Source organism: Neobacillus muris, from assembly GCF_943193175.1.
GTDB lineage: Bacteria > Bacillota > Bacilli > Bacillales > Cytobacillaceae > Neobacillus > Neobacillus muris.
This window is the reverse complement of record NZ_CALPDF010000006.1, coordinates 1-115,343: the sequence shown is the minus strand read 5'-3', so window position 1 is coordinate 115,343 and position 115,343 is coordinate 1. Positions and strand designations below refer to the sequence as shown.

The following is a 115,343-nucleotide window of genomic DNA, read 5'->3' as shown; positions in this document are numbered from 1 at the left end:
GGAATGGTCATGCCGATTGTACGGAGAATGGAACTCTTGAAATGGGCCGAGATAAAGGACGGGTATATTATTGAGGATGATTATGATGGAGAGTACCGTTATAAAGGAAAACCAATTCCTTCTTTGCAGGCACTTGATACATTGGGCAGGGTCGTTTATCTCGGGACTTTTTCTAAATCTTTAATTCCGTCCATCCGAATCAGCTATTTGGTCTTGCCGGCTAAACTGATCCAAACTTATCAGGATGGATTTGCCATTTATAAGCAGACTGTATCCCGCCTTCATCAAGAAACGTTATTTCGGTTTATGAACGAGGGATATTGGCAAAGTCATATAAATAAAATGAGAACACTTTACCGTAAAAAACATAAGTCACTATTGGCTGCTATTGATCGTTTATTAGGGGATCAGGTGGAGGTAATCGGTGAAAAATCAGGTCTGCATCTTGTTTTATCAGTAAAAAACAACATGTCTGAGGATCAGTTGATTCAGTCTGCAAAACGAGTGGGAGTTAAAGTATACCCATTGTCGATCTATTTTGCCACACCTCGGGAAGATCCATACCCAAAGGTAGTTATTGGTTTTGGCGGTTTATCCGAACGGGAACTGGAAGATGGAATAGAACTTTTAAAGAAAGCATGGGTAATTTAGCAAAAGGCATTAGGTTTTTAACCTAGTGCCTTATTTAATTAAGTTATGAAAGCAATTTGCCCATGTAGTACTCGTCAATTAACTGGTCATCAATGAATAAAGAGTGCCGTTTCACTCCTTCTATTTCAAAGCCTATTTTTTTATAAAGAACTACAGCGGCTTCATTATGGCACATAACAGTAAGTTCTAGCCTGTGAACTTGTCTGGCTTGAGCCCATGCTTCTAACTCAGCAAATAGTTGGCTGCCAATCCCTTTCCCTGTGTAGTCTTGGAGAATTCCAATCACAATATAGGCACTGTGCAATGCCCTTTTATGACGGTCACGAATGGCAAGGAGATAACCGACTAGTTTTCCATTTGTTTCACATACGAAGAGGACAGACCAATCTTGTTCCAAAATATCCTTAATTCTTTGTGTTTGCTGCTCAACTGTTGTTTTGCGTTCACCAGGCTCCAATAACATAAACTTTGTTTCCGTATCTAATTTTTTGCATAATTCTAGGTACTCCCCTGCATCGGAAACTCTTATTTTTCGAATAATCATTTTGCTTCCAGCTTTCCTCGGACAAATTTGCCAATTTCATCGATGGACTTCTGTCCTTCCGGAATGGCGAAGGATTGGAACACATGCCACATATCATCCCAGACTTTTAAGGATGCCTCACCGCCAGCAGCCCGGACCCTGTCGACGAGACGGACTGAATCACTGAGAAGAATTTCATCATTTCCGACGTGGACCAGCATGGGCGGCAAGCCGCTTAAATCAGCATAAATAGGGGATACAATAGGGTTTTTCGGGTCTAGATCCTGAATGTACAAAGCTGGTGCCGAACGGGTTTGCTCGGGTGTTAACCAGGGATCGGCGGCTGCGCGTGTTTCCATTGATTCACCTGTTCCGGCTAAATCCGTCCACGGGGATAAGAGAACAGCCAAGGCAGGCAAAGCCTCCCGCTCCTCTTTAAGGGTAAGAAGCGTCGAAACCGTTAAACCGCCTCCAGCGGAATCGCCGCCGAGTATTATTTTTTCGGGGGAAAAACCAGTGGATAGCAGCCAGCGGTACACGGTAACAGCGTCTTCAAGGGCTGCCGGATATGGATGTTCCGGAGCAAGACGGTATTCTGGAACTAACATCCTTGCGCCGGTGGCAGCAGATAATTTGGAAGCCAAATACCGATGGGTATTACAGCTGCCCATTATGTATGCTCCGCCATGCAAATATAAAAAAACCCGGTCATTTGCGGCATTTGGGGCTATAATCCATTCTGCCGACAGGCCTTTAAATAAAAATTTTTCGACTTTAATGTCATTGGCTACAGGATTTAATCCTGATAATGCTTCCAACCCTTGGCGGGCTGCAGCAATGTCCATGGCAGATGTAGCATTTCTATTCATGGATGCCTTTAATAATTGTTTTATCAAGATACTTTCTTGACTGGCCATGTTTCTATCTCCTCTCTATTTAGTGTTGTATAGGCATAATCATATATGTAATTCTATAGGGTTTGAGGAAATCCTTTGTTATTTTGCAGCAGTTCGATTTATTTTAATAAAAAAACCGCATCCTGAGGAGCGGCAGATTATCTTGGGGTTACAGGTTTAACGGAGATAGCAGGGGAGATGGTTGTCACAATGCAATTTTCTAGATGTTTGGGACTGAGCAGTCCCAGACTGAGAGCCGCTTTTATTTTTTGATCATCTGGCTTTTTGACAACTTGGATCAAGTCATTCATTTGGAGTTCCTCTAGCTTTTTCACGGTTTCTTCTTCGTTATATTTTTCTGTTTTCCTAATTTGCCTTTGAAGTTTGAAACCGCTAATGGTAATTTCGCCTTTTTGCTTCGTTCCTACTAAATTATTAAAATAATTTTGAAACGCATTTTTGAGTCCATCCATTTCGAGTTCAATTTCTTTTTTCTTCTTATTTAACTCATAATACTTAACAAGCATATCCCCAGTGATGATCTCCTGATCGTGCTTCATATTACCGCCTCCTTCTAGCGAACATATATTCTATGTTATGGGATTGTTTGATAAAGTATTCCTTCTTTTCGGTAACCTTTTGGAAGAACTGTTCGTCAATTTTCTTAAAGGCCGCCTGATTCCAATTTGTTCTATGGCGATTGATATGATCAAAAGATCCCATTAAAGAGGAATCATGTCTTAAATACTATAATTCTATGGATAGGAGTGGAGGAAATGAATCAAAAAAAGGCAGCATTATTGCTGATTGATTTACAGGTGGGACCGATTTATGGCGTGTATAAGAGGGAGGAAACGTTAACGGTCATTCAAAGTTTGATAAGGAAAGCCGAAGAGGAGCAGATCCCGATTTTTTACATTCAGCACGAAGAGCAGTCAGGAGGTTTTTTGGAAAGAGGGACACCCTTTTGGCAATTTGCGGAAGGAATTGAACCAAGAGATGGTGACTATGTCATACATAAACAAAGTACGGATTCCTTCTTTGAAACTCCGCTGCATCAGGAATTAACATCACTTGGGATTACTGATTTAGTAGTTGGAGGTGTCAGAACCGAGTACTGCGTCGACACAACATGCCGCAGAGCAGTAACCCTGGGCTACGATGTCATCCTAATTGCAGACGCTCATACAACAGCAGATGGAGCCATCCCAGCAGAACTCATCCTCCAACATCATAACCATAATTTAAGCACCGTAAAAACAATCGCCAATGACATCAAAGTCATGGCAAAAGCGGAACTGTCCTTCCATACTGTACAACGTTAAACAGCTGGGGGACAGTCCCCCGGCACTTTATAGCGTTAAATTGGGAAAATCTCAAAAGGCCCATCTAGGTTTTAGATGGGCTGTAATGATGTTGTTGTGGTCGGAAAGACAGGAATCGAACCTGCGACCCCCAGTACCCCATACTGGTGCTCTACCAAACTGAGCTACTTCCCGTAAATGGCATGTTTATAAATTTTTGCTTAGTTTTCTATAATTATACAAAATAACTATGTTTCCTTCAAGAATATATGCCTATATTTAGATTGGATTTTGATTGATGATTGACAAGGAATTTTACAGTTTATGTCGAAATATTGAAATATCCAGACTATTTATTGTTAAATCAGCATCAATACTAGTCGTAAACTATCATTTAAACTTTTTTGCAGGAGGACTCTTCATTGACTATTAAAAAAGCAACTCTTCATGATTTGGACCAAATAACAGAACTTTTTGATTTATACAGACAGTTTTATAAGCAAGAGTCTGACACAGCAGGTGCCAAAGAGTTTTTAAAACAGCGGATCTTGAACAAAGAATCGGTCATTTTTGCTGCTTTTGATGAGAATGAAGCGGTAGGGTTCGTTCAACTGTATCCATCCTTTTCATCCGTCAACATGCAGCGTTCGTGGATTTTAAATGACCTTTATGTAAAAAAACACGCACGAGGTAAAAAATTGGGGGAGAAATTAATCAAACAGTCGATCGAATTTGCCAAAGAACATGATGCCAAAGGAATTTTGCTTGAAACGGCAGAAGACAATCATCCAGCCCAAAGTCTATATGAAAAAATGGGATTTAAAAAAGAAAACCACTACTTTTATTATTTTTCTTTATAAATATTCCTGGTGCGTTTGGAGAAAAAGGATGGCTGGAGAAATGGCTATGTTAAAGACTGTCAGACTACATTAATAGAAAATTCAATCAATTAAAACCCAGAAGATGTTGAAATTCACAGATAAAGGTGGCGGAGCTATGAATGTTCTTGATCCAATCCGTTTGGAGTTTTATTGCCCGGCCTATAAACAGCAGATGGAAAATTATATTTTGCCGGAGGATCAAGCTCAATTTTCAGCAAAACCTTTAGATGCATTAGCTGCATGTGACGAGGATGATGAGCGGTTTCCTGTTATGATCCTCTCTGATCATTCACTTGCTGGTTTCTTCGTACTGCATGAATCGGGAGGAGTAAAAGACTACTATAATAATAAGAAAGCTTTATTATTAAGAGCTTATTCGGTTAATCCTTCGTTTCAGGGAAAAGGAATCGCCCAGCAGTCATTGAAAATGCTGCCAGCCTTTGTTAGAACCCAATTCCCAGATAAAACTGAAGTAATCTTGTGCGTCAATGTAAAAAATACATTAGCTCAGCATGTGTATAAAAAATCAGGGTTTGAGGACAGGGGCCTGAGAGTAATGGGAACAAAAGGGGAAATGTTCGTATACCATATGAATTTGTAAGTTTAAAAATACCTTATAGTCAAAGGTTTTTAGAGCTGGTGTTTCCATCAGCTCTTTTTGGTCTTATGTAAAAATAAGAAACGAAGGAGGGAGATCAATCAAAAAAAGAAAGCGGCTTTTAGCCACTTTCAAAAAGAAGGAAAAACTAAATGGGTTACTACAATCTATGTTGGGGCTTGTTCAAACATGTAGTAAACTTGTCCCGTTTCCAAAAAATAGGTTTAACCCATTTTTTGGATTAGTTCAATAGAATTGTTTTTGGGAGAGTTCACCAAAGGAGAGACTTCATATGCTTCCATTAGAGCTGGGTCTAATGGAACTAACAACTTTTGTAAAATGTCGATATCATTTATCGCAGGATTTAACCAGGTATTTTCATCTTCAGGTTTTAAAATAACAGGCATCCGGTCATGAATTTCCGCCATTAACTCATTTGGGGAAGTTGTTACAACTGAACAGGAAAAAATGGATTCGCCACTGGGAGATTTCCAATGCTCCCATAATCCTGCCATGCCGAATAATTCTCCCGATTTCAGTTTAATTCGCATGGGCGTTTTTGTTTTGTCAGCATACCGCTTCCATTCATAGAAGCTATCGGCAATGATTAAACATCTCTTTTTTCGATAGGCTTGTTGGAAACTTGGTTTTTCTGCCAAGGTCTCTGCTCTGGCATTGGTCAGTTTGTTCCCAATAGCAGGGGCTTTTGCCCAAGAGGGAATCAGCCCCCATTTTAAAAATCCCATTCGGTTTGACTGGCCGTCGTTTATGATGGCTAATACGGACTGAGATGGGGCAATATTGTAGCTTGGAAGATACTTCTCTTCATCCAGAAAAGCTTGTATGTCAAACCGATCAATAAGTTCATCCACCGTTGCAGTTAATGTAAATCGTCCGCACATCCCGTTCACCTCATCCTAAGATAATTCCATTGTAGCAAAAAAATACCCCCCTATTCAAAAAGCGCCTGTGGTTTTTAAGGAAAAATCAACATTTTGAAACCTTTTTATCCAGGTCCGCGTAGTAACAGTATAAAATGCAGCCTAATCGGTTTCATTTTATGATTTCCCTTAGTGGCCACTGAGGAAAAACAAAACTTTGAGTAAGCGCCATTTTTGGACCTACACTTAATAGACGTATTAGGGGCTCTGTTTTGACTTTTATTTATAGGTGAATATATTACTATTTTTGCTGAAGGGGGAAATGACTTGGAGATATGGCAGCAAGTGATGGAGACATATGCATCATTCTTTGATTGGGGGATGTGGGCGGAGGTATTATCCGATCCTGTATCTTGGGGATACATAGGCACATTGGTGATTCTGGAGGGGCTGCTATCCGCAGATAATGCCTTAGTACTGGCCGTCATGGTTAAACATTTGCCGCTGGACCAGCGAAAAAAAGCGCTGACGTATGGTTTGTTTGGCGCATATATTTTCCGATTTATCTTTATCGGTCTTGGCATGCTGCTGATAAAATTCTGGTGGATCAAGGTGCTTGGGGCCGCATACCTTGCTTGGCTTGTAGTTAAGCATTTTTGGTTAGGAGAGAAAGAAGAGGATGGCGAGGGGATTAAGAAGGATGGCTGGCTGATTCGGACATTTGGCGTGTTTTGGGGCACCGTTATCTCGGTCGAGCTAATGGATCTTGCCTTCTCAGCCGATAGTATTTTAGCGGCATTTGCGGTTTCTGAACAGGTTTGGATTCTTCTAATAGGGGGCTTGCTGGGCATTCTCATGATGCGTACAGTTGCCAAGCTGTTCCTGGTATTAATTGATAAAATACCTGAACTGGAGAATACCGCATTTATTCTAATTGCAATCATTGCTGTAAAAATGTTTGCCAGTGTGTTCGGGATTCACGTCGATCACATCGTCTTTTTTGGCATTTTAATTTTGGCTTTCCTTGCTACCTTTATCGTTCATTATCGTAACGAAAAAAAGAAGTCACATTCTGAAGCTGCAACAGGAAAAGAGAAGTAAAATCCATTAAAAAGCCTTATCCGGAATAGATGATCCGGATAAGGCTTTTAACTTTCATTTAATGGGAACGGCGGGCAAAATCTACAAACCTAAATTTATCCGGACGATGTCTAGATTCGGTATATTGAAAAAGGCTGGCGTCATCTAAATAAACATGGCTTTTGATGACCACTACATTGTGGTATCCTTCAAGGTCCAGGAGGGAACGATCCTCATCGGTCGGCTCCTCGACAACAATTTCTTTTTTGGCAAAACTGATGGTCAAGTTTAATTCATTTTCAAGGTAGCTGTAGATAGAGTCTTCGCTGATTTCTGTTGTTATTTCCGGGACGAACTTTTTATTTAAATAATCTTTATCAAGAATAATTTTTTCGCCGCCGATTTCCCTCGTCCGGATAACTTTCCATACTTGGTCCTTGAGGGTTAGCTGCAGCTGATTTCTGATAAAATGGTCAGGTTTGATTAAGGAAAGTTCATTGACAATCGTCCGATGGCTTCTGTTCAATTTATCAGCCAATTCTTTAAAGCTGACAAGACCAGAGATAGGGAAGTCAAACTTATTGATGTCAATGACAATAGAACCTTTTCCTCGAACTTTTTGTATATAACCATGTTGTGAAAGTAAGTTCAACGCTTTTCGAATGGTTTCCCGTGATGTGTCAAACTGTTCCGCCAGCTCATTTTCAGAAGGTAAAAGCGTCCTGGGCAATATTTGACCGCTTTTCATTTGCTCAACAAGGGTATTGTAAATGGTTAAATACTTAGTGGTCATTAAAAGGCATCTCCGTTACTTGTTCAAATAATAAACAATTGATTCATACGGACGCAGCTGGATTTTCCGTTTAAGCGGTGCTGAATCCTTATAATTAGAGAGTAACACCTTCACCTCATAACCATCAAGCGTAAACTGAGCTGGGAGGGCCATAGTCTTTTCACTGCCATAAAAATTGCTAACCACCAGCAATTTCTCCACACCGCTATTTCTCACATAAGCAAACACTTGTTCATCGTCTTCTAATAAAACTTCATATTTGCCATCTGTAATGATGGAATATTCCTTTCTCAGCCGAATTAGTTTTTGATAATGATAAAAAATGGAATCTTCATCCTTAAGTGCCCGTTCCACATTGATTTCCCCATAATTTGAGGCAATTGGGATCCATGGCGTCCCAGTTGTAAACCCAGCTTCTTTGCCTGAGGTCCACTGAACGGGAGTGCGTGAGTTGTCACGGGATTTTTGCTTTAAAATATCAAGAATGTCAGATTCCTCCAGCCCATTATTTTTAAATAGGTTATACATATTGAGGGACTCTACATCACGGTATTCATCAATGGATTCAAATTTGGGATTGGTCATCCCGATTTCTTCCCCCTGATAAACAAACGGGGTGCCTTGCATCATATGCAGGGTTGTAGCCAGCATTTTTCCTGATTCTTTGTGATATTTTTGATCATCTCCAAATCTGGACAAATGCCGAGGCTGGTCGTGATTGCTCAAGAATATGGCATTCCAGCCGCCGCCACGATTCATTTCTATCTGCCATTGTGACATGATTTTTTTAAGAGCGAGAAAATCAAAATCGGCTTTGACCCACTTTTTACCATTTGGGTAATCTACCTTTAGATGATGGAAACTAAAAATCATATTTAATTCCTGACGTTCAGGATTGGTATAGTTAATACAGTTTTCAATCGTGGTAGAAGACATTTCTCCAACCGTCATGATGTCATATTTAGAAAAGACCTTTTCATTCATTTCATGCAAGAATTCATGAATTCTTGGACCATCTGTATAAAATTTCCTTCCATCCGATTCATCCTGTGGGAATTGTTGATTTTTAGAAATCAAGTTGATGACATCTAATCTGAAACCATCAACGCCTTTCTTTAACCAAAAATGCATCATCGCGTAGAGGGATTCCCGCACTTTCTCGTTTTCCCAATTTAGGTCTGCTTGGGTCACATCAAATAAATGGAGGTAATATTGGCCTGTAGTTTCATCATATTGCCAAGCCGAACCTCCAAACTTGGATTCCCAGTTGGTAGGGGGCCCGCCGTTTTTTCCGTCCTTCCATATGTAGAAATCCCGAAATGGATTATCTTTAGAAGAGCGGGCTTGTTTAAACCATTCATGTTCTGTGGAGGTATGGTTGATGACAATATCCATAATAATCTTTAACCCGCGCTTATGGGCTTCTTTAACCATTTGTTCAAAATCATCCATCGTTCCGTATTCTTCATAAATTTTATAATAATCACTAATGTCATACCCATTATCCCGCTGGGGGGATTGATAAATGGGAGTAAGCCATATGACATCGACACCGAGTTCCTTCAAGTAATCCAGCTTTTTTGTTATGCCCTGAAGATCTCCGGTTCCAGAGCCAGTTGTGTCATAAAAACTTTTTGGATAAATTTGATATACTACTGCGTTTTTCCACCATGCTGCTGTCATAGCAAAACACCTGCCTATTTATGAAATTCTAATGGGGAAAAGGAGGGAGACGGTCCCCCTCCTTAATGGAGTCAATATTACTTTTTAAATGGTAACTTCTTTAAACCCGTTTTTGCAAAAATAATGGTTAAGAAGAATGGAACCACAATAGCAATGACCATGCAGATTGCAAACATCAGCATATGCTTCGGCTGAATCGACAGGATACCTGGCAGTCCGCCGACACCGATGGAGTTAGCCATTACGTCACTGCCTACAGATACAACGGCTGCAATCATCGATCCAATCATCGCTGCCAGGAATGGGAAGCCGTATTTTAAGTTGATTCCGAACATTGCTGGTTCGGTCACCCCTAGGTAACAAGATATGGCTGCAGGGATGGAGACTTGTTTTTCTTCTTCATTTTTGCGGTTAACATAAATCATCGCAAGAACTGCTGAACCTTGAGCAATATTTGAAAGGGCAATCATCGGCCATAGATTTGTGCCGCCTAACTCACTCATTAATTGAAGGTCAATCGCATTTGTCATATGGTGCAATCCGGTAATAACGAGTGGAGCATAAGCGAAACCAAAAATAGCTGCAAATAACCAACCGAATGCCGATGTTAAGCTTGAATAAACCACATCAGAAATCCAAGAACCAATCGTCCAGCCGATAGGACCTAAGATTGTGTGAGCGATTAATACAGTTGGTACTAATGACAAAAATGGCACAACAATCATTGAAATCGAATTTGGAACTACTTTGCGTAGCCTGGTTTCTAGAAAGGCTAATACGAGTCCGGCTAAAATTGCTGGAATGACTTGAGCCTGGTAACCAATCATTTCGATTTTAGCGAAACCAAAATCCCAAACAGGAATATCTTTAGCGCCAGCGACCGCATAGGCGTTTAGCAACTGTGGTGATACAAGTGTAATGCCTAAAACAATCCCGAGAATTTGCGAAGCACCCATTTTCTTGGCAACCGACCAGGTAATGCCGACTGGAAGGAAGTGGAATACTGCTTCGCCGATTAACCATAGAAACGAATGGACACCAGCCCAGAATTGAGAGACTTCAACAATCGTTTTCGTTCCGCCATCGAGCAGCTTAATGTCACCGATTACATTTCGAAAGCCGAGAATTAAACCGCCGACAACAAGCGCCGGAATTAGCGGAGTGAAGATATCAGCAAGGTGGGCCATCACACGCTGCAGCCAGTTCATGTTTTGTTTAGCTGCCACTTTTGCTTCTTCCTTAGTGGTGCCGTCCACTCCTGCAGCCTTGGTAAAATCGTTATAAAAGCTGGCCACTTCATTTCCGATGATGACTTGGAATTGTCCTGCCTGTGTAAAAGTCCCTTTTACAAGCTTCATAGCTTCTATTTTTTTGATATCAGCTTTATTTGGATCCTTTAAAACAAAGCGCATCCTTGTAGAACAATGAGTAACGGCAGCAATATTGTCATTGCCGCCAATATGTTCTAAAAGTTCTTTTGCCGGCTCTGTGTACTTTGACATGTTTTTTCCCCCTTAAATGGTCAATGCACCCATTTTTATTTTGCAAGTTTACCTTAACTTTATACAGCGTTTACATTATAAACAAAACCTGTATATACAAGTTTTGTTTACGCTTTCATTTTATCTTGTATATACAAGTGTGTCAACTATATTTTTATGTTTTATTCCTATGAAATTGGTTCCAATATATTTTGAAAACTGTCCGTAAATTAAAACTTTTGTCTCAAATTTTTCTTTATTGCGTTAAATCGTTGAAAGAAAATTTGGATAATGGTAAAATATACATGTTTAAATTCTTCTGAGTTTAGACCTCCTAATTTGAGTGCTTTGCCAAACTGGCTAGGCGCTTATTGGGCCTTTGACTGTTCAAAGGCTCCTTTTTTCTTCCATCCCTTTTTCTGATATGATATAAAGAGGATGGTTAAAATTGGGGGATTCATATGGTGGAGTTCAAAACCTTTGAAGGCTGGCACCAAGAAATCTGGGAAAAGGTTAGGCCTATTTATGAGCAGGCATTTTCCAATAGAGGCGGGAAACCTGAAAAGGTTATCCGGTATATGCTTTTGAAAGGAATTAGTTCTTTACATATAGCTTATATTGGCGACCGTGCTGTCGGCATGGCCTTAACTGGCTGTTTAAATGGGGGCCGTGCTTTGGTCATTGACTATTTAGCTGTCGACCAAGATTACCGAAACCAAGGAATCGGCCGAAAACTAGTCGCCTATATAAAAAGATGGGCAACGGAAAAGGGCCTATTTGACAGTATCATTATTGAAATTGAGGCGGACCATTCTGATGAAAATAGTAAGCGCAGACACTTTTGGGAAGAATGCCATTTCACACTGACCGATTACGTTCACCATTATATATGGGTGCCAGAACCATATCAGGCCATGTATTTGCCTCTTGTCCCCGCTAGCAATGTGCCGGTAGAGGGGAAAGCGCTATTTCGGTATATTGGAAAGTTCCATAAAGAAAGCTTTAGAGAGGCTTAAATAGTTGGTTATATGTGTGAAAGTAGATTGATTGAACATATGAACTAGTTAGAAACCATGAGGAGGCATTTAGATGAAAGGACAAGCTGTACCTTATTTAATGTTTAACGGAAATTGCCTTGAGGCGCTGGAATTTTACAAAACGGCATTTGGGGGAGAAATTTCCCATGTGCAAACTTATGAGCAAGCAGGGTATAAGATACCTGGGGCAGAAAACCTGCTTATTCATGCCCGTTTTCAAAAGGATGATTTATCTATTATGGCCTCCGATGCTTCACCAGGCTCTTCGATTGTTGCAGGGAATCAGATTTCATTAGTATTAGATTTTGAAAGTGAAGAAGAAATCCAGTCAGTATACGATGTGCTGAGCAAAAATGGAGCTGTCCAAATGGAGTTGCAGGATACGTTCTGGGGAGCCAAATATGGCAAAGTAAAAGATGACTATGGGGTTATTTGGGACTTGAACTATCAAAAATAAAATGACAAAAAGCACCGGTTGGTGCTTTTTGCCATTTTGGATTTCAAATTCTATTTTGATGGAAGTAGTCTCATTCTAAAAATCTATCTTTCCATTCTGGCAATGGGAGTAGGCTGCATTCCTTTTTTCCAAACCATTTATATCGGTTACGAGCGATGATTTTATATATAATATCCCGGATCGGGGCTGGAATAATAAGCAAGCCTCTAAGCAGCTTCCAGGCTCCCTTTAAGTAACAGCAAACTTTAAGGGCGGCAGTAGATTCCATAAAGGGTTTGCCATCCTCTATTAATATTAAACTATCTAAGTTCAGAGGGAGGCTGTACTGTCTTAATAACTTTTGCCCTATATCACTTTGCAGTGAAGCAAATTGAAAGTATCTCTTTGGATCTCTTTTTAAAATAAATTGGACACTGCCGGAACAAAGGCTGCATTCGCCATCAAACAAGATAATCCGCACTATCGTCCACACCTGCCCATTTAAAAATTTAATATCACTTTGTATCTTGGTTAACTTAATTCCGTACCGATATCCTCGAACCCTTGGGTTTTTTTGAATTTCATTTTGTGAGGGAAATTGGCAAGTGCTTCTGAAGGGTCTAATTGGATAAAATTTAGTCTGCTCAAAGTAAGCCTGTCATATTTTACTGTTAAGATTATTACCTTTTCCTTATGGCCAGTGGCTGAATTGAGCCGGTCCTCGTAAGCATGAACATAGACGTGAGTTACCGGGAGCAAGGCCAGCATGTCTCTAGCTATTCTTAATGCGCAGCTGCACACATAATCTTGGCATAGGTCATAATAGGCTGTTTTCGTCAGGTCCTTTTCAGATAATTTTCCTGTTTTCGTGAGTGTTTGAGATTTCTTCGGTATCACGGTTTCTGCATTGACATCAAAGGATACATGAATTTCATAGGGGTTGTCGGTGCCAAATTCAAAACCGCTGCCAAACTCCACAAGGTCATCGAGCGGAGCCATTTCTTGAATGACTTCATAATAGGCGTCGATGTCACGATTTAAGACCCGTTCAGCTATGTCATGCATATGCCTCCAACCGTTTAATAGTTCCATATCCTGGACTTTTGCTGCATTAACGGCTTCTTGGAGCTGCCTTAGTTTAGTCTCATCCCGGTTAAATAATCGATCCAAAAGACCCGGTTGATAGGTTTCAAGCTGCTGGCGGGCGGCTTTGGTATTGGGACCATCTTGATTATCCTGGAAGGGCGGTTCTCGCCGTAAAATCTCACGCCAATCGATTGGTTCATCACATTCATGGTGGATGGAACGAATCTGCTCTATCCGGTTTTCATATATATCCACTTGCAATCTAGCATATTCCATTTCCTGCAGCTTCTGCTGTTCTCTTTGAAGCCTGGCTAATTCGTTTCGCCTATGATAGGCTGGTGTTTTGTAGGATTTGCCCCCAGTAGTTGTGGAATAGGATAAGCCTGACCCAGGAATTCCAACAGTAGTGGTTTTTCTGCCGCTGCTATGGATGGAGTATCTCAAGCCTGGCCCGCCAAAACTGACTCCGACACCGCGTTTTCCCACATTCATTCTGATGCCAGGGGCAATTTTAATACTTTTTCTAAATCTTAAGCCCATTGTCTTTCCTTCTTTCAAAAAATGGTTAATAAAATTATTGCATTCTTGTCGTAAATTTACAATAATCACCCAATCCATTTATTGTTAGCAATAGGAACTTTTGTTTGCCCACTGAAATTTTCCTTCTTATTATGAATTAAAGTTACCACTACAATATTCATAACATAAAATGGAATGATTGAAAAAGGGATATCACACGGATTACTTTAACAATTATGTAGGAGCGAAAAACTGTGACATTCAACAACCAAGAAGAACTCATCCAGCAAATCATCGATATCTATCTAAACATTAAGCAAATTTGTGAGAATATCATTAAAGAGTACCCGGTTGAAGTGGGAGTGATGAATCGAGATAATTTACTCGCATTCCTTGCCTTTCAAGATAATATTTCTGTCCAATTGGAACAGAAGTTAGTGGACGAAGGCCTGGCATCACTCGTACACTCACATTGTCATATTGTTTTTAGCATCGTTCAAATTTTAAAAAATCTAGGTGTCGATGAATTGCCGCAGAGCGACCTATCAATAGTCACTCCATCGAAATCGAAAGAGATTTTGCGATTACGTGCAGAAGCCTTACTAGGGAAGAAGGCAATTTATCATCCGTCAACGGTAATGGTTACACTAGATGATTCCATGATTCGTAAGCAGCAAATACTAGAGGATTTATTGATAAATGGCATGACAATTGCCCGTATTAATTGTGCCCATCATGATGAACGGACCTGGGAACAGATGATCGGAGCGTTACGGAAAGCGGAGCAAATGCTGCTTCAGAAAGGGAAAAATGTTGGGAGCTGCAAAGTATTTATGGATTTGGCCGGTCCAAAGGTACGGATTGGGAAACTGCAGAATAAACAGATATTTGTAGGGAAAGGGGATTTACTGCGATTGTACCTAGATCGCCAACAAGCTGGGCATCCTGCAGCAGCAGATAGTCCTGCCGGCGTTCCTGTAACCAATAGGAAGGCTTTTTACAATATTCGAGTCGGGGACTCCATTTTTATTGACGATGGAAAAATTCATGGGAAGGTCCAAAAGATCACAAATGAGTATGTTCAATGTGAAATCGTATCTCCGTCAAGGCAGCGACAGAGAATAAAAGAGCAAAAGGGGCTAAATCTGCCTGATTCTCTTATGAGTTTAAACGTTCCTGCTCTGACAGAGAAGGATGTCCAGGATTTGTGCTTTGTGACAAAACATGCCGATATTGTTGGCTTATCCTTTGTCCATTCACCTCTCGATTTGAGAAAACTGAGCGATCAACTAAAAATACATGACGCAGCAAATTTGGCAGTGGTGGCAAAAATAGAAACCAAAGATGCCGTCCACCAATTAGCTAGAATTATCCTGGAGGGACTAAACTTCGAAAAGTTCGGCGTGATGATTGCCAGAGGAGATTTAGCAGTTGAGGTTGGCCTTGAAAACTTATCTTATGTACAAGAAGAAATACTGACGATTTGTTCGGCTGCCTACATTCCTGTCGTTTGGGCAACAGGTGTTTTGGAAAAATTGACAAAAAAAGGGATTCCTTCGCGTTCGGAAATAACAGATGCTGTTCAAGGATTGAGGGCTGATTGCATCATGCTAAATAAAGGTCCCTTTATTGTCGACACAGTTAAGCTTTTGAACAAATTGCAAAAAACAGTTCATCCCAGTCCAGCACGGAAACAAACACAAAAGGGCAGGATTGCTGATCAATATGGGATATGTTAATCCTTTGCTATAAAAAACGACCTATTTTTATAGGAATAGGTCGTTTCCTCCATTGTAGTGGTGGTGACTTATACTTTACTAATAAAAGCCTCCAACGAAGCTCGCCCCTACAATGATCAGCAGAATAAATAGGACGACAATTAGGGCAAAACCTGCTCCTGTACCTTCTGCACCGCTCATGCAATCACCTCCGAAACCTAATTACAATACAGGTTATGTAAAAGCGTGTGATATCGTATAGACAAACATGCCGCATTGAGGTAGAAATATAAAAAAAATTAGCCATAACCTGCCACATTATTTATTTGACAATAATCGTTTCCTATTTTACAATTATCTTGAATTCGAGATAATTTTATTGTGTTTAAAGTCGTTTTGGTTCATTTTAATAGGATCTTTGTACAAAAGGAAAGGGTGATTTTCTTGTTATCCATTGACCTATCAGCGCAGACAGAAAGAGACAATTATAAATTATTGATTGGAAGTATTATTCCAAGGCCAATTGCCTTTGTGACGACGTTGACAAATGGAGGAATAATCAATGGGGCGCCGTTTAGTTATTTCAACGTAGTAGCTTCCAATCCTCCGCTTTTGTCCTTGTCGATTGGCCGGTCAAATGGCCGGCAAAAGGATACGGCAAGAAACATTTTAGACAAAAAAGAATTCGTCATCCATATCGTCGATGAACAAAACGTAGAAAAAGTAAATCAAACAGCCGCAGGTCTCCCCTGTGATCAAAGTGAAATTGATCATGTTGGATTTACTCCTGCTGCCAGTTTGAAGGTTTCCGTGCCCGGAATTAAAGAGTCGAAAATCAGGATTGAGTGTGTATTAGAAAAATATTTAGAATTGGGGGACGGAGAAGCTCCAGTCTGTGATTTTATCATCGGCAGGGCGGTTCAATTTCATATTGATGATGAGATTTTTCATAACGGCAGGGTGGATCCTCAAGGATTGGCTGCGGTTGGCCGATTGGCCGGGCATGATTATGCGAAAATCGGAGAAATCTTTACATTGGAAAGGCCTAAATAGGATACTTTAAGGCAATTAATATGGTGAAATTTTTGCCACGTAGTGGTACAAGCGAAAGGGGATATAAGAATGAAACATATCTATCAAAAAGGGAAAGATCCATCTCGCCCAACATTGCTGTTGCTGCACGGAACGGGAGGTAATGAATTGGATTTATTGCCGCTTGCAGGAATGATTGATGACCAAGCCTCTGTATTAAGTGTCAGAGGAAACGTATTAGAGAACGGCATGCCACGTTTTTTCCGAAGATTGGCTGAAGGCGTTTTTGATATAGAGGACCTGATTTTCCGTACAAACGAATTAAATGATTTTCTTGATGAAGCAGCCCAGAAATATGAATTTGACAGGCATTCTATTTTGGCAATTGGTTACTCAAATGGAGCTAATATTGCCGCCAGTTTATTAATTCATCATCAAAACGCATTAAGCGGCGCGATTTTACATCACCCGATGGTGCCCAGAAGAGGGATAGAGCTCCCTGATTTGACAGGAAAATCAGTTTTTATTTCGGCAGGAACGAATGACCCGATCTGTCCGCAGACAGAATCAATGGAGCTGGAATCTTTATTAACGAGGGCCCATGCTCAAGTGGAGCTGTATTGGGAAAATAGAGGGCATCAACTGACTATCGAAGAGGTAAATGCTGCAGCGGCCTGGTATAAAGCAGCCTATTTAGGAGGGGAATAGCATGCATTTATTGGGGCTGCACCATGTCTCCCTTTTGACTGGCAAAGCGGAAAGAAATTACGAGTTTTTTACAAAAGTTCTAGGAATGCGATTGGTCAAAAAAACGGTTAACCAGGATAACACAGAATCTTACCATCTTTTCTATGCGGATGCCGAAGGTTCACCAGGAACGGAGGTTACTTTTTTTGACATTCCTGGGCTGGGGCATACCTATCATGGGACTTCGGATATTTCCACTGTCTCTTTACGGGTCCAAACCACCGAATCCTTGCTATTTTGGAAAAAGCGATTTGAAAAGTTTCAGATTGTCCATGGGGAAATAGAAAAACGGGCAAATCGCGACACATTAGCTTTTCAAGATTATGAAGGAACTTCTTTAAGACTGGTTGCGGATAACGGCGAACAAGGCGTACGGGCAGGGGTGCCCTGGAAACGGGATGATATCCCTCTTGAGCATGCAATTATTGGTTTAGGTCCAGTAACGCTGACTGTCTCAAAAAGTGAACCAACCATTAGCGTATTAACTGAGGTTATGGGATTTCGTTTTATTAGTTCCTATCCTTCAGGAGCCGGAAATTTTCCAGATATCATGGTTTATGCAACTGGAGAAGGAGGAAGCGGTGCGGAAGTCCATTTGGAAACAAGACCGGATTTGCCCAAGGCTCGTCTAGGACGTGGAGGTGTTCATCATGTCGCCTTCCGGGTTCCAAATGAAACAGAATACAACAAATGGCTGGATCGGTTAAATGAATACCACTTGCCAAATTCGGGGAAAGTGGAAAGATATTACTTTAAAGCATTATATTTTAGAGAGCCAAATGGCATTTTGTTTGAATTATCGACAGACACACCCGGATTTGCGAGGGATGAACCTGTTGAAACAATGGGGCAAGCGCTTGCTTTGCCGCCATTCCTTGAGCCACTCCGAAAGGAAATAGAAGAAAACTTGCGGCCGTTGGAATTGGAATAAGAGTTTAGCGGGAAAAGGCAGTCTTAGCAACTGCCTTTTTAGCATTTGCTGGAATTAGGTGCTTCCAATCTCTATTTATAACTTCGAAATGTTGCAGTGCTATAATTGAAGTGAGGATATTTTTTTATTTAAGCAATGGGGAAAGGCCGTAGTAGAAATGGATTCAACAAATAGTGCAAAACTATTAATTCAGTAAGGAAAGAACGTATTATCAAGCATGAGGGAGCTAAAGAGGATCGCTCAGAAAAAAGGCAAAAATTGAAGCAGGGTCGATACAGTCGAGTTATGATGACATATTGACTGGATTTAATGATATGGAATATGCACTGGAAACTCACGAATGAAGGTATAGAATAACGAAACAAGGCAGTGTCGTTGACTGCCTTGTTTGTTTACGAATTGGCCTGAATAAATGACTTAATCTCCTGCGGCAGGATGGAAGTGTCCCAAGGATGCCAGAAAAAGGTTTGGCCGTCAAACTGCAGATCATATTTATAGGCGATTGGTCCATCCGTATAAAAAACCATTTCGTAGTAGACAGGGTCACCTTGACTGGCATCAGGCTGAAAATTGGGTTTCACCTTGCTGGACTTGAGGAGTTCCAGAAATTGTTGCAGCTCGTCAGGATGATTAATTTCTGTTATTTTTTGGGGTCCTTGGCCCGAATAAAGGTGGAAAATTTCGATGCGGAAGACTTTGTCACTAGGCATATTTTTAAAGTACCAGTGGTACTTGCCATCTTCATTATAATAGACGCGATATCCATTGATGTCTGTTGAAGATTTGATTGCGAGCAAATTGGGCTCGCCTTTTATGGAATAAATTTCTGTCCCTTTCGGATGAAAAGCGGCATCCCCGTTTTTGGTTTTATAGTTTGGATTGGTCACGTTTCCGTCCACTTGGAACTTGATAGTACCAAGTTTTTCCCCGATAAATTTTTCATCGGATAAGACACCATCATATATCCCCAAATATTCTTTTTCGTCCCATTTCACAAAATCGACCCAATCAATAATCGAATGACTTAATGGTATATTTTTACAGGGAGTTAATGTGAATATCATTATGATCATTAGAGCCAGTCGTTTCAACTTAATCCCCCTTAACTATATTGATGAAACCTTTAGAGATCAGGGGCAAGTAGAAAATTTATTACCTTATGCAGCTTGATTTAATTGAGAAGTTTAAAATTACGGTTTCTCCCGTCCTGATCGGCAGCGGGTTGCCGTTATCAAGGAGAAGATCAACCTTAAACTTATCGAAAACAAGACATTTGATTCTGGAGCCATAGGCCTCATTTGTAAAGCCTGAGCTGTTCCATCCGGCTGATTAGTTTTTTCCTATCATTAAATGAAGTTGAGATAGAATTTAAATAATGATTTTGATAGTATAGAATATATGGAGTTTTCAAAAACAGAAAAATCAAAGGAGAACCCTAATGAAGCAATTATGGCACGGCGGCAAAATTTACACGATGGAAAAAGAAAATGAAACTGTAGAAGCAGTACTAGTAAAAGATGAAAGAATACTAGCTACAGGTACATATCGGGAGCTCAGTCCTCAGGCAGATGAGGAAATGGATCTAAAGGGAGCCGCCATGTACCCAGGGTTCGTCGATAGTCACTTACATATTATTAGTTATGGTGAAAAGCTGGCCAGGCTTGATTTGACAAAGGCTAAGTCAGCACAAGAGATGCTTGAAATGGTGAAGACCGCTGCGGAGACGACCCCTCCTGACCAGTGGTTATTTGGTGAAGGCTGGAATGAAAACAATTTTGCGGATCAACGGATTCCAACGCTTGTAGAGCTGGATGCGATTCGGAAACAGCCCATTCTGCTGACAAGGATCTGCCATCATGTAGTGCTGGCCAATTCGGCTGCGTTGGAAGCAGGAGGCATTACTAAGATGAGCAAATCTCCATCAGGTGGAGAAATTGGCCGGGATGCGCAAGGAAAGATAAACGGACTTCTATACGATCAAGCAGCTAATGCTGTAACGAATGCAATTCCAAAAGAAGGGGAGGCGTATATTGACTATTTGACTAAAACTGCTGATCAAGCGATTAACGATTTGCTTTCCTATGGATTAACCGGAGGTCATACGGAGGACATGAGTTACTTTGGCAAGTTTGCCAATCCGCTGACAGCGTTCCAGCGCGTAATTGGAGAAAAGCGCCATTTTAGGGTGAATTTGCTGCGTCATCATGCGGTATTTAAGGAAATGATGGAAGCTAATGTCCAATTTGAGGAACCATTCATTGAACCAGGTGCAATGAAAATTTTTGCGGATGGAGCCTTGGGAGGTGCTACTGCAGCGTTATCTCAGCCCTACTCTGATCAGCCAGGCAATAAAGGCCTGCTTATTCACACAGATGAAGAATTAGATGCTTTAGTCAAGCTAGCTCGTGAATTCGATGAAGCTGTAGCTGTGCATATAATTGGTGATGCAGGGGCGGAGCAGGTCCTTAAGTCAATTGAAAAATATCCCATAACCAATGGAAAACGAGATCGTTTGATCCATTGCTGTGTTTTGCGGGAAGACTTGGTCAAAAGAATGGAAAAGCTGCCGGTGGTTCTCGACCTTCAGCCTGCCTTTGTCCCATCAGATTTTCCTTGGGTCATCAAACGGCTGGGGGAGGAGAGGCTGGATTGGGCATACGCCTGCAAAAAACTAGTTGACCGCGGATTTATGTGTGCAGCTGGTACAGATGCTCCCATTGAAGAGATAGACCCGCTCATAACTATTTACGCTGCGGTAGAACGAAAAAAACCAGGCGCTTCCCATGATGGATATCTGCCCAAAGAAAAACTGAGCCGCTTCCAAGCAATTTGGATGTATACGGTGGGCAGTGCACTGGCCATCGGTAAGGAGCATGAACGAGGTATGATCAAACGCGGTTATGCAGCGGATTTTTCTGTATTTGACCATGATTTATTTGATGGAACTACATTGGACATGCTTCAAACAAAAGCGGTGAAAACGGTTGTAGCAGGAAGGATCGTTTTTGAACGAAAACTATGATGAATGGGAGTGGTTCAGCTATCAAAAATCAAGCGTTCTTTTATAAAAATAAAAAACCACATCTGTGGTTTTTTAATCACGCATTGCCCCTGCTTCTCGGGAGGTCATAGCACCTTGTCCCTCATTAACATCTTGTTGGATTTCTTGTTTGACTTTTTGCGCATTCGTTCCTGCAAATTCTGGCTTCATTATAGAACCACGGTCATCATTTGATGTTTGATCCTGTTTCATTCAGGTCCTCCTTCATATATTTACTAGTTAACAATCTTATTATTGCGGCAATTGGAAGAATATAATCGCATTATTTTTTAAAAGAACCAATGCAAATGATAAAGACCGCTGAGAAGTTCAGCGGTCTTTATCATTTGCATAGTCCCAATACTTCAAAGTATCCTCTTTTCCGGTCGGCTCACTGCTAACGATGTTCCCATCCTTATCCCGGACAATTTCGTATTCCTGATAGGTTTCAATGATATACCCATCTTTCTTTTCTGTTTTCTCCAATTTTTCCACCACTTCCGGTTCATCGTCTGTTGGCTGCACATCGGCCGGCTCCGCAATCACAGGCTGATCGGCGGTATAGGAGTGATTGATGTTTATAACAGAGAAGGGCGAATCTAGGTATGCTGCAAAAACTAATGTGAGGATAAGTAATACAAGATAAAATAGAGGGCGTTTTTTCATGATCCTGGCTCCTTTGATCATTGAATCTCCTATCCCATTTTATGCATGTCCAGTCTAAACTTATTCCTTTAAGATTCATTTGGCAGCCTTGATTTGTTTAATTTCGGCCGGTAAACCAAGAATAGGACGAATGCTGCCGCTGTTATAATAATTCCCGATAGGTAAGGAAGGCTTGCCCATTGCAAATACAGCCATCCGCCCAGTGTAGGTCCAATAATTCTCCCAAGGGAATCAAAAGAGGACAAAAGCCCCGTAGAACTGCCGTGATTAGAATCCGACAATTTCGTCAAAAGAGAAGAGACGCTAGGACGAATGACCCCATTGCCAAGTCCAAATATTGTTAAGAAGATCGCAGCTGTCATAAAGCTATGAACCAGTAAAATCAAGCCAAATCCGATAGCTGAGACAATCATGCCGCCAAATATTACCGCATTTTCTCCAAAGCGTTTGGTTAATTTTCCCACCAGTCCGCCTTGCACAAATGCGCTGCCTAATCCCATGATCATGAAAATATAGCCTAGCTGGGTTGAATCCAAACCGGCCTTTTTATTAGCAAAATAGGCAAAGGTCGCTTCCAAACCAGCCAAGGATAATGAAATGAACAGCTGCACAAAAAATAGAATGGAGTTGGCGGCATGAAAGGACTTCCAAATGGAAGTCCTTCTAGTTTGTTGAGAGTCATTCCTTTGTTTTGATTCTTTTAATAAAATTAGTACAAGGAACACCGTAATAAGTGAAGAGGCACTAGCCAGATAAAACGGCATATTTAAATTGATCTTTGAAAATATCCCGCCAATTGCCGGGCCGAATACGAATCCTAAACCTGTCGCTGCACCCACCATTCCCATACCTTTTCCCCGGTTTTCCTCCGTGGTAATATCAGCCACATAAGCCATTGCAGTCGGCATATTGGCGGAAGAAAGAATCCCGCCGATGATTCTGGCAGCGAACAGCATCCAAAGCTCTGTCGACATTGCTTGAATAAAAAAGGAAAGTGCGAGACCGGCAATTCCAATCATCATCACCGGCTTTCTGCCAATCCTGTCAGAAACCTGTCCCCATATTGGGGCAAATATAAATTGCATCAATGAATAAACGGACATTAAAAATCCCAGTTCTGTTGAGTTTGCCCCCATTTCTTCCGCATAAAAAGGCAATACCGGGATAATTATGCCGAAGCCAACCATCACCAAAAACATAACGATAAATAAAATCGGCAAAGCGGTTTTTGTTTGCAATACCTGGTTCACTCCTCTTGTCGAAATAGACTATTCTATGTAATTAATGAAACCTATACACAATTATGGCCCAGCAAGTTATCCTATGCAACCAAAATTACCGTCCAAGGGAGTGGTTTTGGTAAAGGATCATTTTCAAACATTACAAAAAAATACCGGCCGAAGCTGCCTATCAGCTGGCCGGTGTCCTATTTCACTGCTTTCCTAGTACTTTCTGATGCAAAGTCGGCAATGATTACAAGAATCATGTAACAAATCAACAGCAAGGTGATTTGGGTATAATCAAAATAGCTCATCGCCAGTTTAAAGTCCATTCCAAGACCTCCCGCACCGACAAAGCCCACTACGATTGTGGTTCTCATAATCACTTCCCAGCGGTAGAGAATATAGGTCAAGAACCTTGGCATGACAATAGGCAGGATCCCATAAAAAAAGGTTTCCAGCTTTGAGGCGCCCGCAGCGGCCAGATTTCGAATCGGGCGGGGGTCCATATCTTCGATGACTTCTGCCCAAAGCTTGCCAAGTATCCCAAAGTTGTGGAGTGCCAAGGCGATGGCCCCAGGGAGGAGTCCAGGTTTAAAGATAAAAATAATCATCATTGCCCATACTAACTCTGGTACAGACCTTGAAAATATATAAATAACCCGAACAATCCAAAACATCAGCGAATGATACCACTTTTTATTGCCGGTTAATTGCCCGTTTGCCATGTTTCGGGCAGCGGGGATCACGGTTAAGAATGCGGCAATAGTGGAGAAACCGATTGCCATAATACTCATTTCGAGAGTTTCAAGCGTCAGTTTAAAAGCGTTTGACCAGTTGCTGGGATCCAGAAAAGCGGGATTTTCATTGTTGAAGCCAAACATGCCGCCGAAAAACCGTTTTGACGCCCCGATATTTTGATCTGAGACCAGTTCGAAAATATGGGCATTTTCATTAAGTACGATAAATATCCATGAGACAAAAATCATCAAAATGGCAAACCCAACTGATATCCACCCAGAACGTAAGCCGCTCTTTGCTTGGTGGTCTGTTAAGGATTTTCTTACTACATTACTCCAAAAATCCACCAAAATCACCAGGCCAACTAAGAACAGGACAAAGGCCCATACTCTGTCATAACGCAGGTCTTGCAGTGCCAGTTGAATTTCGTAACCGAGTCCTCCAAGTCCCACAAAGCTCATAATGGCTGAAGAACGAATGGCACATTCAAACCGATACATCGTGTAGCTGATAAAATCCGCCCATACTAATGGCAAATATCCGTAAATCAGTGTTTGCAGCTTAGAGGCTCCAGCTGATTTAAGTGCATGAATCGGCTCTTTCGGCACATCTGCCAGCATATCGGCAAAAATTCTCCCGAGAATCCCGCCATAGGGGATTGCTAGAGCGAAAATGGCGGAAAACGGAGAAAGTCCGACTGCTGCCACAAACAGCCAGGCCCAAATCAATTCATGAATGGACCTTGTAAAACCGAGAATGCCTCTAAAAATGACTTTGTTCGTGATTCGCGCTGCTTTTGCAGAAGTGATTACACCAGAGGCAAGTATTCCGACAATAAAAGCATAAATGATGGCTAGGGACATACCGGCAATTGCGTAGGCGAGAGTGATCCATGCTGATTCAAAACCCTTTGCCAGCACATCCGCGGATAAATCTGGCTGAAACAGTCCTTCAGCTATTTGCAATAGGGTTGGCCCACCGCCTGAGTGCAGCAGGTCCTTTGAATTCCACTCAATTGACGACAGACTCCAGATAAAAACGGCAGCAAGCAATAGGGAAAGAAAAAAACGGTTATGAAGACGAAGTGAAGAAACTAGCTTCATACGGTTTCACCGCTTTTTAACTGGTAAAGTTGTGCTAATATATCATCGGTGACTTTGTCTGTAGGTAAATCAAAGAAGATTTTTCCATTTTTTAAAGCGATAATTCTTGTGAAATATTTCCGGGCAAAGTCCACAGAATGTAAACTTGTTATTAAGGTTTGATTTTCCTCCAATGAAAGGGTTATCAGCATATTAAGAATATCGTCAGCTCTGGCTGGGTCCAACGAGGCAACTGGTTCGTCCGCTAAGATAATTTCCGGCTTTTGCACCATAAGTCTGGCCATGGCGACTCGCTGCTGTTCACCACCAGATAATGTGGAGGTGATTTCATTCGCTTTGCCGCGCAGCCCTACTCGGTCCAATGCCTGAATGGCGGAAGCCTTTTCTTGGGGAATGAGTAAGGAGAGAAGGGACTTAAGGGTTCCCCATTCATGTAATCTCCCTGCCAGGACATTGTGAATAACAGCAAGCGGGCCGATAAGGTCAAATTGCTGGCGGATCACACCAACTTTTTTTGCAAAAACCTTTCCCTTTTTATAGAAGGAAAGGGGCATTGCATCAATCAGGAGTTCACCGCTCGAAATAGGCACCAACCCAGCAATGGAATTGAGCAGGGTGGTTTTTCCGGCCCCGCTTGGTCCGATTAAGGCAACTAATTCTCCTTTTTTGATGGTAAAAGAAAGGGAAGATAGGGCTATCTTCCGCTCAAATTGTTTGGTTATGTTTTTCGCTTCAATCATTGTTTTTGAAGACATTTATGTCTACATCCTTCTATTTGATAATCTTTAAATCCTTCGCAACCTTTTCAATCATTTTATAATTGTCATTATTGGTTTCAACAAAACTGTCCGTTTGGAACAAGTCAGCAATATCTTTTTGATCTCCCGTAATGGAGAGCAGGGCCTCTTTCACCTTTTGCTTGGTGCCTTTTCCGAACACTTCTTCTACATTGCTGTTAATCGTCCAGTTGTAGTCAAAATATGCCGGTGTTGTATAAAAAACTTTTACTTTGCTTGTGTCTACTTTCCCTTCATTTACTGCTGCTTCCCAAACCGCTTCGTTTAAGGCTCCTGCTTTAAAGGCCCCTGATTCTACTAATTTATATGTTGCGTCATGGGAACCGGAGTAATTTGGCTTGCCATCTAAATCCTCATCCGGGTTAATGCCGGCTTCAGTCATAAAGTACCGAGGCATTAAATGTCCTGAAGTGGAGCTTTCGCTGCCAAAAGTAAACGGTACGCCTTTTAAATCTTCTAGTTTAGAAATTCCAGAGTTTGGCTGTGTAATGAACACCGAATGGAACTCAGCATCACGAGGACGCTGTACAATCGATTCTGCATCTGGAACAAGGTTTCGAGCCTGGACACTTGTTAAACCGCCGAACCAAGCCATATGAATTTCGCCGCGCTGGAAGCCTGTTACTAATGCTGCATAATCTACAGAAGGAACGAACTCCACTTTTAACCCTGTTTTTTCACTCAAATAATCAGCAACAGCCGTCATTCCTTTTTCTAGGTCTGCAGCATTTTGGTCAGGTATTGCACCAATTTTAAATACCTCATCGGTTTTCGCGTCTTTTGATTCTTCTTTTGATTTATCTTCCTGCTGGCCACATGCCGCTAAAGAAAAGGCCAATATGGATAGCACGAGAATTGATAGCCATTTTTTCATTAAAAATACCCACCTTAGTTGTAATAGGGCTAACGGTTGATTTGTCTAGCCTATATCATTATAAGAAAAGGTATTTTTTTAATAAATTCATTTTATCTATTTTGTAAATAACAATTTATCGATTTTATAAATAGGAAATGATAGGAAATTGTAAAATACGTGCATAATCAATAAAAGCCCCCTGCATGTAAGAGCAGGGGGAAAGAAATGTCTATACTGTTAATTGTGACCATTCTTCGACATTCCATACTTTGGTCACCCAATCTTCGTAGAAATCCGGTTCATGGCAAACAAGCACTACGGTTCCTTTATAAGCTTTTAGAGCCCGCTTCAATTCTGCCTTTGCATCAATATCTAAGTGATTTGTCGGCTCGTCAAATAGAATCCAGTTGCTTTCTGTCATCATCAGTTTGCAGAGGCGGACTTTTGCTTGTTCGCCGCCGCTTAATTGACTCATTGGGCGGGAGATATGGTCATTTTTCAAACCGCATCTAGCCAAGGCGGCGCGGACTTGATGCTGATCCATGTGCGGGAAGGCATTCCAAACATCGTCAATCGGTGTTATATTTCCAGCCTTGACTTCCTGCTCAAAATAAGATGGAAACAGAAAATCGCCGCGTTCAATTTTACCGCCAAGCGGATCAATTTTACCAAGCATAGTTTTAAGCAAGGTCGATTTTCCGACTCCGTTGCAGCCAATGATGGCCACTTTTTCACCGCGTTCCAGGGTCATATTCATTTTTGGCAGGAGCGGGTGCGAATAGCCGATCTCTAAATCTGCAGCTTCAAAAACATAACGGCTGCTGCCCCTGGATTCCTTAAACTCAAATGTCGGTTTAACCGCGGTTTCCGGACGGTCAATACGCTCCATTCGATCCAGCTGTTTCTGACGGCTTTTTGCCCGGCCAGTGGTAGAATAGCGAGCCTTATTTTTCGAAATAAAATCTTCTTGTTTTTTTATAAATTCCTGCTGTTTTTCGTACGCATTAATGTGCTGGTTTTTATTAATTTCCGCCAATTCCAGGAACTTTTCATAGCTGGCTGTATAGCGGGTCAGTTTGGAAAATTCCAATTGAAAAATAATATTTGAAACATGATTCATAAATTCTGTATCGTGGGAAATCAGAATAAATGCATAGGGATAATCCTTTAAATAGGATTGCAGCCATTGGATATGTTCCACGTCCAGGTAGTTTGTCGGCTCATCCAAAAGCAAAACCTTTGGCTGCTCCAGCAGCAATTTGGCAAGAAGAACCTTGGTACGCTGGCCGCCGCTGAGAGCCGCAACGTCACGGTCCAGCCCAATGGCATCCAGACCTAAACCTCTTGCTGCTTCTTCAATTTTGATATCCAGGGAATAAAAGCCGCCGGCATCCAACGCATCTTGAATTTCACCCATTTTTTCCAGCAATTCCTCAAGTTCTTCGGGCGTGGCATCCGCCATTTTGGCCGTTACTTCATTTAATTCATTTTCTTTTTTATATAAAGGAAGGAAGGCGTCACGCAGAACATCACGCATTGTTTTTCCGGGTGTCAGGACGGTATGCTGATCCAGATAGCCATAATGGACACCAGGTGTCCATTCTACACGGCCGCTGTCATGAATCAATTGTCCGGTGATGATATTCATAAGTGTGGACTTTCCAACACCATTTGCTCCGACTAGTCCAACATGGTCTTCAGCTAATAAGCGAAAAGAAACTTCTTTAAATAAAGTTCGGTCGCCAAATGTATGAGATAAATTTTCAACGTTTAATAAGCTCATTTTTCTTCGTTATCCTCACTTTGTAGATAAAATCGTACATTCTTCCATCATACTAAATTTTTAAGGAATCGACTAGGATTTTTATCATTTATATATTGTAAATAAGTGGTTTATAAGAATAGTCCAACAAAGCTTTTGGACAAACTAAAATAAAAAAAGGAAATTTGAGTATGATTGGAATTATTTTATCAATAATCGCATTTAATTATTTCGCCTTTTCTGGAAAGAAAACATTATCAGGTAATCAACTGCTGCATGTTTGGACCTTTTCTGTCGCTTTTCAAACTATATTTGATGTATTTGTTGAATTTAAGTACCATGCTTACTGGTATTTTAATAAAGAGGTTGATTGGGAAGGGGTATTGCCTCATTTTTTCGTAGTTCCCCAGGCCAATTTTATTTTTCTGAAATGGTTTCCTTTTAAAGCAGAACGAATGAAAAAAATTATCTATATTCTCTTATTTACCTTATTTATTGTCCTATATGAGCTTGTAACACTACTGCCTGAACCATGGGGTTATTTCCACTATGGCTGGTGGACAATTTGGCATGCAGTCATTGTCGATCCCATTCTTTTGCTTATCTTATTAGGGTTTTATAGGCTGGTAAGAAAGCTTGAGAAACGTGCCTCTCGCAATTATTAGTTAAAATTAGTGAAACAATCCCTAATGAAATAGCATAAACAGCCTTGGAACTTGTACATATACTAATTGTATGATGAGGAGGGGATAGTTTGGCAGCGAATTGGGATGGGGTTTCAATTGGCACCGTCTCCGGAGGGATTGTAAACTTCGGAGGAGCGATTTATATTTCTCCTATTTCGATTACGAAATCTATATCAAGTTCAGACTCGGAAAGTACCGGACAAGCTGATGCGGCGAATTCGGGAGTGGGAAACTGGCCAGGAATAACCAGTCAGGGGTTCATTCCTGGGACCAGCACGGTGCAGTAATCTTAATAGAAAGAATAAGACGGAGCGTAGTCTGACTCCGTCTTATTTTTGTCATTCTAAGAAACTTTTAATTTTTGCCCATTCTGAGTCTGCTTGATTGGCTTCTTTACAACGTTAAACACAAGATTAAGAATGATCGCTGTAAGGCTGCCAGCCACAATCCCGCTGTTGGAAAGGATTTTGACGGTCTCAGGAAGCTTGGCAAACAGGTCAGGAACGGTGGTAACACCCAGCCCCACAGCAACCGAACATGCGATAATGAGCAGGTTTTCTTGGGAGGAGAAATCGACCTTACTCAACATTTTAATACCTGATGCAATCACCATTCCAAACATCGCAATCATGGCGCCGCCAAGAACGGAAGTAGGGATGACGGTAGTTAGTGCGGCAACCTTTGGCAAGAATCCCAAGAATACTAAAATACCGCCAACAGTATAGATGACCCGCTTATCTTTAACACCCGAGAACTGAACAAGCCCTACATTCTGTGAAAAAGTGGTATAGGGGAAGGAATTGAACAAGGCTCCAATTACGCTTGCCAAACCTTCAGCTCGATACCCTTTCACTAAATCTTCTTCTGATAATTTTCTTCCAGTAATATCACTTAATGCAAAATATACACCAGATGATTCCACAAGACTGACAATCGCAACCAGTGTCATCGTGATAATTGGGGCGATTTCAAATGATGGTGCAGCAAAATAAAATGGAGTTGCCATATGGAACCATGAAGCATCGCCTACTGCTGAAAGATCCACTTTTCCCATAAACGCAGCAGCAATAGTTCCTGCGATTAACCCTAATAAAATCGAAATGGCACGAATAAACCCTTTTGAAAGACGGTAAAGAATGATAATAAATAAGAGCGTTCCAAAAGCAAGGGAAATATTAGAAATCGAACCAAAATCAGGACTGCCTTCACCGCCCGCAACATTATTCATGGCTACAGGGATTAGGGTTGTACCAATAATGGTGACAACAGAACCTGTCACGACAGGAGGGAAGTAGCGGATTAGCTTTCCGAAGTACCTGGCGATCAGCATGACGATCATACCGGATACCAAAATCGAACCGTAAATGGAGGATAGGCCATATTGCCCGCCGATAGCAATGATCGGGCCAACAGCCGTGAACGTACAGCCTAATACGATTGGAAGTCCAATGCCAAAGTATCGGTTCTGCCACACTTGCAGTAACGTCGCAATTCCACTTGTCAGTATATCTATGGAAACTAAGTAGGCCAGCTGTTCATTGGACAGCCCTAGTGCTCCGCCGATTATCAGCGGAACAATCACGGCTCCAGCATACATGGCTAAAACATGTTGTATACCTAATGAGGCTATTTTCATTGGATGTAGTTTCATTTCACTGTTTCCTCCACTTTTTCATTAATAAATATTACGTTGCCATCTGAAAGGGACATAATTCGTGCTAGTGATTCCACGCGAATCCCCAATTGTTGAAGTTTTTCTGCTCCTTGCTGGAATGATTTCTCGATAACAATTCCAATTCCCGCAATATCTGCGCCGCCTTGTTGAACCAATTGGAGCAGCCCCAGTGCCGCCTGGCCATTGGCTAAAAAATCATCGATAATCAGTACGCGGTCTTTCTTGGATAGATACTTTTGAGATATGGATATTTCAGTCATTTCGTTTTTGGTAAAAGAATATACAGAAGCCGTTAATAAGTCCTCAGTCAGTGTCAGTGATTTTCTCTTTCTGGCAAATACCACTGGAGCATTCAGATATAATCCCGCCATAATGGCAGGAGCAATGCCTGAGGATTCAATCGTGACAATTTTGGTGATGCCGTCTTTCTCAAATAGCCTGGCAAACTCTTTGCCAATTTCCTGCATAAGTACAGGATCCATTTGATGATTTAAAAAAGAATCCACCTTTAGTACATGTTCTGACAGAACTCTGCCATCTTTCTTAATTCTGTCTTCTAATAACTTCATGTAAAGCCCTCCTTAAACAATAAAAAGCCCAAAGGTTATTCCTCACAATACTAGAGTGAGGCAATGACCTTTGGGCTTAACGTCCATAGGAAAAGTGAAGACCGATCAACATAAACACGACCGGAATTCTTCATTACCCACCCATAGTCGGATTGTTTACGGCAATCCGGTAGAAACTTGCGGGCCATATTCCCGCGATTATATGAGTGAAAACCTTTATGCATTTAAACCAATTATAGCATGGGAAGCGTGCAATTCAACCCTTTTTTATAAAAATCCGAATAAAGAAGATGATTTTTTTTATTTCGTTCGGATTTGCAAACCTTTCCATGGCTGTGTTTTTTTGTTATGAAAAAGCAGCGCGAATAGAAAATTTATATCGTTTTTTTAAATTTGTTAATAAAATGATGGCCAAGAAATCAGAAAAAAATTTTCTGTCCATGTCCACGATATATGAACATTTTTTAAAAAATATGATAAATTATAGTATGGAGAACATGAATATGGAGCGGTTGGTTACGCTTTCAATTGTCCTATCCGAGAGGACAATTGTGTTTTCTGTAAGAAAAGTGTGTCTGATTTATATAAGGGGGAAATGAACATGTCTAGTAAAGGGTTAGAGCAATTTTTAAATGATAATCTTGAAGACTTGAAGGGAAAGGGGCTCTATAATGTCATTGATCCGCTTGACAGTCCGAATGGCCCCGTTATTACAATTAACGGAAAAGATTTGATTAACCTTTCTTCTAACAATTATCTAGGATTGGCAACAGATGAGCGGTTGAAGTTAGCGGCAGCAGATGCCATCAAGCAGTACGGAGTTGGTGCGGGAGCTGTCCGGACTATTAATGGTACACTTAAGCTGCATGTGGAATTAGAGGAAAAATTGGCGGAGTTTAAACATACCGAAACGGCCATTGCTTACCAATCCGGCTTCAATTGCAATATGGCGGCAATTTCTGCTGTAATGGACCATAATGATGCCATTTTATCGGATGAATTAAATCATGCCTCAATCATTGATGGCTGCAGGCTTTCCAAAGCCAAAATTATCCGCTTCAACCATTCGGATATGGACGACCTGAGGACAAAAGCTAAAAATGCAGCTGAATCAGGGGAATTCAATAAAATAATGGTGATAACGGATGGTGTATTCTCCATGGATGGGGATATTGCTTTATTGCCAGAAATCGTGGAAATTGCCGAAGATTTTGACTTGATTACATATGTGGACGATGCCCATGGCTCCGGGGTGCTGGGAGAAGGAGCTGGAACGGTTAAGCATTTTGGCCTTTCTGACAAGGTTGATTTTCAAATTGGCACGTTGTCAAAAGCAATCGGAGTTGTTGGAGGGTACGTAGCAGGCAAGCAAAACTTGATTGATTGGCTGAAAGTGCGCAGCCGGCCTTTCTTGTTCTCGACCTCGTTAACCCCAGCAGATGTAGCTGCCTGTATTCGGTCTATTGAAATTTTGATGGAGAGTACAGATTTAAATAAAAGGCTTTGGAATAATGCGGATTATTTGAAGAGTGGATTAAAGAAATTAGGATTTAATATCGGGAACAGTCAAACGCCTATTACCCCATGCATAATCGGGGAAGAAACTTTAGCCCAGCAATTCAGTAAGCGCTTAATTGATGAGGGGGTATATGCGAAAGCAATTGTATTCCCAACAGTTCCACGCGGAGCAGGAAGAGTGCGCAATATGCCGACTGCAGCCCATACGAAAGAAATGCTTGATAAGGCCATTTTGATTTATGAACATGTCGGCAAGGAAATGGGTGTTATTTAATTGTAAAGGATGGAGAGACCACTATGAAGCGCATTTTAGTTACAGGGGCCCTAGGCCAAATAGGTTCGGAACTCACCTTAAGACTTAGAGACATCTATGGTGCCAGCAACGTTATGGCCACTGATATCAGACAGAACAGCAGCGAGGCTGCACAAAGCGGCCCTTTTGAAGTCGTAGATGTAACGGATTTTAAGCAGATGATGGAAACAGCAAAAAAATATCAGGCAGACACCATTATGCATTTAGCTGCCATTTTATCAGCTTCAGCGGAGGCGATGCCGGTGTTTGCTTGGAATTTGAATATGGGTGGTTTGTTAAATGCTTTAGAAACAGCAAGGGAATTGAAGGCACAATTTTTCACCCCCAGCTCGATAGGTGCTTTTGGTCCGACAACACCTAAAGACAACACACCGCAAGACACGATTATGCGTCCCACTACTATGTATGGCGTCAATAAAGTAGCGGGTGAGCTTTTAGCAGATTACTATTTTAATAAATACGGTGTGGATACAAGAGGGCTAAGGTTCTCTGGAATAATCTCCTATGTGGCCCAGCCAGGGGGAGGCACCACGGATTATGCGGTTGAAATCTATTATAAAGCCGTACAGGAAAGAAAGTATACTTCATATATTGCTAAAGGGACTTTTATGGATATGATGTATATGCCTGATGCGTTAAATGCCATTATTGATTTAATGGAAGCGGATTCATGCCGGTTGATTCACAGAAACTCGTTTAATGTTACGGCAATGAGCTTTGATCCAGAGGGGATTGCGGCCAGTATTAGAAGATATATTCCTGATTTTAAGCTGGATTATGATGTAGATCCGAGCCGGCAGCGGATTGCAGAAAGCTGGCCCAATTCGATAGATGCAACGGCCGCGAGACAGGAATGGGGCTTTAAGTATGAGTATGATTTGGATAAAATGACAGAGGATATGATCGATAAGCTTCGTCAAAAGCTTCGTTTAGAGGTTCCCAAGCTATAATGGCTTGGGTTTTTTATGTACGATGTTCAGTCATCGAATAAAGACATTTATAAAGGATTTGTAATAGAAACCATCTGTCAGTGCCAAAGTAACAGGAAAAACAGAAGAAGATCGTGAATAGACGGGATCACATGGAGACACTAACTAAATAGGTGTTTACAAGTGATTTTTTAATAATGAAAACAGCGAAGCTATATGCCGCTTCGCTGTTATCTTATTACATAGATCAGTTTGTCCCTTTTCTCCGTAACCCTGCCAACAATGGAAGCTAAAGCTCCTAAGGATTGCATGGCATCCACATAACTCTTTGCTTCTTCCTCACTTATCGAAATTAACAGGCCGCCAGAGGTTACCGCATCGCAAAGCACTAGCTGTTCCTCGGGAAGGATATCCTCATAAACAACATCATCGCTCAGCCATCTTTGATTTGATTTCGAACCGCCAGGGACGACGCCATGTTTAGCTAACTCCACAGCACCTTCTAAAATCGGCACTTGAGAAAAAGAAATCTCAAAGCTTACTTCACTGCCGCGGGCCATTTCACTGCTATGTCCAAGCAGTCCGAACCCTGTTACATCGGTAACTGAATGAGGGTGATAGTTGGTTAAAACTTGAGCCGCTGTTTTATTCAGCATAGCCATCGTTTCAGTAACAATCCGTTCCTGTTCGGAAGTGACAGCTCCTCGCTTAATCCCGGTGGTAATAATCCCCACACCGATCGGTTTTGTAAGGATAAGGACGTCGCCAGGTTTAGCGCCAATATTTTTCCAAACCTTATCAGGATGGACAAGACCAGTTACTGATAATCCGAACTTTGGTTCTTGGTCATCAACCGAATGGCCGCCAACCGTTAGTGCGCCAGCTTCTTTTACTTTATCGGCAGCTCCGCGCAATATATCTCCGAGCACTTGAGCCCCAAGCTTTTTTATAGGAAAGCCAACAATGTTCATGACTGTTTTTGGTTCTCCGCCCATAGCATAAACATCACTTAATGAATTGGCTGCAGCAATCTGGCCAAACATATAAGGGTCATCCACAATTGGGGTAAAGTAATCGACCGTTTGAATCAGGGCGATTGAATCTGTTAGTTTGTATACGCCTGCATCGTCACTTGTTTCGTTTCCGACTATTAATTCCGGAACAGGGTCTTGTTTTGGCAAAAGACGCAAAACTTGCGTCAGGTCCTCTGGACCAATTTTGCAGCCTCAGCCAGCTTTAGTAGACAAAGAAGTCAAGCGGATTTTTTCTTGTTCATTCACTATGGTCACCTCCATTCCACTAGTATACCTCTTTCCTAATGAATCCGCACGATAAGTGCAAAAGAATTGCATAATACTAATAGTCTAGGTAAAATATTTCTACTTACTATATTTTACAACACAGGGAGGCCAAAATGAAAAACTATCATATTGTTGTTGAATTTTGCATGCAATGAAACTATGCTCCAAAAGCCGCGAGTTTCGCGGAAGAATTGTTCACGCATTTTAGACGTGATATTGGAATATTAGAATTAATCCCTAGCTCCGGTGGTGCGTTTGAAGTCACTTTAAATGGAGAAAAAATTTACTCCAAACTTGAAACCGGCGTCTTTCCTGATACCGAAGACATGATTCAAATCATATCCCAAAAATAACAACGTGACCCTCATGCCGAAATAGCATGGGGGAATTATAATTATAATAATATTATTATGTAAACTAAATATAAAAAAGAAAGGGCTAAGGCAAAGTAATGTACCGATTTTTCCCTTGACCGGCCTCTGTTTTTGAAATAAAGATTTCAAGCACTCCATTCTGAAAAGCAGCCGTAACACAATGATTGATGATCGGGAAGGGGAAGTCAATGGTCCGGCTTCGCTGGGGAAACGATGAAGGGTTTGTATAAGTATGTTTTTGAGCATTTATAATTAACTGGGTGTCAGCGATTTTCACTGTAATTTCTGAACTCAAAAGTTCATCCATGAATGCTTCGACAATCCAGTTTTCTTCCGTTTCATAAATATCGATTCTAAATTGCTGCTGGTCTGCCAGTGAGGTTAAAGGGTCCAGAAAGTAGTTTTTTAAAAACTGTTCCATCTGCTCAGCGTCAACAGACAGATTTGGCTGGACTTTTTTCTTTCTCATATCCATTTCCTCCTTGCTTGTATCATTCTATTCAGTCAGTTAAAAAAGGTGTAAAAAGTGATATAATAGTCCTATTCAAGGATATGTGAAGGAGTTTTTACTGTGAAAAATAGCTTGAGGGAAATTCCCCCAGTCCATGAGCTGCAACATCATGGCCGATTTTTGGAAATTTTGGAGGAGACTGATTTAGATGCTGTTTCACTAACAAAGCATCTAAAGGAAGTGATTGGGAACATCAGAAACTCAATTATGAATAACCATTGGACCGGGGCTGATCCAGGCACCTCCCCATTTATTGATGAAATTTTTCTGCATTTAAAAGCACATGTCAGTCAACAATTTTCCTATACATTAAAACGCGTCATCAATGCTACGGGAACCATTTTGCATACCAATCTTGGACGGGCGAGGTTAAGTGAAACCGCCATTCACCATGTGGTCGAAACCGCACGAAATTATTCCAATCTTGAGTACAAGTTAACAGAAGGAGAACGAGGATCACGCCATATCCATATTGAAAGCCTTATCAGAGAAATCACTGGTGCAGAAGCCGCCATGGTGGTGAACAACAATGCTGCAGCTGTTTACCTAGTTCTAAGAGCATTAGCTGAAAATAAAGAAGTCATCGTTTCCAGGGGACAACTGGTTGAAATCGGCGGTTCCTTTCGCATTTCCTCAATTATGGAAGAAAGCGGTGCAAAGCTAGTGGAGGTAGGCACAACAAATAAAACCCACTTATATGATTATGAAAAGGCCCTAACTACTGAAACAGGAATCATTATGAAAGTCCATACCAGCAATTTTAAGGTAATCGGCTTTACTAAATCAGTTGAGACAGAGGAACTTATTCAGCTTACGCGAAGCCAGGAGGGGGTCATTTTCTACGAAGACCTCGGCAGCGGTGCTTTGTTTGACTTTCGGACATATGGCATTGGCGAGGAGCCGCTGGTAAAAGAGGTTCTTGACATGGGGGCAGATGTTGTTACCTTTAGCGGCGATAAACTGCTTGGCGGTCCGCAAGCGGGAATCATTGCCGGAAAAAAAGCTATTATTGACCAATTGAAGAAACATCAATTGGCCCGGGTCGTCCGAGTAGATAAAATGACACTTGCCGCACTGGAAGGTACATTAATAGATTATGCCCGTGGAGGAAAGGCCATACGTAATATACCAGCCATCCGTGATTTAATGCAGACTGCTACTGAATTAGACGAAAGAGCCAATCACTTTGTTACAAAATTATTACAAAGGACAAATCGCTATCAAGCAACAATTTTTTCTGATACAAGCCAGGTTGGCGGCGGGACGATGCCCGATGTTGAGCTTCCTACTGCAGTGATTGCTTTAAAGGATCATACGTTAACAGCTGAGCAGCTGGGGAGAAAGCTGCGAACAGAAACCAGCCCGGCGATTGTCGGCAGAATTCAAAAGGATGAATTTATTATCGATTTAAGAACGGTTGCAGAAGATGAGGAAGAGACCTTGTTGGATGCTTTAATTTTTGTTGGACAATAGCGGTTGTTTTATTTGGCTGACTCACATTTTTGAGTCAGCCGTTATTTTTATTCAGCATCACTTACCGTTTAGTTAGCTCTTTTCTTATCACATATCATGATGGGATTTGCTTTTTTGGCGAGTGTGGTTACGATTTTTCACCTTGTGGGAACCACTGAGCGGCTCTGGCTGGCCAGACTGCTTTGGTGCGTTTTTGCGCATATCTGTTCCGTCATTTTTGTTGGTCATTTCTATCCCTCCTCTAAGCTTAGGATGGAATCATTATGTCATTTTATGCTGAATATTTTTTGGGAGTCTCGAGCAATTTAAAGGGTAACAACATGAAGGAGGAAGCAGCGATGCAAAGAAATCCTTATAATAAGAATAAACAGGAAGCTTTTCAAGCTGCCCAGCAGGGATTTGAAAATGCGCAAGGCTTATATGAAACGATTGTCAGCGACAGTGCCAATTATGGCCATCAACTGAAACATTTAAAAAATGAAGTGAATGAAGCGTACCAACAAATTGAAAATGCCCTTGAAGTAGCATCAGAAACACAAAGAGCACAGCTGGAACGATTCCAGAAAGATTTGCAGAATATCGTGTCAGAAGTAAATATCGATGATTAAAGCAAATGCCAATGTTAAAAAAGCGGAAAATCAAATTCCGCTTTTTTTAGCTGTATTAAGGGTACTATTGATTTTTCTTCCTTTTTTTATTGTTGCGTTTTTCCATTTCTGTCAATGGTTCCATTCCCATTTCTTCATTAAAGCCTGCACCCTTACCTTGGGCTTTTGCCGCATTCATTCCAGGTCTGACGTGATTCGCCTTCCCTTTTGCCATTCGATTCACCTCCTATTATTTTTACTATTTCCATTCATGCGAAATAAATGACAAATTAAAATTTTTTTGCCATAATAATAGAGAATATTCCTCGGGTTAAGTGATTGCATGATATCCAAGTTGGTTGTTGTGTTTTCAAAATATTCCGAACAAATTACATAAAATAAAATAAGAAAAACTTATCAAACACAATAACTTTCTTGTTATTTACTTATGTAATCGCTTGTATTAAGATTAGAGTTGTGAGAAAAGTTAAGCCGAATGGGAATATTCGAACTTTTCATTTATGTGTGAATGAATACGAATAAGGGGGTAAAAACATGGTGAAAAATGATGTGTTTAATGCACGTTCTTCATTTGAAGCAAACGGCAAACGCTATAACTACTACCGTTTACGTGCATTAGAAGAGGCCGGCGTTGGCCAAGTAACTAAATTGCCTTATTCTGTTAAGGTATTGCTTGAATCCGTGCTGCGTCAATATGATGGCCGTGTTATTACGAAAGAGCATGTTGAAAACTTAGCTAAATGGGGAACAGATGAGCTGAAAGAAGTGGATGTTCCATTCAAGCCATCACGTGTTATTCTTCAAGACTTTACAGGTGTGCCTGCGGTCGTTGACCTTGCTTCATTAAGAAAAGCCATGGCAGACCTAGGCGGGGATCCGGACAAAATCAATCCGGAAAAGACCGTTGACCTTGTAATCGACCACTCTGTCCAGGTCGATGCTTATGGTACACCAGATTCTCTAGCTGTGAATATGGATCTTGAATTTGAACGGAATGCTGAGCGTTACCAGTTCCTAAGCTGGGCACAAAAAGCGTTTAACAACTATCGTGCCGTTCCGCCGGCAACCGGTATCGTACATCAAGTAAACCTTGAGTATTTGGCTGATGTCGTCCATGTTGCAGAAGTTGATGGAGAACTAGAGACCTATCCTGATACTTTAGTAGGAACAGACTCTCATACAACTATGATTAACGGACTTGGCGTTCTTGGCTGGGGCGTTGGCGGTATTGAAGCTGAAGCTGGCATGCTTGGACAGCCTTCCTATTTTCCAGTGCCAGAAGTTGTCGGTGTTAAGCTAATTGGAGAACTTCCAAATGGTGCAACCGCAACTGACCTTGCATTAAAGGTAACCCAAGTACTTCGTAAACATGGTGTAGTCGGTAAATTCGTGGAATATTTCGGACCTGGTGTGTCTTCTCTGCCGCTAGCTGACCGTGCAACGATTGCTAACATGGCTCCAGAATACGGCGCAACTTGCGGGTTCTTTGCAATTGACGATGAGTCACTTGCATATATGCGGTTAACTGGCCGTGACGATGAGCAAATTAAAGTTGTAGAAGAATATTGCAAAGCAAATGGATTATTCTTTGATCCTTCGTTTGAGCCTGTATATACAGATGTCATTGAAATTGACCTTGCTGAAATTGAAGCCAACCTTTCTGGACCTAAACGTCCTCAAGACTTAATTCCTCTTTCCAAAATGAAGGAAGAATTCGTCAAGGCCGTTTCTGCTCCACAAGGAAACCAAGGCTTCGGCTTACAAGCAGATGAGCTTGAAAAGTCAGCAGTGGTTAAATTTAATAATGGTGATGAAGCTGCCATTAAAACAGGTGCCGTTGCGATCGCTTCTATCACAAGCTGTACCAATACATCTAACCCATATGTTCTAGTTGGTGCAGGACTTGTTGCGAAAAAAGCAGTCGAGTTGGGAATGGAAGTTCCTAAGTTTGTAAAAACTTCTTTAGCACCTGGTTCTAAGGTTGTAACTGGATATCTACGTGATTCTGGTTTACTACCATACTTAGAACAAATCGGCTTTAACCTTGTAGGTTATGGCTGCACAACATGTATCGGTAACTCCGGTCCATTAAAAGAAGAAATCGAAAAGACAATTGCGGAAAACGACCTGTTAGTTACATCTGTTCTTTCCGGTAACCGTAACTTCGAAGGACGTATTCATCCGCTTGTAAAAGCAAACTATCTTGCTTCACCTCCGCTTGTTGTAGCCTATGCCTTAGCAGGTACAGTGAATATTGATTTTGCTTCAGAGCCAATCGGCAAGGATAAAGATGGCAATGATGTGTTCTTTAAAGACATTTGGCCATCCACTTCTGAAATTTATGATGTGGTAAAACGGACAGTTACACCGGAATTATTCCGTAAAGAATATGAGAACGTATTTGGTGATAACGAACGCTGGAACCAAATCAAAACTAGCAATGAGCCTTTATATTCTTGGGATGAAAATTCTACTTATATTGCAAATCCGCCATTCTTTGAAGGCTTATCACCAGAACCAGGCACAGTTGAGCCTTTAACCGGTCTTCGGGTTGTTGGCAAGTTTGGTGATTCTGTCACAACTGACCATATCTCGCCTGCCGGAGCTATTGGTAAAAACACTCCAGCTGGTAAATATCTGTTAGAAAAAGGCGTTCAGCCACGTGACTTTAACTCTTATGGTTCTCGCCGCGGTAACCATGAAGTTATGATGCGCGGTACTTTCGCAAACATCCGGATTCGTAACCAAATCGCACCAGGCACAGAAGGCGGCTTCACAACTTACTGGCCAACTGGTGAAGTTACTTCCATCTACGATGCTTGCATGAAGTACAAAGAAGATGGTACTGGTCTAATGGTCCTTGCCGGCAAAGATTACGGAATGGGCTCTTCTCGTGACTGGGCTGCTAAAGGTACTAACCTGCTCGGCATCAAAACCGTTCTTGCTGAAAGCTTTGAACGGATCCACCGTTCTAACCTAGTGTTAATGGGTGTACTTCCGCTTCAATTCAAAGATGGCGACAACGCTGAAACACTGGGTTTAACGGGTAAAGAAACATTCGAAGTACAAGTGGATGAAAATGTAAAGCCGCGTGATCTTGTTAAAGTAACTGCAACAGATGAAAGCGGCAATAAGAAAGAATTTGAAGTAATCGTGCGTTTTGACTCAGAAGTTGAAATTGATTACTATCGCCACGGTGGAATCCTGCAAATGGTTCTTCGTGAAAAATTACAAGCTTAATAGTTTAATAGACACCATGTCCTTTAAGGACGTGGTGTTTTTTTATAAAGAATTGACAAACATGAATGGAATAAAATAAAATATAAATAACTTAAGGTAAAGGAATGAACAAAGGGCCGATGAAATTTTAATCTTATTTTTCAGTACATGAATTCGAATTAAACGAAAATGTGAACCTGAAGAATAGGATTAGTGTGTCCTTTTTTATGTCCGAATCAATCTATGCATTGACTTATAAACCCTTATAAAGGTCTATTTGCTGATGTCTTAATAAAGGATTTTCTCGACATAAACTCTCTTCAGGTCACTTGAAGGGGTTTTTTTATGCATACAAAAACAATAATAAAAGGCAAAGGTATTGAAAAAAGCTTTGAATTAAAAAAGATTCTTGACAATGCCAGTTTTGAAATTCAAGCAGGCGATCGAATTGGGCTGGTTGGTTATAATGGGGCGGGCAAGACCACCCTGGCCAATATTTTGTTTGGCAAAATTCCTCCTGATAATGGTGTAGTTGAGAAACCAAATAAGTTAAAGATTGGTTATCTGTCTCAATCAATTGATTATGAGACCAATGATTTTGAAAATTCTCTGGCAGGCGGTGCTGAAGAGGAATTATTTCATATCGCAAGTCAATTGGGTCTTAGCAAAGTAAAAGACTGGGAGGAATCCCGGCTTGTCCATTTAAGCGGCGGTGAAAAGTTGAAGCTAGCCATATCCATGGTTTGGGCATCAAAACCAGATTTCCTAATCTTGGACGAACCAACGAACCATTTAGATTTTAAAGGACTTGGCTGGCTAGTGAAGGAATTGAAAAGATTTACTGGTCCCGTTTTGATCATCTCTCATGACCGCCATTTTCTTAATCAAACGGTGAATCGCATTTTTGAATTGGAGAGCGGAAACATCCATTTTTATAAAGGAAATTACAGTGCTTATCAGGAAGAAAAAAAGAAACGAATCGAAAGCCAGTCACATCAATATGAGGTACAGCAGCGGCAAATTGAAAAAATTGAACAACAGATGAATCAATTAAAGTCATGGTCAGAGAAGGCACATCGTGATTCCACCAAGAAAAGCACCGGTCCGGCCAAACGGCAGGATGGATTTAAAGAATACCATCGTGTAAAAGCTAAGAAGCTGGACAACCAAATAAAATCTAAAATGAAACGGCTGCAAAACGAGTTATCCAAAAACAAGGTTGAGAAGCCTGCGGATGAAGCAAAAGTGAGATTTGAATTTGAAAATCAGGGAAAAAGAGGCAAGCGGATTTTAGAGGCGAACCAGCTTGCTAAAAGTTTTCCCAAGCGTCCCTTATTCCACCATGCCAATTTTTATGTTAATCACGGTGAACGAATCGGCCTAATAGGTGAAAATGGCTGTGGAAAAACGACTTTGATAAAAATGATCCTCGGGGAAGAAGCTCCATCAGAAGGGGCACTTTGGTGCAGCAAATCGATGAAAATTGCCTGCTTAAGCCAGGATGTTAAGGATCTGCCTAGTGATAAAAATGTCTTGGAGGCAATGGGGTTAACAGACAGGGAGAGAATCTTCAAGGCAAGAACCATCTTGGCAAACTTAGGCTTAAAAGATCCGCAGATTTTAAAGCCTATCGGGCATTTGAGTCTAGGTGAACGGACGCGGGTCAAGCTTGCCGATATACTAATGAAAGACTACGATGTCCTTCTATTAGATGAGCCGACAAACCATCTTGATTTGCCAAGCCGGGAACAGCTAGAAACAACTTTGGCGGATTTCACAGGAACCATTCTTATCGTTTCCCACGATTATTATTTTTTAGCGAAACTTTGCAATCGGCTTTTAGTGTTTGAAGAGCAGCAAATCAAACGGCTGGAAATGACGGCAGAAGAGTATTTTAATAAACAGCCGACACAGACAAAGGAAGATCAGAAAGAATCGTTAATGATTATTGAAAATCGAATAGCTGCCATTCTTGGCGAATTCGCTTTAATCGATTCTAAGGATCCGAAGTACATGGCCCTGGATAAAGAATTTAACCAACTTCTAAAACAGAAAAAACAGCTTATGGCTGAAAAAATGTAAGCATGTCATGCCTTCAATCCATAATCCAGCATTATTCACAAAATAGGCAAATTTACAAGCTTTGTTATGATAGGGGTAATAGTGTAAAATTCTATGTAGCGGATAAACAATGAAGGAGTGATTCGGGATGATCAAAAAGGTCATTGCTGCAGTGATTTTGATTAGTTTATTGACTGTGGCAATTGTGCAGGCCGTGAATAAAGAAACAGAAACCCCCGATAACGCTGGCACAGCTACTGCGGCTGATGAAGGGTTGGCCATAAAAGATAAAGCACCGGATTTTGAATTAAAGACCTTGACTGGTGAAACGGTTAAACTTTCTGATTTAAAAGGAAAAAAGGTCATGATAAACTTTTGGGCTACATGGTGCCCTCCATGCAAGGCGGAAATGCCGGACATGGAAAAATTCCATCAAGTGGTTGGGGATGATATTGCCATTCTCGCCATTAATATTGACCCGCAATATGATGTTCAAGCCTTTGTAGATGAATACAAACTGACTTTCCCAATCCTTCTGGATAGCGAAGACTCTGTGAACGAAAAGTACCGGGTTCTATCTATTCCGACCAGCTATTTTATTGATAGCAAAGGAATCATCCAGAATAAAATCTCCGGATCGATGACATTGGAACAGATGAAGGAATATGCAGGGAATTTAAAGTAGGAAGGAAAGACGTTGGAAATCAACGTCTTTTTTTATGTAAAAAGAACTAAAAAACGCTTAAATTTTCAAAAAGTTGTAATAATTGAAAGGGTTTCCGGGCATAATTACTGTTACAATAGTTAATAAGGAAGGTGAAAAGAATGAGAAAGCCAAGAAAACGTTCTTTCGCAGAACTGGTGTCTGAAAATAAATCGCAACTCTTAAAAGACAACGCGGCATTGGAAAAAATTGAGCAGCGCATTGAGGCAAAACGGTTAGGCAAAGCAGAGTAACACAAAAGTTTTCCAAACATGGTTCCTCACCTTTCTGGGTAAAATGTTAGTAAGGGGGGATCATGATGGGTAATCCAAAACGAGATTCGAAGCACCATGTACCTGAACATCTGGGAACTCAGCCTCGCGGATTTTCCGGTAATAAAGGCAAGAAAATGAACGATACATCAGGGGAGCACGCTCAAGTAATCCAAACCAAAGGTGAATAATATGGAAGGCCTGCCGGCATCTAATCCGGCGGGCCTTTTTGTGTTTATTGCAGCTAATTTTCTGTAATATTTTCATCTCACCGAAACAAACTATATCTGTACCAAACACACAGCCAAAGGAGGAGTACGAATGGCCTATAACAAACCAAACCCAGATGATCGAAGCGACAACGTAGAAAAGCTGCAGTCGATGGTCCATAATACGATTGAGAACATGGAGGCAGCAGAAGAGTCTCTTCGGTTTACTGACAGCGAATCACAGCGCCAAGCGATAGAAGACAAGAATGAACGCAGGCGGGAAAGTATTGCTTCATTTCGATCAGAAATAAAAGATGAAGCAAATGATTCACAACAATAATGATAAAGGACCAGTTCTTTTAGAAACTGGTCCTTTATCATTATTGCAATGCCTCTAATTTTTTTATACTCCGCAACCTATGGTAAGATAGTAGAGAAACTTTAAATAGAGATGTGATGAAGAAACCATGAATGTAAATCAGCAAAAAAACCAATTCGTTCACTATTCAAAGGAGATCATGAACTGGGAAAAAGAACTCACAGAAACAGGTGTTATTCAAGAAGAGAGTTCATTAATAGCAGCGATTGGACAGGAAAATGATCCTGCCATATTATCTCAGCTGTTGACTTTAATCGCCCGTTCAAGGCTTGGAAGGAATAAGGATGATTCTTTAGCGGCTGCTTTAGTAGAAAAAGCATTGAAGCTTAATCCTTCCAATAAATGGGCTCAGGAGTTCACAATTGGTGTGGAGTGGAAAAAGCTGAAAGATGTTATGTCCTCTCTTTCTTTCCCGCCAATAAGAGAAACGGATAATCGATCTGCCAAAAAGAAAGTGGCAGATCAGTACATTGAGATTTGCAAAAGCTTTTTATCTGAAGCTGATGAACGGTTCCAGGATTTGCAGCATAAAAAAGACATTGCATCTGGAATGCTTGGAAAAGAAATTTTTCAACAATATCAGCAGTTATATGAATTGCTTGCCTCTGCGATTGAGGAAACGGGCAAATTATTAAAAGCGTCCGAGGACTATGAGGAATCCATAATCGGAGTGTTTCATACATCTGCGTATATGGATGATTTAAAACTGCATTTAGCTAAAGTGGAAGAAATAAAAAGAGAATGGGAACTGTTATTCATTCTGGAACAGCAGCCTGCCCCCTCGGATAAACAAGCGTTAGAACAGCTAAATGAGTTAATTGGCATCGAAACGGTTAAAAAACGGGTGAACGATTATTATCGGTTCTTAAAATACCAAAAACACCGGAAAAAAATGGGACTTAAAAATAAAGATGAACTTAGCCTTAATATGATTTTAACCGGAAATCCGGGAACTGGGAAAACCACCTTGGCCCGCTTGCTGGCTAAAATTTATCATGAACTGGGAGTATTGCCGCGTGAGGAAGTCGTCGAAACGAACCGAGCCCAGCTAGTTGGTTCGTTTATGGGGCAAACGGAAGAAAATGTCAGGAGTATCGTCGAGCGGTCCATAGGCGGCGTGCTGTTTATTGATGAAGCATACAGTTTAAAGCGTGAAGGCCAGACCGGCAGCGATTACGGGCAAGCAGCTATTGATACGCTTGTTTCATTAATGACAGGAAAAGAATATGGTGGAAAGTTTGCAGTGATTTTAGCCGGATACCCTGAGGAAATGCGATCGTTTTTAGACGCAAATCCCGGCCTGCGCAGCCGTTTTCCCCAATCGAACTTTATTCATTTGCCCAACTATTCGAATGAAGAATTAATCCTGATTGCTGAAACCGCAGCTGCTGAAAACGATTATTTTTTAACAGAGGCTGCCAAAAAAGAACTTGCCCACCGGATCGAGCAGGAGCGGGTGGATGAAACTTTCGGCAATGCCAGAACAGTCCGGAATATCGTGCTGGAGGCGATTTTTAAAAAGGGATCTGGACTGGACGATGGAGAGGATATTTTAAGATATATGTTACTGGATCACGAGGATTTTATCCTTGAGCCAGAGAAAAAAGAATTGGCTCCAATCGAACAGCTCGACCAACTAATCGGTTTGGAATCTTTAAAAGCAGAAATGCGGTCGTTGTTTTCCTTCGTAAAAATGCAGCAGTTCAGAAGAAATAAAGGTCTGCCAGCAGTGCCCATACAGCTCCATTCTGTGTTCACTGGAAGGCCGGGAACAGGGAAGACGACCGTTGCAAAAATTTATGCGGAACTCTTAAAAGAATGTGGGATATTAAAAAGAGGCCATTTGATCGTTTCGAGCAGAGCTGATTTTGTGGCTGGATATGTGGGACAGACAGCTGGGAAAACAAAGCGGAAAATTAAAGAAGCTCTTGGCGGCGTCTTGTTTATTGATGAAGCCTATTCCTTGTTAAGCCATACATCCGGTGATTTTGGAAAAGAAGTAATTGATACACTTGTTGACGAAATGACCAAGCATAACGAAAATTTAGTGGTGATTTTGGCAGGCTATCCTAATGAAATGGACGAGCTGCTTGAGAGCAATCCAGGTCTGCGTTCCCGCTTCAAAAAGTTTTTCTATTTCCCTGATTATTCACCTGAAGAGCTGCTTTCGATTATGGATTCCTACGCCAAACGTTATCAATATCAACTGACGGAGACTGCCAAACAGCTCCTGCTTGAGATGTTGCAGCGAGAGCAGCAAACGGGAAATGGCAGATTTGCGACCAATATGGTGGATGAAATGATTCAAGCACAGGCTTCAAGATTAATGATGGATGAACACACAGATAACCTGGATGAAATGGCCATTTTACTAGAAGAATCCGATGTAAGAGCTGTAATGAATAAGAAATAATTATTTGGACAATGGAGAGGAAGTTCGGAGTGGATCAATATTTTGTTTCGACAAGAGCCATCTTGCTTTACTACGCAGATACAGATATGATGGGTGTTATTTATCATGCCAACTATTTGAAGTTCTTTGAATTGGGCAGAACGGGATTTATTGAGGACCTGGGGTATAAGTATGTGGATATGGAAGAGAGCGGGTACTACGCGCCTGTTTATGATGTCCAAGTAACCTATAAGAAGCCGTTGCGGTATGGTGACCAGGCATTCGTAAAAACTTGGGTAGAGATTAATGATGGAATTAAGACTATTTATGGCTACAGTGTCATTAATGGAAATGGCGAAGTTTGCGCTGAAGGAAAAACGACTCATATCATCGTAAAAAAAGATAATTTCAGGCCAACATCTTTTAAAAAGGCTTTTCCTGAGTGGTATCGCAAATACGAGGAAGTAAAGAAAAAATAGTGGCTTCAATATATATTGCACAATGGATGAGGTGAAAAGGGTGGCGTTCGGAATCAAAAAACAGGATATAGCAGAATGGAAGCGAAAAATAGACCAAGGTGAAATTGCCTTTTTAACTCATTATTGGCTAGATGACCGATTCCCAGGATATAAAACCGTCACCAAGGTAGGCTGCAGCGACCTGAAAAAGCTTGCAGAATGGGGACGGCAGTACGGTCTCAAGAAGGATTGGATCGATCATCGTAAGAATGGGTATTCGCACTTTGATTTAATCGGAGAAAAGCAGGAAGAAATATTAAAACAAGAAGGATTGTTGGAGCATATTTGGAAAAATAGGAAGCAAGGATAAAATCGAAGTCACGATGCAAAAAGAAGTTATTAACGGGCTTAAAGACAGAGACTATTGAGAAGCAAAAGAGATGTCTTTAATAAGGGCACTTAAAGACAAAAACTCAATAAGAAAACAAAAGAACTGTCTTCAATAAGGGTTCTTAAAGACAGAACTCAATAAGAAAACAAAAGAACTGTCTTCAATAAGGGCTCTTGAAGACAAAATCCTATAAGAAAGCGAGAGAATTGTCTTTTATGAGGCTCTAAAAAAACAGAACATAATTAGTGATAATGGACCTCCTATAGCCTAAACTATTTAAGCCACTGGTTCATATGCTGCTGGATTTCATCATATTTTGCATCAGCATTCTTGAGACCGGCCGAACCTGCTTGTTCCAACGGCACAACACGGAAATGATTATAGGTTTGACTCGTGACATAGGTGGGATAAAAAGCAGGACTAGAAAGTTCAACCGTTTTTCCTTGTTCTGATACCCGCTTCGTTATTTCAACGGTAGCAAGCCCGCCGATATCTTTGTAATCACCATACTGGGCAGAAATAAAATTGCCTAAAGAATAAATGACAAACGTTTTTCGGCCATCGGCCCTTTCAATCCATTGCATTGGCTGGAGGACATGAGGGTGCGACCCAAAAAGGATATCCACCCCTTCATTGGCAAGAAAACGGGCCAGATCCTTTTGCTCCTGGTTTGGGAACCGTTGGTACTCATTCCCCCAATGGATGCTCATCACGACTGCATCCGATGCTTCCTTGGCACGATGGATCTCCTCTTTCATTTTTTTTCGGTCAATTAAATTGACGAGATAGTCTTTCCCTTTTGGAACAGGAATTCCATTTGTTCCGTATGTATAGGAAAGGAAAGCGAGTTTAATCCCATTTTTTTCAATTACCCGTAATTTATGCCGGTCTTGTTCATTCTGAAAACTGCCGACATGCGGAAGACCTATACTTTCTAAATATGCAATTTCAGAAAGAATTCCCTTTTCACCTTTATCTAATGTATGATTGTTTGCGGTAGAAACGATATCTACTCCAGAATGGACAAGGGCATCTGCTACTTCATGCGGACTATTAAAGGTTGGATATCCGGAGAGACCCAGTTCAATCCCTCCGAGTGTGCTCTCCAGATTGGCTGTCAGGAGATCGGGTTTTTCTAGGAGCGATTTTACATTGGAAAACATTTGGTCAAATTCATATTGCGATCCATTGAAGGCATCCTGATAAACAGGACTGTGGATGAGAATGTCTCCAATTGCGCCAACGGTTATTTTTTCGGTGATGACCCGGTTTATGGTTTGTGCCGGACGCTGTGGATTGACCTCTTCGGAGTAGACTTTCGGAACCGGTTTGGTTTTATTTGATGGTTGAGTGAGTAAAGCATAGGCAAGTATACTGCATCCAAGAACAATTGAGATAGAAGTCATAAGCGATTTTTTCATACTACCTGCTCCCTAGTGCTTTGATAAGCCGATTATTTTTATAGACTTTGTCCATGCTATACTATATTTATGTGGAAATTTGTATTCTCTCATTCGACAAAATTTTGGAAATGGGGTGAATAATGTATGTTTAAGCTGACCAATCAAGCTCATCATGTACTGATCGATATCATAAATAGGGAGAAAACTTCTAATGAAGAACAGCTGTTTTTGCGGTTAAGCATGGGAATTGGCTGAGGTGCCCCAAAATTAAATCTGTCTCTGGAGGAGCGGAAATTACAAGGGGACCGTGTCTTTGAATTTGAGGATATTCAAGTGTTGATTCATGAAAAAGACTTCGTTTACTTTGACCATACAAAATTGGATTATGTTCATGATGTTTTGGGTAAAGGGTCTTTTCAATTGTTAAAAATGTAAAAAACGGAGCAGCCGGAAAGTCCGGATGCTCCGTTTTTCTTATAACCATTTTATTTTAGGTTCCGTTTTATCCATGATTCGTTTAATGTTGGCGCGGTGACGATAAATCACAAACGATACTAATAAAAGAACTACGACTAATAATGGGATATCCCACGCTTTTACAAAGCCGAAAACCACTACATATAATACTGCAATAATGCCGGCAATCATGGATGATAGCGATACATATTTTGTTATGTAAAGACTAATAAAAAATCCTAATAGAATCGTTAAAAATAAATATGGGGCACAGAACAAAAGAACGCCTCCTGATGTCGCAACAGCTTTACCGCCGCGGAATCCGGCAAAAATCGGATAAGTATGGCCCAATACAGCCAGTACACCTGGAAGCAGCGGGTTAACATCAACAGAAAAAATAACCGTCAAGGCAGCTGCCAAAGTTCCCTTCAGTATATCAGCCAAGGTAACAGCCAATCCAGCTTTCACACCGAGCACTCGGAAAGTGTTGGTTCCTCCCAGGTTGCCGCTTCCGTGTTCACGTATATCCATTTTATAGAAAACTTTGCCCACAATTAAACCGGAAGGGATGGAACCAATTAGATAAGCCAGGACCAAGATTAAAATTAATTGAACCATTATGACAATTCTCCTTCAAAATAAAATCCAGTGTTTCTATTTTACCATGTATTGAACCTGAAACGCTAATTGCTTTTTTACGATCAGCTGTTTTTGATACTTGATTTTAAAAGAAACGTGAAAAATCACTTTCCAATTCCTTTTTGATACTTTACGATAGAAACGGGAAGGAGAGTAAACATGGCAAACATAGAAATCATTCATCGAAAAAAATCAAAAATGTGGTTAATTGGGGGGCTGATTAGCGGAATCCTGCTAAGTGTAATCGCGTTTTTTTTCCTATTATATCCCTTTGCTTCGAATGAAAAACAAGCCTATTTAACTGGGGAAAACCCGATAATATTTAGTGGGAAACAACAAGGGAATGCTGTGTTGCAAAATGATTCTTACTATATTCCGATTCAATTAATTCAAGAGAACCTTGACTCGGCTATCCGTTATGATGAAAAATCAAAATCAGTGATCATTACGACAAAGGATAAAGTCGTTCAGATGCCAACCGATTCACTTACTTATTTTGTCAATGAAGAACCAGTGACATTGCAATTATCTCCTGTTATGACAATAAACGGTCAAGTTTATATGGCCATTGATCCCCTATTAGCGTTATATCCGATCCAATTTACGAGATTGCAAGAATCTAATGGTATCCTGATCGAACACGATGGTGATTCATTTATTCGTGCAAAAGTGATTAATAAGGAAATGAAAAAAGAAAAATTAAGAATCCGGACAAAGCCAGACTGGCAGTCTCCCTATACTGCCCAACTGAAGAAAAATGAAGAGGTCCGAATTGAAGGGGAAAAGCAAGATTATTATCTTGTTCGAAAGGCTGACGGCATCGCCGGGTATATCAAAAAGGAATATGTGAATCCAGGAAAAAAAGAGGAAATTAAAATTGTGCCTGAAAGGAAAACGTTTGCTCTGCCAAAAGTGGATGGGCCCATCCACTTAACATGGGAAGCTGTCTATACGAAGAATCCAGATATGGCGAAAATTCCCGAAATGACAGGAATAAACGTGGTTTCCCCCACTTGGTTTTCATTAGCTGGAGCGGATGGCTCGATTAAAAATCTTGCCTCACTAGAATATAGCCAGTGGGCGCAATCGAGAGGCTATCAAGTATGGGGTGTATTTTCAAATTCGTTTGATCCGGACTTGACCCATCAAGCCTTTAAGGATTATGAAACCCGTAAAAATATGGTTCGGCAGCTTCTCTATTATAGTCGAATGTATCAGCTGCAAGGAATCAACTTTGATATTGAAAATGTGAATCCAGAGGATGGGCCGCTAGTCACACAATTTATGAGAGAAGCTGCTCCTTACCTGCACGATGCAGGGCTGGTCGTATCGATGGACATTACATTTTCAGCGGGTGAAAATAATAATTGGTCCTCCTTCTATGAAAGAACAAAACTAGCTGAAATTTCAGATTATCTGATCGTGATGGCATATGATGAACATACGGGAAGCTCTACAGGGGCAGGCAGTGTTGCCAGTCTTCCTTGGGTAGAAAATAATTTAGAAAAGCTGTTGACAGAGGTTCCTAATAATAAATTAATTTTGGGCGTTCCGCTTTATACAAGGCTTTGGAAAGAACAAACTAAATCGGATGGAACGACACAAGTGACATCAACCGCCCTCTCGATGGACCAGGCGAAAGACTGGCTGGCATCAAAAGGGGTGCAGCCGGTCTATGATGAGCAAAGCGGGCAAAATTATGCAGAATATGAGTCCCCAGAAGAAAACGCTGTTTATAAAATTTGGATAGAAGATGAAAGCTCATTAACTAAACGGGCAAATCTTGCGGCAAAAAATAACCTTGCCGGTGTGGCAAGCTGGTCAAGATTTTTTGCAGGCGATTCTGCCTGGACGGCATTACAGACAGCTTCCAACAAAAATGTAACCAAAAAATAAAAGGGATCATAAGCCGGCCAATGGGCCGGTTTTCTTTTTACAAATGATTTCTTTACCGTTAATACTATGAATAGAGGAGCCTTATTAACATTTAAGGTAGAAAAATGGTCAATTTTATTACAAAAATAAGGAGATTTTTAAAACCATCTGCGAATCCGTTGAAAGGAGGGCGAGGAGCTCATATAATTTTATATAAATCAATACTAAGCAATGTAACCGGCCGAAACTAGAAATAGCGGTCGGTTTTATCATATCAAACTAAATAGGAAGGTGAGGTGTTACTATGGGCGTAAATAGTTCTTCGGCTCTCTATCAGTCGTATTCCGGTATCAGTGTGCTGTATGTTGAAGATGAATTGTTTTCCAGAGAAAAAATCCTGCGGGTTTTAGGCAGGCGTTTCAGGAACGTATATGCTTCATTAGATGGGGAGGAAGGTCTGGAACTCTATCAAAAATATCAACCAGATCTTTTGATTATTGATATCCATTTCAATCATCCATCCGAACTGGAAATGATTGAAGCCATACGGAAACTGAATGACCAAATACCGATTATCATTACCGCTGCAGAGGACGAACAAGAGGTCTATCAGCCATTATTAGAGAATGGCATCGTCAATCATGTCATTCCAAAACCAATCCATTTAGAACGTTTTTTGCAAGCTGTTCAACAATCTGTTATTCAAATTGAAGCGATCAGGGAACTGGAAAAATATAAAATGCAGCAATTATCCCTATTTGATCCGTTAACGAACACGTTGAAAAGAGGCAGATTTAATGAGATTTTAGATGATATGGTCACAAAAGCAGAAAAATGGGACCAGACATTTTCCTTAATGGTTATGGATCTGGATGATTTAAAAAGGATAAATTCACGCTTTAGCCATAAAGCTGGGGACCATTTGTTAAAAACCTTTTCTACAATCGTCCAACAGCAGATCGGGGAGAGTGATGTTTTTGCGCGCTGGGGCGGAGATTGTTTTATTTTACTATTGCCAAAAACTGAAATGAAGGACGCATTGGAGATGGCAGAATCGATTCAGACTATTTTGGTCAATTTTTCCTTTCGGGAATTAGGCAAAGTAACCTGCAGTTTTGGCATAGCTGCCTATACTTCCGGCATGTCAAAACGAGACCTGCTTTTTCGGGCAGAACATGCATTATATGAGTCCAAACAAAGCGGAAAGAATTGTATCACTTTTTTCAGCCCAGAGTCAACCAGTTTTAAAAGGAAGTGAACAGATGAAAACGCCTATGGAAACAAAAAAGATAAACCAAAATTTAGAACAGGGGCATCAGGAGGAAAATGAAAAAAGGAAGCAAATCGACCCATTTTTCATTCAACAATCCCGGTTTGCCCAAATGGGAGAAATGTTTGAAAGCTATGGTCAGGAATGGCAGCAGCCACTAAATCACTTGTCGCTATTAATTCAAGATATTAGAGAAGCCCTAGAATTTGGGGAATTAAGTGACCAATACATTGAAAATTTTATTTATGAAAGTATGCTACAGATTAACCATATGTCACAGGCTATCCATGATTTTCGAAAACTATATAAACCGAATAAAGATAAGTCCCCTTTTTCTGTTGCCGATTCCATCGAAGATGCTTTGGCTATATTCTCTCCCAGTCTTCATCAACAAAAAATCATGGTAAACTTTGTACATCGCGGACAGTTTATGGCTTTTGGCTATCCAAATGAATTCAGTCAGGCGGTCCTGAACGTATTAATCCGTACAAAAAATGCGTTTATTGTAAAGAATTCGCAGACGCGAATTTTAGAACTAAACATAAGCGAAACAAGTCAATATATTGTGGCAGAAATTAGTGACAATGCGGGCAGTATCGACCGTGCCTTAATGGAAAATGCTTTTGGCCCGTGTTTCAGCAGTACGCCAAAAGACATGGATTTTGGTCTCTATGTAACAAAAATGATTCTTGAAAACATGGGAGGTACTGTTGCAGCTGACAACTCTAACTTAGGAACTAAATACAGCCTACTTGTTCCTAAGTTTCATCTTAGTGAAAAGCCTTTCGTATTTACGGAATAAGGGATCTCTGATTCTATAACATTGAATGCTATTTGAAAGTGATCGATCATGATCCATGTATTTTTTTTCAAAAGGAGATAAAATAAAGGTAATGAAGCGAATAGGAGTGAAGGGTATGGCAGTTGAAAATCCAAGTTTAGAAGAAATGGGCGCGATTTTGAAAAAGGCAAAACGAATTGCTGTTGTAGGGTTAAGCAATAATCCGGAGCGTACCTCTTACCAAGTATCCGAGGTCATGCAGAAGGCCGGCTATGAAATTATCCCTGTAAACCCAACCATTGACGAAGTTTTAGGCGTAAAGGCTGTTGCCTCGTTAAAGGATATTGAAGGGCATATCGACATTGTCAACGTTTTTCGCCGTTCAGAACAATTGTTCGATGTTGCAAAGGAATTTGTTGAGGCCGATGCAGATGTCTTTTGGGCACAACAAGGCTTGGTGAATGAGGAAGCGTATGAATTTTTAAAAGAAAAAGGCTATACCGTAATCATGGATCGGTGCATTAAAGTCATCCATTCATTAACTAGATAATAGGTTTAAAAGCTGTGAGGAAATGCTCTCAGCTTTTTATTTTTTATCCAAAATAACTTGCAAAGAACGGATGAATTAAGGAAATTTTTCAATACGTATTTGCCAAATCAAAATAAATCGCTAAAATAAAGCATAGACGCCGCAAGACCTTTGGCAAAATTAAGTAACAAACATTTGTTCTAATGTGATATTATGGAGAAGGATTATCAGCATATTTAAAGAATAGTAATGAAAAGGTACATGAGCAAAATAGAAAGGTTGTTTTCTTTTTGTAGGGTATGAAAGGGGTATTTTAGTGGCAAGAACTCAGCAAACTTTTGAATATAACGAAGATGCCATACAGGTACTGGAAGGACTGGAAGCAGTAAGGAAACGTCCTGGGATGTATATTGGCAGTACCGATGCCCGAGGGCTTCATCACCTCGTTTATGAAATTGTCGATAACGCGGTTGACGAAGCGCTGGCAGGATTTGGCGATCATATTATTGTGAAAATCCACAAAGATAATTCAATCAGCGTTACCGATAAAGGGCGGGGCATGCCTACCGGAATGCATAAAATGGGAAAACCCACTCCAGAAGTCATCTTAACGGTACTTCATGCAGGAGGGAAATTTGGACAAGGCGGTTATAAAACCAGCGGTGGACTTCATGGTGTTGGTGCATCAGTCGTCAACGCTTTGTCGGAATGGCTGACTGTGACCATCAAGCGTGATGGCTTTGTATATGAACAGCGATTTGAAAATGGCGGAAAACCGGTAACCACTCTTGAAAAAATCGGTAAAACCAATCAATCCGGAACAACCATCCACTTTAAACCGGATGCTTCGATTTTCTCCACCACCACCTTCAATTTTGAAACTCTGTGTGAGCGGTTAAGGGAATCGGCCTTTTTACTTAAAGGCTTAAAAATAGAAATCATTGACCAACGAAATGACTTTCATGAAGTGTTTCACTATGAAAATGGGATTGAAGCGTTTGTCGCCTACCTTAACGAGGGAAAAGAGACGCTGCATCCAGTCGTCAGCTTTGAAGGGCTGCAAAATGGAATTGAAGTTGATTTTGCTTTTCAATTCAATGATGGATACTCCGAGAATATGTTATCCTTTGTTAACAATGTCCGCACAAAGGATGGCGGTACCCATGAGATTGGGGCAAGAACCGCAATGACAAGGGTCTTTAATGATTACGCCCGCAAGGCAGGATTGTTAAAAGAAAAGGACAAAAACCTGGATGGAGCGGATATTCGTGAAGGTTTGTCTGCGATCATTTCGGTTCGAATACCGGAGGAACTGCTGCAATTCGAAGGGCAGACAAAAGGGAAATTGGGTACCAGCGAGGCGAGGTCAGCTGTTGACGCTGTCGTTTCTGAACATATGTCCTATTTGCTAGAAGAAAATCCAAATACAAGTACACTGCTTATTAAAAAGGCGATTAAAGCCTTCCAAGCACGTGAAGCAGCACGCAAGGCACGGGAAGATGCAAGAAGCGGGAAAAAACGGAAAAGTAGAGAAACTGTGCTATCAGGCAAACTCACTCCTGCACAATCCCGGAATCCACAGAAAAATGAGCTCTACTTGGTAGAGGGAGATTCAGCGGGAGGTTCTGCCAAGCAAGGCCGTGACCGCCGCTTTCAGGCTGTTTTGCCGCTTCGTGGTAAAGTTCTTAATACAGAAAAAGCCAAGCTGGCAGATATTTTTAAAAACGAAGAAATCAATACCATGATCCATGCAATTGGAGGTGGTGTGGGTTCTGACTTTAATGTTGACGATATCAATTACGATAAAATCATTATTATGACAGATGCTGATACCGACGGTGCCCACATCCAGGTTCTGCTGCTTACGTTCTTCTACCGGTACATGAAACCGCTTGTCGAAGCGGGAAAAGTGTTTATTGCCCTTCCCCCGCTTTATAAAGTGAGCAAAGGCTCCGGAAAAAAAGAAATTATCGAGTATGCTTGGACGGATGATGAGCTGCAGGATGCCATTAAAAAGGTTGGCCGCGGCTATATCATTCAGCGCTATAAAGGGCTTGGTGAAATGAATGCGGATCAGCTTTGGGAAACCACAATGGATCCCGAAACCAGAACGTTAATTCGAGTGAAAATTGACGATGGAGCAAGAGCGGAACGCAGGATCACCACCCTGATGGGAGATAAGGTTGAACCTCGCCGCAAATGGATTGAAGGAAATGTCGAGTTTGGACTAGAGGAAGAGGATACGATTTTGACAAATGAAAATATTACGGTTTCTGAGGGGGGAGATGAAGAATGAGTACAGTTGAAAAATTCCGCGACCTCCCTTTGGAAGAAGTGATAGGCGACCGGTTTGGACGATATAGTAAATACATTATTCAGGATCGGGCTTTGCCTGACGCAAGGGACGGATTAAAACCGGTTCAGCGCAGGATTCTATATGCGATGCATATGGAAGGAAACACCCATGAAAAAGGGTTTAGAAAAGCAGCCAAAACCGTTGGTAACGTCATTGGCAACTACCATCCACACGGCGATTCCTCCGTTTATGAAGCAATGGTCCGTTTGAGCCAAGACTGGAAGGTTCGCAATGTTCTCATAGAAATGCATGGAAATAACGGAAGTATGGACGGTGACCCTCCAGCTGCCATGCGTTATACCGAAGCGCGCCTATCTGCCATTGCGTCAGAACTGCTTCGCGATATTGATAAACAAACCGTTGATTTAATTTCTAACTTTGATGATACAGCGAAAGAACCAACCGTCCTTCCAGCCATGTTCCCAAATTTATTGGTCAATGGTTCAACTGGTATTTCCGCTGGTTATGCCACCGATATTCCGCCGCACAACTTGGGTGAGGTCATCGATGGAGTCATAATGAGAATGGAACAGCCAGATATATCGGTTGATGAATTGATGAACGTGATTAAAGGTCCAGATTTCCCAACAGGCGGGATTATTCAAGGTATTGAGGGCATTAAAAAAGCCTATGAAACTGGTAAAGGGAAAATCATTGTCCGGGCTAAAGCAGAAATTGAAGAAATCCGCGGGGGTAAGCAGCAAATTGTCGTCACGGAGATTCCCTATGAAGTGAATAAAGCCAATCTCGTGAAAAAGATGGACGAATTCCGGATTGACAGGAAAGTGGAAGGAATCTCTGAAGTGCGCGATGAAACTGACCGCACAGGTCTCCGCATTGTCGTTGAGCTGAAAAAGGATACGGATGCAGCTGGTGTATTGAATTATTTATATAAAAACAGCGACCTTCAGGTGACATACAATTTCAATATGGTGGCCATTTATAACCGGCGTCCGAAACAAATGGGTCTTCACGAACTGTTGGATGCCTATATCGGCCATCAAAAAGACGTAGTCACGAGAAGAACCCAGTACGATTTGACAAAGGCGAAAGAACGCCAGCATATTGTAGAAGGCTTAATGAAGGCCTTATCGATTCTTGATGAAGTTATTGCCACCATTCGCGCTTCAAAGGACAAGCGGGATGCTAAGGATAACTTGATAGCTAAATTTGCATTCACTGAGCCGCAAGCAGAGGCCATTGTTTCCTTGCAGCTTTATCGTTTAACGAATACCGATATCACGGCTTTACGGAATGAAGCAGAGGAATTGACCAAAAAGATTGCTGAGTGGACGGCCATTTTGGATAGTGAGAAAAAGCTGTCAGCGGTCATAATTAAAGAATTAAAAGACGTGAAAAAGCGGTTTGCTGATCAACGCCGGTCTAAAATTGAAGCGGAAATTGAAGAGATTAAAATCAATCTGGAAGTCATGGTTCCAAGTGAAGACGTTATCGTCACTGTTACGAAAGAGGGTTATGTAAAACGGACAAGCCAGCGTTCCTATGCCGCTTCAAATGGCCAGGACTTGGCAATGAAAGAATCAGACCGGCTCTTTGCACAACTAGACATGAATACACAGGATGTTCTGCTTCTGTTTACCAGCAAAGGGAATTACTTATACTGTCCAGTTCATGAACTTCCAGACATTCGCTGGAAGGATATGGGGCAGCATATTGCGAATTTAATACCGATTGACCGTAATGAAGAAATTATCCAAGCCATTCCTGTTCAGGATTTTGAACTTCCAGAATACCTGGTGTTTGTCACAAGGAATGGTATGGTGAAGAAAACCGAGTTAAGCCAGTATAAAGCCCAAAGGTATTCCAAACCATTGGTTGGCATAAATTTGAAAGATGATGACCAAGTCATGAATGTCCATCTAACGGATGGGACAAAGGAGCTTTTCTTGGTTAGTCATTATGGCTACTCTCTATGGTTTAACGAGGAAGAAATCAGTATTGTCGGTGTAAGGGCTGCCGGAGTTAAAGGGATCAACCTAAAAGATGGCGATTATGTTGTGGCTGGGCAAATGATTGATGCCGACAGCCGGAAATCAATTGTCACAGTGACACAGCGTGGTGCGATAAAACGGATGAAATTGTCCGAGTTCGAGCGGGCATCCCGGGCAAAACGGGGTGTGATTATTCTTCGAGAGCTAAAAGCAAATCCGCATCGCATTGTTGGATTTGTGGCTGCAAGTGAAACCGATGAATTATTTGTCCAAACCGAAAAGGGTTACCTAGAAACGTTAAAGGCGGGAGATATTCGCTATAGTGACCGCTATTCCAATGGTTCATTTATTCTTGATGAAGGTGAGAACGGAAAAGTGACCACATTATGGAAGACAGAAGTGCCAAATCCGGATTCTTCCAACCAATAGAAAGGAAAAAAGACTCATTATGGGTCTTTTTTTCATTTTTTCCCCACTTTTGGACATACTAGAAATTATTAGCAAAATGGAGGGGATAAATGTGAAAAAGGAAATGGCCCTTGCTTTTACTGCGTTCTTTTTCATTTCACTTTCGGCAATAACCGTTGCATATGCGTTCGAGGAAAACAGCAAAACAATTGAAATAGCCAAAAAAGAGGCCGATATTACAGGTGATGGGAAAAATGAAGCTATTTTACTCAAAGGTGTTCCATATCAAGATGAAGAAGATGATTATTTAAGTGAGATTTTTGCTGAAGTAAAGGCTTCAAATGGCCAAACCTACACAATTCCTTTAGAAAGTGGTTCAAAAGCTGCTATGCAGCTCGTTGACTTAAACAACGATGGACTGAAGGATCTATTTATCAGCATCTTTACAGGCGGCAGCGGTGGTACGACTATGGATCACTTGTATACCATGAAAAATTTCCAAAAAACAGATTTGTCGGTTCCAGACCCCCTTGAAATGGAGAGCAGATTTCTAAATGGGTATAAAGCTGAGATTAAAATCGCGGAAACAGGAAAATCGTACTTTTTCAATTTGAAAGACCGGAAAAAATATTATAAAAAGTTAGGCCTTTATCATAAGGGCAGATTAAATGAGCCAATAGAATTAACCGTCAATCCCTATAGCAGCTTAAAACCAATTAAGCTGGAGGATGGGAGATATGGTTTAACAGGTGTCCAAAGGGTGACGGGCATTGCCAATGCGGATATGATTGCTTCTGCAGAATCAACGTGGTCCTATATAAACGGCAGCTGGAGGTTGGCACATGTAAAGATTTTTAAAGAAGGAAAGTAGGATATTTGTCACCTAATAGACAAATGCCCCATATACTATCGCAGGATGATTGAAAGGAGATGCTTGAAATGAGTATTCTCGTTCCTTCAAAATTATTAACTGCCTTCCTGCCGCCAGTGACTGCTTTCCGCCCAGTAGAAGGAAGAAAATACACATTGAAATATTCTGATTCTACTGGGCAGCTTTTTCTTACTATTGGAAGTAATTACGATGGCGGGACCAATCAAAGCTTCCGCGACGAAGTGCTGGCTGAATGGGTTCATCGGATGGGAGAATACTCCCTGGTGGGGCGCGTCCATGTTAGTGGAGATGAATTTGACAAAAATTATGCAAAAATCCGCTATGCCATCTTCCAAAAAGATATTAACCTTGCATTACAGGCAATGGTATATGGAGATCAGGCTTTTTATACAAATTTCCCATGGCTATTGGATGCCCCAATCTATATACGATTCGAATCTGTTTTTCCTGAATTCAATCAAGTTCTCTATTATGGAACGCCAAGACAATTTATGGCAAGCCGATCCATAAAGGAGACCATACAATAATCCACAGGCATAAGCCTGTGTTTTCTTTTGACTGAAAAAAGCCCATATTAGACAGGTTTCTGTAACTTTTTATCGATTTATTCGTACATATGAGTAGAGAGAATTGTTTGAAGCAGGGGATGAGTCAGGTGAAATTTTACTCAAAAAAAGGCTTAATAACTGGTTTTTTTTTATGGGGGACTGCGATATTTCTAATAGGTTTATTCCTTTTTGTGCCTGGAGGACCCAGCGGAGCGGGGGAGATGGCAGCAGCTTTATTAATAACGGTCAGTTACTGTGGATTCGTTAGTTGGTGCTGGTTTGGGACTTACTATGAAATTAACGGTTCACAGTTAAAGGTAGTGGGGGGACCGTTCCGCTGGAAGATTGATATTATGGGAATAAAAGGGGTCAGAAAAAGCCGAAATCTTTTATCAAGTCCGGCATTATCACTGGACCGGTTGGAAGTTACCTATGAAAAATGGGGAATGATTTTAATTTCACCTAAAAAGCAGGAAAAATTTTGTGAAACGTTAAAGAAAATCAATCCGAATATTGAAGTGAATCTAAATAAATAGCAAAACATTTATACACTCAAAAAATTTTTCGTCTCACTAACTTAAGTATACTTGGAAAATGAGACACAAGAAAATAAAAATATATAATAATATTATGTAAACTAGGAAAGGATAAAGGGAGCTGTCATTTTAATGGTGACAGCTCCCTTTATTTTATTCTTTTGGCATATCCATCTTATCGACAGCCGTTTTTAAATCGTCATTTTTAATATGAGTGTATATCATTGTGGTTTGTATCGACGAATGGCCTAATTGGCGCCGCAGCTTGGGCACATCATTAATTTCTGCATGATACCTGGTAGCAAAAGAATGGCGCAGTTTATGTACGGATAATGAGGGCTTGCCGAATGCTGTTGCATATTTTTCGACTAATTTCTCAACAGATCTGGCTGTGAGTCTTCGTGATTTTCCTTTAGGACCCATCGGAGCTGCGACAAATAATGATTTCATCGTTTTGTCAACCTGGTATTTTGCTGTTCTCACGGCTAAATAATCCTGCAAATCGTTCATTGCTGTTTGGCTGAAGAACACAAATTGTTCTTTATTTCCTTTGCGGATCACTCTGGCACAATATTTATTAAAATCAATATCATCCAGATCAAGACCAACTAATTCAGACAGGCGCAGGCCAGATCCTAAAATGAGCGAGACAATCGCGGTATCACGCTCTTTGTTTAATTGATAAAAGTTATAGATTTTCTTATTACCTTTGTTTAATTCACCGTAATCATGAGCGACGAATAAACGAAATTGTTCATATTCGTCCCCAAGCAGGATTTTGCCTTCCATTTTATTAGCGCGTGTTTCCATAGATTCTTTTATTTCATTGAATTCAATTTTTGCCATCACATTCCTATTAATGTAAGGCTGTAAATCAGGAGTTTCCGCGATGTTTTGCAAGTAATTAAACAGTGATTTTAACGCGGATAACTTCCGGTTGACGGTCAATTCTTTGTTATTTAACGAGTAATGCAGATAATTTAAAAATCCTTCAACCTCAAGAACGGTCATTTGTTCAAGACGTTGTAATGGTATATCGCGGATGCTGCCGTTCCAAAGCTGTTCTGCGATCATCCAGTTGAAGAAGATTTTGTAGTCATGGCAATAATTAAATAATGATGCCGTCGAAAGTTTACGCAGCTTATGATTGATAAATTCCTCGACATACCATGGGAGTACGTTCAACAGTACCTGCAGTTTTTTAAATTCTTGCTGTTTATCTTGGTTTTTCATCATTTCACCTCATTTTCTATATATTCGGCTCCTCTATTTTAAAATTCTTCTTTTATTTCGTCAAATTTATATTTTACGTAATAATCTAAATGACCGATGATCGCAAGATTCTTCTGTTCCCCAACTGATCATGAGTGTCACAAATTTTCTAAACAAAACAATAAAAAAAGCTGCTCCTGCAGCCTGATGATTATTCAATTGCTCAGCCCGTTTATTTTTAATGAAGGAAATAGGAATATTAACGAATTCTGGACTTACGGAATCCGTCCATTACATTGAATGCCGCAGATACCATAAAGAAGAATATGGCGCCGCCAATGATCCAAGATTTCAATTGGTTTGCAGTTATCTCTAATAAATCAGTCATATACGTAATAAAATATTGCGTGATTATCTCGGGATTAATTAAAATCTCGATGAAAACAATACTTGAAATCAACTGGAATACCGCGTTAAAAATGGCCATTCCTCTGGTCCATTGACTCTTGATTAATTTATAAATAGCCAATACGATTTCCAAACAAATTACGATCAAAACGATTGGCCAATACTGGAGCAAAACCTCTTGATTAACAGCTGGAGAGATGAATTCAAATCGGTTTCCCCCTCCTCTATAGATGCCAACTAGATGGTCTGCGTAAAAATAAATGGTTGCCCAGATCGCCGTCCACATCAAATTACCGAATACCTCTAATTTTGAAATGGCCTTTTTCTTTGGAATATAAGCGATATTTTTCAAATCATCAGGAGTCCATTTTTTTCTGCTGGCTGTTAACGGCTGGTTATCATTTTCCTTATCGGTTCTTTCGATAACAGCAAAAACAAGTGTCAGCCAAAAAAATGTTTGGATACCAACTGAAATCATTTGCCATATGCCATACCCCATAATATCCAGAGCCACATTGATGACTGTTTCCTGTCCATTATAATCCATAAAATATTCTGCAATAACTGAGATCAATGAAATAACAGCGGCAATCGGCAATATCATTTTTAATAACGTCACATATACATCAAAATAGCGCGGTCCAATCAGGTACATTGGCCGATCCCGATATCCGCGTGCCAATATGACCGGACTTCCTAGTTTTTCAAGAACCTTCTTTACATCGTCCTCACGATAATCATCAGGCAGCATATCCTCTATTGTTGACTGTAACTCAAGTGCAATATCCTCACGATTCTTTTCAGGCAGCCTGCGAGTAACCTCCTGAATATAAATCTCAATTAAATTCATTTTCTTCCTCTCCCTCTACCTTTAATAAGGTATAAAGTTCCTTTGAACTATTAATCCATTCCTTTTTTAACTGTAAAAATATCTCTAACCCATATTCACTTAAAACATAGTACTTACGGGGTCTGCTCTCAGATGTATCCCAATTACTCGACACCAACTCCTGTTTTTCTAATCGGCGAAGTAATGGATATAAGGTACTTTGATCAATGGAAATGCCTGACCCCTCCAATAACTGAACAAGTGAATATCCGTACTGAGGGGTCCGTAATTGACTTAATACCGCTAGTGTCAACGTTCCTCTCCTAAGCTCTGTCGTCAACGAATTCAATAAATTACTCATTCACCCACCTCAATTTTCTTTACTAGATGATATACAGTATTTAATTTATACTATGTATCATACACTATTGGTAACACAAAAACAATAATCATTTAAAAACAATTGATAAAAATTGGAAATGAACGAGTGTGGTACACAAACGATGAAAAAAAGTAACTTATATCTATCCGGGGAATATTTCATCCGGACAGACGTATAATTGAATTGAGGTGGGGCATAATGCGAAAGCTTAAAAAAAGAAAATATTCGAAAGGCCCTCTACCTTTCAAATTAGTATTGGTCATTACTTTGGTGTTGTTTATTGGGCTAAACTTGCTAGCGGTACTAATTGTTGATAAAAATATTGAACCGGTTTTAATGAACATTGCAGAAACAAGGGCACGTCAAATTTCTACCCAAGCGATCAATGCCGCAATTTCAAATGAAGTGATTGAAAATATCGATATTAATGAGTTAATTGTAAAGCATGAGGACGGCGAAGATGCGGGTTACAGTTTTAATCCAAAGATTTATAACCGTGTTATTGCGGAGGCAACTTTGGAAATTCAAAAATATTTAGACGATCTGGAAAATGGCAAGTTAGATAAATTTGATGCCTTCCAAAATGATACGAATGTCGATTTTGCCGCTTCTGAAAAGGAAAAAGGAATTATCTACAATATTCCCCTGGGGATGGCGACAGATATTACGATATTTTCAAATTTGGGCCCAAAAATTCCTTTTCAATTTGAATTCCTTGGGGACGTCGTATCAAATTTGGAAACGAAGGTTATGGAAACGGGTATCAACAACACCTTTCTTGAGGTATATGTCATTGTAAATTTCAAAATCAATATCATTGTTCCATTAACTGAAAAGAGCTTAGAAGTAACAAATAAAGTAAAGATTGGCGACTTATTTTTACAAGGCAAAGTTCCTCAATATTATAATGGAAACAATAGTAAGAATAGTGATGTGAATCCTGTCATTCCTTTACAGCCAGAAAACAGCAATTCCGATTAAAATGGAGATGCTGTTTTTTTGTTATGTTGAAACTATCCCTCCCCTTTATTTATTGTGTTTTGCTCAGTGGTGTGTAAATCATGATCTGAATCCTGAGGAACTGTATCTGAGCGCCTATCCCCATCAATCAAAAAACCAGGCTTTAAGAGAAGCGCTTGAACTGACAGTGCCTAAAGAGGAAGCTGGTGAAGTGGCAGATGAAACAGTACTTGGCGTTTTATCCTTGTTTGGAAATGACGACCTGGCTTTTGTTGTTTCAGCGGAAATAAATAAACGGATATCAGGAAAAAGCAATTGAGCTGCCCTCCCTCCTTTCAGTTTTTTTAGTATAAAAAAAGCGCCTTGGCAAAAAGCCATAGGCGTTTTTCAAACGATTAATTTCCATAAATCGTGGAGATGATTTGGTCATAGGACATGTTGCTGTCCACTGTGTAGGTCCCTTCACGCAATTTGTTAACCAGACCTCTTTGCTCTATGTCTGATGCAAACTGAAAGGCATCCTCGATGAGTTTTCCATCTCTAAGGATACGCCCGACATCAATGCTCCCCATACCTGCTGTTACATTGACAACCACCTGAGTCGGCGGTTGAGTACTGGCTTGTGCAGGTGCATCTGGTTGAGCAGGCTGTGCATCAGCGCTCTCTTTCGGCTCTGCCTTAGGCTGGATTGTGTATCCGGCAGCGGTCAGCTTATCGACCATTTCTTTTTCTGAAAGCTCCACTTTTTGTGTCGATTTTGAAGTGGATTTAGAGACTTTATGGTCGCCAGTCAAATAAACCGTCCCAAGAATACCAGTAGCGATAAATATCCCTGCAGCAAAACTGCTGACTATATTAATTTTCATTAACGGCCTGTCTCCTTTCTTCCCTTTCCGACAGATAAGGAGCTAGCAGATATTCAATTTCACCCTCAGGCATTTGTTTCATATCAGCAATACTTTTAATAGAATAGTTGCGTTTATATAAGTCTAGTATTTCGCGTTTCAAGCTTCTTTCATCGGCAGAAAGTTGAAGACCTGCTTCCTTTGACACTACTTCGAGGTCAAGTTCCAAATTCCGAATTGACTCTCTAATCTCATTCACATCTTTCATAACCGACACATGGATCAAATCAATCTGTTTATTTTCTTTTATTGATGCTTTTTTCGTCATAAAAATCGAAACGATCAATAATATAGCTGATCCTCCAAATAAAACAGCTAATGCTAATTGCAAAATGTTATCCTCCTTCTTTAGGGAACTATCGCTACATTCCCCTATTATACATCGAAAGCGCTGGATTTTCGATTAAAATCGACGAATTCCAACAAAAGTCTTAGTATTTTAACAAAATGCGCCACTCTTGGAATCGATCTTTACATAAATAGTCTCATCCTTGTTTATCCTATACATGATATAAGACTGAAAGGAGCAGGATGATGCAAAATACTCAACCACCGATCCCTAACCCGCCTCAGGCGATTACGACAAAAGACATCCTTTATTTAAAGGATGCCTTATCATGGGAGCTATTGGCATTTAAAAAATTCCATTTTATGGCGACTCAGGTCAGTAATGAAGAAATCAAACAGGCACTGGATCAAGCAGGCAAAATGCATCAGGATCATTTTCAAAGAATCCTCACCCATCTGCAGGTCAATAACAATGAAGCCATGTCTAACCTGCCAAATACACAGTTAAATTGATAAGGAGGCAACGAAAATTGCAAAATCAGCAAAACCAAAACAGCAATCAAATTGCTAATCCACAGACCGGACAGCTGCCCAAAGTAAAAACGCCGGAGATGAATGACCGTGATTTTATAAATGATGGGCTTAGCACCTGCAAATATTTAACAGACAGCTTAAATATTGCCGTCCGTGAAGCAAGCCATGAACAGCTTCATTCCGAAATGCTGCAAATTCTGATTGAAACGCATCAAAGCAGCCGTCAACTGTACAACCTAATGTTCAAGAATGGCTGGTATAAGCTAGAAGCTGAGGAACAGCAGAAAATTGACCAAGCCTACCAGCAATTTAGTAACTATTCCTCTCAATTCCCATACTAAGGAACCCTGAACCGTCCCTGCATCCCTGTTCGATATCGATAACTTGCAGAGACGGTTCAATATTGTTGGAATAAATTAACATAATTTTAAATATATTGCAAAATAAACCTTGACATAGCTTCCTTAAGTACGATAACGTATCAGTCATAGAGATTATTAGTTTATTACAAAGCAAATAAAACTAATAGTAACGGAGGAAATCGGTATGTATAAGGTGTTTTGCAGGACATATCAAGGCGTGATGAAGTTTGCTTCTTCGTTTCTGCCTTGGCGGGAACCGGAACTGCTTATGGGAGAAAACAGTTTAGAAAAGCTGCCGGCGCTGATTAAAGGTCAAGGAATTGAAAGCGTTTTAATTGTATCGGATAAGGGAATTATCTCTGCCCGCCTGATGGATGAATTTCTTCAGGGCTTGAAGGAGGCTGGCATATGTTTTGTTGTATATGACGAAACGGTCCCCAACCCAACCATTGATAATATTGAGGAGGCACTAAAGGTTTATCATCAGAATAAATGTATGGGACTTGTGGCTTTTGGCGGAGGCTCCCCTATGGATTGTGCCAAAGGTGTTGCAGCCCGTGCTGCCCGCCCGAAAAAGACTATTCCCCAAATGAAGGGTGTTTTAAAGGTGATGAAAAAGATCCCTCCGCTGTTTGCGATTCCAACCACTGCTGGTACGGGGAGTGAGGCAACACTGGCTGCAGTGGTTTCAAATAGCGAAACGCATGAAAAGTATGCCATTATGGACACGGCCCTTATCCCCCATTACGCAGTACTGGACCCTGTTCTGACACTTAATTTGCCAAAGCACATTACCTCTACAACAGGGATGGATGCCTTAACACATGCAGTGGAAGCTTATATTGGCAGGAGCAATACGAAAGAAACGATCCAATTCAGTAAAGAGGCTGTAACCTTGATTTTTGAGAACCTGTATGAATGCTACACAAATGGCACAAATTTAACTGCACGGGCCAATATGCAAAGAGCCGCTTATTTGGCAGGGATGGCATTTACTCGGGCATATGTCGGCTATGTGCATGCTATTGCTCATACATTGGGCGGATTTTACTCAATCCCCCATGGGCTGGCGAACGCAGTGATCTTGCCTTATGTACTGGAGTACTATGGGGAATCTGCCCATAAACCGCTTGCAGAGCTTGCTGATCTAGTGGGTCTAGGCAATCAAGGAGATTCCGATCAAATAAAGGCTGAAGCTTTTATTAATGCCATAAAGGATATGAATAAAAAGATGGACATCCCAGCTAAAATCAATGGAATCCAAGATAGTGACTTGCCAGTCATGGTAGAACGCGCTTTAAGCGAGGCGAACCCGCTTTATCCCGTGCCAAAAATTCTCTTCAAGGGCGATATGTTCCATTTGTATGAAACGATTAAAGCATAATTTGGTTTGATCATGGAGGTTACAGGATGAAAAAATATCAGGAATTAGCGGCCAAACAGACAGCCTTTTTTCATACGGGCAAAACCAAGGACCTTTCATTTCGTCTGGAAGCCCTGCAAAAGTTAAGAATGTCAATTAAAAAAAATGAGAAACAATTGATGGAGGCACTGCGGGCTGATTTAAATAAATCTGAATTTGACGCTTACTCGGCTGAAATTGGGTTTGTCCTTGAAGAGCTGAGGTTTGCAATCAAGAATTTGAATTCCTGGGTCAAACCCCAAAGAGTAAAAACACCTATTACTCATATAGGGTCACAAAGCTACATTTATTCGGAACCATTTGGGGTCGCCCTGATTATTGCACCATGGAATTATCCATTCCAGCTTGCAGTTGCGCCGTTAATCGGAGCCATTGCTGCTGGAAATTGCGCAGTTATAAAGCCTTCGGAATTGACCCCTGTCACCTCGAAAGCTTTGGGAGAGCTAATCAGCAAACAATTCCCAGATGAGTTTATTGCTGTCGTTGAGGGCGGTGTTGAAACGAGTCAGGCGCTATTAAATGAGAAGTTCGATTATATCTTTTTTACTGGCAGTGTGACAGTCGGCAAGATCATTATGGAAGCAGCAGCAAAAAATTTAACACCTGTTACATTGGAATTGGGCGGAAAAAGCCCGTGCATTGTTCATGAAGATGCCAATATCAAACTGGCAGCAAAACGAATCGCCTGGGGAAAGTTTACCAATGCAGGTCAAACCTGTATTGCCCCTGATTATCTTTATCTTCATCAATCAATAAAAGACGAATTTTTACAGCAGTTTGAAGAAACGATTCAAGAGCTGTATGGAGCTGTACCGCTTAGCAATCCGGATTTTACCCATATCGTCAGCGAAAGGCATTTCAACCGGTTAGCCTCTTTTTTGGATAATGGACAAATAGCGATCGGCGGGAGAACAAAACCTGAGTCCTTCATGATTGAACCGACTGTGCTAACCGACATTACCTGGGATACGCCTGTCATGCAGGATGAAATTTTTGGGCCGATTCTTCCAGTTTTAGAATATGAGAACTTGCTGGAGGTCATCCAAGGAATTCATCAACATCCGAAACCGCTCGCCCTCTATATCTTTACGGAAAACTCTGGTGTGCATCAGCAAGTGCTCAATTCTGTGTCCTTTGGAGGGGGCTGCATTAATGATACTGTTTACCATTTTGTCTCCCCTTACCTTCCGTTTGGCGGTGTTGGAAACAGCGGAGTTGGTTCCTATCACGGTAAAGGCAGCTTTGATACGTTTTCACATAAGAAAAGTGTCCTAAAACAAACAACTCGTTTCGATATTCCATTCCGTTATCCTAATGTGAAGAATGGCCTGAAGAAAATCAAAATGTTTATGAAATAGAAAAGGCCGGGAGTACGGGTCCGGTACTCTTGGCCTTTTCTGTGAATATTTTTATATATTTAAACCTCTGCCAGTTTCGCATCCAGAATCTTCATAAATTCTTCGCCAGTGATGGTTTCTCTTTCAAGCAGGAATTTTGTTAGTTCGTGTAATTTATCCTTGTTTTCTTCTAGGATTTGAATTGCTCTTTGATGGCAGGATTTGATGATTTTTAATACTTCCGCGTCGATTTTTGAAGCTGTTTCAGCTGATACCAACAGTGATGTATCACCGCCTAAATAAGGGTTATTAACGGTTTCTAATCCCATCATATCAAATTCTTCACTCATGCCGAAGCGCGTAACCATAGCCCTGGCAATTTTGGTAGCCTGCTCAATATCATTGGAAGCGCCAGATGTAATCGTTTTATTAATGATTTCTTCTGCAGCGCGGCCGCCCATATATGTCGTGATCTTATCCAATGCTTGTTCCTTTGTCATCAGAACCGTTTCATGGTCATCCACTTGCATGGTATAGCCTAAGGCACCGGAAGTGCGCGGAATAATCGTGATTTTATGGACAGGTGCTGAATGGCTTTGTTTAGCAGCAACCAGGGCATGCCCAATTTCATGATAGGCTATCGTTAATTTGTCTTTCATAGAAATAACGGCGTTTTTCCTTTGATACCCGGCGATGACAACTTCCACTGATTCTTCCAGGTCACTTTGGTTCACTTTGGTCCGGCCCATTCTCACGGCTCTAAGGGCCGCTTCATTGATAATATTGGCCAAATCTGCCCCTGATGCCCCAGATGTAGCACGGGCTATGACATTAAAATCGACCGTGTCCTCGAGCTTTACCTTTGCAGCATGGACCTTAAGAATCGATTCCCGTCCGGCAAGATCCGGCAATTCTACCGGTACCCTGCGGTCAAAACGTCCAGGACGCAGCAGGGCCTTGTCCAATGTCTCCGGCCGGTTCGTGGCTGCCAGAATGACGACACCCTTATCTGGATCAAAGCCATCCATTTCGGTTAACAGCTGGTTTAAGGTTTGCTCCCGCTCATCATTGCCGCCCATGACACCAGCGTTACGGCTTTTCCCGATAGCATCAATTTCATCAATAAATACAATGCAAGGGGCTTTTTCTTGAGCCTGCTTGAACAAGTCTCTAACCCTTGCAGCCCCCATCCCCACAAACATCTCCACAAATTCCGAGCCGGAAATGGAGAAAAATGGTACCTTGGATTCTCCTGCCACCGCTTTGGCCAAAAGAGTCTTACCGGTACCAGGCGGTCCTACCAATAGGGCGCCTTTAGGAATGTTAGCGCCTATTTCGCGATATTTTTTAGGGTTATGAAGAAAGTCCACAATTTCCTGCAGCGCTTCCTTCGCCTCATCCTGCCCAGCCACATCCTTAAATGTGATGCCCGTTTGAGCTTCTACATAAACTTTGGCATTGCTTTTTCCAAAGGATAGTGCGCCGCTTCCTCCGCCCAGCCGATTTTGCATTCGTTTCATCAGCCACTGGCCGATGGCAATAAAGATCAGGAATGGAAGGATCCAAGACAAGATAAAGTTTAACAATGGTGATGTTTCCTTTGGAATCACCTTGGTGAATTTGACATTGGCCTCATGCAGCCTGTCGACCAAATCTGGATCATCAATGGCCCCTGTTTTGTATAGCTTGGTCTCCTCCGTTTTGACGGGTTTAAACATAATCGTATTGTCTTCAATTTCTACTTCTTTTACTTTACCGTCTTCAACCATATTTAAAAAAGTTCCATAATCGACCTCTTTTACAGAATGCTCCATGACCGCCGGAAAAATAAAACTATTTAAGAGTAAAAGGACGACAATCGCAATTCCATAATAAAAGATGATCGGTTTTTTGGGGGGCTTGATTTCTTTCATGAATGTTCCCTCGATTCTTTTTAATAAAACTATAAACAAGATTACTGCCGGATTAGTCCGGTTTTCAATAGTGTTAATTCTAACTTGTACCTCTGTAACGCTTCTTCAGCCGTTAACTCTTTGGCAAATTTCTCAATGATATTTCGAAACGTTACAGCTGAAATAATTTGTAAAACATGATTTAATTCCTCATCGTTAGAAAAGTTCAGCTTGTCTGTATTCAACAAGGAGCTAATTGCTTTGAAGTTATTATTACTTTCCTGTTCTTTAAAAATCCTTGAAAATGTACTTTCAATTCGGTACGTCATATTTAAAAACGCATTCCGAAAGAAATGAACATTTTCTTCCTCCTCAACAATGAACTGATAAAATTCTGGCATCGTGGCAAACAGGTCTCCATTATATTTTTTTATGAGCCTTAAAAACTGATTATGGATGCCTGTAACGAAATCATTGAGGATGAAAAAGAAGGCATCTTCTTTATCGTCAAAATATTGATAAAAGCTGCCGCGCGGAATTCCTGCCAATTTCACAATGTTTGCAATCGAAGCATCATATAACGGCACTCTGGAAAACTCTTTTTTTAACGAAAAAAGTAAAGTGGCTCTTTTATCTTCCGGGAGATTAAAAAAAGTAATTTTAGGCATTCTTTTACCTGCTTTCTGTCATACATTTCGTTTATCTCCAAATATGACACTGTGTCATATTAACCCAATAATATATGACAAGCTGTCACTTGTCAATTTTGGCTATCGTTCAGCAAAACTGTTGGTTTGAGGATATTAATTACCATTTGAACATCTTAAACTCTTTTTATTGTACCTATTGAATATGAACAAACTATGAATAACTCTAGATAAAATTGAATAGATTCTGCAGGATGCAAAAGGCGGATATTACCAGCAAATTCTCTCTCCTATTTTTGATACAATTTTCATATTGATGAATAAAAGGAGGAATACTAGAATGAAAAAACATCATCTCCTCCTTACCTTGGTCATCTTAGTTACCTTCGTTGGAGGGATACTTTCAGGTGGTTTACTATCCGGCACTCATCAATCAGGCGCTAGCAGAACAGTAAAGCAGGTACCTGAGAAAGAGACCGATATAGAGGAAAAACAGGTTCCCAAAGTGGAGGATAAAGCACCATCCAAAGTTTTAATCGGCTATGTCCAGGATTTTCGGGATCCTAATATGATAGATTATGAGAAATTGACCCATGTGATTTTTTCTTTTGCCCATCCGACTAAAGAAGGCGAATTCATGCTTACTGGTGATCAAGCATTACAAAATCTTCGCACGATCGTGTCTAATGGAAAAAAGAATAATACGAAAGTAATGCTCGCCGTGGGCGGCTGGTTCCACATGAATGGCGGCGAGTCATACGACTATTTTAAAGCAGCTATCGCCAATCCTGACTCACGGATTAAGCTGGCCGACGAACTTGCTAGTTTTGCAGACCGGGAGAATCTCGATGGAATTGACATCGATTTTGAACACCCGCATTCAGAGGAAGATGCCCAATATCTGGCCGCTTTTGCAAAGGAATTGAGCGATCGTCTGCATCCAAGGGGCAAGGAGCTTTCGATTGCAGTTTATGCAAAAATTCATGCGGTGACGCTGACAGAGACTAACTTTGTTAAATATGAACCATCTATGTTCCAAAATGTCGATCATGTCAACATAATGGCTTACGATGGGCAGTGGGATGACGGCTATCATGCCGCTAATTTATCTCCCTATCCATATACGGAGGCAATTGTAAACTATTGGTCATCATTCTTTGAACAGAATCAATTTCCGAAAGAGAAGCTGGTTTTAGGTGTCCCATTTTATGCTCAGCCGGAGGATCCAAATGTGAAGCAGGTCTCCTTTGCTGCCATTACGAATCAAAATCCGGATGATGCTGCTGGTGATACGATTGCCATGAATGGCACAACCTATTATTACAACGGTTCTGAGACAATGAAGAAGAAAACCACCCTGGCGCTTGACCATGGGTTCGGCGGGATGATGCTTTGGGAGGCAGGGCTCGATGCCCAGGGACCAATAAGCCTGACAGGAACCATTGCCAAGGTTTTAAATGATTCCCAAGAAGGTCCTGTAAAATACTATACAGTCAAACAATAACAAAAGGGGCTATCTGGAAAGCCCCTTTTTCAATTATGATATTGCCGCTTTGCTTAGCAATTCATAGGAACGCAATCGATCCTCATGATCATGGGTAATCGTTACAATCATGATTTCGTCGGCCTGATAGCGTGATCGGAGCTCCATTAACTTCTGATAAACCTTTGTTGGTCCGCCAATTAACACGTTCCGCTTTATGTTATTTAATGTTTCCTTGTCCTTTTCGTCCAATTGGCAGCTTTTTGCCTCATGAATCGACGGAACGCCCGGCTCCCTTTTTCCCTTACTGCTTTGCAATGACCAGATCAGGCTGCTTAATGCAACCTCTTCCGCCCGTTCATCCGTATCTGCGCAAATCGCAGAAACGGTTAAGATAACATAAGGCTTGTCTCCCTTTTTTCTTGCTTGAAAGCTAGAGAAATAATGCTTAATGATGGCTTCTCCTTCATGTTCACTCATAAACTGGCCGAATACATAGGGCAGTCCGAGTTCCGCGGCAAGGAGCGCGCTCTTTTTGCTCGTGCCTAACAGCCAGGTTTCTGGAGATACGGTAGGGACGGGTGCAGCCGATAGCTTGGCAAATTCATGTCCGTTTGGGAAATCCCTGTTTAAAAAGTGAAGCAAGTCCTTTAGCTTGTCCGGGAAACCCCAGACATTTTGCAAAAAATGATCGGATAACGCGTTCGACACTTCTGCAGACCCGCCTGGAGCCCGGCCGATGCCTATGTCAATCCGGCTGGGAAACAGCGTAGACAGGAGGTTAAACACTTCTGCGATTTTATATGGCTTGTAATGCGGCAATAGAACTGCGCCGGAGCCAATCCGAATCTTATTTGTTTTGGCTCCAATGTAGCTCAGCATGACTTCAGGAGCTGGGCATGCCAGCCCTGGCAAGTCGTGATGCTCCGCTATCCAGTAACGTGTATAGCCAAGCTTTTCACCGGCTTGCGCTAATGTTAAGGATGCGTTTAAAGCTTGCTGGGCTGTTTGGTTGGCAGAGATGGGGGCTTGGTCTAATATGCTTAATTTCATTTTGTCCTTCCTTCCTTTACTTCTATCAAAGATAACGAAAAATCGCCGACTTGACCTTTTTCGTATAAATTAGTAAAGGAAGTAAAATATTGGCGGATCGTTCCCGTGAAGGATAAATTCCGGTCTGGGATTTTGACTTGGTAGGTCCCTTTATAGAGCAGGGTCGTTATATCATGATATTGTTCACTGGTAACTTTAAAATGAACAGATATCATTTGTAATCCGTTCACTTTTTCTTCTTCGTACTGATATATCTCTATCTCTGTATCATTTAAAATCATTTTGTTAACCATGGATAAGAGCTCCTTCCTTTTACTTTTTCTAAATCATAGCAGTTGGATTTTACAGGGGCAAATTTCCGATTCTTTAAGATAGTTAACATAATATATTTATGTTTTAAAAATAAAAACAGCCTCTGAATAAAGGCTGTTCATGTCTCCTATTTAGAGACCCATGTTTTTGGCAATGATTTGTTTCATAATTTCGTTTGTCCCGGCATAAATGGTTCCAACAGCTACGTCTCGGTAGCGTCTCGCGATTTCGTACTCTTCCATATATCCATAGCCGCCATGTAACTGCATGCATTCGGCTGCCACTCGTTTTGCCAAGTCGGTCATCCACCATTTCGCCATCGCCACTTCATTGACGATATTTTTCTTATCCATATGATCAACAATCAACCGGTCAACAAAGGTCTCGCCTATTCGGATGTTCGTAGCCATTTCTGCCATTTTAAATTGAGTGTTTTGAAATTTGCTGATTGGCTTGCCGAAGGCTGTTCTCTGTTTTACATAGTCCAGTGTGATTTCTAGCATATGCTTTGATCCGGTTAAACTGCCAATAGCCAGCATCAAGCGTTCCTGCTGCAGTTTTTTCATTAAATAATAAAAGCCCATTCCCTCTTCACCGAGTAAATTTTCTTGCGGTACTATGGCATCTTCAAAAATCAATTCTGAAGTATCATTGGCATGCTGCCCCACCTTGCGAAGTTTTTTGCCTTTTTTAAACCCCGGAGTTCCCTCTTCCACAACAAGTAAGCTGACACCTTTATGGGCAGGCTGGGCATTCGGGTCAGTTTTACAGACAACGATGACAAAATTAGTGGAGTACCCATTAGTTATAAAGGTTTTTTCGCCGTTTACGACATAATGGTTTCCGGCTTTTCTAGCTGTTGTCTGAATGGCTGCCAGGTCCGAGCCAGTGCCGGGTTCTGTCATGGCAATGGCCGATATCATATCGCCGCTGACGGCTTTAGGAAGCCATCTTTGCTTTTGCTCCTCGGTTCCAAATTCATCAATATAAGGCATAACAATGTCATTATGCAGCCCGATACCGCCAATCCCTGCCCCGATTTTGTCGAGTTCTTCTGTAATGACGACGGAATAGGCAAAGTCGGCATTGTACCCGCCATATTTTTCATCTGCCCATGGGCATAAAAATCCTTGCTCCCCAGCTAGCTTCCAAAAAGATTTGGGAACTTGTTTTGCCTGCTCCCATTCTTCAAAATAAGGTGCAGCATTTAGCTCAAGAAATTTCCGGAATGACTTTCGAAAAATTTCATGCTCCTCTTTTAAATACGGTTTCCCCAATTCAACCACTCCTTCTATACTTTTAGTGGAAACAAGATATTACCTTTTGACGTAATTAACCTAAAGCTCCAACTCTATTTTTTTCTCAATGGTGTTTTGAGAATTTTCCCGGTAGTTGTCTTGGGCAATTCCTTTAAAAAGTAGATTCTCCTTGGGACTTTGTAGTGGGCCAGCCGCTGTTTGCAAAAGGCGGCAATTTCTTCGGGGTTTCCCTCAGACCTGGAAACGATATAGGCCGCTACTTCCTCTCCGAAAACAGGGTCTGATTCACCGACGACTGCGCATTCGACAATGTCAGGATGCGTATAAAGGACCTCTTCTATTTCTCTGGGATACACATTGTAACCGCCTCGGATGATCATGTCTTTTTTTCGATCGACAATATAGAGATAACCATGTTCATCCTGGCGTCCCAGATCCCCGGTATAGAGCCAGCCGTCCTTGATCGTTTCATTTGTTTCTTCTTCCTTTTTATAATAGCCCTTCATTGTGTTGGGACCTTTAAAAATGATCTCGCCCACTTCACCAGCCGGTACTTCTCTTTCGGAAGCGTCGACAATTTTGAGTTCAATGCCAGGTAAAGGAAGCCCGACTGAACCGGCCTTCTTTACTGACTCATTCGGGAAACAGCTAATCATAACCGTACTCTCTGTCTGGCCATAACCTTCTCCGATTTCCACACCCATTTCTGTTTTTACTTTTTCTAGGATTTCAACGGGGAGACTGGCGCCTCCTGATCCAGCTTTACGCAGGCTGGAAAAATCAAGCTCTTTGATTCGAGGGGAATGAACAAACATCGTATACATGGTCGGCACCCCAAAAAATACGGTGATCCTTTCTTCAGCCATCCTCTTCAAAATCACATCAGGAATGAACCGTTCCTCGAGATAGATGGTACAGCCTATGAATACACATTGAAGCAATCCCTGGAGTTTGGCATAGGCATGGAATAATGGAAGTACGACTAAAACCCTATCTTCCTTCGTTAATTCTAAAATGTCCGCACTGGTTTGGGTCATCCATTCGAGGTTCCCATGAGTAATAATGGCCCCTTTAGGTTTACCTGTGGTCCCGGAGGTATAGATGATTTGCGCATCATCCTGTGGTGCCTTTGGCTCTGGCCAAAAATCAGCCGGGTCCCCATTGACAGCTTCCCAATGAATCAACGAATCTTCCGGAGGCAATGAGAATATTTGCTTCACAGTTGAAAGCTCATTTACTGCTTTTTTTACTTCCCCGATTCCGGCCTCATCCACTATAATTGCCTCTGCTTCAGCATCATTTAAAATATAAATGATTTCGCTGGCCTTAAATGTCGGATTAATCGGTACCACAATGGCACCTAGGGCCAGCAGGGAAAAGTACGCAATGGCGTATTCCGGCTTATTGGCCGCCATCAGCGCAACATGAGAACCATCTTGAAGTCCGTATTTTTTTAGTCCTGCAGCTTTTTCTTTGACTTGCTCAGCCAGTTCTTGATAAGTTAAATTTTCATTTTTAAAAACAATGGCTGGATGTTTTGGTGCCTTTTTCACCGTGTTGAATAGAATTTGACTGATATTCAAATCGATTTCCTCCTTCATTTATGGAGCAATGCATAGGAGCCTAATCTAATGTATGCGCTTACAAAATAACCTATGAAACTGTAAGGTTAAAATTCTGGCACAAGACACTTTATATATTCTTTATGTTTCATCCTTATTCCTGCTAAAAAATGGAAATTCCAAAAAGATCTAATTGAAGGATGCAAACAGCCCCTTAGACGTTATTTTCACAAAAATAACAACAAATTCGTTTTTGGACACCGAATTGTCAAAAAAGCAGCCAAATGTCCTATGAATTTCAGCGATTTTTGAAGGATAATGTCGATAGACAGAGAATAGAATAATAGACTTTATTTACTAAGGGAGGAAAAAAGATGAAGAAGTTAGTGACACTGATTTTGGGGGTTTTAGTTGCATTATCCTTATTTACTGTATCTGGAAGCCCGGTTCAAGCGGCGGAACCGGACGATGATTGCTCTTGTCATGAGCTTAGTCCGATAACAGGAGCGGAAAGAAATAAAATTGTGGCTAAATTTATAAGTAGTGAAGAATTTAAAACACAAAAAGCCCAGCTGCTCGCAGCAGGTTATAAATGGAATGGTGCTCACACTATTGAAGTCGTACTTCCTGCCGAAGATGTAATAATGGTTGGGGTTCCATTTACTAATGAAGAAGGCGCAGCATTTATGTATGTTTTTATTAATGGTACATTCGTTGGAGCAACACCACTTGAATGATGAAAAGATCCTTCTCTATCTATTTAGGGAAGGATCTTTTTATGAGTTTAAAAGATGAAAATAAGTGTCACATTCGTTAATATTTTTCCTCTAAATAGCCATCAAAGCTGCAACAAGGTTTAGAGTAATGGTTAAATAATTTGTTCTTCATCAGCTGTATTGAGCAGTGTCCGTTTATGAGGAATAATTGTTAAATTGGATCGTTTAAGCAGATAATTTAAATGTTCAATCGGCATAGAGCCATGGCCTTTTCCTTCACTGAGGGTAAATTGAACCGTTACGCCATTATAGGCGGTTACCGTAAACGATTCAGCCGAATTAAAGTTTCCTTGAATCACTTTAGAAATCTGATACTTGGTCCCTTCTGAAATAGACATTATGCCTCTCCTTTTACTGTCATTCTTTTATTATTATTTCCTTTTCATTTTTATGTATACATAAATTTTCCAATGTTCCCGCCTTTTTGGCCATTAAGAAAAGAGAGGGGCTCTCCCTCTCTTACTCGTCTTCCATTTCTTCGTCCATCATTTCGTCAAACGCTGCTGAAACCTTGTCGAATTCCTCATCACTTTCAATGGCGGAAAAATCGCCGTCATCATCGACTTTCAAGAAAAAAATATCAATGTCTTCGTCATTTTCCTGTCTAATATCTTCCACAAATCCAACTGCCACATAATCCGTATCGTCAATGGTCATGACACCTAAAACTTCTACTTCCAGTTCCTCGTTATTATCATCACTGATGGTAAAGACTTCTCCTACTTCGATATTGGCCACTTGAATATCCCTCTCTTTATTGAAGATTTCTACCTTTCACATTATTGGTAAAAGGGAAGCAAATTAAACTAAGAAAGAGGAAATGTCCAGATTATTTTAAATCAACATATAGTTCTTCCACTCTTCAGGAAGCAGTGATTGGTATTTGTTTTGCAGGAAACGGTCATCACAAAGGATGATGGTCCCGGTATCCTGTTCCGATCGCAGCAGCCTCCCTCCAGCCTGCAAAACCTTGTTCATACCTGGGAAAAGATAGGAATAATCGTAGCCATTCCGCCCATTACGATCAAAGAACTCTTTGATCAGATTACGCTCAAAACCAATCTGCGGGAGGCCGACTCCGACCACGGCCACTCCATTTAATCGATCGCCTTTTAAATCGACCCCTTCAGAAAAAACACCTCCCAATACGGCGAAACCAAGCAGCGTTTCAGAAGTACCAGCCTGAAAGGAATCAAGGTATGCCTCCCGTTCTGCTTCATCCATACCAGCCGATTGAATTAGTGTTTTTGTCTGTTTATCCCCATTCTTATAGTCTTCGTAAACGGCCAGCATATATTGATAGGATGGAAAAAACACCAAATAATTCCCGGGCCGGCTGCAAACCAATGATTGCAGCATAGAAACAATCGCCGCCTGTGATCGTTCACGGTCTCGATATCGTGTCGATATCGGCTTAATAAAAACATCTACTTGTTCCTTAGAGAATGGAGAAGGTATTGCCAGCACATAATCCTTATGACCACTGCCCAGTAAGTCTTGATAATAATCCAGCGGGGTCAGGGTGGCTGAAAAAAATACCTTTGACTTGTAGCCCTTCGCCATTTGTTTTAACAGTTTGGACGGGTTAATGCAGAACAGTTTCAAGGTCAGATTATTTCCTGCGATTTCAGCATAAATAATAGATTGCTCGTCCAGCCACTCCGTTACTTTTAAAAATTGGCTGACGGTGAAATAAACGTCCAGCAAATGGGGAGCGGAACCAGCCGCGAGGACTTTCTCAGCTTCTTCAGCAAAATGATGAAGCTGAAGTGAAAGCTGCTCATCCAATGCTTCAAGAACTATTTCCTTGTTTTTATCCATCGATTTTTTCAAGCTCAAAAACCAGGAGTTTAACTGGCTGGCAGCCTCATAAATTGGTTTGTTAACGCCTTTAAAATCTTTTTTCACTTGCAGAAAAATCTGTTTATCGATAGTCGCCGAGAACATCTCACGGCCTCGGTCAACCAAATTATGCGCCTCATCGACCAAAATTGCCGTGGACTTTTTCTCTACCTCAAACAATCGTTTAAGTGACACCTTTGGGTCAAAAATATAATTATAGTCGCAAATGACAGCATCCGCTGCGCAGGCAAGGTCAAGTGAATACTCAAACGGACAGACCCGATGTTTTCGGGCATATTTCCGCTGGCCTTCTCGGTAGGTGGGAAACGGAAACAGAACCAGGAGTTCCTTGCTGCTGGTATCTTTTCATCAATCGTTACTTGGCCGTTGTTATATAATATTCCGTCACATCTCCCATCAATTTTATAGACTAAGCCTTCGAACGGGATATCGATGGATAGGTAAACCTCCCGCTCATCCTTATCTCCGTAAGTTTTTTGAATGGCTTGATGGACTCTTGTTCCGTCCGCCATTGTCGATTGCGGACGGAATCTGGAATCAATGCTGCCAGAGCTGTAAACATACTCGACTAGCGATCTGACAGAAATATGGATTTCATTTAACACGAAAACACCCACTTCAAATAAGAATGTATGTTTGCTTCTTTCATTATACCAGAAGTTTGCCCCTATACAGACAAAAACCAAGCAGGGAAGAAATGCCCCTGCTTGGTTTTACCATACCTATTCTCGAATTTGTCCAGTACCCCTAATAAGTGCTTTTGTCGTGGTGATCGCCTTTAATCCCATTGGACCGCGTGCATGTAACTTTTGGGTGCTGATTCCGATTTCAGCTCCATATCCGAACTGTTCCCCATCCGTAAATCGGGTGGACGCATTATGATACAGGACAGCTGCATCGACTGCTTGGAAAAATAAATTTACATTCTGGGTATCCTCTGTAATAATGGCCTCGGAGTGTTTGGTCCCATATTGGTCAATATGACTGACCGCCTCTTTTACATCTTCTACTAATCTGACCGCTAATATTGGAGCTAGAAATTCTACCTCCCAGTCTTGTTGGGTAGCTGGCTTTATAAACGAAAACCTAGCGGTTAAACGTTCATCGCCGCGAAGTTCTACATCTTTTTCATAGAGTGCTTCCATCAAGTCGGCCGTGTATGGCCAGTTTTCATGAATGAGAACGGTTTCTGCAGCGTTGCATACAGATGGACGCTGTAATTTTGCATTAAGCACAATATTGATCGCCATATCTTTTTGGGCGGATTGATCAATGAAAATATGGCAATTCCCTACACCGGTTTCCAATACAGGGACGGTGGCATTTTCAATAACATTTTGAATTAAGCCGGCGCCGCCGCGTGGAATGAGGACATCAAGGTATTTGTTCAGCTTGAACATTTGTGAGGCGGTTTCATGGCTTGTGTCCTCCAGCAGTTGAACAGCGTCCGCTGGAATGGCTGTTTGAGCCAGTGCATTTTGCATGACCTGAACAAGCGCTTTATTTGAGTTTAGTGCTGACGTGCTTCCTCTGAGCAATACGGCGTTCCCTGCTTTCAAACATAAACTGGCGGCATCCACTGTCACATTTGGTCGTGCCTCATACACCATCCCGATGACGCCAAGTGGAACTCTAATCGATTGAATGGAAAGTCCATTGGGCCGATCCCATTCCTCAATGATTTCCCCGATGGGATCTGGCAGTTTAATCAATTGACGAACGCCTTCCACTATTTGATCAATTCTCTCGTCAGTTAGCAGCAGCCGGTCTAATAAGGAGGCAGATAAGCCTTGTTGCTTTCCTTTTTCAATATCCTTGGCATTTTCCTGCAAAAGAAACTCTTTTTTCTGTAAAAGCTGATCGGCCAGGAAGGCCAGCGCCTCGTTTTTCGCTTTTGTTGAAACCAATGACAATGTCTTTGAAGCTGCCTGCAGCTTTTTAGCTTTTTCGATTAGTTCAGTCATTTCTCCTCACTCCTCTCGTAGAATAACCCAGTTATCCCGGTGTATCACTTCTGGTTTTTTATTAAACGAGTAAGCTTTGGATTGCTCACTCGGCAAACCCTTTACTTTTTCTAAATCCTTGGATGAAAAATAAATTTGTCCTTTGCCGATAGTTTTTCCTTTTTGATTTCGGACTTCTACCACATCTAAAGCGTTGAATTCGCCGAAGACATTGGTGACGCCAACAGGAAGTAAGCTTTTGCCCTTTTGTACAATGGCTTCTTCTGCACCATCATCGATTTCAATCACACCGCCAACATGAGAATGATAGGCGATCCATTGCTTTCTCATTTGCATTTGTGTTTGGAACGGACCGCCGATATAGGTCCCATCACCCTTGCCAGCTAAAATATCCACTAATTTTTCTTTTCCAGTTCCCCGCCCAACAAACACACTGACCCCAAGGGACAAAGCTTTTTTGGCGGCAAGAAGTTTGGAGCGCATGCCCCCTGTCCCGACAGATGAGCCATTCTCGTCGGCAACTCCTAGCAGCTGTTCGGAAACTTCCGGAATGAAATGATATTTTTTGGCATGTTTAGATACCTTTGGATTGCCGTCATAAAGTCCATTGACATCTGTTAAAATGATGAGGGCATTGGCATGGAGAAACCCGCTGACAAGGGCGGAAAGCATATCATTGTCGCCAAATGTCAGTTCCTCAATCGATACGGAATCATTTTCATTTATAATGGGTATGACTCCCCGATGCAGCAGCTCATTGATGGTAGAATATAAGTTTTGAAATCTCGTTTGACTATAAAAATCTTCTCTTGTTAACAAGATTTGCGCCGGAACCATGTGAAGCTCTTTAAAGAGCTCGTTATAGTACTGCATTAACAGCCCCTGTCCGACCGCTGCGGCTGCCTGTTTTCCTGCCGTTGTGTTCGGGCGGACCGGGTATCCGAGTGCGCCAAATCCAGCAGCGACTGCACCAGAGGAGATCAGAATCACATCATGGCCCTGGTGTTTTAAGTTCGCCAGCGCCTCCACGTGGTCCTTCATTTTTTCTTCAGAAATTGTACCTGTAGCAGTTGTTAGTGAACTGCTTCCAATTTTAACAACAACAAGCTGCTTTTTCATTGTTTCAGAACTCCTCTATTAAAAATTGGTGTCATTTTATGAGAAAATAAAAAACGGCTCTTCTGTCCTTTTAAAATAAAGGACGGAAGAGTCGTTTCCGCGGTACCACCTTTGTTGGTGCCTTGCACCCACTCGAACCCGTAACGAGAGTCTACGGCTTATGTTTTCATAAGCAGTTTCTAAAAGGGCAGGTTCAATTTTCTTTCCATGAGAAACCTTTCAGCCTAGGGGTCTCATTCTCTATCATGTTCCAAAAATTTACTAGTCCCTAACCGTTTGCAATTTCAATTTATTTGATTATCTAAAGAAATTACCCAAAAGTCAATAGATTAATTTTAAGAAATCGCTTACAATGATAATAAAATCCAAATTTATCCAGATTCACATTTACTCTAGTCGGTGCCCTAATCACCATGAGCCGTTCATGAGGACAAAACATGGAGCTTCTCAGCTAATTTTGTCCTTATGTATCCAATAAGAGCCAGCCGCTCTATGACGACTAGCTCTCATTAAAGCTATTGCTGCCCTTTTTTAACCCATTCTGCAACAGTAACCGTCCGTTTAGCTTGATATTTGACGGCAGCTTCAACATCTTCGACCATTTTTCCGTTTTGATCAACCGAAACACTGGTGCCATATGGGTTTCCGCCTGCAGCAAACGTAATCGGGTCGGTATAACCAGGCGCGGCAATAATCGCACCCCAATGATACATCGACGTATAAAGGGATAAAATGGTTGCTTCCTGACCGCCATGCGAATTTTGGGCCGAAGACATCGCGCTGACTACCTTATTAACCATTTTTCCCTGAGCCCATAGCCCGCCTTGGATGTCAAAAAACTGCTTCAATTGAGATGGAACATTTCCAAACCGGGTTGGCACACTGAAAATATACGCATCGGCCCATTCCAGGTCTTCAGATTTCGCTTCAGGAATATGGGCGATCTTTTCCGTCGTGGCTTTCCAAACAGCATTGCCCTCAACAACAGACTGTGGAGCCAATTCGGGAATTTTCAAGATTTTTACTTCAGCACCAGCTTCTTTGCCGCCTTCTGCCGCCCATTGTGCCAACTGGTAATTCGTACCGCCCATACTGTAAAAAATAACAGCTAAATTTACATTCGTCATTGTCTCTTTCTCCTTTTCTGATGAAATAGCAAACAACCTGTCCAAAAAATGTGTGTCACCGTCACAACGAAGTTATTATTACCAATTGAAAATATTTTAGGACATTATATTCAAAATTATTTACGGCGGGTTCTGACCCCATCAGCCCCAGCATGTATGGTAAATGAACATACATAGGAATTTCAGGAATAAAATAAGTACAAAAGTTTATTTGAGGAGAGACCCAAATGGAGAAAAATAGCCAAACACAGCCCAAACTGTGGATCTATTGTCTGATCGGGATGCTGACCACTGTTGTCGTACTGGCTTTTGCCAGACTTTCATATGGGGTCATCCTTCCTTTTATGATGGACGGTTTACATGTTTCATATAAAGAAGCCGGATTATTGGGAACAACCACGTCATTAGGGTACGTCAGTACATTGATTGCAGCGGGGATTCTTGCGGCCAAATGGGGCAGCAAACAGACGATATTACTGGGGATTTCCCTTGTTGCTGCTGGGTTTGTGGGACTTAGTTTTGCGTCTTCCTATGTAAACGCTTTTTTATTTTTGCTGTTATTGGGAATCGGGACTTCCTTTACATACACTCCGATGATCTCTTTACTCGTTGCTTGGTTTCCGCAAAAAAGAGGGTTTGTCATCGGTTTGGCGACAAGCGGCGCAGGAATAGGTATTCTATTTGCCGGAATGTTTGTTCCCTATCTAAGCAGCGTTAATGCTGAAATAGGCTGGAGGTTTGCTTGGGGAACTTATGCTGTTATCGGATTAGCGGCTGTTCTATTAACCTTTCTATTTGTCAAAAACCCACCTATAGAAAGGGAAGTGGGGCAAACCCAAACCAAATCAGCACCAAAGGCAGTCTATAAAAATCCAAACGTCATCCATGTTGGGCTTATCTATGGAATAGTGGGACTTACCTATATTGTTCAAGCCATTTTTATTATGAGCTTTATGCTAGAATCCGGCATATCTGTAAAGTACGCAGGGCAATTGATGGCGATTAACGGTATATTATCCATTTTTAGCGGGCCAGTCTGGGGGAAAATTTCCGATCATATCGGGAGAAGAACTTCCCTAATTGCGACGATGGGGCTTGTGATGGTCTCGATGATCGTTCCCTTATTGTTCCCGACTCTGATCGGTTTCACGATTCACACCATCCTCATCAGCTGTACCTCAACGGGACTATTCACATTGACGCAAGCCTCCAGCATGGATTATGTCAAGCCGGCTGAGCGGCCAATTGCTTTCAGTTATGTCACGTTTTATTTCGCTTTGGGCCAATTAGGAGGCCCAGCGATTGCCGGCTGGCTCATTGAGGATTGGGGAGGATTCAAATCAGCGTTTTTGTTTACATCTATTTGTTTGGCTATCGGCCTCCTGCTTACCATCAAGCTGAAAACGTCAAAGCCTGATCAGAATGCGATAGGAGCCATAAGCACTGAATTAAACAAACAAATCAGCCGTTAAAAAATCAGTGCCATTACCTTGATAAGGCAATGGCACTGATTTTTTAGGTTTTATTTCACTTTGCTAAGAGCCTCTGTAAGAGTTTTTACGAGAAAATGGATATCCTTTTGTTGGATACTTAGCGGCGGTGACAGGGTCAGGACATTGTTAAAGCCTGCAACGGTTGCGCCGTTTTTGCCAATAATCACACCCTTTTCTTTACAATCGGCAATTACCTTGTTCACGATTGCTGGATCTATCGGTTCTTTTGTTGTTTTATCACGAACCAATTCAACTCCGACTAACAGCCCTTTTCCGCGTACATCCCCTACAAATGGATGGTCTTTCAGCAAGCTTCTTAAATCACTTAATAGCTGCCCCCCTATATCCTTGGATCGGTCAAATAGATTCTCCTTTTCCATAATTTCAAGATTTTTAAGAGCTAAGGCACAGGCTGCCGGGTTACCGCCAAATGTATTGACATGGCGGAAATAATCATATTCCTCGGTTCCCTTAAAAGCTTCATAGATTTCTTTTCGTACCGCCGTTGCCGACAGCGGCAAATAGGCACTCGTAATCCCCTTTGCCATGGTAATCATATCGGGTTTGATACCATAGTTCATAAATCCAAATGGTTTGCCAGTCCGCCCGAATCCGCAAATGACCTCATCGACAATCAAAAGCGCCCCGTGTTTTTCACAAATCTCCTTTGCTGCCTTCATATATCCATCAGGTGGAATCAAGATTCCGCCTCCGGTGATAATCGGCTCCATGATCATCGCCGCAATCGTTTCACTTAATTCCCAAGTCATGGTCCTGTCTATTTCCTTAACCGATGATAATTCTTGTGGGTCTGGCACATTTGTATCATCCCGGTAGGAGTCTGGTGGTGATACATGGATAAACCCAGGTGCCAATGGTTCATATTTATATTTCCTTTGCGCCTGGCCGGTTGCGGACAGCGCCCCCATCGAATTCCCATGATACCCTCGATAGCGTGCGACAATTTTATAACGATTATGCTCGCCGCGCTGCTGATGGTACTGTCTGGCAATTTTGAATGCTGTTTCGTTTGCTTCTGAACCGCTGTTGGAGAAAAAGATCACATATTCATCCCCGAGCATTTCATTTAGCTTTTCCGCCAATTTAATCGATGGCACATGGCCTTGTGAAAGAGGAAAATAGGCCATCTCCTTTAACTGCTCATAAGCGGCTTCCGCAAGCTCCGTTCTTCCATATCCAATATTGACACACCATAGCCCTGCCATCGCATCTAAATACCGCTTGCCGTCCACGTCTGTAATCCAGGAACCTTCCGCCTTTTCAACGACAATGGTTGAGTTTGGGCTGTATGGTTTCATCGAATGCCAAACATATTTTTCATCCTTTTCAAGCATTGAATCCTGAGAACGCTCTAATTGAACCATACCTGCTCCCTCCAATCTGTTTATTAGTAAGTCACCTGCTTCCAAATCACTTGGAAAATAGTTTATGTTCTCAACCGATTTGGTGCGCAGCGCCTCAATGCTATGCATCAAATCTTGAGGTAATCATTTTTTTGCGGGTATAGAAATTAACCCCATCTTTTCCGTTCACATGAAGGTCTCCGTAGAAAGAATCCTTCCATCCGGAGAAAGGGAAAAAGGCCATTGTGGCAGGAACACCCACATTAATGCCAAGCATGCCGGCATCTGCTTCTTCCCGGAATTTTCGGACTGCCTTGGCATTATTTGTATAGATTGTTGCGCCATTACCGTATCTGGACTTTCGGATGTATTCCAAGCCTTCATCCAAATCGCTGGCCCGGAGAAGACTTAACACAGGAGCGAAAATTTCTTCTTTGGCAATCGTCATATCAGGAGTCACATGGTCGAAAATGGTTGGCCCGAGGAAGTTTCCTTGCGGATGTTCTTCCATTTCTGCCCGTCCATCCCGAATTAATTCAGCTCCTTCTGCCACCCCTTTTTCAATGTAACCCAGCACTTTATCGCGATGTTCCTTACGGATGACGGGTGTTAATAACACCTCTTCGTCCATTCCGCTGCCCAAGATTAACTCATCCGCTTTTTTCTTAAGTGCTTGCACAAACGCCTCATTATCTCCCACTACTACAACCGCACTGCATGCCATGCAGCGCTGGCCGGCACTGCCGAAAGTGGAGCTAATGATATGCTGAACAGCTTTAGCCAAATTCGCGTCCGGCATGACAATATGATGATTTTTCGCTCCTGAAAGCGCCTGGACCCGCTTGCCGGCAGCTGCAGCACGCTCATAAACATACTTTGCGACAGGCTGCGACCCAACAAACGAAATGGCTGCTATATCCGGATGTTCCAGCAAACCGTTAACAACATCATGGGCACCATGAACGACATTTAAGACACCCTTTGGGGCCCCGGCCTGAGTGAACAATTCTGCTAATCGATTGGCAAGGATTGGGGTGCGCTCGGATGGCTTCAAGACAAATGTATTCCCACAGGCGATGGCAAGCGGAAACATCCATAATGGTACCATCATTGGGAAATTAAATGGGGTGATCCCGCCGATTACACCAAGAGGATAGCGGAACATTTCTGAATCAATGTCTTCCGCGATACCCGACAACGATTCCCCCATCATTAATGTCGGAGCGCCGCAAGCAAACTCGACACATTCAATTCCACGCTGCACCTCTCCATATGCCTCGTTATAAGCCTTGCCATTCTCTAACACAATTAATTTGGCTAATTCCTCGTGGTTTTCCGTTAATAAATGATGATACTTGTAGAAAATTCTCGCTCTTTTTGGAACGGGAACCCGCTTCCATGTTTGAAAGGCTTCCTTTGCACCAGCCACTGCTTGATTGACATCTTCCTTTGAAGAGACCGGCACTTTGGTTAACAGTTCATTTGTGGCTGGATTGGGCACATCCAGGGTCAGGCTGCTAACGGGTGAGACCCACTCCCCATTGATGAAATTTTTCAAAACGGCTGTATCGTTTTTCGTAACGCTCATTCTTCCTCCCCCTTCATTACTAAAAAGAGTTTTATAGTTTCATTATCTCGTAATGGTCCCAGTGTTTCATTAGACAGTTTGTAAAATTCAAGAATAGAAATCTTCAACATATTGACATTTCAGTTCATAAATTCACCAAAACTTCCGCTTATCTGTTCAGGCAAATTGGAACGGGAGCCATGTAAATAATCATGGACTAGCAGCATAAATTCAATCGCTACTCGTTTTTCATGGTCCATAAAATCCTCGCCAAGCAGGTTTTCCAGCTTCTGCAGCCGGTGATATAACGTTTGTCTGACAATGAATAGCTTGTTTGAGGTTTCCTGTTTGGAACCATTGCATTCTAAATAGACTTTCAAGGTTTCCAGGAGCTTTGCATTGTACTTTTGGTCGTACTGGATGACCGGATTTAAGTACTCATTGGCAAGCTCTTGCAGATCAGTATGCTTGCTGAGCTGTGAAATTAATCGATATAAGTGCAAATCCTCATAAAACTCACAGCTTTGTTTTTTGGTCATTTTTTGCTGAATCCGCAGTGTCTCCTTAGCAGTGAAATAACTTTTATGTACATCGCTTAATGAATTGGAAAACCTCCCTGCTGCCATCATCAATCTGGCGGAGCATTGCTTCCGGATAAATTCAGACTCCTCTATACTTTGAATGGCATTTTTAATGCGTTCCTTGAGATTCTTTTTTGCCCGTGAGTTCAATAAAATCATGGTTAACTCGTTTCTTTTCTCCACGAAAAAAACGATAAAGCCCTGCTGCTCAAAAACGGAGCGAAACAAAAGTTTCAGATAGGTAATATCTGGAGCAGCTTTTTCTTTGAATGGAAAAAGCTTCGTAATCAAGACAGCTGTATCAGGGGTTTTAGGCCGTAATCCATTCTCAGCCAAGTATTGATGAATCTCTGCGGGCATGTGCTCGCCTTCGAGCCAGCCTTGCAGCCACTCTGTTTCCTCCACTCGCTTTTTTTCTTCCACAAACATCTCTCTTAATAAATGCTGGGCCAATGCCGTTGCCGTTCTGTCTAAAATTAAAAAATCATATTCACTGATGGGGATGTCCTTCGAATAAATGGCGAGTTCTGCATACTCCTGGCCGAACAGAAATATCGGAGCGAATGCCAATTTGTCACATGGCTGTGTTTTTGCCGATTCCAGCAGTTGAAGGATAACGGTCTGGTCGTGGAGCGGGATTTCCGGCACGAATTCTGCCAGCTGGTTTTTTAAGCGGAAAATAATTTGCACATCCAGTGCCGAGAAAATGAATTGGAGAATATCTTCGTAGGTTTCGATGGATAGCAGCCTTTTATTTAGCCGTTGCGAATAATTTTCAAGGTCGGAAATCTTCCGGTACTGTTGGCTGATAATCTCAGAGTGGATATCTTGTGTAATTTCTACAAACGGCACCTCCTGATGGAACAAAATAATCGGAAATTGATGCTGATTAGCAATTTCTATCACATCTGCTGGAATCTCTGAAAGGTAGGTACCCATCTCTAGGCACAGACCGGCTGCATTCATTTCAATCAACTCCTTGACCATGGAGAGAAATTGGGCAGGATTGTCTTTCCAGGCAATGCCTGTCGATAATATGAGTTCATTTCCTTTTAACAAATGACGAATGCTGGTGACCTCCACGACGTGGACCCATTTTAAAATATTTGTAACCCCTTCATGACCTGCAGCAATACTGGTATTTTCAAAGTTTTTTCGTTTCAAAATATCAGATACGGTTAATTGGAATATTTCCTTCATGGGCCGCACTCCTTACTAATGGTGATTTTGGGTAAAAAAGGATTGGCGCCCAGACGCCAACCCTTAAAAAAATTAGGGTGACAGATGGCTTTGCTTCACGATAAGGCTGGAAAAATACTTTCTTGCATTGGCATTCCCAATCAGCAATGTTTCTTTTTGTTTTCCTTCCCCATTGACGAACTCGACTGTCGCCCCATTCAAATGTTCCTTAACTGAGTGTATTTGGTAGCCTTTCCCAATCAGTAAGTCAATCTGTTCTCTTTCAGCAAGGAATTGTTGATGTTCAGACATGCATATTCCTCCTTTTGGCAGGTTAATATAAATCAACATTTTCAGGAATTTTATCTAAAACAGGCTCCCGGGTATCTTCCTCGATGATCCAGTCCCGTCCAACGGAAATGCCCAAATACTTTTCATCGCTTGGATCTTGAATTTCAGCTTGAGGATACTTTTTAAACCACCAGAATCTTGCCAGCACAAAATAAATGGCTGCCCCGCCGACAAATCCGACGACAAACCCATATTCCGGAACAAAGTAGGAAGCTACAGCCCCAATAATCCAGGCAATAAAGCCTGCGAGGTTGATTCCGCCGGAATACCGATACTGTCCATGATCTTCATATAATTCCGGAACATTAACCCGTCTTTTTCTTAGCAGATAATAATCAGCAAAGAGAATGCCGACAATAGCCGATAATATGCCGCCTACAAATAAAAGCACTTGAATGAGGATGTCAAATAATTGCCATGGCTGTACAATGGTCCCCACTATTCCAGCGGTGATAACCCCTGCCCAAAACGGAAATTTTGGACCGCCGACATTGGAGAAAATGGTTGCGGCCGGTACAACATTGGCTGCGGTATTGGTCGACCATTGAGCCAAAACAATCATTAACAGCAGAACCGCGAGAAGAAGTCCGCTGGCAGATTCTTGGAGGGCAACAACTGGATCAGAGTTTAAAACAGCAATATAGGAAATGGCACCGATGATAATCATGAACGTTTGCGTAAGAGGCATGGCAATCAAATTTCCTACCAGGGAGCTTTGATTGCGTTTGAACCAGTTTTTCTCGTTGGCAGGAGCGTTCATAAACCGGGAAATGGAAGGGATATCAGCACTTAATGTAGCCCAAAATCCCATATTGGCAAAGATGACAACCATAAACGCAGTGAAGGCGGCACCGCCAGTTACCGGGGATTCAACCCAGCTCCACACATCCCGTCCTGCTGCTTGTGCCTTATCTGAAAGGGAGGAATACATCCAAATAGCTATAAGGATAATAACAGGTGCCGCCAAATCGGCAAATCGTTCAATTGATTTGATTCCCAATGCGGTATTCACCAATTGGACGATAGCGAAAATAATGAAGCAGATAAACCAATTGTCAAAGCCAAATAAAATATTTAAGATCCCATTCATTGCTGTAGAACCAAAGTACGTATTCAATCCAAACCACATGGAAGCTGTGATGCCGCGAGTGACAGAAGGAATGTGTGTCCCAATGGTTCCAAATGGCGCTCTCATATAGACTGGAAACGATAATCCATGTTCAATTCCAATATCAGCTATTAAGGAAATAAAGAACCCTATGGCAAGACTGCCAATCACGGTCGCAAGAATAACCCATGGCAGAGACAGGTTGATAACGCCTGACCCGCCAATCGCAAAAGTGGCAAGTACAACTACCATGCCAACCCACATAAATGAATAGCCCAATTTGGTAATCGTCCTGTCCTTTTGAGTGATGGGCAATAAGTCCGGTGATTTTAAATGGCTTTTTTTCATATGAACACTCCATTTCGGTTAAATTAGTTGCTTTTCCTCATTCAAACTTTCAAATGGAACATTAACCTGCTTTCATTTAAAAAGGGCAATTGCTTTACATGAAGCAATTGCCGGAGTTGTTCAGTAATAGTGATAGGCAGCGTTTAATAGTTAAATAGACAATCTTTCACTTTCGGCCAACGGCGTATTGTATTTTGCCCGCTTTAGATATTGCCCTGATCCTGGTGTTCCGACAAACTGCTTTTCCCGGACGACAAACTCTCCTCGGACCATAACCGAAACTGGTTCCCCGGTGACTTTCATTCCCTCAAATGCATTATAGTCTACTGCCATATGGTGGGTTTTTGCAGAAAGAATGCGTTCGGCATTAGGATCAAAAATGACAAGGTCAGCATCTGCTCCGATGGCAATGGTTCCTTTTTTAGGGAACAACCCAAACAGTTTGGCGGCCCTTGTGGAGGTTAGGTCAACAAATTGATTCAATGAAATTCGTCCCTTTTTCACCCCCTCTGAGAATAAAATCGTCAATCTGTCTTCAATCATCGGGCCTCCATTTGGAATTTTTGTGAAATCACCTAAGCCCAGTTCCTTTTGTCCTTTAAAATCAAATGAACATTGATCAGAACCAAAGGTTTGCAGTGTGCCGCTTTTTAAAGCATTCCAAAGTGCTTCTTGGTTCCATTTTTCCCGAAGCGGCGGTGACCAGACATATTTGGCCCCTTCAAAATTCGGTTTTTCCAAACAGCTTTGATCGAGAACTAAATATTGCGGGCAGGTCTCACCCCATACTTCATATCCTTTGCTGCGGGCTTCGGCAATTCTCTCTGCGGCATCTGCACAGGAAACATGCACCACATAGAGATGGGAACCTGCCAGTCCGGCAAATCTTGCTGCCCGTCCTGTGGCTTCTCCTTCTAATTCAGGTGGTCTTGTTAAGGCATGATAGATAGGATCTGTATTGCCTTCTTTCAGGGCTTTATTTGTCAAATAATCGATGACATCGCCATTTTCGGCATGAACCATGACAAGAGCACCCAGTTCTTTCGCTGTGACAAAAGTCCGGAATAAGGTCTCATCGTCTGCTTGAAAGACATTTTTATAGGCCATAAACACTTTAAAAGATGTAATTCCTTCTTCATCAATTACCTGAGGAAGTTCGTTTAAAACATCATCATTGATCTCAGAAATCATTAGGTGGAAGCTATAGTCAATCGACGCCTTCCCCTTTGCCTTTTCATGCCAGGTTTGGATGGCATTTTTTAACGGTTTCCCTCTATTGGTCAGGCAAAAATCAATAACGGTTGTGGTGCCGCCGAATGCAGCTGCAATCGTTCCAGTTTCAAAATCGTCCTTTGTAACGGTTCCGCCAAATGGCATATCCAAGTGGGTATGCGGGTCAATTCCACCCGGAAATACCAAGCATCCCTTGGCATCAATTATCTCAGCCCCGACAGCCGATAAATTGGAACCAATTTGCGTGATTTTTCCATCCTCGATTAATAGTTCTCCCTGAAATGTATCAGCGGCAGTGACAAGGGTCCCGTTTTTAATAATTTTCTTCATTTAAAATTCCCTCCTTAAACAATTACTTGGTTATATCCACTTTGCATGCTGCTGCATGTAACACTGCCTGACGGTCATTCCAGGTCATTGGTTGCAGCTCCCTTGGAAGCTCAATCATGTCGATTGCCCCGTCTACTGGGCAGACAATTGAACATAGATTGCAGCCTACACAATCTTCCTGCCTAACTTTCAGAAAGCTTTTTCCTGTGGAATCCGTCAGTCGCTCAATACATTGATGCGAGGTGTCTTCACAAGCGATATAGCATTTATTGCAATTGATGCATACATCCGGATTAATTCTGGCTGCAATATTATAGTTGAGGTCTAAGTCTCCCCAATCGGAGTATTTCGGAACGGCTTTGCCGATTATACCTGAAATAGAGGCAATCCCCATATTGTCAAGGTAGTTGTTAAGTCCATCCAGCATGTCTTCTACAATGCGGAAACCATGATGCATTGCAGCCGTACATACTTGAACACCTGTTGCCCCCATCAGCATAAATTCCACCGCATCCTGCCATGTGGAAATGCCGCCGATTCCAGAAATAGGCACATTAATCAGCGGATGTCTTGCACATTCAGCCACCATATTTAGCGCAATCGGTTTGACGGCTGGACCGCAATACCCGCCATGTGCTCCTTTTCCTGCTACATGGGGGATTGGATTCCATGTATCTAGGTCCACTCCCATCAGGCTGTTAATCGTGTTAATCATGCTTATTGCATCCGCTCCGCCGTTGGCTGCTGCTTCAGCTGTAGCGGTAATGTCGGTTATATTAGGGGTAAGCTTAACAATAACTGGAGTTTTAGCGACTTCTTTCACCCAGTAGGTTTGGCGTTCAACTAAAGAAGGAACTTGGCCAGATGCTGAGCCCATTCCTCGTTCAGCCATCCCATGCGGGCAGCCAAAGTTGAGTTCTAGCCCGTCGACTCCTGAATCTTCCACACGCTTGACGATTTCATGCCATTTTTTCTGCTGCGGTTCGACCATTAATGAGGCGATGACCGCGTGATGAGGAAATTTCTTTTTGGTTTCATAGATTTCTTTTAAATTGACATCGAGAGGCCTGTCGGTGATGAGTTCAATATTGTTGAAACCAGCTACTCTTTTGCCGTTAAAGTTGATTGCGGCAAACCTTGAGGTCACATTTAAGATGGGGTCGCCCAGTGTTTTCCAAACAGCTCCGCCCCAGCCGGCCTCAAAGGCACGCTGTACTTGGTATCCCGAGTTTGTTGGAGGCGCTGACGCCAGCCAAAACGGATTCGGAGACTCAATCCCCGCCAGATTTATTCGTAAATCAGCCATCTATATCCCCCTTTTTCATAGATTTGGATTGAAAAAATGGATGCTTTGATCTATTGATATGGTTAGTAGAAATGCGTGAGAATTCTTTGTTTGAGTAGTAGAGGAAAATTTTGCAGCGATAAAGTTTCTTGCCAACATCAAAAGGAAACCTTCCCGATCAATCATGCTGCTGGATTTTATACAGGGCTGTCAACAGAGGTGAATTGTTTATGCAGGGCATAGGCTGCCATTTTTCCCTGCTGTGCGGCGGTGACAACCATGGCATCTCCTTTGCCCTTTCCAAATATAATATCCCCGCAGGCAACAATCTTAGGGTTAGATGTTTGCAGAGTTTCCGGGTTCACTTGAACCACTCCGCCTCTATGGTCAATGCCAAGCTGTTCAATTAAATCGGTATGCCTTGTTTGGCCAATTGCCTTAATAACGGCGTCTGCGGGAATTACGTACTCAGATCCTTCCACAGCAATGGGCCAGCAGCGCCCATCCGATTCTGGTTCCCCCAGTTTCATCTTATAGCACTCGACGCCGATCACTTTTCCATTTTCATCCCCAATGATCCGTTTGGGTGCTGTCAGCCAGCGGAATTCAACTCCATCCATTTTGGCAAATTCATACTCAAAATCATAGGCTGTCATCTCTTCCGCCGTTCTGCGATATAGAATTTTTACATTTTCAGCCCCTAAACGTACAGAACAATTTGCCCCGTCAATTGCAGTGTTGCCGGCTCCAATGACCACTACCCGTTTGCCAATTAAATGATTGGACACTTTTCCGGTTTTGGTTGCTTTGACAAACTCGATTGCATCATGGACTCCATCCAGGCTTTCACCTTCAATGTCAAGGCTGGGAACATGGCCCATACCTGCTGCTAATACGATTCGGTCAAAGTTTTCCATTAGCTCTTGAACGGAGATATCTTTGCCGATCTTAGCGTTTGTTAGGAATTTGACATTTAATTTTTTTACTTGGTCCACTTCCCAGTAAGAAATGCGCTGTGGCAGCCGGAACGAAACAATTCCATACGTGTTTAATCCACCAGCTTTTTCAGCTGCTTCAAAGATGGTAACTTCGTAGCCGTACCGTGCCAGCTCTCTTGCAGCAGATAAGCCTGCAGGACCGGCACCAATAATTGCCACTTTTCTCCCATTTGGAATGCCTGGCTCAAATAATGTTCGGTCGTTTTGAATCGCCCAATCGGTTGCAAAACGCTGCAGTTTTCCGATCATAATGGGTGTTGTCGAATGGTTTAGAACACAGGCTCCTTCACATAGTTCTTCGGTCGGACAGACTCTTGCACAGCTTGCGCCAACTGGATTGGAGGACATAATCGTTTTTGAAGATCCCAATAAATTATCAGAGGCAATTTTTTTAATAAACGTTGGGATATCGATGCCTGTCGGACAAGCTTTAATACATGGGGCATCATAACAATATAGACATCGGTTTGCTTCTTCGATTGCTTCTTGATTTGTGAATCCTTGCTCCACCTCTTGGAAGTTCAATTCGAGATCCATTAAGGATATCCGTTGCAATTTTTCAATTGGCAAAAGTAACCCTCCTTCTTATCATGATTAGGCAGAAATGAAAGCGCTTTATTTCCTTGATGCTGAAAAAATGTTTAAAACAGTCCTCCTTCATGCTTTTGCACGTGATTACTGAAAATTCAGTATTCTGATTTTATTTTACAGGTCAATTTTAGGTAATTCACCTGACAACTTGTAAAATAATGCACGTCTAAAAATTTCCATTATGTAAATACGAATGTATCCTTGGTAGTCCTCCTTCAATTTAACATAATGAATATGCAAAAAATGTAAAAATATATCGAGCTGGCATATTTTCTAACACATTTTTTTGAAGAAGGTAAAAATTCAGGCTTTGACTGGAGAGATGCCCTTACATCTTTTTCATAGAGAGACAAATAAAAAACAGAACCCCATAAATGAATTCTGTTTTTATTACATTCTATTTATTTATAGTTGACGATAGTAGTAACGGCTAAGTTCAATCACCATGGCTCCCATTCTTTCATTTTCTGGAACTAGCAGGCGCTTGACCCCTTCATCCCTCAAGGCTTCTGCCGTTACTTTGCCGACAGCCACAGCTAAGTTATGGCTGGCTAAACATTCTTTGATCTTGGAATGAAGACCGCTTTTTCTGGCGTAATCAAAAAGCGAGCGAACCTGTACAGCAGTGGTAAAGCAAACCGCATCACATTGCATGTTTATCAGTTCATTGCATAATTTTTCAACGATTGCTGGTTCTGGAGCTATATGCTGATAAGGAAGGATTTTGTGAACAACAGCCCCTCTATCTTCAAAAAATTTGGTTAATCCAGGCGCTGTTTCTCCATGGAGCTGGATGGTAACTTTTTTTCCAGAAAAGTCATGCCCCTCTAGAGCATGGATCAAGCCTTTCGTTGTGCCATCCTCATCAACGGCTAAAGGTTCAATAGATAATTTTTTTAGGGCGGCAAAGGTCTTATAACCTCGGGAGGCTACGTCAGCCTCGCGAATCCTGGTTAAAAATCCTTCTTCTAAGCCAAGATTTGCAGCGAGTTTGATCATGGTTTCAAGTCCAATTCCAGTGGTAAAAACAATCCAGTCGGATCCTTCCTGAACAAATTTGGCTAGTTCCGGTTCTACTTTCTCCTCTGCCAAAAAAACGGTACCTTGAAGAGGGCGTGAGAAAGCTTGTCCACCCTGCTTTTCTATTAATGTTGTTAATTCTACGATTTTACGAGAGCCACAGATGGCAACCCGTTTCCCAGCGAGACCCTTCTCCATTACATAAGTGCCCCTTTCCAGCTAAAAAATCTTTAATTATATCATAATTTTTATGGGTGAATGAGTCTAACCAGTTTTTCAAGACCATCCAATAATCTTGGTGAAGGACGGCAATAAAGCTCCTCTTCCAAGATAAGAATTCGTTCATCATTAGAAAGATTTAGTTTTTCAAAATTTGGGCGTTTTTTTACCTGATTTTTTTGTATTTTGTCCTTTCTTACTCCTACCCAGGCAAGACAAAGATAATCAGGCTGCCGCTCCACGACCTCATCCCAGCTAGTCTGAATGCTTGCTGATTCGACATCATGAAAGATATTAATGGCCCCGGCAGCCTCGGAAACCTCCGTCAGCCAGTTGATTTTTCCAGGCGTGAAAATCGGTTTCGGCCACCATTCCCAATATAGCTTTGGCCGAGAGCTATACATTGCAGTATTCTGCTCTATGGCTTCCCGTTTTGCACGAAACTGTTTAGCCGCTTCATAACCTCGGTGCGCTTCTCCAAGGGCAGCCGCTGTGGTTATGAGATCCTGCTCGATATCATCTAGAGATTGAGGATTCAATACGATATGTGGTATCCCTCTTTCCTTTAAGGCTGCCACATTTCTTTCCATACCTGGGACACTTAATGATGCAAGCACAATGTCAGGGTGTAATTGTTCGACCAGATCCATATTAATCGATAAATCAGGTCCAAGTCTAGGAAGACGTTTAATGGGATCCGGCCAATCTGAAAAATCGTCCACCCCTGCCAGATAGTGCGTTAACCCTAGGTATTCGATAATTTCTGTATTACTGGGACACAATGATAAAACGCGCACCATTCCATCTCCCCTTATTTCTTTTAAATAATCTTTTTAAAATTTCGTTTCAATCGTTTCAACTAACTGAAAAAGAAATTGATAAATCAGCAGGTAGGCCTCGCCAATTGTCATATTCTCATCAAAGCCTTCAAGATAATTTAACGCAAAATTGAGATTCCATAACCCATCCTCGTTATTGAAAAGGATATCAAAACTTGCCTCTTCTCTGTTCAAGCTGGCAGTTAGAAATTGCTCGATATGGGGCTTGAACTTTTTTTGCAGTTTCAGCCCCAACATGACATCGTAGGTGCCGAATACGTCATCAAGTTCAAGAGATACCGCATCAGCCAGTACGATATCAAACCATTGTGATTCTAAATAGATAAATTCATTTTTATGTTTATGAAAATATGTAAGCGGCTGTGTTAGAAAGGCCGACGTCTCGTTGCGAATTAGATTTTCAGTTTCTTTATCGCATCGTTCAATGTATGCATCGGCAAACCGTTTATCAGCCGCGTTCTCTGTCAATGGCACGTTGACCAGTTCATGTTTCTCAGCATATTCTTTTTCCTCTTTAAACAACAAGATGGCTTCATCATGATGGCTGTTTTTTTGTTCAGTTAAATACCGTTGGATCCGTTCCTTTAACATGTTGCTCTTACCTCCAGTAGTACATATTACTACTCATATTGAATCTTTTTTGCCCAAAAATCAAATGATTGGACAGAGAATTCAAGAAAAAATAAGAAAAGCGCAAGCGCCCTGGAGCTAGGCCATTCTCAAAGTCTAAAACTTTAATACTTTTTCATATAAAAAAGGTGACTGTTCCAGCCACCTAAAGTAGGACTAATTATTTTCTGCAAGTTTTGAATGCATTTGCGGGTCTTGTGAATTTGCTGCCATCGGGTCTTCCGCCTGTTTAGCCCGTTTAATAAAGAAGGCTAGAACAAGAGCAAGTCCGGCAACAAATACTGTGATAAAGAAAGAGTCATTAATTCCCTCAAGCATGGCTTTCATCGTAATTTCCTGTTTCATTTGGGCTAACACTTCTGGTGTGGGCTGCTGTGTTAAGTTTTTCATCGCTTCCGCACCGATTTCTTTGGCGTGTGTCTCTGTCCGGTTGGACATAATTGTTACTAATAATGCTGTACCAATGGCCCCTGAAACCTGCTGCAAGGTGTTGTTCATGGCTGTACCATGCGGATAAAATCGGGCAGGCAGCTGATTTAAACCGTTGGTGGATACGGGCATCATGACCATTGACATCCCAAACATCCTGGCTGCGTATAAAATAATCAGGTGTGTATACGTTGTATCCAAAGATAATTTACTAAACTCATAGCTTGTAATAACTGTAATGGTTAATCCGATAATTGCTAAAATACGACCGCCGAATTTATCAAATAGTTTTCCGTTAATCGGCGACATAATTGCCATAAGTATCGCCCCTGGCAGCATTAATAAACCGGCATCCATCGGGGAAATGCCTCTCAGCGTTTGCACGTATATCGGCATCAGCAGCATTCCGGAAAACATCGCCATCATCACAACCATGGAAATGGATATCGAAAGAGCATACATAGGATATTTAAAGATTCTAAAATTGAGCATTGGCCGCTCCTGATTTAATTGCACCATTATAAAGCTGGCTAAACAGATAACCCCTGCAGCAATCGTTCCATATACAAGCGGGCTATCCCAGCCTTTATTTCCAGCTGAACTAAAACCGTATAAAAGACCGCCAAAACCGGCACTTGATAATAGTAAAGAAACGAAATCCAGGCGGCCATTCACTTTATCTTTTTTATCTTTAATTAAAAAGAATCCGATGATGAGGATGGCGATCGCAATCGGAGATATAAAATGGAACAGCATCCTCCAGTCATAATGTTCAACAATCCAGCCTGATAAGGTCGGGCCGATGGCCGGGGCACCCATCAAAATTAGGCCGAAGACCCCCATGGCTGCTCCGCGTTTTTCTATTGGGAAGCTGATTAGCATCACGTTCATTAATAATGGCATCATAATGGCAGAACCACCTGCCTGGGTCATCCGCCCTGCTAATAATATAGGAAAAACATGGGCAGTGCCTGCTAATAGTGTACCGATAGAAAATAAAGTCATTGCAGTTAAAAATAACCGGCGAACCGTATATTTTTGAATTAAAAAGGCTGTTGTCGGGATAAGTATCCCATTAACCAGCATAAAGCCGGTTGCCAGCCATTGGACCGTTGAGGCATCTACCTCCAAATCCTTCATAATCGATGGAAGAGCAATGTTCATTAACGTATTGTTTAAAAACGCGATAAATGCCCCAATCATTAAGACAGCAATGATTCCATATGGCGGCCGCTTTGATTCTTGAATCAATTGCTCCATAATCCAATTCCTCCCCTGTTAAACCATTTGTTCATTTTTTTATACCCCTATTTCATAATTACCTATATTATACTGTTATTGAAAAATTTGCAATAAAAATATTCCTAAATTTTAACTATTTGTAACTTGGAGAAAAATGGGTTACTATTAATTTGTACACCCAGTACAATTTTTTAACTAAGGGTGATTTTCAATGAATGACCGGAAGCAGCACGTCATTAAAATGGCGAATCAGCTTTTTATTGATAAAGGTTTTCAAGCTACATCGATTCAGGATATTTTAGAGTATAGTGGAATTTCCAAAGGCACATTTTATAACTACTTCACATCCAAAAACGAACTATTGATGGCTGTTATAAAATCAGCAATTACTGAACGTGAGAGGCATCGTGATGATCTTTTAGTGGGACAAGATCCTTCTGATATTGAAGTTTTTATCAAGCAGGTCGAATTCCAGTTAAAATTGAACCGTAAAACAGGATTTCTTTCCCTATATGAAGAAGTTTTGGTATCAAATGACCCAGAGTTTAAGAACTATATCGAACGGAACAAATTGAAAAATATCCTTTGGATTTATTCGAGGTTTCTGGATATTTTTGGTGAAAAAGCGCAGCCCTATCTCTATGACTGTGCGATTATGTTTATGGGAATTCTGCGTGAAAATATCAAGTTTAATCAAATGGCCAATCCGTCTAACGTGAGTTTTAACCGAGTGGTGAGGTACAGCGTTAGGCGGATCGAAAATATGATCAAAGATGTAGTAATTTCAGAGGAGCAATTGATCTCTCCTCTACAGCTGGAAAAACTGCTGCCTAATTGGAATAATGTGAATCAGTCATTCCAAAAGCAATTGCATCATCTGATCTTTACTATAAAAAAGGAACTGAGGCAAAGCGGTCAGCTAACGAATCAAATTGACTTGCTTGATTTTATCGAGGAAGAATTGCTGGATTCCAAAAAACCGAGGAAATTTCTCATCCAAAGTGCTTTTGACTCTTTAAAATCCGATGATCAGCTTCTTGCCAACAGTCATTTTAAAAAGCTGGATTGTATGCTAAAGGAGTACTTCTCGGATGCAGAATCAGAACCGGTCAAAACCCCCTGATATTTTTACCGGGGGGTTTTTGATGCTCCGTATCCATTTTAGTAAAAGAAGGCCTTCTGGATTTCCCAAGTAAAAAAATGTTGTGAATATGGTTTGACTTCTACCACTGCATCTTCTCCATTTTTTGTGAAAATCAACCCAGACCCCATTTGTTCCTTGTAATCCCATCCTCTAGTATTCATGTATTCTTTAACAATTTTATACCCTTGATTTTTCGTATTTTCCGACAAATACTTTCTTCGCTTATCGGTTTTGGCTACTAGGACATAGTCTGAATTTGAAAACTGAAGCTTTGCGGCTGAAATCAGCATCGGAATCGGATTTCTTTCTTGAAATAAAGGAGAGGCGAAATGGCTGATGGTAAGACATATTCCTATTCCTAAGACAACAATGAAAAAACCAAACTTTCTCAACTTCCGCCCCTCCTGCTCTTCCGAATTTGCTTTCTTCTTAATTATTAGACGATTTACCTATGCAAATTGTTTCAGATGCAGAAGATTTTTTTTAATAGGGAGGAAAAGAGAAAGAAACTATACCGGATTGTGGGCGGAAAGCATCCCATTTGAACAGCGGACCAATCCATTAGCACAAAGTCATTAATCCAATCTTTTTAACAAATCTCGATTTAGTTCAGATACTGATTTTTTCCCTGATAAAGCCAGGGTCAAGTCAAAATCGGCCAATAAATTTCGTAATACCTGTTTCACGCCATCTTCTCCGGCCAATGCCAGTCCGTACATATAGGGTCTTCCTACTAATACTGCCTTTGCGCCTAAACATAGGGCTTTAATGATATCAGAACCCCGTCTAATCCCACTGTCCATTAACACAGGGATTTTTCCCTGCACTTCATCGACTACGCCTGGCAGGGCATCAATAGCGGCAATGGCGCCATCTACTTGTCTTCCTCCATGATTGCTGACAATAATTCCATCTGCTCCGTGTTCTACGGCAAGACGGGCATCTTCAGGATGCAGGATCCCTTTTAATAGAATCGGCAATTTGGTTTGCTGTTTGATAAACTCCAAATCAACCCATGTCAGTGCTGGATTTCCGAAAACTTTGGACCAAAGCATAACCGCAGATTGCATATCTTCTTGTGGAGAAACCTCCAGCCTGGATAAGAAAACTGGATCTTCTAAATAATTTCCAATCCCTTTAGCTTCTAAAAATGGCAGGTAGGCATGCTCAATGTCTTTTTCACGCCACGACATCATCGGGGTGTCCACTGTAATCACAATCGCATCATATCCTGCATTCTCGGCCCGGTTAACCATACTGGCGGCAATTTCCCGGTCATTGCTCCAATAAAGTTGGTACCACCTTGGACTGTCCCCCATTTCAGCTGAAATTTTCTCTAAACTATATGTAGAAGCTGTACTGGCGATAAGTGGAATTTCCATACTAGCCGCAGCCCTTGCTGCAGCCAGTTCCCCATCTGGATGGACAATGGACTGGACACCAACGGGCGCAAGCAAAATAGGATAGTTCAGTTTTTTGCCATAAAGTTCAATCGTCAGTTCTCTTGAAGAGGTATCACAAAGTACTCTAGGGACAATCTTCCACTTGTTAAAGGCCAGATTATTTTCTTTTGCTGTCACCTCACCGCCTGCCGATGCAGCCACATAGTAATATGGCTTAGCACTTAATTGTTCCTTAGCCTTCTTTTCCAGATCTTCATATGAAACTGGAATAATATTTTTTTCAAACTGTTGGTATACCTTTTGCTGTACTTGATTGCCAAAACTCATCCGAATCCCCTTCTTTTCTCATTAATAGAGTAAACGTTTTCATAATGATGATATCACTGTAAAACCACCTGGTCAATTATAAGACGGAATATTTAGATAATAACAATTTTACCTCATTACTGAATAAAAAATATTGGAAAGTCAGTTATTATGTGTTGACTTAATTTTCAAAATAATTATATTATAATAATTAGTCACACGAATTATCTTTAGGAGGCAATATATTATGGAAAGAATCGCTGAAAAACGGCTGGCACGTTCTGAAGTGCCTGAGGAACTAACTTGGGATCTTACCGCCCTTTATCCTTCAGAACAAGCTTGGCAAGATGAACTAGCATTAATCGAGAAGGAGCTAAGCTTGTTTGGTCCCTTTAAAGGTACCTTTCATACTGGGTCAAAAGCACTGCTAGATTGTCTATTAGCTCAGGAGAAGCTGACAGAAAAACTTGTCAAAGCTGGAACTTATGTGGAATTGCGCCAGGCAGCCGATGGAACTGATTCTGATAATCAAGCCCATACAGCTAAATTTGCAGCCTTGCAGACAAAATGCCTGGCAGCCCTATCGTTCATCCATTCTGAAATTCTTTCTTTAGAACAAGGAACGGTTGAAAAATATCTGGATGAAGAACCTGAATTGGCAGATTTCAAAAAGACTCTGCTGGATTTGCTAAATACGAAAAAGCATCAGCTATCACCGGAAACAGAACAGGCATTGGCTGCACTGGGTGAGGTTCACAATGCCCCCTATCAAATTTATCAAATGACGAAATTAGCGGACATGCAATTTGCACCCATCAAAGATGAACAAGGAAATGAACTGCCTGTATCCTTTGCTTTGTTTGAAAACCGTTATGAATTTACTGCCGATACTCACGTCCGCAGAGAGGCCTGGAAATCATTTGTTTCAACCCTAAAACAATACACGAATACAATGGCTGCTACATATGCAACAGAAGTGACCAAGCAGGTGGCTATTGCCAGATTAAGAAACTATCAATCTGTTACTCACATGCTATTAGAGCCCCAGCAGGTTTCAGTAGAAATGTACCATAACCAAATTGATACAATTTTTCATGAATTAGCACCGCATATGCGCAAATTTGCCAAACTAAAGCAAAAGGCTTTGGGCTTAGATGAAATGCAGTTTTGTGATTTGAAGGCCCCATTGGATGCTGATTTCAATCCAAGCACCACCTTCGAGGAAGCAAGCCAATTGATATTGGAAGCACTTAAAGTAATGGGGCCAGAATATTGTTCGATTATCGAAAAAGGCTTTAATGAAAGATGGGTGGATCAAGCTGATAATATTGGAAAATCGACTGGAGCCTTCTGTTCAAGCCCTTTTGGAGCACATCCTTATATTTTGATTACTTGGCAGGATAATATGCGCGGCTGCTTTACCCTTGCTCATGAATTTGGGCATGCTGGCCATTTTTATTTATCGAACCAAAACCAGAGAGTCATGAATACTCGTCCATCCATGTACTTTATCGAAGCTCCTTCTACTATGCATGAAATGCTGCTTGGCCGCCATCTGTTGGCAAATACAGACAATAAACAAATGCGCCGCTGGGTTGTACTTCAGCTTTTAGGAACCTATTACCATAATTTTGTCACTCACCTGCTTGAGGCGGAGTACCAGCGTAGAGTCTATGCGCTTGCGGAGTCTGGAACAGCCCTTACGGCAAAAACATTGACTCAAGTGACGGGTGATGTTCTAAAAGAATTCTGGGGTGACAGTGTTGTAATTGATGAAGGAGCATGCTTAACCTGGATGCGCCAGCCTCACTATTATATGGGATTATATCCATATACGTATTCAGCTGGATTGACCGTCTCAACGGCTGTTTCTCAAATAATCGAAGAAGAAGGCCAGCCTGCTGTCGACAGGTGGCTGGAAGTCCTTCGGGCCGGCGGCACAAAAACACCGCTTGAACTAATTAAACAAGCGGGTGTCGATATGTCTACACCAGAGCCAATCCTTAAAGCAGTGGCCTATGTTGGATCATTGGTGGATGAATTAGAACGTTCTTATGAATAGGTCCATTCAAAAAGGCTGTCCGTGATTGGACAGCCTTTTTGCTATTTGCATTATTTCCATACATCCTCAGCAATTTCTACGACATGGCGCAGTTTTGCCCATTGCTGCTCTTCTGTGAGTAAGTTTCCTTCCTCGGTGGAAGCAAATCCGCATTGAGGGCTTAGGCACAACTGGTTTAAATCGACATACCGGGAAGCTTCATCAATTCTTCGTTTTATGTCATCCGGATTTTCTAATTCACCATGTTTGGAGGTAATGAGCCCTAGGACAATTTTAAGGTCCTTTCTGCTGACAAATCTTAATGGTTCAAAACCGCCTGCTCTGTCACTGTCATATTCTAAGAAAAATCCATCAATATTTAGTCCTGCGAAAAGAGTTTCTGCAACTGGTTCGTATCCTCCAGAAGAAACCCAGGTTGAACGGAAATTCCCGCGGCAAATATGCATAGTGATCGACATATCCTCTGGACGATTTGATACCGCCTCATTGATTGTTTTAGCATAAAGAAAACTTAATTCATTCGGATCAAGCCCTTTTGCTTTTATCTGCTCTCTTTGTTCATCCGAGCATAGGTATGCCCAAGCTGTATCATCCAGCTGCAAGTAGCGGCATCCCGCATCATAGAAAGCTTGTATTGCTTTTTTATAGGTAGAACCTAAATCATGGAAAAATTCTTCCTTATCACTGTAAACAGCCTTATCGATTTCTCCACGGAAATGGAGCATGCTTGGGCTGGGGATGGTCATTTTCGCTGTATGACCGCCGGCAATACTCTGAAGAAACGCAAAGTCTTCAAGCATTGGGTGCTGGCCAAAATCTAATTTTCCAGTGACTTTAATACCGCGGGATTTCGTCTGCTTTTGGTGAAATTGAATGCCGGAATCAGCAATGAAACTCTCTACTCCCACTAGTTTCTCAAGAAAATCGAAATGCCACCAGGAACGGCGGAATTCCCCATCCGTTACAGCTTTCAGGCCAATTGCTTTTTGTTTTTCGACAATTCTGGTAATTTCCTCATTTTCCACTTCCCGTAATTGTTCAGCCGAAATCCTTCCGTCTGCACGTTGGGCACGGGCCTGCTTGACTGGCTCCGGCCTTAATAAACTGCCAACTTGATCGGCCCTAAAAGGTCCTTTATTTTGATTAGTGTCTCCCATTCTTGCTATCCCTCACTTAACCTGTATGTATAATCAAGAAGAAAATAATAAAAATCCCAAATGGATTCTTATCACAAGTATTAAGGAAATTTACATAATTGTCAAACTTTCTAACCAATTTAATAGGATATAAATAATGCTATCAAAGAGGTTTTTAATAAATATAAAAATGCTAGAGTAGAATGATCAAATGCTATTTATCTGCAAAAAAGGATTCGTCCAAAGATGGACAAACCCTTATGACGCCTTGTTATGATGGATCAGTTAATTTCCTTGTGCATAAAGAGTCTGGTATGCAGCTGAAGTTCTCACTTCTACCGTCAGTTTGCCTTTTTGGTAAATGGATTTGATAATCAATGGGACACCGGTCGTGTTTTGAAATTGAAAGTCCTTTCCACCGTATGAGACGGTTGCATCACGGCCGGTAGGCACATAACCTACTGACAAAGAATGATGATTCCATTCAATATAATCGACTCCCACTTTATCGATTGCATTAAATAAGGTAGAGGAAGTTTGGCAAATCCCTCCGCCAATTCCATCTACCAGCTGCTTGTTAACGATTTCCTTTGCTGGTTGATATCCATGCTCTGAATCACTCGGGCCAACAGTAGTATTAAAAGAAAAGGAGTCCTGTACCCCGATAATGGTGTTGTTAATGGCTTGAGCCGACAGCTCGATATTTTTCGACCTGCCTATTACACTGCTGTCAAAGTAGGTGGTATAGGAACCTAGCAGAACTTGGTCCAATGTTCCTGGGTCCTCTGGTTTATAACCGCTCTCTGTGACATAAATGGGGAGCAGCACATCTCCCCCATTAACAGATGCTCCAACAATCTTTTCCACTAATTCTGACTCTTCTAAAATAACTCTAGGTCTCCCTTTGATAATTTGCCCATTGGCATCAATCCTGTCAGGAATCATTTTTTGGTCATACCCCGGCGTTGTGTCAGTTCCTCTTGCCAGTTCTCGTGCCCATTCTTCTAGTTCCTTTTTATAAGCCTCCGGATCCGATTCAAATCCCATTTCATTCGGTAAAATTGTTTTAAGAATTGCTTTTGTATTCGGATCGATAACATTTACCGTAGCTGGCTTTGGCTGTGCGGGCTGCGCCTGCTGTTCAGGTGGCTTTTTTTCAGGCTGTTGAGCTGGGATTGTCCCTTTTTCCTTTGGTTTTGCTGCAGATTCCTCTGCACAACCAGTTAATCCTAGTAAACTACTAATAAGTAACAAAGAAATACCCCAATTTCGTCTTACCATTAAGCATTTACCCCTTTAGTCTTTGTATAAGCGGACCCTATGAAGAATCCCACCCACCTATCGTATTCTCTACTACATGTCTAAATGACTATTTTTAACTGGTTTCAGTGATACTTTTATCATTATAATTCAGAGGGGATGTCGAAGTTTGTCCCTTTTACACTCTGAATAAATTAAATTGAAACCCCATCCATGAGCAAAAAAAAACATCGGTAACATCAAGTGCCGATGGTCCAAATAAGACGGTTTATATAGCTATCTTTTTCTTTTGCCTACGAAGCCCCCTTTATCCCAAAAATTTTTCTCTGAGCAGCCAATACAAGTGTAACCGGCAGATATGCATCGGTCTTTTCCCATTGATTCACATCCATTAAAGGCGGCCGGGCCTTTGCAGCCTAATTTAAACAAGCAAAATCCCTGTTTTGCACCTTGATCATTAAAGGATTCTGCAAATAGTTTTTGATCAAAAAATGCTTTCCGGTGACAGGCCATGTGAACAGTTGTTTGGTAGAATGCTTTTGGACGCAGCTTTTTATCTAGTTCAGGCAGCTCCCCATGAAAATGAATGTGCAGTAATGTTCCAATCATAACTTCTGGAATAGGCGGACATCCAGGGACCAACGCAACTGGTATGCATTCGGGAAGCAGTGATCTAATATCGGTCGAATGGGTAGGATTTTCCCCAGCTGCAGGCAGCCCTCCCCAAGCAGAACAGCTTCCAAATGCCAGGACAGCTTTTGCGTTTTTTGCAGCAAGGATGATTTCCTCGCGGACTGACTTGCCAGCAATCATTAAAAATTCATCACTCCCAGGAATTCCGCCCTCAATTGCCAGCACGTATTCCCCCTGATACTTTTCAAAGATAGATTCTTTGTGATCCTCTGCCTGATAACCACTTGCTGCAGATAAGAGCTCACTGTATTCTAATGAAATAAAATTTAACAATGTATCCAACGAACTTGGCTCAAAGGATCGCAAAAATGCTTCCTTGCATCCAGTACAATCCAAAGCGCTTATCCAGATTACCGGAAGACGATAATCCGGATTCCCCAGCATTTCACTTGTTACATTGATTGCTTCTAACCAATTATAAGATTTCATTGTCCTTATCACCTCAATGACTTTCATTGTGGAAACTCTATCAATGTTGTGTAAACCTGCAGTATTTCAGCTAAAACGTTTGTTATCAATTGGAAGTATACGATTCTTAAACATTTTCTGTCTACAATTTGTGAAAATATTCACAAATTATTCTTTAACCTAAATCCAATTTGAATATATGGAATTCTTATACCGATTTCATCAAATGCCAAGTTTGGTCAAAAAAAGGAGATACTTGTGTCACATCTCCTTTTGGTTCATATTTATTGTTCACAAGCGTAATTGTCATGATCCCTCTCTATTTTGGCCTGATAGGCGGATGGATAGAGGGTTCTGCATATCCATTGAGTACAGGTTCAGCATTAAACATTTTTCACGTTAAAACTCTCATCCTTATCAGGTGAGAATTTTAACCCGCGATCATTTTCTCTTTTTTTTGTTGGATTTTGTCATGCGGCCCAGAATAAAAGCACCGGCTGCAACTCCAAGAACTGTGTTTGTTTTTTTGTTAAATATTTGTTTGGCAACCAGATTTAAATTTTGCGGCCTTTCCGCAAGTCGGCGCATAAAATAACCGTACCAGTCATTGCCAAATGGAACATACGTGCAGAAAGGATACCCTTCCTCGGCAAGCTTTAATTGCAATTCTTTTCGGAATCCATATAGCATCTGAAATTCAAACTTATCATAGGGGATCCGATGCTTCTTTACAAATCGTTTTACATGGTTAATGATGTGATGGTCATGTGTTGCAATGGAGGTAAATTTGCCATGCAGCAAATGCCATTCTATTAATTTAATATAATTGGAGTCGATATCCTGTTTATCTTGATAAGCAATGTCTTCGGGTTCTTTATAGGCTCCCTTTACAATGCGGATTTGATAATTTTGATATTTTTCCAGATATTCCATCGCATTATGGTAATAGGCTTGAATGACTGTTCCAATATTCTCAAATTCAACGGATAACTCATCGACTAAATTAAATGTTGGGACAAGATGGCTGGAGTCTTCCATATCGATATTGACAAACAAATTGTATTGTTTGGCTTTGGCGGCAATTTCCCTCACGTTATTTAAGCAAAGATTGTAATCGATATTCAATCCTAATTGGGTTGGTTTAATAGAAATATGGGCATCGACATCACGCTCATGAATCGCTTGAATGACTTCAAGGATTTGTTCCTTGGCCGTTCGAGCTTCTTTTTCATTAAATACAAACTCACCTAAGTTATCTACTGTGCAAGATATTCCGTGAGCGTTTAGTTCTTTAATGCTGCGGATCGCTTCGTCAAGATTGGTGCCAGCTACAACCGTTTGCGCGCCTAATCTTAACCCATATTTTTTGGCAGCATTGATTAGCAATTGATTCTGAGACAAGCCAATAAAGATGTCTTTTAACATTGTAATGACCCCTTATGATAAAGAAATGGTATATATAACATTATATCATAACGTTTTCAATAGTTTTTATTTTAAAAAAATTCCGAAGAAATTTGGCTATTAAAACAAACGGGCTGCCTGATATACGATGGCAGCCCGTTTTTCTCATAGGTTCTCAGTACTTTGGATACCTGATTTTAACAGGAATTCAAATTTCGGTACGGAGGATGGTTTAGCAAATAAGTAACCTTGAACTTGCCGGCAATTTTGATCTCGCAAAAACTTTAGTTCTTCGAAAGTCTCCACTCCCTCAGCAATGACATCCGTTTTTAGGAGATGGGCAAGTTGAATCATCGCAGCGGTAATCCCGGCATTTTCGGAATGGCAGGAAATATTATGGATGAAGGAGCGGTCTATTTTAATGCCGTCAAGCCGGAATGATTTTAGGTAGGAAAAGGATGAATAGCCCGTGCCAAAATCATCTATATAAATTTTAATCCCCATTCCTTTCAATTCATGAATCGTTTGGATGATGTTCGCCTCATTTTTCATAAGGGAGTTTTCAGTAATTTCGATTTCCAATAAATCCCCATCCAGTTGATATTCATTTAGCATTTGTTTGAATACATTGGCAAAATCACTTTGAATGAAATGCTGTGGACTTATATTGATACTGATCGGGACTACCGGCACCCCAGCATTTTTCCAGCTGACCAGCTGTTCACAAACTGTGCGCTTCATCCAGTTTCCAATCGGAATGATTAAACCTGTTTCCTCTGCTAGAGGTATAAATTCTGAAGGGGGAATTAACCCATATTGAGGATGATCCCAGCGAATCAACGCCTCTGCACTAATAATTTGTTTGGTTTCAATATCTACCCGGGGCTGCAAATGAACGATGAATTCATTATTTTGCAGCGCTTTTCTTAAATCACGTTCAAGAAAAAAGGATCGATAGCTCAATGTATCCATTGAAGTGGAGTAAATCTGGCAATTGTTCCTCCCCTGATCTTTTGCTTTATAAAGGGCAATATCTGCATGCTTCATTAAATCATTTACCGTTTCACCTCCAGCTGGATATAGGCTAATTCCGATACTGGCTGTTACATACAGCTCAAAGTCCTGAATCATAAACGGTTCCGTTAACCAAGTTAAAATTTCCTTTGCAAAAGTAACAGAATCTTCTCCACAGGCAATCACGGGACAGAGTACCATAAATTCATCTCCGCCCATCCGAGCAATATAATTCCCATCCCCAATACGTGTTTTTAATCGAAATGCCAGATCCTCAAGGAGTCTGTCACCGATTAAATGCCCCAAAGTATCATTAATATTTTTAAATCGATCCAAATCAATATACATGACAGCAAGCTGAGATTGGAGTTCTTTGGCTTTTTTAATCGATTGATTCAACTGTTCTTCAAAACCCCTCCGGTTTAGAAGCTTCGTTAATTCATCATGGCGTGCCAAATAGGCGTTTAATTCCTGAATTCTTTTTTGTTCGGTTATATCTTTGCCAATGCAATAAATCCCGGAGATTTGTTGATCCGTGATAATGGGCAGATAGGTGAGATTTAAATGAACCTTGTGCCCTTCTCTATGAAAAACGATGATATCATAATTTTGTGGTTCACCATTTAACGCTTTTTTGAAACAGTTCACTGCTTTTTCTTGGTATTCTGCTACGATTAGGTTTTGAATCGTTAATTGCTGCATACAGTTTAGTGAGTAACCAAGTATTTTTTCTGTAGCAGGGTTCATATTGACAATTTTGCCTGTGAGGTCATACGTAAAAACCGCATCCTGGCTATGCTGGTACAATGATTGGTAGAGGAGTTCATTTTCCCGCAGGAGCTGCTGCGCTCTTCTTAATTCCGTTACATCATGGACATAGCCCAAAAGCTCGACAACCTTACTGTCTTGCTTAATTGGGATGACATCTGCATAAAGCAATCTTCCGCCCATTTCTACTTCATAATTGACACAGGAACCGTTTGTAAAAGCCTTTTTATAGTTAAACAGCTTAAGTTGGGAAATTTCGTTTGGAAAAATATCAGATGGGGTCTTATTTTTAAATTTTACTGTTGTAATCCCCAATTTTTCCAATAGTTTTCCCTCTGCCATTGTATAAAAGATCTTCCCATCTGCATCCTTTTTTAACTTAAATATCCCATTTTCGAAGTTTTTAACAGTTTGATTAAACTCATCCATTAACGCGTTCTGCAAATCCTTTTCCATTTGCTTATGCTCCGTTATATCAACACGGATTGAAATATAACGGGATGGTTTCCCTTTTTCTGACAATATGGGGACAATGGTTGTGTTTACCCAATACAGGCTCCCATCTTTGGCACGGTTGCAGATTTCGCCGCGCCAGACTTTTCCGTTTCCGATTGTTCGCCACATTTGCTTAAAAAACTCTTTCGGATGACAGCCAGAATTGAGAATCCGATGGTTTTGGCCAATCAGCTCTTTCCTGCTGTATTTGGAAATATCACAAAATTTTTTATTAACAACTTCAATAGTACCCCTTTGGTCTGTAATCGCAATAATGGAAGACTCGTCCAAAGCATACTTTAAATCCGCCAGCTCTTTATGAAGGCTAATGACATCATGAATATTGTCCGATTGTTTCTCGCCAAAACCTACAGCGGATTCATTTTTAGATGTATTCATTTTGGGGGCTCCTTAAACTTCTATCCTCTTTATTTGTACTATATAGACTTGCTCCTTGTTCTGTCAATATAAACACAAAAAGCCCTTAGAGGGCTTTTTGTCAGGCTGTCGAAAAACCTTCAACAGCTTTTATTTTATCTTTATTCTTTATTAATTCACCGCGTTAATATGATATAATATTATTAATAGTTGTCTATGC

Annotated in this window: 110 protein-coding genes, 1 tRNA gene, 1 pseudogene and 1 riboswitch (1 of these 113 running past the window's edge); of the genes and pseudogenes, 49 read left to right on the top strand and 63 right to left on the bottom strand. The window is 41.3% G+C overall.

Going from position 1 to position 115,343, the window contains the following annotated elements; genetic code table 11:
* Positions 1-651: the 3' end of a MocR-like pyridoxine biosynthesis transcription factor PdxR gene (gene pdxR / locus NFS43_RS06645; RefSeq protein ID WP_251550720.1), read on the top strand. The gene continues 747 nt to the left of window position 1, outside the view; the window shows 651 of its 1,398 coding nt (coding positions 748-1,398); the start codon falls outside the window, past its left edge; the stop codon is at positions 649-651.
* A gap of 43 nt (positions 652-694) precedes the next feature.
* Here the strand turns inward: pdxR and NFS43_RS06640 are convergent, their stop codons facing one another.
* From NFS43_RS06640 to NFS43_RS06630, 3 genes are all read right to left on the bottom strand, one after another.
* Complete coding sequence (locus NFS43_RS06640; RefSeq protein WP_251550850.1) at positions 695-1,192, bottom strand: GNAT family N-acetyltransferase; 498 nt, start codon at positions 1,190-1,192, stop codon at positions 695-697.
* Positions 1,192-2,091: an alpha/beta hydrolase gene (locus tag NFS43_RS06635; protein WP_251550710.1), complete on the bottom strand. Its 900-nt coding sequence runs from the start codon at positions 2,089-2,091 to the stop codon at positions 1,192-1,194. The genes NFS43_RS06640 and NFS43_RS06635 overlap by 1 nt, the downstream gene beginning before the upstream one ends.
* Before the next feature lie 137 nt (positions 2,092-2,228).
* Complete coding sequence (locus NFS43_RS06630; RefSeq protein WP_251550708.1) at positions 2,229-2,630, bottom strand: hypothetical protein; 402 nt, start codon at positions 2,628-2,630, stop codon at positions 2,229-2,231.
* Positions 2,631-2,846: 216 nt separating this feature from the next.
* On the opposite strand from NFS43_RS06630, the gene NFS43_RS06625 reads away from it, so the two are divergent.
* Complete coding sequence (locus NFS43_RS06625) at positions 2,847-3,395, top strand: cysteine hydrolase family protein (RefSeq protein WP_251550706.1); 549 nt, start codon at positions 2,847-2,849, stop codon at positions 3,393-3,395.
* A gap of 97 nt (positions 3,396-3,492) precedes the next feature.
* Here the strand turns inward: NFS43_RS06625 and NFS43_RS06620 are convergent.
* Positions 3,493-3,569, bottom strand: a tRNA-Pro gene (locus NFS43_RS06620).
* Between the two features lie 227 nt (positions 3,570-3,796).
* On the opposite strand from NFS43_RS06620, the gene NFS43_RS06615 reads away from it, so the two are divergent.
* Both NFS43_RS06615 and NFS43_RS06610 read left to right on the top strand, forming a co-directional pair.
* Positions 3,797-4,234, top strand: a complete 438-nt coding sequence (locus NFS43_RS06615) for a GNAT family N-acetyltransferase (RefSeq protein WP_251550704.1) — start codon at positions 3,797-3,799, stop codon at positions 4,232-4,234.
* A gap of 136 nt (positions 4,235-4,370) precedes the next feature.
* Positions 4,371-4,856 (top strand): GNAT family N-acetyltransferase, encoded by a 486-nt coding sequence (locus NFS43_RS06610; protein ID WP_251550702.1) that lies wholly within the window; start codon positions 4,371-4,373, stop codon positions 4,854-4,856.
* A 221-nt stretch (positions 4,857-5,077) separates the two neighbouring features.
* Here the strand turns inward: NFS43_RS06610 and NFS43_RS06605 are convergent, their stop codons facing one another.
* Positions 5,078-5,755: an SOS response-associated peptidase gene (locus tag NFS43_RS06605; protein WP_251550700.1), complete on the bottom strand. Its 678-nt coding sequence runs from the start codon at positions 5,753-5,755 to the stop codon at positions 5,078-5,080.
* Positions 5,756-6,061: 306 nt separating this feature from the next.
* Here NFS43_RS06605 and NFS43_RS06600 point away from each other — a divergent pair, with 306 nt between their 5' ends.
* Positions 6,062-6,835: a TerC family protein gene (locus tag NFS43_RS06600; RefSeq protein WP_420910299.1), complete on the top strand. Its 774-nt coding sequence runs from the start codon at positions 6,062-6,064 to the stop codon at positions 6,833-6,835.
* Positions 6,836-6,893: 58 nt separating this feature from the next.
* Here NFS43_RS06600 and treR read toward each other — a convergent pair whose 3' ends face one another.
* From treR to treP, 3 genes are all read right to left on the bottom strand, one after another.
* Entirely contained in the window at positions 6,894-7,607 is a 714-nt protein-coding gene (gene treR, locus NFS43_RS06595; RefSeq protein ID WP_251550698.1) for a trehalose operon repressor, read from the bottom strand.
* A 15-nt stretch (positions 7,608-7,622) separates the two neighbouring features.
* A complete protein-coding gene (treC, locus tag NFS43_RS06590) occupies positions 7,623-9,290 on the bottom strand; it encodes an alpha,alpha-phosphotrehalase (protein ID WP_251550696.1) in 1,668 nt (555 codons plus the stop codon).
* Between the two features lie 77 nt (positions 9,291-9,367).
* Positions 9,368-10,792: a PTS system trehalose-specific EIIBC component gene (gene treP / locus NFS43_RS06585; protein WP_251550694.1), complete on the bottom strand. Its 1,425-nt coding sequence runs from the start codon at positions 10,790-10,792 to the stop codon at positions 9,368-9,370.
* A 440-nt stretch (positions 10,793-11,232) separates the two neighbouring features.
* On the opposite strand from treP, the gene NFS43_RS06580 reads away from it, so the two are divergent.
* Together NFS43_RS06580 and NFS43_RS06575 are read left to right on the top strand one after the other, a co-directional pair.
* Positions 11,233-11,787 (top strand): GNAT family N-acetyltransferase, encoded by a 555-nt coding sequence (locus NFS43_RS06580; RefSeq protein WP_251550692.1) that lies wholly within the window; start codon positions 11,233-11,235, stop codon positions 11,785-11,787.
* Positions 11,788-11,860: 73 nt separating this feature from the next.
* Positions 11,861-12,265: a VOC family protein gene (locus NFS43_RS06575; protein WP_251550690.1), complete on the top strand. Its 405-nt coding sequence runs from the start codon at positions 11,861-11,863 to the stop codon at positions 12,263-12,265.
* 70 nt (positions 12,266-12,335) lie between these two features.
* On the opposite strand, the gene NFS43_RS06570 is transcribed toward NFS43_RS06575, so the two are convergent.
* Both NFS43_RS06570 and NFS43_RS06565 read right to left on the bottom strand, forming a co-directional pair.
* Positions 12,336-12,728, bottom strand: a complete 393-nt coding sequence (locus NFS43_RS06570; RefSeq protein ID WP_251550847.1) for a thiol-disulfide oxidoreductase DCC family protein — start codon at positions 12,726-12,728, stop codon at positions 12,336-12,338.
* A 47-nt stretch (positions 12,729-12,775) separates the two neighbouring features.
* Positions 12,776-13,870, bottom strand: a complete 1,095-nt coding sequence (locus NFS43_RS06565) for a DUF4236 domain-containing protein (RefSeq protein ID WP_251550688.1) — start codon at positions 13,868-13,870, stop codon at positions 12,776-12,778.
* A gap of 233 nt (positions 13,871-14,103) precedes the next feature.
* Between NFS43_RS06565 and NFS43_RS06560 the strand changes: the two genes are divergently transcribed.
* Positions 14,104-15,588 (top strand): pyruvate kinase, encoded by a 1,485-nt coding sequence (locus NFS43_RS06560; protein ID WP_251550686.1) that lies wholly within the window; start codon positions 14,104-14,106, stop codon positions 15,586-15,588.
* A gap of 78 nt (positions 15,589-15,666) precedes the next feature.
* Here NFS43_RS06560 and NFS43_RS06555 read toward each other — a convergent pair whose 3' ends face one another.
* Positions 15,667-15,768 (bottom strand): YjcZ family sporulation protein, encoded by a 102-nt coding sequence (locus tag NFS43_RS06555; protein WP_251550684.1) that lies wholly within the window; start codon positions 15,766-15,768, stop codon positions 15,667-15,669.
* Between the two features lie 243 nt (positions 15,769-16,011).
* On the opposite strand from NFS43_RS06555, the gene NFS43_RS06550 reads away from it, so the two are divergent.
* The 3 genes from NFS43_RS06550 (at position 16,012) to NFS43_RS06540 (ending at position 18,277) form a co-directional block, all read left to right on the top strand.
* Positions 16,012-16,620: a flavin reductase family protein gene (locus NFS43_RS06550; RefSeq protein WP_251550682.1), complete on the top strand. Its 609-nt coding sequence runs from the start codon at positions 16,012-16,014 to the stop codon at positions 16,618-16,620.
* A gap of 69 nt (positions 16,621-16,689) precedes the next feature.
* Positions 16,690-17,307: an alpha/beta hydrolase gene (locus tag NFS43_RS06545; protein WP_251550680.1), complete on the top strand. Its 618-nt coding sequence runs from the start codon at positions 16,690-16,692 to the stop codon at positions 17,305-17,307.
* 1 nt (position 17,308) lies between these two features.
* Entirely contained in the window at positions 17,309-18,277 is a 969-nt protein-coding gene (locus NFS43_RS06540) for a ring-cleaving dioxygenase (protein WP_251550678.1), read from the top strand.
* 392 nt (positions 18,278-18,669) lie between these two features.
* Here the strand turns inward: NFS43_RS06540 and NFS43_RS06535 are convergent, their stop codons facing one another.
* Positions 18,670-19,368 (bottom strand): hypothetical protein, encoded by a 699-nt coding sequence (locus NFS43_RS06535; protein ID WP_251550676.1) that lies wholly within the window; start codon positions 19,366-19,368, stop codon positions 18,670-18,672.
* A gap of 59 nt (positions 19,369-19,427) precedes the next feature.
* On the opposite strand from NFS43_RS06535, the pseudogene NFS43_RS24515 reads away from it, so the two are divergent.
* Both NFS43_RS24515 and NFS43_RS06530 read left to right on the top strand, forming a co-directional pair.
* Positions 19,428-19,588, top strand: a pseudogene (locus NFS43_RS24515) (dihydrofolate reductase family protein); the annotation flags it as partial.
* 127 nt (positions 19,589-19,715) lie between these two features.
* Positions 19,716-21,299 carry an amidohydrolase gene (locus NFS43_RS06530; RefSeq protein ID WP_251550674.1) on the top strand — a complete coding sequence of 528 codons (1,584 nt, stop codon included), beginning with the start codon at positions 19,716-19,718 and terminating at the stop codon, positions 21,297-21,299.
* A 72-nt stretch (positions 21,300-21,371) separates the two neighbouring features.
* On the opposite strand, the gene NFS43_RS06525 is transcribed toward NFS43_RS06530, so the two are convergent.
* The 7 genes from NFS43_RS06525 to NFS43_RS06495 all read right to left on the bottom strand — a co-directional run bounded on the left by NFS43_RS06525 (position 21,372) and on the right by NFS43_RS06495 (position 28,483).
* Positions 21,372-21,530: a hypothetical protein gene (locus NFS43_RS06525; RefSeq protein ID WP_251550672.1), complete on the bottom strand. Its 159-nt coding sequence runs from the start codon at positions 21,528-21,530 to the stop codon at positions 21,372-21,374.
* 117 nt (positions 21,531-21,647) lie between these two features.
* Entirely contained in the window at positions 21,648-21,983 is a 336-nt protein-coding gene (locus NFS43_RS06520; RefSeq protein WP_251550670.1) for a hypothetical protein, read from the bottom strand.
* Between the two features lie 68 nt (positions 21,984-22,051).
* Positions 22,052-23,221, bottom strand: coding sequence for an MFS transporter (locus tag NFS43_RS06515; RefSeq protein ID WP_251550668.1), 1,170 nt, complete (start codon positions 23,219-23,221; stop codon positions 22,052-22,054).
* Between the two features lie 188 nt (positions 23,222-23,409).
* Positions 23,410-25,047, bottom strand: a complete 1,638-nt coding sequence (locus NFS43_RS06510; RefSeq protein WP_251550666.1) for a PhnE/PtxC family ABC transporter permease — start codon at positions 25,045-25,047, stop codon at positions 23,410-23,412.
* Positions 25,044-25,802: a phosphonate ABC transporter ATP-binding protein gene (locus NFS43_RS06505; RefSeq protein WP_251550664.1), complete on the bottom strand. Its 759-nt coding sequence runs from the start codon at positions 25,800-25,802 to the stop codon at positions 25,044-25,046. The genes NFS43_RS06510 and NFS43_RS06505 overlap by 4 nt, the downstream gene beginning before the upstream one ends.
* A 16-nt stretch (positions 25,803-25,818) precedes the next feature.
* The gene (locus NFS43_RS06500) at positions 25,819-26,718 is read right to left on the bottom strand and encodes a putative selenate ABC transporter substrate-binding protein (protein ID WP_251550662.1); all 900 of its coding nucleotides are present in this window, start codon (positions 26,716-26,718) and stop codon (positions 25,819-25,821) included.
* A gap of 211 nt (positions 26,719-26,929) precedes the next feature.
* A complete protein-coding gene (locus NFS43_RS06495) occupies positions 26,930-28,483 on the bottom strand; it encodes an ABC-F family ATP-binding cassette domain-containing protein (RefSeq protein ID WP_251550660.1) in 1,554 nt (517 codons plus the stop codon).
* 170 nt (positions 28,484-28,653) lie between these two features.
* Between NFS43_RS06495 and NFS43_RS06490 the strand changes: the two genes are divergently transcribed.
* Together NFS43_RS06490 and NFS43_RS06485 are read left to right on the top strand one after the other, a co-directional pair.
* A complete protein-coding gene (locus NFS43_RS06490; protein WP_251550658.1) occupies positions 28,654-29,127 on the top strand; it encodes a hypothetical protein in 474 nt (157 codons plus the stop codon).
* 89 nt (positions 29,128-29,216) lie between these two features.
* The gene (locus NFS43_RS06485) at positions 29,217-29,435 is read left to right on the top strand and encodes a hypothetical protein (RefSeq protein ID WP_251550656.1); all 219 of its coding nucleotides are present in this window, start codon (positions 29,217-29,219) and stop codon (positions 29,433-29,435) included.
* Between the two features lie 56 nt (positions 29,436-29,491).
* Here the strand turns inward: NFS43_RS06485 and NFS43_RS06480 are convergent, their stop codons facing one another.
* Together NFS43_RS06480 and NFS43_RS06475 are read right to left on the bottom strand one after the other, a co-directional pair.
* Complete coding sequence (locus tag NFS43_RS06480) at positions 29,492-30,799, bottom strand: nucleobase:cation symporter-2 family protein (protein ID WP_251550654.1); 1,308 nt, start codon at positions 30,797-30,799, stop codon at positions 29,492-29,494.
* Complete coding sequence (locus NFS43_RS06475; RefSeq protein WP_251550652.1) at positions 30,796-31,392, bottom strand: xanthine phosphoribosyltransferase; 597 nt, start codon at positions 31,390-31,392, stop codon at positions 30,796-30,798. The genes NFS43_RS06480 and NFS43_RS06475 overlap by 4 nt, the downstream gene beginning before the upstream one ends.
* A 124-nt stretch (positions 31,393-31,516) precedes the next feature.
* A riboswitch (purine riboswitch) is annotated at positions 31,517-31,618 on the bottom strand.
* 375 nt (positions 31,619-31,993) lie between these two features.
* Here NFS43_RS06475 and NFS43_RS06470 point away from each other — a divergent pair.
* Complete coding sequence (locus NFS43_RS06470) at positions 31,994-33,184, top strand: glycine C-acetyltransferase (RefSeq protein WP_251550650.1); 1,191 nt, start codon at positions 31,994-31,996, stop codon at positions 33,182-33,184.
* A gap of 23 nt (positions 33,185-33,207) precedes the next feature.
* Complete coding sequence (locus tag NFS43_RS06465; RefSeq protein WP_251550648.1) at positions 33,208-34,173, top strand: L-threonine 3-dehydrogenase; 966 nt, start codon at positions 33,208-33,210, stop codon at positions 34,171-34,173.
* A 209-nt stretch (positions 34,174-34,382) separates the two neighbouring features.
* Here the strand turns inward: NFS43_RS06465 and selD are convergent, their stop codons facing one another.
* Positions 34,383-35,447 carry a selenide, water dikinase SelD gene (gene selD / locus NFS43_RS06460; protein ID WP_251550646.1) on the bottom strand — a complete coding sequence of 355 codons (1,065 nt, stop codon included), beginning with the start codon at positions 35,445-35,447 and terminating at the stop codon, positions 34,383-34,385.
* Positions 35,448-35,566: 119 nt separating this feature from the next.
* Here selD and NFS43_RS24510 point away from each other — a divergent pair, with 119 nt between their 5' ends.
* Complete coding sequence (locus NFS43_RS24510) at positions 35,567-35,806, top strand: Rdx family protein (protein ID WP_338150590.1); 240 nt, start codon at positions 35,567-35,569, stop codon at positions 35,804-35,806.
* 85 nt (positions 35,807-35,891) lie between these two features.
* On the opposite strand, the gene NFS43_RS06455 is transcribed toward NFS43_RS24510, so the two are convergent.
* Positions 35,892-36,296, bottom strand: coding sequence for an Hsp20/alpha crystallin family protein (locus NFS43_RS06455; protein WP_251550644.1), 405 nt, complete (start codon positions 36,294-36,296; stop codon positions 35,892-35,894).
* A gap of 102 nt (positions 36,297-36,398) precedes the next feature.
* On the opposite strand from NFS43_RS06455, the gene selA reads away from it, so the two are divergent.
* Positions 36,399-37,811, top strand: a complete 1,413-nt coding sequence (gene selA, locus NFS43_RS06450) for an L-seryl-tRNA(Sec) selenium transferase (RefSeq protein ID WP_251550642.1) — start codon at positions 36,399-36,401, stop codon at positions 37,809-37,811.
* Positions 37,812-37,898: 87 nt separating this feature from the next.
* Here the strand turns inward: selA and NFS43_RS06445 are convergent, their stop codons facing one another.
* The gene (locus tag NFS43_RS06445) at positions 37,899-38,039 is read right to left on the bottom strand and encodes a small acid-soluble spore protein P (RefSeq protein WP_251550640.1); all 141 of its coding nucleotides are present in this window, start codon (positions 38,037-38,039) and stop codon (positions 37,899-37,901) included.
* A gap of 110 nt (positions 38,040-38,149) precedes the next feature.
* Here NFS43_RS06445 and NFS43_RS06440 point away from each other — a divergent pair, with 110 nt between their 5' ends.
* Positions 38,150-38,419, top strand: a complete 270-nt coding sequence (locus NFS43_RS06440; RefSeq protein ID WP_251550638.1) for a hypothetical protein — start codon at positions 38,150-38,152, stop codon at positions 38,417-38,419.
* Between the two features lie 64 nt (positions 38,420-38,483).
* On the opposite strand, the gene sspO is transcribed toward NFS43_RS06440, so the two are convergent.
* Positions 38,484-38,633, bottom strand: coding sequence for a small acid-soluble spore protein O (gene sspO, locus NFS43_RS06435; protein ID WP_251550636.1), 150 nt, complete (start codon positions 38,631-38,633; stop codon positions 38,484-38,486).
* 320 nt (positions 38,634-38,953) lie between these two features.
* Between sspO and acnA the strand changes: the two genes are divergently transcribed.
* The 9 genes from acnA to NFS43_RS06390 all read left to right on the top strand — a co-directional run bounded on the left by acnA (position 38,954) and on the right by NFS43_RS06390 (position 48,482).
* Positions 38,954-41,659, top strand: coding sequence for an aconitate hydratase AcnA (gene acnA / locus NFS43_RS06430; RefSeq protein ID WP_251550634.1), 2,706 nt, complete (start codon positions 38,954-38,956; stop codon positions 41,657-41,659).
* Between the two features lie 324 nt (positions 41,660-41,983).
* On the top strand, positions 41,984-43,720 hold the full coding sequence (gene abc-f, locus NFS43_RS06425) for a ribosomal protection-like ABC-F family protein (RefSeq protein ID WP_251550632.1): 1,737 nt from the start codon (positions 41,984-41,986) through the stop codon (positions 43,718-43,720).
* A gap of 127 nt (positions 43,721-43,847) precedes the next feature.
* Complete coding sequence (locus tag NFS43_RS06420; protein ID WP_251550630.1) at positions 43,848-44,384, top strand: peroxiredoxin family protein; 537 nt, start codon at positions 43,848-43,850, stop codon at positions 44,382-44,384.
* 140 nt (positions 44,385-44,524) lie between these two features.
* Complete coding sequence (locus NFS43_RS06415) at positions 44,525-44,656, top strand: FbpB family small basic protein (RefSeq protein ID WP_251550628.1); 132 nt, start codon at positions 44,525-44,527, stop codon at positions 44,654-44,656.
* A 65-nt stretch (positions 44,657-44,721) separates the two neighbouring features.
* Positions 44,722-44,865, top strand: coding sequence for an acid-soluble spore protein N (locus NFS43_RS06410; RefSeq protein ID WP_251550845.1), 144 nt, complete (start codon positions 44,722-44,724; stop codon positions 44,863-44,865).
* A 130-nt stretch (positions 44,866-44,995) separates the two neighbouring features.
* On the top strand, positions 44,996-45,223 hold the full coding sequence (gene tlp, locus NFS43_RS06405; RefSeq protein ID WP_251550626.1) for a small acid-soluble spore protein Tlp: 228 nt from the start codon (positions 44,996-44,998) through the stop codon (positions 45,221-45,223).
* Positions 45,224-45,350: 127 nt separating this feature from the next.
* The gene (locus NFS43_RS06400; protein ID WP_251550624.1) at positions 45,351-47,675 is read left to right on the top strand and encodes an AAA family ATPase; all 2,325 of its coding nucleotides are present in this window, start codon (positions 45,351-45,353) and stop codon (positions 47,673-47,675) included.
* A 29-nt stretch (positions 47,676-47,704) separates the two neighbouring features.
* Positions 47,705-48,133, top strand: a complete 429-nt coding sequence (locus tag NFS43_RS06395) for an acyl-CoA thioesterase (protein WP_251550622.1) — start codon at positions 47,705-47,707, stop codon at positions 48,131-48,133.
* Between the two features lie 40 nt (positions 48,134-48,173).
* Positions 48,174-48,482, top strand: coding sequence for a hypothetical protein (locus tag NFS43_RS06390; RefSeq protein ID WP_251550844.1), 309 nt, complete (start codon positions 48,174-48,176; stop codon positions 48,480-48,482).
* 293 nt (positions 48,483-48,775) lie between these two features.
* Here the strand turns inward: NFS43_RS06390 and NFS43_RS06385 are convergent, their stop codons facing one another.
* Entirely contained in the window at positions 48,776-49,924 is a 1,149-nt protein-coding gene (locus NFS43_RS06385; RefSeq protein ID WP_251550620.1) for a CapA family protein, read from the bottom strand.
* 456 nt (positions 49,925-50,380) lie between these two features.
* On the bottom strand, positions 50,381-50,980 hold the full coding sequence (plsY, locus tag NFS43_RS06380; RefSeq protein ID WP_251550618.1) for a glycerol-3-phosphate 1-O-acyltransferase PlsY: 600 nt from the start codon (positions 50,978-50,980) through the stop codon (positions 50,381-50,383).
* 180 nt (positions 50,981-51,160) lie between these two features.
* Here plsY and NFS43_RS06375 point away from each other — a divergent pair, with 180 nt between their 5' ends.
* The 9 genes from NFS43_RS06375 (at position 51,161) to NFS43_RS06335 (ending at position 62,148) form a co-directional block, all read left to right on the top strand.
* Positions 51,161-52,897 (top strand): glycosyl hydrolase family 18 protein, encoded by a 1,737-nt coding sequence (locus NFS43_RS06375; RefSeq protein WP_251550616.1) that lies wholly within the window; start codon positions 51,161-51,163, stop codon positions 52,895-52,897.
* Positions 52,898-53,180: 283 nt separating this feature from the next.
* Positions 53,181-54,134, top strand: coding sequence for a GGDEF domain-containing protein (locus NFS43_RS06370; RefSeq protein ID WP_251550614.1), 954 nt, complete (start codon positions 53,181-53,183; stop codon positions 54,132-54,134).
* A 4-nt stretch (positions 54,135-54,138) separates the two neighbouring features.
* Positions 54,139-54,948 carry an ATP-binding protein gene (locus NFS43_RS06365; protein ID WP_251550612.1) on the top strand — a complete coding sequence of 270 codons (810 nt, stop codon included), beginning with the start codon at positions 54,139-54,141 and terminating at the stop codon, positions 54,946-54,948.
* A 115-nt stretch (positions 54,949-55,063) separates the two neighbouring features.
* Positions 55,064-55,477, top strand: a complete 414-nt coding sequence (locus tag NFS43_RS06360; protein WP_251550611.1) for a CoA-binding protein — start codon at positions 55,064-55,066, stop codon at positions 55,475-55,477.
* A gap of 295 nt (positions 55,478-55,772) precedes the next feature.
* Positions 55,773-57,752: a DNA topoisomerase IV subunit B gene (parE, locus tag NFS43_RS06355; protein ID WP_251550609.1), complete on the top strand. Its 1,980-nt coding sequence runs from the start codon at positions 55,773-55,775 to the stop codon at positions 57,750-57,752.
* The gene (gene parC / locus NFS43_RS06350; protein ID WP_251550607.1) at positions 57,749-60,193 is read left to right on the top strand and encodes a DNA topoisomerase IV subunit A; all 2,445 of its coding nucleotides are present in this window, start codon (positions 57,749-57,751) and stop codon (positions 60,191-60,193) included. Before parE ends, parC begins: the two co-directional genes overlap by 4 nt.
* Positions 60,194-60,284: 91 nt before the next feature.
* Positions 60,285-61,043: a hypothetical protein gene (locus NFS43_RS06345; protein ID WP_251550605.1), complete on the top strand. Its 759-nt coding sequence runs from the start codon at positions 60,285-60,287 to the stop codon at positions 61,041-61,043.
* 68 nt (positions 61,044-61,111) lie between these two features.
* Positions 61,112-61,591 (top strand): staygreen family protein, encoded by a 480-nt coding sequence (locus NFS43_RS06340; RefSeq protein ID WP_251550603.1) that lies wholly within the window; start codon positions 61,112-61,114, stop codon positions 61,589-61,591.
* 242 nt (positions 61,592-61,833) lie between these two features.
* Entirely contained in the window at positions 61,834-62,148 is a 315-nt protein-coding gene (locus NFS43_RS06335) for a PH domain-containing protein (RefSeq protein ID WP_251550601.1), read from the top strand.
* Positions 62,149-62,301: 153 nt separating this feature from the next.
* On the opposite strand, the gene xerS is transcribed toward NFS43_RS06335, so the two are convergent.
* The 3 genes from xerS to NFS43_RS06320 form a co-directional block, all read right to left on the bottom strand.
* A complete protein-coding gene (xerS, locus tag NFS43_RS06330) occupies positions 62,302-63,381 on the bottom strand; it encodes a tyrosine recombinase XerS (RefSeq protein ID WP_251550599.1) in 1,080 nt (359 codons plus the stop codon).
* 238 nt (positions 63,382-63,619) lie between these two features.
* The gene (locus NFS43_RS06325; protein ID WP_251550598.1) at positions 63,620-64,618 is read right to left on the bottom strand and encodes an HAAS signaling domain-containing protein; all 999 of its coding nucleotides are present in this window, start codon (positions 64,616-64,618) and stop codon (positions 63,620-63,622) included.
* A complete protein-coding gene (locus NFS43_RS06320; RefSeq protein WP_251550596.1) occupies positions 64,605-64,958 on the bottom strand; it encodes a PadR family transcriptional regulator in 354 nt (117 codons plus the stop codon). The genes NFS43_RS06325 and NFS43_RS06320 overlap by 14 nt, the downstream gene beginning before the upstream one ends.
* A gap of 219 nt (positions 64,959-65,177) precedes the next feature.
* On the opposite strand from NFS43_RS06320, the gene yunB reads away from it, so the two are divergent.
* Positions 65,178-65,960 carry a sporulation protein YunB gene (yunB, locus tag NFS43_RS06315; RefSeq protein WP_251550594.1) on the top strand — a complete coding sequence of 261 codons (783 nt, stop codon included), beginning with the start codon at positions 65,178-65,180 and terminating at the stop codon, positions 65,958-65,960.
* A 1-nt stretch (position 65,961) separates the two neighbouring features.
* The gene (locus NFS43_RS06310) at positions 65,962-66,258 is read left to right on the top strand and encodes a hypothetical protein (RefSeq protein WP_251550592.1); all 297 of its coding nucleotides are present in this window, start codon (positions 65,962-65,964) and stop codon (positions 66,256-66,258) included.
* A gap of 76 nt (positions 66,259-66,334) precedes the next feature.
* Here NFS43_RS06310 and NFS43_RS06305 read toward each other — a convergent pair whose 3' ends face one another.
* Positions 66,335-66,805: an endolytic transglycosylase MltG gene (locus tag NFS43_RS06305; RefSeq protein ID WP_251550590.1), complete on the bottom strand. Its 471-nt coding sequence runs from the start codon at positions 66,803-66,805 to the stop codon at positions 66,335-66,337.
* Positions 66,795-67,175 (bottom strand): hypothetical protein, encoded by a 381-nt coding sequence (locus NFS43_RS06300; RefSeq protein WP_251550588.1) that lies wholly within the window; start codon positions 67,173-67,175, stop codon positions 66,795-66,797. Before NFS43_RS06300 ends, NFS43_RS06305 begins: the two co-directional genes overlap by 11 nt.
* A 203-nt stretch (positions 67,176-67,378) precedes the next feature.
* On the opposite strand from NFS43_RS06300, the gene NFS43_RS06295 reads away from it, so the two are divergent.
* The 4 genes from NFS43_RS06295 (at position 67,379) to NFS43_RS06280 (ending at position 70,809) form a co-directional block, all read left to right on the top strand.
* Entirely contained in the window at positions 67,379-67,645 is a 267-nt protein-coding gene (locus NFS43_RS06295; protein ID WP_251550587.1) for a ferritin-like domain-containing protein, read from the top strand.
* Positions 67,646-67,662: 17 nt separating this feature from the next.
* Complete coding sequence (locus tag NFS43_RS06290) at positions 67,663-68,007, top strand: spore coat protein (RefSeq protein ID WP_251550585.1); 345 nt, start codon at positions 67,663-67,665, stop codon at positions 68,005-68,007.
* Positions 68,008-68,212: 205 nt separating this feature from the next.
* The gene (locus NFS43_RS06285) at positions 68,213-69,412 is read left to right on the top strand and encodes an iron-containing alcohol dehydrogenase (RefSeq protein ID WP_251550582.1); all 1,200 of its coding nucleotides are present in this window, start codon (positions 68,213-68,215) and stop codon (positions 69,410-69,412) included.
* A 26-nt stretch (positions 69,413-69,438) separates the two neighbouring features.
* Positions 69,439-70,809 (top strand): aldehyde dehydrogenase, encoded by a 1,371-nt coding sequence (locus tag NFS43_RS06280; RefSeq protein WP_251550580.1) that lies wholly within the window; start codon positions 69,439-69,441, stop codon positions 70,807-70,809.
* A 59-nt stretch (positions 70,810-70,868) separates the two neighbouring features.
* Here the strand turns inward: NFS43_RS06280 and ftsH are convergent, their stop codons facing one another.
* Together ftsH and NFS43_RS06270 are read right to left on the bottom strand one after the other, a co-directional pair.
* Positions 70,869-72,701, bottom strand: a complete 1,833-nt coding sequence (gene ftsH, locus NFS43_RS06275; RefSeq protein ID WP_251550578.1) for an ATP-dependent zinc metalloprotease FtsH — start codon at positions 72,699-72,701, stop codon at positions 70,869-70,871.
* A gap of 41 nt (positions 72,702-72,742) precedes the next feature.
* Positions 72,743-73,348, bottom strand: coding sequence for a TetR/AcrR family transcriptional regulator (locus NFS43_RS06270; protein ID WP_251550576.1), 606 nt, complete (start codon positions 73,346-73,348; stop codon positions 72,743-72,745).
* Positions 73,349-73,667: 319 nt separating this feature from the next.
* Between NFS43_RS06270 and NFS43_RS06265 the strand changes: the two genes are divergently transcribed.
* Positions 73,668-74,831 (top strand): glycosyl hydrolase family 18 protein, encoded by a 1,164-nt coding sequence (locus NFS43_RS06265; RefSeq protein WP_251550574.1) that lies wholly within the window; start codon positions 73,668-73,670, stop codon positions 74,829-74,831.
* A gap of 33 nt (positions 74,832-74,864) precedes the next feature.
* On the opposite strand, the gene NFS43_RS06260 is transcribed toward NFS43_RS06265, so the two are convergent.
* The 4 genes from NFS43_RS06260 to NFS43_RS06245 all read right to left on the bottom strand — a co-directional run bounded on the left by NFS43_RS06260 (position 74,865) and on the right by NFS43_RS06245 (position 79,017).
* Positions 74,865-75,863 carry an LLM class flavin-dependent oxidoreductase gene (locus NFS43_RS06260; protein WP_251550572.1) on the bottom strand — a complete coding sequence of 333 codons (999 nt, stop codon included), beginning with the start codon at positions 75,861-75,863 and terminating at the stop codon, positions 74,865-74,867.
* Positions 75,860-76,156, bottom strand: coding sequence for a DUF3219 family protein (locus NFS43_RS06255; RefSeq protein WP_251550570.1), 297 nt, complete (start codon positions 76,154-76,156; stop codon positions 75,860-75,862). Before NFS43_RS06255 ends, NFS43_RS06260 begins: the two co-directional genes overlap by 4 nt.
* A gap of 150 nt (positions 76,157-76,306) precedes the next feature.
* Positions 76,307-77,452: an acyl-CoA dehydrogenase family protein gene (locus NFS43_RS06250; protein WP_251550569.1), complete on the bottom strand. Its 1,146-nt coding sequence runs from the start codon at positions 77,450-77,452 to the stop codon at positions 76,307-76,309.
* Between the two features lie 74 nt (positions 77,453-77,526).
* Positions 77,527-79,017 (bottom strand): class I adenylate-forming enzyme family protein, encoded by a 1,491-nt coding sequence (locus NFS43_RS06245; protein WP_251550566.1) that lies wholly within the window; start codon positions 79,015-79,017, stop codon positions 77,527-77,529.
* 353 nt (positions 79,018-79,370) lie between these two features.
* Here NFS43_RS06245 and NFS43_RS06240 point away from each other — a divergent pair, with 353 nt between their 5' ends.
* Positions 79,371-79,733 carry a hypothetical protein gene (locus tag NFS43_RS06240; protein ID WP_251550564.1) on the top strand — a complete coding sequence of 121 codons (363 nt, stop codon included), beginning with the start codon at positions 79,371-79,373 and terminating at the stop codon, positions 79,731-79,733.
* Between the two features lie 131 nt (positions 79,734-79,864).
* On the opposite strand, the gene NFS43_RS06235 is transcribed toward NFS43_RS06240, so the two are convergent.
* From NFS43_RS06235 to wrbA, 6 genes are all read right to left on the bottom strand, one after another.
* On the bottom strand, positions 79,865-80,110 hold the full coding sequence (locus NFS43_RS06235) for a hypothetical protein (protein ID WP_251550562.1): 246 nt from the start codon (positions 80,108-80,110) through the stop codon (positions 79,865-79,867).
* A gap of 121 nt (positions 80,111-80,231) precedes the next feature.
* On the bottom strand, positions 80,232-80,510 hold the full coding sequence (locus tag NFS43_RS06230; protein WP_251550561.1) for a DUF1292 domain-containing protein: 279 nt from the start codon (positions 80,508-80,510) through the stop codon (positions 80,232-80,234).
* Positions 80,511-80,606: 96 nt separating this feature from the next.
* On the bottom strand, positions 80,607-81,950 hold the full coding sequence (locus NFS43_RS06225; RefSeq protein ID WP_338150592.1) for an ATP-dependent DNA helicase: 1,344 nt from the start codon (positions 81,948-81,950) through the stop codon (positions 80,607-80,609).
* A 407-nt stretch (positions 81,951-82,357) separates the two neighbouring features.
* Positions 82,358-83,599 carry a glutamate-5-semialdehyde dehydrogenase gene (locus NFS43_RS06220; protein ID WP_251550559.1) on the bottom strand — a complete coding sequence of 414 codons (1,242 nt, stop codon included), beginning with the start codon at positions 83,597-83,599 and terminating at the stop codon, positions 82,358-82,360.
* Between the two features lie 6 nt (positions 83,600-83,605).
* Positions 83,606-84,718, bottom strand: a complete 1,113-nt coding sequence (gene proB / locus NFS43_RS06215) for a glutamate 5-kinase (protein ID WP_251550557.1) — start codon at positions 84,716-84,718, stop codon at positions 83,606-83,608.
* A gap of 515 nt (positions 84,719-85,233) precedes the next feature.
* On the bottom strand, positions 85,234-85,845 hold the full coding sequence (wrbA, locus tag NFS43_RS06210; RefSeq protein ID WP_251550555.1) for an NAD(P)H:quinone oxidoreductase: 612 nt from the start codon (positions 85,843-85,845) through the stop codon (positions 85,234-85,236).
* Positions 85,846-86,072: 227 nt separating this feature from the next.
* On the opposite strand from wrbA, the gene NFS43_RS06205 reads away from it, so the two are divergent.
* Entirely contained in the window at positions 86,073-87,317 is a 1,245-nt protein-coding gene (locus NFS43_RS06205) for an MFS transporter (RefSeq protein ID WP_251550553.1), read from the top strand.
* Positions 87,318-87,367: 50 nt separating this feature from the next.
* Here the strand turns inward: NFS43_RS06205 and NFS43_RS06200 are convergent, their stop codons facing one another.
* The 12 genes from NFS43_RS06200 to NFS43_RS06145 form a co-directional block, all read right to left on the bottom strand.
* Positions 87,368-88,723 carry an aspartate aminotransferase family protein gene (locus NFS43_RS06200; RefSeq protein ID WP_251550843.1) on the bottom strand — a complete coding sequence of 452 codons (1,356 nt, stop codon included), beginning with the start codon at positions 88,721-88,723 and terminating at the stop codon, positions 87,368-87,370.
* A 100-nt stretch (positions 88,724-88,823) separates the two neighbouring features.
* Positions 88,824-90,290 carry a CoA-acylating methylmalonate-semialdehyde dehydrogenase gene (locus NFS43_RS06195; RefSeq protein WP_251550551.1) on the bottom strand — a complete coding sequence of 489 codons (1,467 nt, stop codon included), beginning with the start codon at positions 90,288-90,290 and terminating at the stop codon, positions 88,824-88,826.
* 119 nt (positions 90,291-90,409) lie between these two features.
* The gene (locus NFS43_RS06190) at positions 90,410-92,050 is read right to left on the bottom strand and encodes a PucR family transcriptional regulator (protein ID WP_251550550.1); all 1,641 of its coding nucleotides are present in this window, start codon (positions 92,048-92,050) and stop codon (positions 90,410-90,412) included.
* A gap of 72 nt (positions 92,051-92,122) precedes the next feature.
* Positions 92,123-92,341, bottom strand: a complete 219-nt coding sequence (locus tag NFS43_RS06185) for a hypothetical protein (protein WP_251550548.1) — start codon at positions 92,339-92,341, stop codon at positions 92,123-92,125.
* A 22-nt stretch (positions 92,342-92,363) separates the two neighbouring features.
* Positions 92,364-93,836, bottom strand: a complete 1,473-nt coding sequence (locus tag NFS43_RS06180; protein WP_251550546.1) for an NCS1 family transporter — start codon at positions 93,834-93,836, stop codon at positions 92,364-92,366.
* Between the two features lie 150 nt (positions 93,837-93,986).
* Entirely contained in the window at positions 93,987-95,399 is a 1,413-nt protein-coding gene (gene hydA / locus NFS43_RS06175) for a dihydropyrimidinase (RefSeq protein ID WP_251550545.1), read from the bottom strand.
* A 22-nt stretch (positions 95,400-95,421) separates the two neighbouring features.
* Positions 95,422-96,705: an NAD-dependent dihydropyrimidine dehydrogenase subunit PreA gene (gene preA / locus NFS43_RS06170; RefSeq protein ID WP_251550543.1), complete on the bottom strand. Its 1,284-nt coding sequence runs from the start codon at positions 96,703-96,705 to the stop codon at positions 95,422-95,424.
* Positions 96,706-96,881: 176 nt separating this feature from the next.
* On the bottom strand, positions 96,882-98,219 hold the full coding sequence (locus tag NFS43_RS06165) for an NAD(P)-dependent oxidoreductase (RefSeq protein ID WP_251550842.1): 1,338 nt from the start codon (positions 98,217-98,219) through the stop codon (positions 96,882-96,884).
* 459 nt (positions 98,220-98,678) lie between these two features.
* Positions 98,679-99,491 (bottom strand): uroporphyrinogen-III synthase, encoded by an 813-nt coding sequence (locus NFS43_RS06160; protein WP_251550542.1) that lies wholly within the window; start codon positions 99,489-99,491, stop codon positions 98,679-98,681.
* A 50-nt stretch (positions 99,492-99,541) separates the two neighbouring features.
* On the bottom strand, positions 99,542-100,309 hold the full coding sequence (locus tag NFS43_RS06155; protein ID WP_251550841.1) for a cobalamin-binding protein: 768 nt from the start codon (positions 100,307-100,309) through the stop codon (positions 99,542-99,544).
* A 36-nt stretch (positions 100,310-100,345) separates the two neighbouring features.
* Positions 100,346-100,942, bottom strand: coding sequence for a branched-chain amino acid aminotransferase (locus NFS43_RS06150; RefSeq protein ID WP_251550541.1), 597 nt, complete (start codon positions 100,940-100,942; stop codon positions 100,346-100,348).
* 195 nt (positions 100,943-101,137) lie between these two features.
* Positions 101,138-102,670 carry a DHA2 family efflux MFS transporter permease subunit gene (locus NFS43_RS06145; protein ID WP_251550540.1) on the bottom strand — a complete coding sequence of 511 codons (1,533 nt, stop codon included), beginning with the start codon at positions 102,668-102,670 and terminating at the stop codon, positions 101,138-101,140.
* Positions 102,671-102,863: 193 nt separating this feature from the next.
* Between NFS43_RS06145 and NFS43_RS06140 the strand changes: the two genes are divergently transcribed.
* Positions 102,864-103,775: a TetR/AcrR family transcriptional regulator gene (locus tag NFS43_RS06140; protein WP_251550539.1), complete on the top strand. Its 912-nt coding sequence runs from the start codon at positions 102,864-102,866 to the stop codon at positions 103,773-103,775.
* Positions 103,776-103,813: 38 nt separating this feature from the next.
* On the opposite strand, the gene NFS43_RS06135 is transcribed toward NFS43_RS06140, so the two are convergent.
* Together NFS43_RS06135 and NFS43_RS06130 are read right to left on the bottom strand one after the other, a co-directional pair.
* The gene (locus NFS43_RS06135) at positions 103,814-104,188 is read right to left on the bottom strand and encodes a hypothetical protein (protein ID WP_251550538.1); all 375 of its coding nucleotides are present in this window, start codon (positions 104,186-104,188) and stop codon (positions 103,814-103,816) included.
* Between the two features lie 183 nt (positions 104,189-104,371).
* A complete protein-coding gene (locus NFS43_RS06130) occupies positions 104,372-105,526 on the bottom strand; it encodes a lactate 2-monooxygenase (protein ID WP_251550537.1) in 1,155 nt (384 codons plus the stop codon).
* A 226-nt stretch (positions 105,527-105,752) separates the two neighbouring features.
* Between NFS43_RS06130 and pepF the strand changes: the two genes are divergently transcribed.
* On the top strand, positions 105,753-107,567 hold the full coding sequence (gene pepF / locus NFS43_RS06125) for an oligoendopeptidase F (RefSeq protein ID WP_251550536.1): 1,815 nt from the start codon (positions 105,753-105,755) through the stop codon (positions 107,565-107,567).
* A 50-nt stretch (positions 107,568-107,617) separates the two neighbouring features.
* On the opposite strand, the gene NFS43_RS06120 is transcribed toward pepF, so the two are convergent.
* The 5 genes from NFS43_RS06120 to NFS43_RS06100 all read right to left on the bottom strand — a co-directional run bounded on the left by NFS43_RS06120 (position 107,618) and on the right by NFS43_RS06100 (position 115,144).
* Positions 107,618-108,724 (bottom strand): 5-methyltetrahydropteroyltriglutamate--homocysteine S-methyltransferase, encoded by a 1,107-nt coding sequence (locus NFS43_RS06120; protein ID WP_251550535.1) that lies wholly within the window; start codon positions 108,722-108,724, stop codon positions 107,618-107,620.
* 264 nt (positions 108,725-108,988) lie between these two features.
* A complete protein-coding gene (locus NFS43_RS06115; protein ID WP_251550534.1) occupies positions 108,989-109,984 on the bottom strand; it encodes a VanW family protein in 996 nt (331 codons plus the stop codon).
* A gap of 255 nt (positions 109,985-110,239) precedes the next feature.
* Positions 110,240-111,130 carry a hydrogenase small subunit gene (locus tag NFS43_RS06110; RefSeq protein ID WP_277613906.1) on the bottom strand — a complete coding sequence of 297 codons (891 nt, stop codon included), beginning with the start codon at positions 111,128-111,130 and terminating at the stop codon, positions 110,240-110,242.
* A gap of 375 nt (positions 111,131-111,505) precedes the next feature.
* Complete coding sequence (locus NFS43_RS06105; protein WP_251550532.1) at positions 111,506-112,489, bottom strand: proline dehydrogenase family protein; 984 nt, start codon at positions 112,487-112,489, stop codon at positions 111,506-111,508.
* Between the two features lie 144 nt (positions 112,490-112,633).
* Positions 112,634-115,144: a sensor domain-containing protein gene (locus tag NFS43_RS06100; RefSeq protein WP_251550531.1), complete on the bottom strand. Its 2,511-nt coding sequence runs from the start codon at positions 115,142-115,144 to the stop codon at positions 112,634-112,636.
* Positions 115,145-115,343 lie beyond the last annotated feature (199 nt).

Bases quoted from the DNA above. Each gene is read 5' to 3' on its own strand.
- abc-f (WP_251550632.1), top strand. From the start codon at position 41,984: ATGCATACAAAAACAATAATAAAAGGCAAAGGTATTGAAAAAAGCTTT.
- NFS43_RS06440 (WP_251550638.1), top strand. From the start codon at position 38,150: ATGCAAAGAAATCCTTATAATAAGAATAAACAGGAAGCTTTTCAAGCT.
- NFS43_RS06105 (WP_251550532.1), bottom strand. From the start codon at position 112,489: ATGTTAAAAGACATCTTTATTGGCTTGTCTCAGAATCAATTGCTAATC.
- NFS43_RS06195 (WP_251550551.1), bottom strand. From the start codon at position 90,290: ATGAGCGTTACGAAAAACGATACAGCCGTTTTGAAAAATTTCATCAAT.
- NFS43_RS06190 (WP_251550550.1), bottom strand. From the start codon at position 92,050: ATGAAGGAAATATTCCAATTAACCGTATCTGATATTTTGAAACGAAAA.
- NFS43_RS06540 (WP_251550678.1), top strand. From the start codon at position 17,309: ATGCATTTATTGGGGCTGCACCATGTCTCCCTTTTGACTGGCAAAGCG.
- NFS43_RS06565 (WP_251550688.1), bottom strand. From the start codon at position 13,870: ATGGGCTTAAGATTTAGAAAAAGTATTAAAATTGCCCCTGGCATCAGA.
- NFS43_RS06630 (WP_251550708.1), bottom strand. From the start codon at position 2,630: ATGAAGCACGATCAGGAGATCATCACTGGGGATATGCTTGTTAAGTAT.
- NFS43_RS06220 (WP_251550559.1), bottom strand. From the start codon at position 83,599: ATGACTGAACTAATCGAAAAAGCTAAAAAGCTGCAGGCAGCTTCAAAG.
- NFS43_RS06360 (WP_251550611.1), top strand. From the start codon at position 55,064: ATGGCAGTTGAAAATCCAAGTTTAGAAGAAATGGGCGCGATTTTGAAA.
- NFS43_RS06465 (WP_251550648.1), top strand. From the start codon at position 33,208: ATGAAGCGCATTTTAGTTACAGGGGCCCTAGGCCAAATAGGTTCGGAA.
- NFS43_RS06400 (WP_251550624.1), top strand. From the start codon at position 45,351: ATGAATGTAAATCAGCAAAAAAACCAATTCGTTCACTATTCAAAGGAG.
- sspO (WP_251550636.1), bottom strand. From the start codon at position 38,633: ATGGCAAAAGGGAAGGCGAATCACGTCAGACCTGGAATGAATGCGGCA.
- NFS43_RS06370 (WP_251550614.1), top strand. From the start codon at position 53,181: ATGGGCGTAAATAGTTCTTCGGCTCTCTATCAGTCGTATTCCGGTATC.
- NFS43_RS06470 (WP_251550650.1), top strand. From the start codon at position 31,994: ATGTCTAGTAAAGGGTTAGAGCAATTTTTAAATGATAATCTTGAAGAC.
- NFS43_RS06490 (WP_251550658.1), top strand. From the start codon at position 28,654: ATGATTGGAATTATTTTATCAATAATCGCATTTAATTATTTCGCCTTT.
- NFS43_RS06205 (WP_251550553.1), top strand. From the start codon at position 86,073: ATGGAGAAAAATAGCCAAACACAGCCCAAACTGTGGATCTATTGTCTG.
- NFS43_RS06185 (WP_251550548.1), bottom strand. From the start codon at position 92,341: ATGTCTGAACATCAACAATTCCTTGCTGAAAGAGAACAGATTGACTTA.
- NFS43_RS06130 (WP_251550537.1), bottom strand. From the start codon at position 105,526: ATGAGTTTTGGCAATCAAGTACAGCAAAAGGTATACCAACAGTTTGAA.
- NFS43_RS06335 (WP_251550601.1), top strand. From the start codon at position 61,834: ATGGCAGCAGCTTTATTAATAACGGTCAGTTACTGTGGATTCGTTAGT.
- NFS43_RS06545 (WP_251550680.1), top strand. From the start codon at position 16,690: ATGAAACATATCTATCAAAAAGGGAAAGATCCATCTCGCCCAACATTG.
- NFS43_RS06115 (WP_251550534.1), bottom strand. From the start codon at position 109,984: ATGGTAAGACGAAATTGGGGTATTTCTTTGTTACTTATTAGTAGTTTA.
- acnA (WP_251550634.1), top strand. From the start codon at position 38,954: ATGGTGAAAAATGATGTGTTTAATGCACGTTCTTCATTTGAAGCAAAC.
- NFS43_RS06365 (WP_251550612.1), top strand. From the start codon at position 54,139: ATGAAAACGCCTATGGAAACAAAAAAGATAAACCAAAATTTAGAACAG.
- NFS43_RS06610 (WP_251550702.1), top strand. From the start codon at position 4,371: ATGAATGTTCTTGATCCAATCCGTTTGGAGTTTTATTGCCCGGCCTAT.
- NFS43_RS06145 (WP_251550540.1), bottom strand. From the start codon at position 102,670: ATGGAGCAATTGATTCAAGAATCAAAGCGGCCGCCATATGGAATCATT.
- NFS43_RS06625 (WP_251550706.1), top strand. From the start codon at position 2,847: ATGAATCAAAAAAAGGCAGCATTATTGCTGATTGATTTACAGGTGGGA.
- wrbA (WP_251550555.1), bottom strand. From the start codon at position 85,845: ATGACGAATGTAAATTTAGCTGTTATTTTTTACAGTATGGGCGGTACG.
- NFS43_RS06505 (WP_251550664.1), bottom strand. From the start codon at position 25,802: ATGTCTTCAAAAACAATGATTGAAGCGAAAAACATAACCAAACAATTT.
- treP (WP_251550694.1), bottom strand. From the start codon at position 10,792: ATGTCAAAGTACACAGAGCCGGCAAAAGAACTTTTAGAACATATTGGC.
- NFS43_RS06280 (WP_251550580.1), top strand. From the start codon at position 69,439: ATGAAAAAATATCAGGAATTAGCGGCCAAACAGACAGCCTTTTTTCAT.
- NFS43_RS06525 (WP_251550672.1), bottom strand. From the start codon at position 21,530: ATGAAACAGGATCAAACATCAAATGATGACCGTGGTTCTATAATGAAG.
- NFS43_RS06375 (WP_251550616.1), top strand. From the start codon at position 51,161: ATGGCAAACATAGAAATCATTCATCGAAAAAAATCAAAAATGTGGTTA.
- NFS43_RS06295 (WP_251550587.1), top strand. From the start codon at position 67,379: ATGCAAAATACTCAACCACCGATCCCTAACCCGCCTCAGGCGATTACG.
- NFS43_RS06150 (WP_251550541.1), bottom strand. From the start codon at position 100,942: ATGTTAAAGGAACGGATCCAACGGTATTTAACTGAACAAAAAAACAGC.
- NFS43_RS06320 (WP_251550596.1), bottom strand. From the start codon at position 64,958: ATGAGTAATTTATTGAATTCGTTGACGACAGAGCTTAGGAGAGGAACG.
- NFS43_RS06580 (WP_251550692.1), top strand. From the start codon at position 11,233: ATGGTGGAGTTCAAAACCTTTGAAGGCTGGCACCAAGAAATCTGGGAA.
- NFS43_RS06575 (WP_251550690.1), top strand. From the start codon at position 11,861: ATGAAAGGACAAGCTGTACCTTATTTAATGTTTAACGGAAATTGCCTT.
- NFS43_RS06120 (WP_251550535.1), bottom strand. From the start codon at position 108,724: ATGGGAGACACTAATCAAAATAAAGGACCTTTTAGGGCCGATCAAGTT.
- NFS43_RS06235 (WP_251550562.1), bottom strand. From the start codon at position 80,110: ATGTCTATTTCAGAAGGGACCAAGTATCAGATTTCTAAAGTGATTCAA.
- NFS43_RS06140 (WP_251550539.1), top strand. From the start codon at position 102,864: ATGAATGACCGGAAGCAGCACGTCATTAAAATGGCGAATCAGCTTTTT.
- xerS (WP_251550599.1), bottom strand. From the start codon at position 63,381: ATGAAAAACCAAGATAAACAGCAAGAATTTAAAAAACTGCAGGTACTG.
- NFS43_RS06420 (WP_251550630.1), top strand. From the start codon at position 43,848: ATGATCAAAAAGGTCATTGCTGCAGTGATTTTGATTAGTTTATTGACT.
- NFS43_RS06445 (WP_251550640.1), bottom strand. From the start codon at position 38,039: ATGACCAACAAAAATGACGGAACAGATATGCGCAAAAACGCACCAAAG.
- yunB (WP_251550594.1), top strand. From the start codon at position 65,178: ATGCGAAAGCTTAAAAAAAGAAAATATTCGAAAGGCCCTCTACCTTTC.
- NFS43_RS06475 (WP_251550652.1), bottom strand. From the start codon at position 31,392: ATGAAGTTATTAGAAGACAGAATTAAGAAAGATGGCAGAGTTCTGTCA.
- proB (WP_251550557.1), bottom strand. From the start codon at position 84,718: ATGAAAAAGCAGCTTGTTGTTGTTAAAATTGGAAGCAGTTCACTAACA.
- NFS43_RS06180 (WP_251550546.1), bottom strand. From the start codon at position 93,836: ATGAAAAAAAGCCATTTAAAATCACCGGACTTATTGCCCATCACTCAA.
- NFS43_RS06480 (WP_251550654.1), bottom strand. From the start codon at position 30,799: ATGAAACTACATCCAATGAAAATAGCCTCATTAGGTATACAACATGTT.
- NFS43_RS06260 (WP_251550572.1), bottom strand. From the start codon at position 75,863: ATGAAATTAAGCATATTAGACCAAGCCCCCATCTCTGCCAACCAAACA.
- NFS43_RS06410 (WP_251550845.1), top strand. From the start codon at position 44,722: ATGGGTAATCCAAAACGAGATTCGAAGCACCATGTACCTGAACATCTG.
- NFS43_RS06340 (WP_251550603.1), top strand. From the start codon at position 61,112: ATGAGTATTCTCGTTCCTTCAAAATTATTAACTGCCTTCCTGCCGCCA.
- NFS43_RS06520 (WP_251550670.1), bottom strand. From the start codon at position 21,983: ATGAAAAAACGCCCTCTATTTTATCTTGTATTACTTATCCTCACATTA.
- NFS43_RS06530 (WP_251550674.1), top strand. From the start codon at position 19,716: ATGAAGCAATTATGGCACGGCGGCAAAATTTACACGATGGAAAAAGAA.
- NFS43_RS06240 (WP_251550564.1), top strand. From the start codon at position 79,371: ATGAAGAAGTTAGTGACACTGATTTTGGGGGTTTTAGTTGCATTATCC.
- NFS43_RS06555 (WP_251550684.1), bottom strand. From the start codon at position 15,768: ATGAGCGGTGCAGAAGGTACAGGAGCAGGTTTTGCCCTAATTGTCGTC.
- NFS43_RS06160 (WP_251550542.1), bottom strand. From the start codon at position 99,491: ATGGAGAAGGGTCTCGCTGGGAAACGGGTTGCCATCTGTGGCTCTCGT.
- NFS43_RS06270 (WP_251550576.1), bottom strand. From the start codon at position 73,348: ATGCCTAAAATTACTTTTTTTAATCTCCCGGAAGATAAAAGAGCCACT.
- NFS43_RS06285 (WP_251550582.1), top strand. From the start codon at position 68,213: ATGTATAAGGTGTTTTGCAGGACATATCAAGGCGTGATGAAGTTTGCT.
- NFS43_RS06500 (WP_251550662.1), bottom strand. From the start codon at position 26,718: ATGAAAAAATGGCTATCAATTCTCGTGCTATCCATATTGGCCTTTTCT.
- tlp (WP_251550626.1), top strand. From the start codon at position 44,996: ATGGCCTATAACAAACCAAACCCAGATGATCGAAGCGACAACGTAGAA.
- parC (WP_251550607.1), top strand. From the start codon at position 57,749: ATGAGTACAGTTGAAAAATTCCGCGACCTCCCTTTGGAAGAAGTGATA.
- NFS43_RS06100 (WP_251550531.1), bottom strand. From the start codon at position 115,144: ATGAATACATCTAAAAATGAATCCGCTGTAGGTTTTGGCGAGAAACAA.
- hydA (WP_251550545.1), bottom strand. From the start codon at position 95,399: ATGAAGAAAATTATTAAAAACGGGACCCTTGTCACTGCCGCTGATACA.
- NFS43_RS06415 (WP_251550628.1), top strand. From the start codon at position 44,525: ATGAGAAAGCCAAGAAAACGTTCTTTCGCAGAACTGGTGTCTGAAAAT.
- ftsH (WP_251550578.1), bottom strand. From the start codon at position 72,701: ATGAAAGAAATCAAGCCCCCCAAAAAACCGATCATCTTTTATTATGGA.
- NFS43_RS06495 (WP_251550660.1), bottom strand. From the start codon at position 28,483: ATGAGCTTATTAAACGTTGAAAATTTATCTCATACATTTGGCGACCGA.
- preA (WP_251550543.1), bottom strand. From the start codon at position 96,705: ATGGCTGATTTACGAATAAATCTGGCGGGGATTGAGTCTCCGAATCCG.
- NFS43_RS06255 (WP_251550570.1), bottom strand. From the start codon at position 76,156: ATGGTTAACAAAATGATTTTAAATGATACAGAGATAGAGATATATCAG.
- NFS43_RS06455 (WP_251550644.1), bottom strand. From the start codon at position 36,296: ATGAGAAAGAAAAAAGTCCAGCCAAATCTGTCTGTTGACGCTGAGCAG.
- treC (WP_251550696.1), bottom strand. From the start codon at position 9,290: ATGACAGCAGCATGGTGGAAAAACGCAGTAGTATATCAAATTTATCCA.
- NFS43_RS06310 (WP_251550592.1), top strand. From the start codon at position 65,962: ATGGAGATGCTGTTTTTTTGTTATGTTGAAACTATCCCTCCCCTTTAT.
- NFS43_RS06325 (WP_251550598.1), bottom strand. From the start codon at position 64,618: ATGAATTTAATTGAGATTTATATTCAGGAGGTTACTCGCAGGCTGCCT.
- NFS43_RS06605 (WP_251550700.1), bottom strand. From the start codon at position 5,755: ATGTGCGGACGATTTACATTAACTGCAACGGTGGATGAACTTATTGAT.
- NFS43_RS06165 (WP_251550842.1), bottom strand. From the start codon at position 98,219: ATGGATCTCGAATTGAACTTCCAAGAGGTGGAGCAAGGATTCACAAAT.
- NFS43_RS06265 (WP_251550574.1), top strand. From the start codon at position 73,668: ATGAAAAAACATCATCTCCTCCTTACCTTGGTCATCTTAGTTACCTTC.
- NFS43_RS06635 (WP_251550710.1), bottom strand. From the start codon at position 2,091: ATGGCCAGTCAAGAAAGTATCTTGATAAAACAATTATTAAAGGCATCC.
- NFS43_RS06510 (WP_251550666.1), bottom strand. From the start codon at position 25,047: ATGAAGCTAGTTTCTTCACTTCGTCTTCATAACCGTTTTTTTCTTTCC.
- treR (WP_251550698.1), bottom strand. From the start codon at position 7,607: ATGACCACTAAGTATTTAACCATTTACAATACCCTTGTTGAGCAAATG.
- pepF (WP_251550536.1), top strand. From the start codon at position 105,753: ATGGAAAGAATCGCTGAAAAACGGCTGGCACGTTCTGAAGTGCCTGAG.
- NFS43_RS06305 (WP_251550590.1), bottom strand. From the start codon at position 66,805: ATGAAAATTAATATAGTCAGCAGTTTTGCTGCAGGGATATTTATCGCT.
- NFS43_RS06385 (WP_251550620.1), bottom strand. From the start codon at position 49,924: ATGAAAAAATCGCTTATGACTTCTATCTCAATTGTTCTTGGATGCAGT.
- plsY (WP_251550618.1), bottom strand. From the start codon at position 50,980: ATGGTTCAATTAATTTTAATCTTGGTCCTGGCTTATCTAATTGGTTCC.
- NFS43_RS06200 (WP_251550843.1), bottom strand. From the start codon at position 88,723: ATGGTTCAATTAGAGCGTTCTCAGGATTCAATGCTTGAAAAGGATGAA.